Here is a 115,343-nt window from a genome sequence, read left to right on the forward strand (position 1 = left end):
CCCCCTACTCTTCAATAAGTTCCACTGTAGATATTTTTCTTATACTAAACATTGATATTATTGATGAGCCAATGGTTAATATTCCAATAAATACTATTGTGCTTATAACTTCACCATTTGGAATCATCAACCCATCTATTCCCATCATTGCAAGCTTAAATAAATTTTTAGATATAGTAGCATTTAAAATAAATCCAACCAAAGATGAAATACCTATAAGTAGCATAATTCTATATAAAGTTCTCTTTAAAATATAAATATTTGAAAATCCTAGCGATTTTATAATAGCATTATTTCTTCTATTATCGGTATTGTTCATAATTATAAGATTTACTATATTTAATATACTGAATAGTAATATTCCTAAAAGAATAATTGTAGTAACTGGTATAACTATCTCAATAACTGACTTACTTGCTGTTTCAATCAAACTTGGACATGTATCTATAGAACATACTTCATATTTTTGTTTATATTCTTCTTTAAACTCTTCATAATCATTTTTATCTTTTAAAGTAATATTGATGTTTAAGTTATTAAGGTTATTTCTAATTTCCTTAGGCACTACATCTAAAGTCATTCTCATATTGTAGTTATTTGACATCATGCCGATATATTTACCAGTGATGAGCAATGATCTCTCTTCACCTAATATTTTTATATCAATATAATCTCCAATATCTAAACTTGCATCTTTTAGAATTTGTTCTGACAATGCAATTTCATTTTTATTTTTAGGATTTCTTCCCTCTTTAATAGATACATTAAACCCATTGTTATTGTCATAGTTATCATATAAATAAGTAATAACTTGAGCATTTTTTATATTGTATCTTGATACATCTAAATAAGCGACCTTTCCTACATCAAATGAGCACGCTCTTACGCCTAAGACTCTCGGGTCACTCTTAATTTCTTCTAAAGCCTTATCATATGACGCCTCTCCACTTGGAAAATCTAAGGTAACATCTCCCTGAAGTAATCCAAACATATTCCATGCATTATCTTTCATATTAATCATTGAGTAATTTACACTAACTAAAAATACTGAAAGATATATTACAAGGGATAAAACTGTTACTATAATTATATTTTGCTTTTTATATTTAAAAATATCATTTATAGCCATGGACATTGGTGATGAAGCATCTCTAATAATTGACTTCTTAAATTTCTCTTTAGATGAAGTAACTCCTATTCTAAATGCCTCAACAGGCTTTATTTTATTTATTCTTCTAAGTAAAAGATAGATATTAGATATTAAAACAAAACTCATTAATATTATTGTTAAAACTATAAAGCTAAAATTATTTATACCACCTTCATATATTCCAATATATTTAATAGATATCTTTACTAAATAATTTATAAACCAAATACTAAAGAAACCTCCAGCGGTTATTGCAATGACTCCTACTATTCCAAAGCTTTTTAAATATATATTACGTATCTGCTTTGAGGTAAATCCTAATGATTTATATACACCTATAGATTTATACTCCTTTAAAATGTTGTTCCATAGTACAAATCTTATTATTACAATAGATACAATGAATATTAATATAGCTGTACTTAACCCCACTGCACTTGTAATTTGACTTCCAGCATTTGCTGCAAATATTGTAATCCACTTATCATATATAACTCCATCAATTGAATCACCTATATAAGAAATTAATTCAGATGTTGCATCGTTTCCTTCTTTAGATGAATCATAACCAATATATTCAGATTTAATAGGTTCATTAAAGTCATCATAATCATTACTACTTATATATAAATTATTATAGCCCACAACAGAACTCGGAACTACTGAATCGTTTACTAAAGCTGATATAGTTAAATATTTATATTCATCACCATCTTTTATCTTTAACTTATCTCCTATTTTTAAATTCTTAGAATCAGCTAAAAGATTTGAGACCCAAACAGTACCCTTACCTGGAGTAGTTACTTTTTCACCTTCTGTTATTACTACATCCCATGGATGAGCTTTCATCCCCTCATAAATTATTAAACTTGCCATTCCCAAATCAAGGTTTTCATCCCCTAAAAACACTTGTCTATCTACCGTTAAACCCTTTGTTTTTCTAACATCTGTTTCATTAGTTTCCTTTTCCCTAATAAAACTTTCTACTTTTGAGATAACATCATCATTATATGTTTGCACTACAATATCCTTTATATTTTCTCCTCCATAATACTCATTAGTATATTTTGAAACTGTACTTGTAAAGCTCATAGATAGTGCAAATATAGATGAAGATACCATTAAAATAATTGCTATTAAAATTAATTGTAATTTTTTTTGTTTAATTTTCTTTTTCCACATCATCATCCCTCCATACTTTTATAGTACTAATTAAATTTTAATATATTTATTTCAAATTCTTAATGAATTCTTACATTTTTCTAAATGAATTTTACCATTAGTAGCCAAATCAAGGATAATATTATCAACCTCTATTATTTCTACAAATCATTAAGTTTTTGATATAATAGATTTATTATACTTAGGAGGTACAGCATGAAATCAGCACAATATTATATAGAAAAATTAGATATGACACCCCATGTGGAAGGAGGATACTTCAAACAATCAGTATTATCAGAGGATTCCTTTAGAAAAGATAAAAAATTATTTAGTAGTATATATTTCTTACTTGAAACAGGAGAGGTGTCTCATTTTCACAGATTGACTTCTGATGAAATGTGGTATTACCACGATGGGCAACCTCTGACTATATATATGATCACACCAGAGGGTGAGCTTATAACTAAGCAATTAGGATTAGATGTAGAAAAAGGAGAAGTTCCACAAGTTTTAGTTCCTAAGGGGTATATATTTGGTTCTTCTATGAACAATGATGGATTTGCTTTAGTTGGATGTATGGTAGCCCCTGCCTTTACTTTTGATGATTTTGAATTATTTGAGAGAAGAGACCTTTTAAATATGTATCCAAATCTAGAAGATATAATAAAAAAGTTAACTAGATAAACCTTCTTCCTGATATTAGCTAAATATTTATTTAATATATCGTGGATAAAAAAATGGGGCTGTCGCACTAATTTTTTAGTGCGACAGCCCCATTTTAATGGTGGAGATGAAATGTAGCATTTGTAATCCACAATATAATCTTTTATTTTATTCAATGCCCTTATTAATATTTTTAATCTATGTAGAATTAGCCATTCTTTATGTCTTTTTTTTATGCACATTTGCATTAATAATATTCTGGTACTTCCCTATATCCGATTTTATTTGTCGGTTTTCAAAAAAATAAACTTCTGTGCCTGACCAGATAAATACCCAACACACTATACTTAATATACCTGCGAAATAAGCATATCTGCTTGAAAGACTCAAGCCTATCAACCCAATAATGATGCCGAAGGCGTACAAAACAATAGCCTTCATATTATTTCTACCATAGATATATTCATTTTCTTCCACTCGGTTTGAAAAGGTATTTACTATAGCCGTCTTCAACAACTTATCATCATAATTATTTTCCCCTTTAATAAATATATCAACTTCTCTTCTTTTGCAATTCAGCAGCTTTGATAAAATAAACTCTTCCAAATCAGAGCTTAGGTGTAAATCATCCCAGCTAAAATATGGTGCAAATGGAGTATTTGTTTCATCCAAAAAGATATCTATCCTTAAATCATTGTTCATGTTATCACTCCTCTTACTCAAAGTAAGTAAATTGCTATTTGTATATCATAAATAAATTTTTTAATAGTATAAAGTAAGCAATATATGGAATTGCTACCTTCTACACCTTTCCTATTCTAAATAACATATTTATATTATTTGAATCTATATATAAATATATTCAGATTATCTTCCGAGTCCTTACTAAACAAAATAAAGATGACAAAAGGAGTTACTCAAAATACCTTTAATCATTTTGAGTAACTCCTTAGTTATTATCTAGTTTGACCATTTCCAAATATTATATACTTATTAGTAGTAAGCTCTTTAAGTCCCATAGGACCTCTTGCATGTAGCTTTTGAGTGCTTATACCTATTTCTGCTCCAAATCCGAATTCCTCTCCATCAGTAAATCTAGTAGAAGCATTCACATAAACTGCTGCTGCATCTACTTGTTGATGAAATCTTTGAGCATTCTGATAATCATTTGTTACTATAGCTTCAGAGTGGCCTGAGCCATATTTATTTATATGAGTTATCGCTTCATCTATATCTTTTACTACCTTTATACAAATTATATAATCTAAATATTCTTTATAGTAGTCTTCTTCATTTGCTATTATTATGTCATTTACTATTTCTATAGATTCTTTGTCTCCTCTAACTTCTACTTTTCTTTGTCTTAATTCGTCAACTATTACTGGAATAAATTCTTTTGCTATATCTTCATGAACAAGTAATTTTTCCTCAGAATTGCAAACTGCTGGTCTAGTAGTTTTTGCATTTATAACTATTTGCTTTGCCATTTCTAAGTCACTATTTTTATCAACATAAACATGGCAGTTCCCTGTTCCAGTTTCTATTACTGGTACTGTAGCATTTTCTACTACTGATTTTATTAGTCCAGCGCCTCCTCTTGGTATTAGCACATCTATATATTCATTTAACCTCATCATATTTTTAACAGTTTCTCTACTTGTATCTTCTATTAATTGAATACAATCTACTGGTAACTTAGTTTTTTCTAAAGCTTTTTTTAATATCTGTACTATTTTTTTGTTGGAGTTTATAGCTTCACTTCCACCTCTTAGTATTGTTGCATTACCTGATTTTAAACATAGCCCTACTGCATCACAAGTAACATTAGGTCTTGCCTCGTATATTATTCCTATTACTCCTAGAGGTACCCTTTTTTTCCCTATTTGTAGTCCATTTGGTCTAGTTATTATTGAACTTACTTCACCTACAGGGTCTTCTAGTCCTGCTACTTGTGTTAAACCTCCACTCATCCCTTTGATTCTGTCTTCATTTAAAAGCAATCTATCTACTATTGCTTCTGATGTTCCCTTATTTTTTGCATTTTCTATATCAATTTTATTTGCTGCTATTATTTCACTAGCATTCTCTAATAATGCTTTTGCCATTTTATTTAAAGCTTTATTTTTTTCATTTGTTGAAATATTTGATAATATGTACGCAGCTTCTTTTACTTTTTTCCCTTTTAAAATTAACTCTTCCATCTAAAATTACTCCCTTCATATTTTTTTATCTTTCTTTTCTCAGAAATAAAGTTCCTACATCGTCTCCATTTAATATATCAATAAGTTTACTTGGGTCTTTTCCATTTGCTAATATCATATTTGTACCATTATCAGTTACAAGCTTTGCTGCATGTATTTTAGTTTCCATTCCACCTGTACCTAAATTACTTCCTGCACCTTCTGCAAAATTTATTACTTCTTCCGTTATATATTTCACTTCTTTTATAAGCTTTGCATCCTTATTTGTTCTTGGATTAGAGTCATAGAAACCATCAATATCTGATAGTATTATTAAAAGATTTGCATCCACAATAGTAGAAACTATTGCTGCTAGATTGTCATTATCTCCAAATCTAGATATATTTTCAATTTCATCTATAGATACACTATCATTTTCATTTACTATTGGAATTATTCCGCACTCTAGCAAGGTTTCAAAAGTATTTGCAACATTATTTCTACTTCTTTCACATTCTATAATGTCTCTTGTTAAAAGTATTTGACCTACTGAATAGCCATATTCTCCAAATAGTTTGCTATAAATATTCATAAGTGCTACTTGTCCCACAGATGCTGCTGCCTGTTTTTCTCTAATAGTTTTTGGTCTTTCCTTTAAGTTCATTTTACTTACTCCAACACCTATAGATCCAGATGTTACAAGGATTATTTCTTTCCCACTATTTATTAAATCAGATATTGACATGGCTATTTTTTCAATTCTTCTTAAGTTTATGTTTCCATTGTCATAGGTTAAGGTTGAAGTACCAATTTTTATAATTATTCTTCTTGAATTTTTAATATTTTCGCGATATTTCATTTTTATCTCCTCTTAAGTTTCCTTCATTAATTTTATCTTTAATAAGCTTGTAATAATATTATCATAAAAATATAAGTTTATTAATACTACCTCACTCTACAATTTATTAGAAATAACTTCCAATGCATAGCAAACCTAAGCATATATCCTGTACATAAAATAACCCACCACAATACATTGCTGTATTGTCGTGGGTTTTATGGTGGAGGCGAGACACCACCATTAAATTCAAAACTTATTTACATATTAATTTAAAATCAATATAAATTTATTAGCCCAAAAGCTTTGAAAATCCTAGCTCTTTTCACAGCTATGTAGCAAGTCCAAATTCTAGTAACATTTCTAGCTACTTCACTATCTACTCCCCAAGAAAAATTAGGTTGCCAAAAACCTTCTTCCTTCAATGTATTAATCCAAAAAGAAAAGTTCTTTTCTATAAAGGCTTCAACTAATTTATACCATTGTGACTCAGGTGAAGTTACTAAATCTAAAGGTTGTGATACATATTCCATCCATTTAGCCTCATCTATACAAAGACAGTCTAATATTCTTCTTTCCATAGATCTTATAGTTACATCACTAATCAAATTTGAATTTAGTTCTTTTAAAACTATAAATAGTCTTTGTAGGCAATAGCAATCATGGTCAGAACACTCTTCATTACTATTTAAAAACTCTATACATCTAGCTGCAATTTTATTACCTATCTCCTTTTGAACAGCATTACCATACTTGATAAAAGCTGAGGCAACAACAGCACAAGGGTTAGGAGTAAATTTTGTATCTGGAGCATATATCCACCATGGTGCATGGGGAAAGTTTTCAACTTCCTTTGGAACCTTCTCCCAGAATGATGGCGTATCTTCAATGGTTTTTTCAAAATAATTTAATAAATTTCCAAACCAAGGCTCCTCACAATTAAGGTCATAATCATATGCAATAAAAATGGCCTCAGTAGATGCTATACTTGTTGATGATGGTAATAGCATATCAGCTTCTAATCCCTTTCCAAAACCACCATCCTCATTTTGATATTTTATTAGTTCTGATACTACATCCTCTTTACTACCCTTATTAAAAGTATAATTCCATTTTACTTTTTCAATATCTCTACCATTACTAAATATATGCTCCTCTATATTTTTAAATTGGCTCATCTTTAACTTTTCCATAGTACACCTCACAAATTTTATTTCATAACTTAATGTTAATACATTAAGCACCTTTAGTATTGTAAAAATGCGACATTCTATTTAATTAACTCGTTTATAGCTTTCATAGGAGTGTTTCCATGGTATTTTTTAAAGTCATTTATCATATGAGCTTGATCACAATAACCATAACTATAAGTAATATTACTAAGATTAAAATCTCTCTTAAAAGCTATGTCTTTCCATATATTTTGATATCTAACTAAACTGCAGCACTTCTTAGGAGTTATTCCAATATATTCTCCAAAGATACGCTCCAACTGTCTAGAACTAACAGAAATATAATTACTAATCTCTGATATTGTAGTTACCCCTTTAGATTTCAAAATATAATATACTCCATTTAATAAATTCTTATTTCTAAAATTCTTATTGAATAATCTTCTAAGCAATAACTTTTCTATGTAATATATTCTTTCTTCAATCTTAGGATAATATATAACTATATCTTCAATTTCTTTTCTTAAACCCATAAAATATTGGTCTACAATTGCAAACTCATTACACTTTTTAGGCAATTGATTATCTGTAAATAAATGCACAGCCCAAAAATTAAATCGGATACCAAAGGTAGAAATCAACGCTGAGGTTTTAACCTCTTCTGTATAAAAAGGAGAATCATTTATACTACAAAATAGGTTATTCACTTTATTATTACTATAATCTATATCAAAAATTATATCCATACAACAATCTGGAATCACAATATTGTTTCTATCCCCCTCTTTAGTTATTTCCTTATTTCTATAAGGCACTGGACTTCCCCAAAAGCATCTTATATATGGCTTTAAAGTATCACATGGCTCAACTTCTCTATAAGTATCTGATTTATTTATTATATTATTAGTTATGGGTTTAAATAAGTCTGATAGCTCTTTCATTTGTTCCACCACTTTATAATAATTTATTTTTATTTTTGTTAATAATCGTACTAATATTATAACATTATTTCTAATATTTAGGATAAACTTTATCTATTAAAATCTTTAATAGATAAAGTTCATAAAAAGTGTTAGTGTGCTTAAATTATTACTAGAATTAAATGTAATTAAGTGTTAATATATTCATATAATTTACAAATAGCATATGTTGAATTGTACTAACTACATTACAAATACTATTTAGTTATAAATGAAAGGAGTATAAAATTTTATCTATTTTAAGATTAAAACAAAGGTTATACTTACTAATAATTTTGGGGAGGGATTAATTTTGAAAGGCACCAAAAAAATAATATGTATATGTTGCTCTTTAATTGTTATAACATCACTTGTGGGTTGTAATGGTGTTAAAGACAAGTCCTCTAGCTTAAGTGATATAACTAGCATAAAATTCAAAGATTTTTCAAAGGATATTTCTGAAGATAGGATATATAGCACTATAGAGAAACTTTCAGCAAAGGATGATGCTAGAATAACCGGGTTTGATGGAGAAAAGGATGCAGCATCATATATTTCTAAAGAGTTTAAAGACATGGGACTTAGTGTTGATGAACAAGAGTTTCCTGTAACCGCATTTAAATGTAATGATGTAGAAGTAAAAATAGATATACCTGAAAGTAAAGTTGTTGAATCTAAGGCTTTAACCTTTAGTAAAGAGACTCCAAAGGAAGGCTTAACTTCAGAAGTCGTTAATGGATATATGGGAACACAAACTGATTTGGAAAAAGCTAAAGTAAAAGATAAACTTGTTATTATTCAACGTGGTGGTGATACATTTAAAAATAAAACTGAAAGAGCTACTGCAATGGGTGCTGTAGGTGTTATATTTTTTGATCCTAATAGTAAAGAACCTCTATCCGCTACCCTAGTTGAACCTACAAAAATACCAGCTGTTACAATATCTAAAGCTGATGCTGAATATCTTAATTCAACTATAATAACCTCGAAAAAAGGCCTTAAAGCCACACTAAAGGTTGATAGTCAGTGTATAGATAGTAAATCAAAAAATATTATTGCAACATTAAAATCTAAAAAGAAAGATGCTAAAACCTTAATAGTTGGAGCTCACTATGATGGAGTAGATACCCCAGCTGCAAATGACAATGCTTCAGGTATTTCTACTGTAATGGAATCGGCAAGGATTTTATCCAAGAAAAACCTTGATTGCAATATTAAATTTATTGCATTTGGTGCTGAAGAAATAGGTTTAGTGGGTTCAAATTATTATGTTCAATCTTTAAATAGTGATGATTTACAAAATACTATTGCAATGGTAAATGCCGATATGGTTGGTATCGGTGATAACTTATGTGTTTACACAATGGATAGCTCTAAGGATTCTTTAACTGCAGATTTAGCAGTAAGTTGTATGAATAACTTCCAATACGATAATAGAAGAGATGAAAGTAACAGAAGTGATCATGTAGCTTTTGAAGCAGCTGGTATACCAGTGGCATATTTTGAATATGGCCCATTTGTTGACTACCATACGGATAAAGATACCGCTGATAAGATCAATAAAGAAAACTTATCTAATACATGCAACGTAATCACATCTTTATGTAATGAAATTGGTAATAATCCAGAAAGATTCTCAAAATGATAAATAAAAATAAAATCTTAAATCTTATATAAAAAAGAACTTAAGTAACATAATATTTCTAATGTACTATTATTCCTATGGATAATAATGAACAAGCCAATATAATTGTAGTGGATACCTTTCTCTAATAAAGTAAGGCTCTATAAAATTAAAAAATTAATTTTATAGAGCCTTATTTTTATTTAGAACTAACCTTTTCAAATCCTGCTATTCCAATAGCTCCTGGACCACTATGAGATGTAATTACACATCCTGCTTGAATCCATATAATCTTTCTAAATCCCTCTTCTTTAGCAATTCCCTCCATGTTATGTTTTATAGATTCATCAAGACCCAAAGAATAAATAAGATATAATTGTTCTTTATCAAAATTGTATCTCTTAATATATTCTTTCATATACTTATCAGCAACACTAACCATTTTCCCACGAAACTTTTGTGTTGAAATTAACTTTCCATCTACAATTTCAATGAGGGGTTTTATTAGTAGTAAAGTTCCTCCCAAGTATGCAGCATTGGATACACGCCCTCCAGCTCTCAGATATGCAAGATCACCAGGGATAAAAGATACTCTGGCTCTTGCCACGTAATCCTGAATTTCTTCAATTAAATTAGTTATAATTATATTGGGATGTTTTTCTATGATTTCAGCTGCTCTTAAAACAATTGCTCCTTGACCACCAGTGACATTTAAAGAATCAACATGATAAATATCTTCCATTCCTTCTGAAGCAATAAGTGCATTTTGGTAAGCACAAGAGGCTTTAGATGTATATCCAATATGAAGAATAATACAACCCGGATTTTCATCTTTTATTTTTTTAAATAAAAGATGAAATTCTTCTGGATTTGTTGCTGAAGTTGATGGTATTTTTTTAGTTTTTTTATAATAATCATAGACTTCTGTTACAGGTATTGAACCATCTAAATAAGATGAGTCTCCCATTATCACGTGCATGGGGATAACCTGAATATTATGTAATGTGGCTAAATCTAATGGAATATCTGCCCCGCTCTCCGCTAAAATAATTATTTTTCTCACAAGTTTACCTCCATAAAATTCATAACATTTTTCATTTGTATAATTTACTGAAAAAGCTTTGTTAAATTTCTAAGACAAGGTTCTATTAATAATTTATTCACATATTCCCAGAAATTCTACTAAGAACTTAGATACTTATATTGCTTATATTTTACACACAATAATCCAGAAACATTCAAAATAAGCGAAACATAAAATCTTAAATCTTATTAAAAATAGCTTTTATGATATATAGTTTATCATAAAAAGCTATTTTATAGAAAAATTTTCACACGCTAAGTTACATTACTTTTTTATTGTATAATAATGCACTTCTTAATGAAAATATTATTACTGAACCCATGAATAATGCAAAAACAACTAAAGGACTCTCAACTTTAAGGACTAAATTGGTTACATCCCTTATCTTTATTTTAGCATATGCTCCCAATGAGATTTTTGTTGATTCTCTGTAATAAAATACTCATTAAGTCTATCCTCTAACATTATTTTAACCATCCTATCAAATCCATGGGCAAGATTTAATAAATGAAGTTTATCTATATCATGCCAAAATACATGACCTTCTTCACCATGTTCTATTAAATCTCCCTGGTATGAATCAGTTTTAAAAAGAAAAACCATATATCTTTTATTATCTTCTGCCCTATACCAATCTTTAACACCGCAAATTTCTAAATTATTTACTACTAGGCCAGTTTCCTCATTAACTTCTCTGATGGCTGAATCTACAATAGACTCACCCCTTTCTACATGTCCCCCTGGAAAAGCTATGCCAGTCCAATTTCCTTTAATACGGTTCTGAACAAGAACTTTATTATTTAATTTATCCATTATCATAACCATATTTGTTAGTTCTACATTCTCCATATATTACACCTCTTAAGTACAATTTATATTTTTTGTTTTATACCAGAAGCTTTTTTACTTCTTCTTCTTTTTCAAACAGTACACATCCACCCTTATGTTCACCAAGAAGCATTTCTGCTAAACTTAATTTTTTAAATAAAGGTGACTGTAATGCATCTAACAAGCTAGAATTTTTTAAATTTGTATCTGAAAAAGGTGAAAATGGACATGGCTCTACTCCTCCACTTGTGTTAATATGAAAGAAACCTCTTCCAGCTGCAAGACATCCTCCTGAATGTTTTTCATCTCCTGGAAAAGAAATAAAAATCATATCTTCATAAATTTCTCTAAGACGAGCTTGTTCACTTTCAAGATAGTTCCTTTCTTTATCAGTTGGTGCTAAATCTTTAGTTGAAGCAACTACTGGTACATATTCTACAAAAATTACTAACTTGCAACCTCTGTTATATAATTCTGCTATAAACTCTTTACTAGCCACATTATAGATATTTTCTGTGGTAACAGTTATAGAAGCTCCATATAATATTCCTTTAGATTTAAGTGAATCTATTTTATTTATGAGAAGTTCATATGTTCCTTTACCACGTCTAGCATCAGTTTTATTCTCATCACCTTCAATACTAATAACAGGCACAAGATTTCTATTAGCATCGAATAGCTTAATATATTCTTCATCAATGATAGTCCCATTTGTGAATATAGGAAAAATAATTTCTTTAATTTGAGACGCTTTTTCTATAACCTCCTTTCTCATTAAAGGTTCTCCACCAGCTAGTAATATAAAAGAAATTCCAAGTTCTTTCCCCTGTTTAAATATATCTTCCCATTGATCACTTGTCATTTGATCTTTATTTGACTTTTCACCACAGGTATTATTGGCTCTTGCATAACACCCTTTACAAAAGAGATTACAGCTACTAGTGATGCTTGAGATTAGGAAAGGTGGAATATGTAGTCCTTTTTCTTCAAAGGTTTTTCTTTTTTTAGCAGCTCTTTTGCTTTCTAAAATATATTTCATAATGAATTTTGCCTCTTTGGGATTTTGAAAAGAAGCCTTCATTGCACCCTTTACAATGCTTTCTACCCCTTCATTTAAATAGTTAACTAAACTAAACTCTGTACCCATTTTAATGACATCTCCCTATAAATTATTTATTTAATTTACTTTATATCAATATCAAGTATTCTTTAATATTCACAGTTCACCTTACTTTTGGTATGATAAATTCTATTTAAATACATTATATCATTATATAGTAAAATCCATATCATATAATTATGTTATAATATAAGAATTAATGAAATTATTTACACTTTAACTATGATAATTTAAATGTGAGGTAAATATGAGTACTATAACTAAAACAGATATAGTTAATACACCAGTAAGTATTAACTTTAAGACTATTGATATGGATACAAATGATAAAAATATAATTAAAGATGAGATTATTAAAGCTAGTGAAACTGGTTTAGTAAATAGCTTAATCCATTCAAATTTAGCTTTAACACCAAAGTTAATAGTAAATGACTATTCAAAAGGTAGCAAAGTTTTAAATGAAATAATCTCTGAATTAACAAAATGTAAAGAGTTTTTTATATCCGTTGCCTTTATTACAAGTAGTGGCATAACCCCCTTACTAGAAACCTTGAAATACTTAAATAAAAAAGGTGTTAAGGGTAAAATTTTAACTACAGATTATCTGAATTTCAGTGAGCCTAAAGCATTAAGAAAGCTACTTGAATTTTCAAATATTGAAATTAAATTATATAGCAAAGAAAACTTTCATACTAAAGGATATATATTTAAATATGAAGATCATTATAAATTAATTGTTGGAAGTTCGAATTTAACTCAATCAGCATTAACAAAAAATAAGGAATGGAATTTAAAAATTTCTTCTTTAGAGGCAGGTTCCTTAACTGAAAATGTAATTGATGAATTTCAGGAACTTTGGAAGGATGCTGATGACTTAACTTTAAATTGGATAGAAACCTATGAAGATATTTATAAAAAGCAAATTGAATACGCAAGAAAAAGTAATATTCCAAGTCTAGCACAATATAAGCTTAAGCCAAATAAAATGCAGGTAGCTGCTATTCAAGGATTAAATAAGCTCAGGGAAAATGGTGCAGATAAGGCTCTCTTAATTTCTGCTACTGGTACTGGAAAAACCTATCTATCTGCTTTTGAGTTAAGAAATTATAATCCTAAAAAAGCTCTATTTATAGTACATAGAGAACAAATAGCCAATCAAGGTTTAAATAGCTTTCAAAATGTATTTGGTGATACTCGAAGCATGGGAATTCTCTCTGGAAACCGAAAGGAAATTAATAAAGACTTTATCTTTTGTACAGTCCAAACACTATCATAGGATGAGGTGCTTCAAAGTTTTAGCAAAGATGAATTTGATTATATTATCATCGATGAAGTTCATAAGGCAGGAGCTAATAGTTATCAAAAGATAGTTGAATATTTTAATCCTAAATTCTTACTTGGCATGACAGCCACCCCAGAAAGAAGTGATGACTTTGATATTTTTAAAATGTTTAACTACAACATTGCCTATGAAATACGTCTTCAACAAGCCTTAGAAGAAGATTTACTTTGTCCATTCCATTATTTTGGTGTATCTGATATTAGTGTTAATGGCGTGGAGTTAGAGGAAAAATCAGACTTTAGAGCTTTAGTAGCTGAAGAAAGAGTTAATCATATCATTGATAAAATTAATTTTTATGGATATTGTGGTGAAAGAGTAAAGGGATTAATATTCTGTAGTGATAAAAAGGAAGCCATTCAACTTTCAAATATATTTAATACTCGCGGTTATAAAACAGTAGCCTTAACTGGAGAAAATACTCAGGATGAAAGAGAATCAGCAATTCAACGTTTAGAGCAAGAAGAATTAAATAACTCTCTAGATTATATTTTCACAGTTGATATATTTAATGAAGGTGTAGATATACCTGCTGTTAATCAAGTTGTTATGTTAAGGCCAACTAAGTCAGCTATAATTTTCGTTCAACAATTAGGTAGAGGTCTTAGAAAACATAATTTCAAAGAATATGTTGTTATTATAGACTTTATAGGAAACTATAACAGGAATTTTTTAATTCCCATTGCTTTATCTGGAGATAGAACCTTTAATAAGGATTCCATTAGAAAATATGTTATGGAAGGAACAAGATTAATACCTGGTTGCTCCACTATTAATTTTGATGAAATATCTAAAAAGAAAATATTTGAATCCATTGATAAAGCTAACTTTAATGATATTAAGCTAATTAAAGAAAGTTATAATAATCTTAAGCAAAAGATTGGTAGAATACCAAGTTTAACAGATTTTGATACTTATGAATCTATTGACCCTTTAAGAATATTTGATAATAAAAGCCTGGGTTCATATTATAAATTCTTAAAAAAATATGAGAAGGACTATGCTATAGAACTTAATGAGTCTGAAGAATTATTTATTGAATTCATCTCTAGAAAGCTAGCTTCTGGTAAAAGAATTCACGAACTGCTTATGCTTAAGCTTGCTATTAACCATGAAACCAATCTAATTCACAGACTAAAAAAAGAGCTAAAAGATGATTATAATATAGATTTTAAAGCTACCACTGAAACTAATGTGGTTAACGTTCTTACAAATGAATTTCCCACTGGCTCTGGTAAAAAAACTTATGGAAAGTGTATTTTCTTAGAAGCGTCAGATTCTGATTATAGAATTTCTAAATCCTTTAAGAATCATCTTGAAAATAGGGATTTTAAATATATAGTTGAGGAGTTAATCCATTTTGGAATGGAAAGATATAAAAAATTCTACAGTAAAAGTTATATGAATACTAGTTTTCAATTATATCAAAAATATACCTATGAGGATGTTTGTAGATTACTTCAGTGGGAAAAAGGTGAAGTTGCACTTAACATTGGTGGATATAAATTTGATAAAACCACTAAAACCTACCCTGTATTTATCAACTATGAGAAATCTGAAAATATTACTGATACTATTAACTATGAAGATAGATTTCTATCTCCGTCTCAGTTAATTGCTATATCAAAGTCAGGTAGAACAATAACTTCTGATGATATTGTACAAGCTTATAAAGCTGAGGAAACTGGTGTTGAAATGAGCTTATTCGTGAGAAAAAATAAGGATGATAAAATTTCAAAAGAATTTTACTTCCTTGGAAAAATTAAAGCTGTAGGAACACCTGTCCAATTCATTATGAAAAACACTAATAAAACAGCTGTAGAAATTAAATATCAATTAATTACACCTGTAAGAGAAGATATTTATGAATACATTACTTCATAAAGTAAAATGACTTAGCAAAGTAATTTAATTTGCTAAGTCCTTTTTCTTACATATTCTTCAGAGCATCAATAACTAAAACATCCGCTGGAATCCACTTTTCACCATCTAATTCATCAAAGGTAATCCACTTAGCATCATTATGAGCATTTAGATTTAATTTCCCACCAGAAATTTGGCAAATAAAACAATGCATAATAAGATGGAAACTAGGATAATCATACTCTACTGTAGTTAAAAAATCTGATATTTTTATATCTAATTCTAATTCTTCCTTTATCTCACGAATAAGTGCTTCTTCTTTTGATTCACCAATTTCTATTTTCCCTCCAGGAAATTCCCACATATCAACAAAGTCACCGTATCCTCTACGTGTAATAAATATTCTATCATTATGTTTTATTACTGCTGCTACTACCTCTATTGTCTTCATCTGTTCCCCCTCTTTTACTATGCTTTTTTATAAATACTAATCTACTTTTATTATATAATTAAGTTCATCTATTTTTCTATACTCTAGCTTTTTATTATATTTTTTAAATTCATTTTCTAAAAAATCAATATGTGAATAATACTCATCCTGTATTTCTTCTACTTGTTTCTTAGATAACTCATTAAAAGTATCTTTTTCATCATCCTTACTTTTAAACATTAAATCTCCAATAACTATTATTCCATCATCTTTTAGTACTCTTATCATTTCTTCTATTGCTATGACTTTTTCACTTTCATTTAAATGATGAAATGCATATGTTGAAATAATAATATCAAAGTACTTATTATCATATGGTATCTTCAAAAATTCACCTAATCTAACTTTTAAATTTGGATATTTTTGTTTTGCTACTAATAACATTTCCCTAGACTGATCTATTCCAATTATCTCACAATTGTTATTTAAAAACTTACTTGCTAAATTACCTGTACCTACTCCTATTTCAAGTATTATTGGATTTTTTAACTTCACATTATTCACTAAATCATATACACTTTGCAATATTAAATTATAGTTCTTATATATTTTTAATTGTCCTTTATCTTCAATAACGTCATTATCATATGTTTTTGCCCAATGATTAAAGCCCCATTTATCTTTCCAGTTATTCCTGATATTACTTAATTTATTACTACTATTTATTATATCTAGTATTTCACTATCTATTTCATATCCTGTTGTTTCTCCATAAAGCTTATCTATCACATCTTCTAAAGATTTTCTTATACTATTAAGCCTATGTATTTCATCATTAACGAATTTCCATTGATTATTAAAATGTGCTAAACAGTTTTCTTTTTCATTATTATCTAATATATTTCTAATGTCATTAATAGTTAATCCTATTGACCTATAGAGTAAAATAGATTGTAATTTAATTATATCTTGTTCATTAAATTTTCTATATTCATTTTCTTCTTCTCTTATAGGCTTTAATAAACCCTTTTTTTCATAAAATCTAATTTTATTAGTAGTTATATTAAACATTTTACTTACTTCACTTATAGTATATTTACTTCCCATGTGTTCATCCCCTTAATAATACTCTTAATAATACTATTCTAAACTTTCGTCTAGGGTTAAAGTCAATAAAAATAGCTAGTAAAATCAAATTAATTTTACTAGCTATTTTTATATTAAGTTCCACAATAGGTTCTGTATGGACACGTTGATGTTTCTGGCAATGTAATGTAATAATCTAGTTCTCTAGAGTGATCATATGGTTTTGAGAGAGCATCTAATAGCCTTTCCATGACCCTATAATCTCCTTGATTTACTGCAGCTTCTAATGCTTCTTCTACCCTATGGTTACGTGGAATTACCGCTGGATTACTTCTTTCCATAAGCTCCTTTGAGGAAATTTCCGATTCTTCTTGTCTCGTTAATCTCTCCTGCCATAGCTTATACCATTCATCAAATTCCTCTTTGCCAAAGAGTACATTATCCTCAATCTTTCCACTAGTTAATACACGGAAGGTGTTGGTATAATCTGCACCATACTTTTTCATAATACTTAAAAGTTCCTCAATTAAAGCTTCATCAGCAACTTCTTCATTAAAAATTCCAAGTTTTGCTCTCATTCCTCTAATCCAATTATTCTTATACAAATCAGCAAAATGTGAAACTTCTTTTTGTGCTAGCTTTAATGCCTCATTCTCATCAGTGTGTAACAATGGTAACAGAGTCTCCGCAAATCTGGCAAGATCCCATGCACCAATATTAGGTTGATTACCATAAGCATATCTACCCTGAATATCAATAGAACTAAATACAGTAGAAGGATCATAGACATCCATAAAAGCACATGGCCCATAATCAATTGTTTCTCCACTAATTGTTACATTATCAGTATTCATTACACCATGGATAAACCCAACTAACTGCCATTTTGCAATAAGCTCAGCCTGCTTCCTAATTACTTGCTGAAGTAATAAAAGATATGGATTTTCTTTATCCTTTACCTCTTGAAAATGTCTTTGCAAAGTATAATCAGCTAAAGCTCTAAGTTCTTCAACGGTACCCCATTTTGATGCGTATTGAAATGTACCAACACGAATATGACTAGCTGCTACACGAGTGAGAATTGCACCAGGTAACTGTGTTTCTCTCATTATTGACTCACCAGTTGTAACCACAGCTAAACTACGAGTAGTAGGAATACCTAGTGCATTCATTGCTTCACTTATGATATATTCCCTCAGCATTGGACCTAGTGATGCTTTTCCATCACCTCCTCGTGAATATGGAGTTCTACCTGAACCCTTAAGCTGAATATCAACTCTCTCACCTAGGGGAGTAATATGCTCACCTATGAGAACAGCTCTCCCATCACCTAACATAGTGAAGTGGCCGAATTGATGTCCTGCATATGCCTGAGCAATAGGCATAGCTCCTTCTGGAATCTTATTTCCTGCAAGTATATCTACTCCATCAGTATTTTGTAGTTCCTCGACATTCAATCCTAAAGATTTTATTAGCGGATAATTTAACATAACTAGTTTAGGTGATGGTACATGACTTGGTCTTTGCATTGCAAAAAATTTTTCCGGAAGTCCAGAATAACTGTTTTCCAAGTTGAATCCTGTTTCTATTAATGCTTTTCCTTCTTTCATTATATCTCCTTTTCTTCTTCGTTTTATATAAATTATAGATATAAACTTCTATAATAACTAACCTCTTTTTAGTTTATACTTTTAATAATTATTTATTCTAATATGTTATTCATTAAATACTTATGTCTTTGTTTACTATTGAAATATCAAATTAAATCTATCAATCTTAATATGAAATAAAAAGCAAAAAAGATGCTTCATCCTAAGATGATTAGCATCTTTTACCTTAATTTAAACTGTTTGTATAATCCATCTACTAAGGCATCATTACAGTATCAATTACGTGTATAACTCCATTTTTAGCCATAATATCAGTAATTATAACTTTAGCACCATCAATAAATACTGAATCACCCTTAACCTCTATTTTAGCATTTTTTCCATTTGCCATGGTTATTTCCTTGCCATTTAATTTGGCAACATCTGCAGCAGTAGCTTTACCTTTGAAAACATGATAAGTTAGAATATCTGTAAGCACATTTTTATTTTCTGGTCTTAATAGCTCATCAATTTTTCCTGCTGGAAGTTTTGAAAATGCGTCATCTGTAGGTGCAAACACTGTAAATGGACCTTCACTCTTTAGGGTATCAACTAATCCTGCCGCCTCTAAAGCTGCTGTTAAAGTTTTAAATCTGCCATCACTTGTAGCTATATCCACTATGTCCTTTGGTTCTGACATTTCTTTCATGGTATCAATTTGAATATGTAAAATACTCTGTGCACTTGCCACTAAAGGCATTTGGATAATAAATACCATCATTGCTAACGCTACAATAATTTTAATTTTTCTTTTCATAATCATTCTCCTTTACTATTTGGGTTAGTGTAAAGTTCTTACACCCTCTTTTAAAATTTGTAACTTTTATTCCATTTAAGTTTGCCCATTAAAAATCTAGATTATTCTAAATAAATATATACGTACTTAATTAATATTTCTCTGAAATAAATTCACATAAAAAAATAGTAGCTCCAACCTAAATTGAAAGCTACTAATTTTAAATCCACATTATTCTTTAACAAACTCCCTCAACCTAAAGCTACCTGCTGTAAATAACATAATAGACATTAAAAATATAATTAAGATAGGAATAATAATTTTTCCTGTATTTATTATTCTGAGTAGCCAAGTAAATGGTGATATTACACTGATTCTACTTATTATTTCTGGAACATTATCAAAGCTATCTAACTCTGACCCAAAAATCCCCATACCAAAGGCAGCTATCCCAAAAACAACTGTAGATAGACTTGCTAAGGTTACATTTCTAATCCATCTTGTTACTGCTACAATAATAGATGTTGTAACTAAACTACTTAGAAATATGATTAGTATTCCTTGAAAAATATTGTTGTTAGGAAGCTTTAATACTAGTGTTAAGATTATAAAAGCTGAGCAACTTAAAACTCCTTGAATTATAAAGGATGAAATAAATAAACTACCTAAAATAGTTATATCTGAATTACTAGTTGCTATGGTTCTTTTTAATACCTTTTGCTCTCTAAGCTTAATTATTTCTCCCGCAATAACGGAACCACCTATCATCATAAAATAACATATCAATAATATAGTCATCTTATAATCCTCTTTACTGTCTACTTCTTCATCTACAATAACTGCAGTAGTAGAATTTGTGCTTAATCCCGCACTTACTTCTTCCTCAACAACTCCAGATACATAGTTTGTTATAATATCTTCTGCCATTATTGAGCCACTAGCAGCTTCTGTACTATAACACTGAATTTTAGGAAGCTCTCCATTATCTAATAAATCTTGAAAGTTATCTTCTATAACATATATTGCACCTAATTTATTTTCTCTAAGCAAATCGAAATTGTCTTCTACCTTTCCATCTAGTGTATTTATTGAATATTCTTCACTCAATTTCTCAATAACCTCAGTAGAGTGATTTGAATTACTTTTATCTATAATTCCTATGCTTCCTGATCCGTGACTTAAACCTCCACCATTTATAACTAAAATCATAACAACAGGAAATATCAAGGTCATTAGTAACATAAATGGACTTTTTAATTGTCTTTTCATATTAATTAATACTAATCTTATTAAGCGCATACCTTTTTCCTCCCCTGAATTACTGCTTTAATTATTGCTGCAGAGTATATAATAATTGACATTGCAAATATAATTAATATCCATTTCCCACAGCCTTCTAAATTTCCATTTAAATTATATAAATTAAATGCATTGTTTAAATAATGTGTTGGTGTTAGCAACGCAATTTTATTACCTTCACCTGAAAATATCTCTCCACTTATTAGGGGTAAGGTAAATATTATAGTCCCAATTATTTTTCCATACTTAGCCCCAAATATAGTAGATATACTTTTAGACATAGATACTACTAGCATAGTTCCCATTAATATTAATAATATTAAATCTAAAATATTTCCTTTAAAACTTAATCCAGCTACTCTAAAGAAAATTACATATCCACTGATTATTATAAACACATATACTATCAAAGCCATAGTCTCGTAAAAAAGATATTGTAATTTTGTAATAGGAGTTGCATTAATTCTTTTATCTAAATTTACACTAATATCTGCATAACCACCATGAATCATTGTATATATAAGAATGGTAATTACAAAGCCAATCATGGATGCTGATATCTTTTCATAGGGATTATTGGTTTTTATAGTATCTATTGTAATATCTTCAACTATAGATGATTCCATAATTCTATTTAAATTCCCCATATCTCCACCAGCTATAGATACATATAAACTTTGATGATATCTATCTAATATTACCTTTAAGGTGTCAGTGGACATTCCCATGCCTTCTACTTTTTTATTAATAATTATATCTCCCTTATTTAAAGATAAAACATTTTTCTCATATCCTTCTTTTATTGTTAGTTCCACATCTGGCTTTTTATCTACTATATTTACAACCTCTTTCAAATCATCACTGCCTAAAAGTTCTGCAAGCCTTTTTGAATTTTCAGTGTTGTCTTCATCAACAATTTGAACATTTAATGCCTTAAGCTTTAATGGATTTTCATCATCCAAATTATGAAAAAATGCCATAAAACATGCAAGTAAAATAGGAAATAAGATAAAAGTTGCTATGGTAACTACGCCATTTGCAAACATACCTTTAAGGGTAGTTTTTATATAATATAATGCCTTCATAGCTCTTCCCCCCTAATCTCTTAAAGTTTTTCCTGTTAATGATAAAAATACATCTTCAAGCTTTGCCTCTTCATAACTAATCTTCTTTATATTAACGGTTTCCTTTTCTAATAATGAAAGTACACTAGCCAGCTTAAACTTTGAATCAATAGTTAAAGTAAGTACATTATCCTTATCTGACACCTTATCGATTCCCTCTAAATCCTTTAACTTCATTATTGTTTCTCCACTTATCTCTTGAGTTTCAATAATCACCTTATTGTTAGAGAAAACTGAAGCCTTAATCTCTTCTCTATCTCCATAGGATACTTCCTTGCCTAAATCAATTATAAATACTCTCTTGCAAAGCTCCTCGATTTCCTCCATATAATGAGAAGTATAAATTACTGTAGTACCCCACTCCTTACATATATTTTTTATGAAAGAAAATATATGGTTTCTTGATTGTGGATCTACACCAACGGTAGGCTCATCCAATATTAAAACCTTTGGATGGTGGAGAATTGATACCGCAATATTTAGTCTTCTTTTCATTCCACCTGAAAACTTCTTAACCTTTTGCTTTTTAGTTTCCTCTAATCCAGTTACTTTAAGGGCCTCTGCTATTCTTTCCTTCAAAAGTTTCCCCTTTAGTCCATATAAAGCTCCAAAGAACTCTAAATTATCATAGGCATTAAGCTCCTCCATTAGAGCTAACTCCTGTGGAACATATCCCATACATTCCTTTGCCTTAATCGGCTCCCTTAAAATATCATATCCACATATTTCAATAGTCCCACTATCTGGTGTTAATAAGCTTGTCATAATATTTATTAAAGTTGACTTACCCGCTCCATTAGGTCCAATAAAGCCAAATATCTCCCCTTCTTTTACTTCATAGCTAATATTATCTAAAACTAACTTATCATTAAATCTTTTACTGATGTTTTTTACTTCTATAATACTCATAAAATTACCCCCTAGACTTATCTTACTATTATAATAAGATATTTCCAGGGGGATGGCCATAACTTAAGGTCACTACATAAATGACTTAAGTCACTATTCCATTTTTAAAAGCAAAAATTGCAATCTGCGTCCTATCTCTAAGCTTCAACTTTGATAGTATATTGGTTATATTATTTTTTATTGTTCCTTCTGATAAAAACAACTCTTCTGAAATCTCTTTATTAGTTAATCCTTTAGCTATTGCTTCTATTATCTTAAGCTCTTTCTCCAAAAGTCCATACTTATCTATATCACTTTTAATTACTCCATTACTTCCCATCATTTCTATGGCCACATCAGGATGAACTACCATATTACCTTTATAAGCCATTTTTATACCTTCATAAATTACATCATGGGAGCTATCCTTAAGCATATAACCAAAAGCCCCATACCTCATGGCTTCTCTTATATACTCCTTATCCTTAAAGGTAGTAAGAATTATAACCTTTATCTTTGTAAACTGTTCCTTAATAAGTCTTGTCCCCATAACCCCATCACAAATTTTCATTCTTATATCCATAAGAACAACATCAACATCAGTGGTTTTGCAAACTTCCAAAGCCTTATAACCATTTTCAGCTATCCCAACAACTTCAATATCCTCATAAACTGAAAGCATTACTTTCAAGCCTTCTCTTATTAACTTCTCATCATCTACAATTAAAAGTTTAATCTTCTCCATTCCTACACCTCCACTTCCCTTGGAACTATAACCTTAACAAAAAAACCATTGTCTTTGCTAGACTTCATATGAACTATACCCTCTATTTCCGCTACTCTTTCCCTTATACTTTTAAGTCCAAGTCCACTTTCCACAATTTTATCTGTTCCCACTCCATTGTCACTAAAGGATATTACAAATTCATCTTCTGTAAAATTCATAATAACCTTAACCATAGTTGCTTTACCATGCTTTAAAGAATTTGATAAAATCTCTTGAGTGATTCTATATAAATGATTAATCTGCTTAGTAGATAAATTCCAATCCCCCTTTGATATAATGACCTTAACTTCTACTCCAGACATTTTCTCAAAGTTTTTACATACTTCTTGAAGTCTTAAAATTCCTTGATAGTTATCATATTCATCGGGCTTTAACTCCCTTACAGCTCTCTTCACATCTTGAAAACTTTCACTAATAAAAGCTCTTAAATTTCCTATCATATCCTTCATAGAACTATTTTCCTTCTCTGCAATAGCTTCCATAGCCGATAACTGAATCATAGCAGTAGATAAAGTATGTCCAACACTATCATGAATTTCCCTTGATATTCTATTTCTTTCCTTTAATAAAGTTAATTCCTCAATAGACTCTACATACCCTTCAAGCTCCTTATTAGCTTCTATAAGTTTTTCATCTGAAACTCTAAGCTTATCATAAAGCTGCTGTGCTTCAACCTTTGTACTAAAAAGTCTAGATATATAACTTAAAAGAATAAAGAAGATTCCAAGTAAAACAAAATTAATAATGCCCTCTTCAATAGGCCCACTAAACTTCGGATAAATTCCAATAAATAAAATTATAAGCCCTAATCCATACTTAACTATCTTACTTTTCAACGGGAATAAATCTATGGATACCCCTATTAAGTAAAAAATAATAGTTCCTCCAAAGTTCAGTTGTGCCAATGGTATAAATACTAGCTCTATTATTATTGAAAGGATAGCACTTCTCTCTTTCTCTAAATAAAACATTCTCAAATGATTATTTATAATAAATAATAGAAGAAAAACTAGACTTACTATGCTCTTATTTCCTATTTCTATAAACAATTGAAAGGTTAATATACAAAATGATATGTATCTCATTAACAATAATTCTTTACTCTTTACCATAACGCTCTCCTAATATATATTTCTCTATATATTTATTTAAGCCTAAATCACATAAAATTACTAGTGTATTTTTTATATGATTATGTTTTGTTAACCTTATATATAAACACCCTAGGAAGATTCCTTATCTTAAATTTCCCTAACATTCCATTTTATAAACCAAACTACTCCTATACTTAGAATTAAAGTTAATAATAGGATATTGCAAATGCTTAAATTAATATCTATAAGTTGTCCATATATTAACTGACCAGGTGCAACACTTGCTGTTGCAATAGCAGTAGAAAAAGCACTTACCTTTCCTAGCATATCTTCTTTTATTTCTTGTTGAATATAGGTTAAAGATATAATGTTAGATAAAGCTAGTGATAACATTATTCCAAGACCTCCTATAGAATAAAGTCCTAAAACAATAAATTTATTTGTTCTAGTTAAATGAGTGGAAATCCCTATAATTACAATAGCTACTACCATAGGATACATAGTTTTGTGTATGTCTTTCATCTTAAACATTTTAGGTCTAAATGTTATTAATAATCCTCCTAGTATCATTCCTATAACAAATATTGCTTCTACAAAACCATATATAACTGAAGGCATATTCAATTTTATTTTAATAAAATAAGGAGATACAACACTTAGAATTGGTACTACAAAAATATTAGTTAAACCATAAGAAACTATAATTCCTAAGACAATTTTCTTTTTTTCTTTTAGATAAATAAAACTCTTTTTCATTTCCTTAAAAGATTGTAAAATAGGTTTTTTTATTTTTTCCTTTAACTGCAAATCTGGAATTTCTAAAAATAGCTCTATAATAGCTGAAATGAAAAAGCTGATAGCATTTATTATTACGATTGTTTTTATCTCAATAAAACTATATAATAAACCTGCGACTATAGGCCCAACTAAATTTACTATAGCACCAACTTGTTGAATTATTCCATTAGCTGTAGCTAGTTTATCCTTTTCAACTATTTGTGGAATACAAGCTGTAACAGAAGGACTATATAAGGTATAAATAGTAGATAGCATGAACATAATGCTTCCTACTATTATGATATTATCTCTTCCACTTATCAATATTATTGAATATATAGCCATTAACCCAGCACTGAAAAAATCAAGGTAAACCATTATCTTTTTTCTATTTACTGTATCAGCTAATAGTCCTGCAATAGGTGCAAATAATATGTATGGAATAGTTGAAATTGCCAATATCCTTGAAAAAATAGCTGCACTTCCTGTTAAATCCAAAATGTATAAGGACATACAAAATCTTTGAATTGCATTTCCAAATAAAGATATTATCTGTCCAATAACCACTATAGTAAAGTTTTTGTTTTTCATTTTATCCCCCTATAAGTTCATAATCTATGCATATAGGGTAATTTTTATTTTCACTTAATTGCAACTTACCATGAATTCCATAAATCTCTTTTAAGTTTTCTTTAGTTATAGCTTCCATAGGGGTACCTTGGCAAATAACCTTACCTTTTTTAAGTCCGATAATATTGCTTGCAAACCTACAAGCATTATTTAACTCATGTAACACCATGATAATAGTAATGTTTTTTTCTTTATTTAATTTCTCTAACACTTGTAATACTTCAAGCTGATAAGACATATCCAAATAAGTTGTTGGCTCATCTAGCATAATTATGTCTGTTTCTTGTGCTAAGGTCATTGCAATCCAAGCCCTTTGTCTTTGTCCTCCAGATAAATTTTCTATTTCTCTATCTGCAAAATCAGTAAGTCCTGTCTCCTCTATTGCCCAATCAATAATTTCTTTGTCATGAGCCTTAAGACCACCTATAAGTTTTTGATGTGGAAATCTTCCGAAAGCAACTAATTCTTTTACAGTAATTCCACTTGGACATACAGGTCCTTGAGGTAGAAAAGCCACTTGTGTTGCTATATACTTCTCTTTTTGCATTTTAATATTTTTTTCATTTATAAAGATATCTCCATTTTTAGGCTTTATTACCCTTGCTATTGTTTTTAGCAGAGTTGATTTTCCGCATCCGTTTGCCCCTATAATAATGCTTATCTTCCCACTTGGAATAGAAAGATTCATATCATCTATTATGAGATTATCCTCATAGGCTACTGATAAATTTTTTACACTAATAGCTTCCATCTATTTCTCCTTCATCATTAAATAAATAAAATATGGCACTCCAAATATTGAAATTGTGATTCCTACAGGTATTTCAATTGGAGAAAATAAGTTTCTTGAAACTGCATCAGCAAATAAAACTATTACTATACTTATAATTCCAGATACCCATAAGAAATTTTTATGATAGGGACCAACTAACTTTCTTGCTATATGAGGAGATATTAATCCAATAAACCCTACATTTCCTGCAAAAGCTGTAGCTCCACCAGCAAGAATAACTGCATAGGATAAAAACTTCTTTCTTTCCCTATTTAAGTTTAAACCAAGAGAAATTGCATGTTCATCAGATAAATTAAGAGCATCTAACTTTTTATAATCCAATAATACAACCATAAACATTAAAGTAACTAAGGGAATAATTACTTTTGCATAGTTCCATCCTGCTCCCCAAAGGCTTCCAGATGTCCAAATTAATACTCTATTGTAATCACCAACTCCACCTCTAAAAGTAAAGAAGGTAATAAAAGCATTTAATCCCGCATTTAGGCCAAGTCCTATAAGTAGTAATCTCTTTGGTTTAACTCCATTTCTACTTGATAATAAGTAAATTATAGTGGCTGAAATTCCTGCACCTATAATGGCCATAAATGGTAATACATAAACAGATAGAGGGCCAAGTGTACTATAGTAATTTACAGTTTTTAATGAAACAAATATAACTGCTGCCACTGCTGCTCCAGCATTAATACCAATTATCCCTGAATCTGCTAGATCATTTTTTGTTATAGTCTGCAACAGTGCTCCTGCTGTAGATAAAGCAATACCCACAGAAATTCCAACTAACATTCTAGGGAGTCTAAGATTTAAAATTGCTGCATTTTGAAGTTTTGTTCCTTGACCTAATAAAGTTTTTATACTATCTAAAGGTGATACTTTATAAGTTCCCCAACATAAATACATAATTAAAGATGCAACTAATAAAATAAATAACATTGGGATTATTATTTTAAATCTTTTTCTTTTCATATCAACCTCGCTCCCTTCTTGCTACAACTACAAAGAATGGAACACCTATTAAGGCTGTAAATATTCCAATAGGGGTTTCATAAGGACTATACACCATTCTTGCAGCTATATCGGAATAAGTTAATAGTATTGCACCTAACAAAAAAGAAAAAGGTATATTTTTTCTATAATCTTCTCCAAATATTTTTCTTACTATTTGTGGAACTATAAGTCCAACAAAGGCTATATTTTTACCAACAGCCACGGCCGCTGCACACATTGGTATCATAACAAGAAAAGTTATTAATCTTATTCTTTCTGGATTTTGCCCAAGACTAATTGCCACATCATCCCCTAAGCTTAGAATATTTATTTTCTCTGATAGGAAAATAGCTATTATTAAACCTAGGATTCCAACTATTGCAACTAAATTAAAATCTGCCCAGGTTGCATTTCTGAAACCTCCTGAAACCCAAAAAGCAATAAACTGAGATTTATTTGATAAAAGTCCTATTATAGTTGTTAAAGAAATAAAGAAAGTACTCATAGCAGTACCTGCTAAAAGTATTTTTGCTATAGATCTATTATTTGATTTTCTTGATGTAAATCCCATAACTATAATTCCACTAAAGATTGCCCCAATTAATGAAGCTATCATAACATTTGTAGTATTTATAGTAATCCCAACAGCATAAAATATAGCTATAACCATAGTTGCCCCTTGACTTACTCCAAGAAGGGACGGCTCTGCTATTGGGTTTCTTGTGACTCCTTGAATCATAGCTCCTGTCACTCCCAAAATCCCCCCTGTGAGTAACACTGTAAGGGCCCTAGGAATACGAATATCTCTGATTAGCATAGGTTCTAGAGTTTCACTATAATTAAAAATACTATTCCAAACTTCTGATATTCCAATATTGGTGACTCCTAGACTAATAGCTAGGAATACACCAATTATTAGAATAAAAATACTACAAACTATAAAAGTTATTGTATTTTTATTATTTTGTTTCATTTAACATCTCCATTATTTCGTCTAAAAGCACTTGTCTACCTATTGAACTATAGCCTTGTACGAAGTAGGGTGAAGAATCTAGTTTAACAACTTTACCTTCTTTTACCTGGGGTAAATTATTCCATACCTCATTCTCTTCAAGTACTTTTAAATCTTCATCTGTTGCAATCACAAATATATAATCTGATTTTATTGACGCTAACCCTTCATAAGTTACCACTGGTAAACTTATATCATTTTGTTCTGGCATACCTTCTGGTTTAGCTAATCCTAAATCTTCATATAAAACATTACCAAAACCTGCTCCATCAAATACATAGAACTGACCACCACTAGCTAAGAAGGATAAATAAGTTGTATCTTCACCGTAAGATTTTTTAATCTTATCTCCAACTTCTTTTGACTTTTTATCGTAATTTTCTAACCAAGCATTTGCAGCCTCTTCTTTATTAAATACCTTTGCTAAAGACTTAACATCTTCCTTCCAGTCTAAAGCTTCTAATTTAATCATTACAGTTGGAGCAATTTCACTTAATTGATCATACATTTTTTCTTGCACTGTTGATATGACAATTAAGTCTGGATCTAAGTTCATTATTGCTTCAACATCCATAGTATCTTGCATGCTATAACCTAATATAGTTGCACCTTTTAGTGTCTCTTCTAAATATGTAGGGAATTTTGTATAATCGTAAGCATCACTATTAGCAGTTCCCACTACCTTATATTCTAAAATTGATAAAATGTCACTGTTACCGCTTAAATCAACTATTCTTTCAGGATTTTCTGGAATTTCTACTTCTCCTCTAACGTCTGTTACTGTAACAGTTTTACTTTCTTTTTCCACAGTCGAAGTGTTTGAACAACCAACTAAAATCATTGATGCCATACAAGTAGCTATAATTGTTTTTAATACTGATTTTCTTTTCATCTATATCTTCCTTTCGATAATTAAATTCTTATATATTAACAAAGCTAATTGTATATGATTATCATTATCATAACAATATTTGCACCTAATTTGATTATTTATACATCTAAATTAAGTATTTTTACTTGAATAATTACAAATTATATATAGTATTATTTATAAGAAGGAGGCTTTTTATGATAGTAAAATCTAGTGAAGAATTTAAATCTGTGGTTTTAAATAAATTATGCTTTAGTAAAATTGAAAGTAAAAACTATACTTTATATACAAATAAGAATAACCCTGAACTTGGCCACTTAATTACTTATTCAAGAGATGGTTATTATAATTTAGGTATTGCAGACTATACAATACCTGAGGATTTTTCCATATATTTTGATAATCCTGAATTTTTAATGCGTTTTGGTTTAGTTTATAAAGGAATTACAGAATTTAAAATTGAAAATAATCCTGTTTCATCCTTTACTCCTTCATCTTTTTTTGTTATTGAAAAAGATTTAAAAGGTAAACAGCATTGGAAAAAAGGACAACATTTTCATGGAACTGAAATAACTATATACGAAAATTATTTTAATGAAATAATAAAACCTAACTTTCCAAAGATAATGGATTTTGATTCTTTTATTAAAAATTATACCTATACTTATCTACCCTTAAAAATTATAGATATTATTAATCAGTTACAAAGTTTAACTTATGAAAATTCCTTAAATAGTATTTATCTAGAAAGTAAAATTTTAGAGTGCATAGCTATATTAATAAATGAGGCCACTAAGCCTGAGAATGCTTTTACTAATCAAATTAACTATGGAAATATTAATATTGGTGCTAACAGAATAATAAAACTAACCTCGTCTGATATCCATGCTATTCAAAAAGCCCATGATATTTTAGAAAAAAATTATAATAATCCTCCTAATATCAGTGCTTTAAGCAAGATGGTATTTTTAAATGAACAAAAATTAAAAGCAGGATTTTCTAAACATTATCACATGTCCATTGGGGAATATACTAATCATATTAAAATGAATATTGCTGCAAACCTCTTATCTACCACAGATTTAAGTATTGAAGAAATATCTCAAAAAGTTGGTTATAATTATTCTGCAAACTTTTCTAAAATGTTTAAAAAGACTTACGGAAAAACTCCATTGAAGTTCAGAAAAACAAAATAAATAAATCTATGGAGATATACTTGTGCTTTTCGACAAATGCAATGTAGCCCAAGTAGCTCCAATTAATAAGATTGAGCTTTCAAAAACTCTTAGGTCAAGAATAGAAAAAGTAGATAGTTTATTTAATCTGTTAAGTTCCTTATTGAGAAGGAACTTAACAGACACAACTATATTGAAGCAATATCATTTTATCAAAATTTTTCCTTAGGTCTACTTCTAGAAATGCTTAGGATTAAATACAAACCATATAGATATAACTTCAAAACAAGATATGTGTATTATGATCTCCCTGAAGATGTAGTAAAAAGACTTCATACTTTTTATTTCATAAAAGATGGTGAAGAATTAAGAGAAAAACATCATTTAATACATTTCTGGATCAATATATTATATCTCTATTCTGGGAACTCCATATAAAATATGTTATTATTATTAAAAGACATTTTATTAATGTAGAGTGAATAAAATCAACTTTAAAAATCACAGGAGATTTGTATGAAAAAACTTACTTTTGTAATGGAAAATTATTTAGAAGCTATCTATGAGTTATCAGAAGAAGGTAAAGGAGTTAAAATGACTCGCATAGCAGAAAAGCTTGGAGTAACTAAAGCCAGCACTAATAGCGCTATGGTAACTTTAGCTGAAAAAGGACTTATAACTAATGAAAGATACAAGGAAATATTTTTAACTCCTTTAGGCTTAGAAATAGCTAGATCTACATCTAAAAAGCATCACATTATTAAAGATTTCTTTATAAAAATTCTAAACATCGATAGTTCTATTGCAGATGAAGACGCTTGTGCTATAGAACACGTTATTAGTTCAGATTCTGTTTATGCTATGCAAAAATTTCTTTCAGAACATAATAATAAATAAAAAAATCAACGACTCAAAATTGCTTTTGCAATTTTAAATCGTTAATTTTTTTACATTTAAGATACCTGACTTCTATATAGCATAGCATAAGTTCCTCCATAACGAATCAACTCATCATGGGTTCCCGTTTCTTTAATGCCTGTTCCTTCTAGAACTACAATTTTATCTGCATTACGGATAGTTGATAATCTATGGGCAATTACTATAGTTGTTCGATCTTTTGAAATTTCATCTAATGCAGCTTGGATTTCTTTCTCTGTTTTTGTATCAAGAGCTGATGTAGCTTCATCCAAAATAAGAATAGGTGAATTTCTAAGGATTGCTCTAGCTATGGAAATCCTCTGTTTCTGTCCTCCAGAAAGACGTACTCCACGCTCTCCTATTATGGTATCATAACCATCTTCTAAGTTTTCAATAAAATCATGAGCATTAGCCGCCTTTGAAGCCTTAAGAACCTGCTCCCTAGTAGCTTCTTTCCAGCCATAAACAATATTTTCATAAATTGTTCCGTTAAATAAAAAGGTGTCCTGTAAAACCATGCTTATATTATCTCTAAGACTCTTTAAAGTTACATCTTTAATATCTATTCCATCAATTAAAATGCCTCCATTCTGAGGATCATAAAAGCGGTTTAAAAGACTGGCTATTGTGGTTTTGCCCACTCCAGTTGCCCCAACAAAAGCTACAGTTTCTCCTGGATTTACTTTTAAATTTATATTTTGCAAAATGTTTACTTCATCATTGTAAGAGAAAGAAACTTCCTTAAAATCAATTTCTCCTTTAACCTTAGACATTTTCTTTGCATTAACTTTCTCTTTAACATCTGTAACTTCATCCATAACCTCAAAAACGCGTCTACACCCTGCAAGTGCGTTACCTGACATTTCCATAAGTCTTGAAAAGCTCTTTATAGGTCCATAAAACATACCCAGATACATAGAAAATCCTACAATATCTCCAATGTTAATTTCTCCTCTTGAAACCATAAATCCACCAAATATTATAACTATAACAGAACCTAGAGCAGTGAAAAATGCAAGAAGCGGAAAAGTGGTTTCAAAAAAGAAGCTTGCCTTTAAGTATGCTTTACTATGTTTTACAGAAAGGTTCTTAATCCTTTTTTCTTCTCTTTCTTGTTGATTAAATATCTGTATCTCCTTAATTCCAGAAAAATTATCTTGAACAGTACCAGAAAGTTCTCCCCTAACCATAGAATTCTGCTTCCATATAGGAGAAAGATGATTACTCTGCCAAAGAGTAATCATAATAAGAAAAGGAATAGTAACAAGACTTAAAAAAGCCAACTTTATATTAATAGAAAATAATAGTATCCCAACACCTACGAAAGTCAATATATTAACAACAAAATCAGGAATTACGTGAGCTAAAAGAATCTCTACCTCCATAACATCATTAATAACTCTGCTAGTTAAATCTCCTGTACGACTTTTATTAAAATACTTAAGCCCCATATGCTGAAGCTTAGAGTAAATTTCTGTTCTCATATCTGCAACATAATGTAAAGCTGCATGATGGTTTAGATATCCTGAAATAGAACTTCCAGCTGATTGAAGTACAGTTGCAACTAAAAGCATCAATCCTATTCGTAAAGATTGAGCTCCAAAATCAGCGCTTCCTTCTGTTGCTATACTTGTAAGCTCTCTTAGGGCCCATGGATTATAAAATCCTGCTATGGTAGAAATAATAACGGCTATTAATGCTAATATTAAATAAATCCAATATTTTCTGGCTCCCATAAAAATACGTAAGGTAGTTCTCATATGCCTACTACCTCCTTTTCCTTCAACTCTACATCCTCATTTTCATCTACAATATCATAGGTAATGCATACTGGACGATTACTCTTTGGTTCAATAACAACATCAGCATTGATATTAAATGTTTTTCTAAGCACCTCTGGAGTCATAACTTCCTCAGGAGCTCCATGTTTTATTATAGCGCCTTTTTGAATAGCGATAATATAGTCAGAAAATCTTGCAGCAAGATTTAAATCATGAAGTACCATAACAATTGTGCACTTTTGATTACGGTTAAGCTCATATAAAAGCTTTAAAACCTCTAATTGGTGCGCAAGATCAAGGTAAGTAGTAGGTTCATCTAATAAAATTAAATCAGTTTGCTGTGCTAGAGCCATAGCAATCCAAACTCTCTGTCTTTGCCCTCCTGATAAAGCATCAACTTCTCTTCTCTCAAACTCACTTAACTTAGTTGCAGTTAAAGCCCATTTAACAATTCTTTTATCTTCCTCTGTGAGATTTCCAAAACCTTTTTGATGAGGGAAACGTCCATATGCAACTAACTCACCTACAGTAAGTCCACTTGGTGCAGTAGGAGTTTGAGGAAGTATTGCCATCTTTTTGGCTATTTCTTTTGTAGGTAATTTACTTATATCTTGTCCACTTATATGTACTACACCCTTTTTAGGCTTTAATATACGTCCAACTGCTTTTAAAATAGTTGATTTACCGCATCCATTTGCTCCTATAATAGAAGTTATCTTTCCCTCTGGTATCTGCATATTTAATTCATTTACAATGAGAGTATCATCATAAGCTATATCTAAATTTTTAGTTTCAATACTTTTCATACAAACCTCCTTAATTTGACTTTACTAATAAGTATAAGAAGTACGGTGTAGTTAATACAGTAATAATAATTCCTGTAGGAACATCGGTTCCAAGACTTATAGTTCTAGTAATAGTGTCTGATAATAGAATAATTATTGAGCCTACTAGAGATGCGGTGGGAATCAATAATTTATGATTTGAGCCTACAAACTTTCTCGCCATATGTGGAGAAATCATTCCAACAAAAAAGAAATTTCCACCTAAGGCCACGCTACCTGACGATAGAGCAACAGCTGCTACAGCTAGACCTATGAATTCTCTCTTTACTGCTACTCCTAATCCTATTGCAGTTTGATTACCAAGGTTTAAAGTATTCAAAGTACGAGATTTATAAAGTACATATAAAAATAGAATCAATATCCAAGGTGCAAGAATAGAAATATACGTCCAATTGTCTCCCCAAAGACTTCCGGCACTCCATCTTTGAATAAAATCCATCTGTTTTTCATCTAGCTTTAAAGTAAGCATCATAGTAATAGCGCTATATCCGCTTCCAACAGCCACCCCTGTCAAAATTAATCCTGTAGGTGATATATTTTTTCCTCTTTTATAGGAAAGTAAAAATATAAGCACTGCTGCTGTCATTCCGCCTATAAAAGCTAGAAGGGGGAGAGCAATAGCTGAAGATATACTATCTACCTTAAAAACAACTATAAACAATAATACAAACAATCCAGAACCAGAACTTATTCCCAAAGTTCCAGGACTAGCCATATCATTGCGAAGTAAACTCTGCATTACACATCCAGCTGTTCCCATACCAATACCTACAAGAATAGTTAATACAATACGAGGAAGACGAAAATCATATACTATAAGATTTTGTTTAGCTGTACCTTTTCCAAGAAGAACATTAAAGACTTCTGAAGGAGAGAGATTCATTTTACCTGAGTTCACACTTATTACCGCCACAAATAACAGCACAATGGTAAGTACTAAAATAATAGTTAAGCCACGTGAAACTGAGTAAACCTTTTTCTTCATTGGAATTCCCTCCTTTGCTTCCTTGTAAGATAAAGAAAATACGGAACCCCTATTACAGCAAAAATAATTCCAATGGGAGTTTCATAAGGCTTATTAATAAGCCTTCCAACTAAATCTGCTGCCACAGTAATCAAAGCTCCATATAATCCTGAAGCTGGAATTATGTATCTATAATCTACACCTATAAGGTAGCGGACAATATGAGGTACTATTAATCCTATAAAACCAACAGGTCCAACAACAATTACAGAAAGCCCTGTAAGTATTAGAACTACTACAGTAGAAACCCCTTTAACCTTCTTAGTATTAAGTCCAAGACCTATAGCTGCATCATCTCCAAGATTTAAAAGAGTAATTGAAGGTGATATAACAAGAGCTGTAATTATACCTAAAATAAAGAATGGGAAAACTATAGCAAGTTCACTCCATTTAGCACCTGCTGTTCCTCCAGCAGTCCAATAAGCTAAAGCATGCCCAAGTCTATATTTAATAGAAAGATATTGACTAAAAGCACCAAATAGCATTGATATAGAAATACCTGCTAAAACAAGTCTCTGTGGTTTCATGCCTCCTCTGCCAATAGACGCAATAAAATAAGTCATGCCTGTAGTAACAGCTGCACCAATACATGCAAAAAGCATCATCTGTCCATAACTTCTACCAGGTAAAAATGCCATGCAAAAGGCCATAGCAAAAGTAGCACCGCTACTTATACCCATAAGTCCAGAATCAGCAAGAGGATTTCTTGTGGTTCCCTGCATTATAGCACCACATATGGAAAGGCTTGACCCGACAATTATATTAGCTGCTATACGAGGAAGTCGGAGAGTTTGAATAATCTGGTGTTCAGTTAAAGAAGAGTCAAAATTAAAAATGGCTCCCCAAGCCGTAGACAAATTCATATCAGCAGCACCAAAAGAAATTGATGCCGCTGACATAATCACCAGCAAAACCACTCCTGTAATCATATAGATTGTAAAATTCAAAGCCCCTAATTGTCGCTTTTTATTATAGGTATTTTGCATATTTATTTTCCTTTCTCAATTAGAATTATTTAGCTAATGAATTTATTGCATTAACCATATAGTCAAGTTGTTCAGTAAGACTTAAGATATCAGAGTAAAAGAAAAGTCCTTGATACTTTGCTGGAATTTCTATAACCCTTCCCTCTTTAACTGCAGGAATACTCTTCCAAATATCTGTTTTTGCATAATCAGATTCCTTACCTTCCTGCCTACACCATAGTATATAATCTCCAAAATACTCATTGGCTACTTCGTAACTTATATGTCCACGTCCTTCTCCTGATTTCTCTATAAGTTCTTTAAGCTTGTCTGGATATTTAAGTCCAAGATATTCATATACTAAAGTACCACCTCTAGAACCTGTCTCATAATATATACCGCTCCACTCACCAGTAGCTCCCCAATCTTCCAAAATACTGAAAGTTTTACCTTCAAATGTATCACCTTTAAAAGTTTTCTTCACATCCGCAAGTTTTTCTTCAAAGTTAGAAACTGCCTTCTCTGCTTCAGCCTTACGTCCTGTAGCTTCTCCTATGGTTTTTATACGTTCAAGAGAATCCATATCTCCTTCTGGAATAACAAGAACTGGAGCTATTTTACTGAATTTATCAAAGTCTGCCTCATCATATGTAATAATAAGATCTGGTTCTAAATTCATGACGCCTTCAGGCTCCCACTTTTCAATTTTTGTAGAAGCTTTAAGAGTATCATAAAAAGGCATACTTTCTTGTTCCCAAGCATTATATCCAACTAAATTTAATCCCAAAGTAATAACATCTCCAACATACCAATTAGCAATAACACGCTTAGGATTAGCAGGAACTTCAATATCCCCTTTTACAGTAGATATAGTACGAACAGTTGCTTCTTCTTTCTCTGCATTTTTAGATGAAGAGCAGCCAGCGAAAATCATAGTAGTCATAAATATTGCACAAAATAATGACAATAATTTTTTCATTTTATACCTCTCCCTTATAATATTTTATATTAATCTAATAACGCTAGCACCTGCGTTATATACAAATGTAAGACTAGTCTAACTTTTAAAAGCGTAGCATTTATAAATTCCACTGTCAATCGCTTAAAAACCCCCTTTTCAGAAGTCATTTTCTATTAAAATAAGAGTAACTTATTGTTTTATAAGGGCTAAATGAAAATACTTCTCGTTATTATGGATTGTAATTTAAATAAAACGGATTATGTTTTTCAACTCTTATCTGCCAACAATCTAAGTATTCGTAGTATATCTGAACTATGCTGATATAAAAATCCAGTAAAATTTGCTGCTGCCTTTAAAGATATCCATAGAATTACTCATAGTTATTTAGAAAATATTTTAACTTATAAAAAATTAAAGAGCTGTATCAGATTGATTTCATAAATCAATCTTGATACGGCTTCTTTTTTCACTTTCTAAATATTTATAATTTTCTTCACTTTCTTATCTGGCGTCAGCCGTTATCGATTTACATCTCTTTCCTATATTGGATTCTAGTTCGTCTAAAAAAGGAATTAAAGTAAGTTGGTCAGATCTTTCATATGATATATGAACCCCTACAATATATTCAGCTTCTACTCCTATTTGTACATTATAAGCCGATTTTAATTGGCTATTTCTCATATGATCTTCTTTCATATTCATGAAAGTTGCGTCTACATCTGTTTTAGACTAATAATCTTTTTCATGTAATTATTATGTGCAAAAAGGTGGATTCAAATTACTGAATCCACCTTTTTATCGGCTAGTATCAAAATTTATTTTGATACAGCCCCTTGTATTATTAAGCTATAAAATTCATTAGAGAACTCCTATCTCTTTACATGAATATTATAGCTTAATTTATTTTTATTAATTTTCTAGTAATTTATCCATAATATAATCTAACTGTACCCCCGATGAGTAAATATCAATATCATAAAACAGTGTAAAATCAATAGGTATAACATGTCCTGCCTTAACAGCGGGAATTGATTTCCAAACTGGATTATTCTCTAATTCCCCTATCTCTCCACTAAATATTATATAATCTCCAGCGTAATCCTTAATTGATTCAAGAGAAACCTCTCTATATTGATCTTTTCCTATAATTTCACTCTGTATGACATCTGGTGCTCTAAATCCGAAATGACTGTAAATTAGGTCGCCTCCACGTCCCCATTTATCACCATACACCCAAATACCTCCATTTGGGCTACTCTCAAAAATACTGAATTTCTTATCCATAATTTCTTTAGAAACTAATTGTTCCTTTGCATCATTTATTTTTTCTTTAAAATCAAATAGCACCTTTGATGCCTCTTCCTTTTTATTAAGAACCTCCCCTAAAAATGTTATTCTCTCCTCCATGCTAAGAGTACTGAAAGGAATATAAATTGTAGGGGCAATTTTAGAAAACTCCTCAATCTTTTCTTCGTTTATAACAAGAATAAGATCTGGATTATATTGCATTATTTCCTCTGGTTCAAAGTTTTCCCATACTGGTAAGTCTTCTACTTCCTTTTCATAAGCACTCCCATTTGCATCATAAGTAGCTACTGGTTTAACTCCTAATGCCAAAATGTCACCCATTCCATAAGTAGCAATAACTCTTTCTGGATTAGCAGGAACCTCAACATCTCCTCTTACAGTACTTACAGTACGAACAGCTTCTTCTTTAGTAGTATCCTTAGATGAAGAACAACCAACTAAAATTAAAGTAGCTATAAATGCTGTACAGAATAGTGATAAAAATTTCTTCATTTTATATCTCTCCCTTATAAATATCTTATATTAATCTAATACCGCTAGCACCTGCGTTATATACAAATGTAAGACTAGTCTAACTTTTAAAATCTTAGCATTTATAAATTCCACTGTCAATCGCTTAAAAACCCCCTTTTCAGAAGTCATTTTCTATTAAAATAAGAGTAACTTATTGTTTTATAAGGGCTAAATGAAAATACTTCTCGTTATTATGGATTGTAATTTAAATAAAACGGATTATGTTCTTATTGAAAACATTTCTCAAATGATGCTATAATATTGTTACTTTAAATCAAAAAAGAGAGGGGTAAAAATTTTATGGATGAATATAATGATTCTTCTTGGAGTGCTTTAGCAGATAAATATAATTTTGTTAAAAGGTCTTATGGTAATGGACATATTTACGATTTTCCTACTCATTGGTCAAATGGATGGATTGCAGAAATAAATGCTGCTAAAGGATTGTTTGTTTCAAGTGCTTGGTTTACTCCAAGTGAACAGATAGTACATACAATAAATTCAAGTAGGCCTTTTATGATTATCTTCTGTGTTGACTGTGGAGAAATAGTCTATTCACAGCAAGGAAAAAAGAGACAAGTTCTTTCTCCAATCACTCATCTAATTATTAATCCTCAAAAACCATTTACTTTTACTTTCTCTAAAGACGTACACTATTGTTTTACCAGTGTTTTAATTTTTGATGATTTTATAAAACCCTTTCTTAAAGAACGTACTAATGCACCTAAAATTAGTGTTGGTGATGCGAAGCTCTGGAAAACCCAACATTACAACACTCCTGATATAATGCTTATTTTAGAGCAAATTAGATGGGCTGTAAGAAATACAGACATGCCTTTACTTGCTTTTGAGGGGATGACTTTGCATCTTTTGTCTGCAATCACTAGAAACTTTCCTGATATCCCGAAAAGAAGAAGCAGCCGCCGCCACTACATTACTTGGGAAAATGAGCAGAAGATTTATCAAGTTAAGACTAAGATTGATGAAGATATTTTAAATACTCCAGATACACTTGAACTATGCAGAATAGCTGAAATGAGCGAAAGTAAACTTCGCGAATCTTTTAAAAATCACTATGGAATTCCTCTTTATAAATATATTCGAATAGAAACCATGAAAAGAGCCATGCAGCTCTTATCTGCTGACCATCTAAGTATTCGTGGCATATCTGAACTATGCGGCTACAAAAATCCAGCCAAATTTGCTGCTGCCTTTAAAGATGTTCATGGAATTACTCCTAGTGATTTTAGAAAATCTTTTAACTTATAAAAACAACCTTAACCATGTGATATCAATGGTTACAGCTATAAATATCATTTATTTATGGTACTGTTCATTATTCTTTATTCTAAAAAATAAATAACCCTCCACAACACATTTCCGTATTGTCGAGGGTTTCATGATGGAGACGAAGGGTCTTATACATCCATCTGACTATATCTCAGTGTATAAGTTCTATACAAGAGAAAAAGTGCTCCATACCACAAAGATTAGCACTTTCTATAAAATTCATAGTTTACAGCATATATCTAATCCAATAGCTCTAAAACAAAATAAGCACGCTGCCAAAGTGGCTTACACCAAATCAAATCTTTGGATTATCTGCTTTTGTTCTGAGGATTGCTTAGTGCCTAGGCACTAAGCTTTTCTTACTTTAAAAAATATTCCAATGCCTCAAGACTAATTACTGGTCTTAAGAGTTGCATTTTTTTCACTTCTTCATATTCAACCCCTGCAATGCCACTTTGAAGTAATGATGTTCCATATCCCATTTCTTTTGCTCCATTATAAGAGAACAATACACAATACTCTGCTGCAAATCCGCTTATAACAAGAAATTCAACTCCAAGTTCTTGAAGCTTATCATGAAGCTCTGTCTTGAAAAATGCATTATTATACTCTTTATGTATAACAATATCATCTGTACTCTCATTAATAGAATCAACAAATTCAAACTTCTCAGAACCAGGACCATCTCCCACTTCTATATCCAATACTTTAACAACAGGCAATCCTTTTTCCCTAAACATACGTGCTGCCTCATTTATATACTCTACTGCATCATCAAATTCTCTTTGACATTTACAAAAGTCATAACATCCCTTTTGCATATCAATTATTAGAAACGCTGCTTTCATTCTTATACACCCCTTTAAATTTTTATATCTTACCCATGAAAATATATTTCCAATTTATATTAAAAACCAACAAATATATACTATTAAATTATAATACATTAAATAGTAAAAGTCTCAACTTTTTCAAAAATAAAACTATCTAATTTAATTACTCAATTACTTTAATGTTCTTACCAATGCACTTCTACTCTTTGAAAGAAGTTCATTCTTAATTAGAAAATTCCATACTGGCTCAAATTTTTTCCATGCACCTGCATAAGTGAAATGTTTTAATCTCATTCTAAGTTCTTCATGTTCCTTTGATGCCTTATATATATTTCTCCATCTATAGAAATTTTTATAAGCTCTATTATATCCACTTTCCATTTCTTCTTTTGTAATATTAGGGTGATTAAATACTAAATGCCTAGTATCGTATAATCTCCAATCCTTAGTAATAATTCTCTTATCTTCATTCATTTTATTAAATATACCCGTACCAGGATAAGGAGTAAGAATATGATTAGTTGCTGTGGTTATCCCGCTATTAATAGCCCATTCTGTAGTTCTATCAAAAACATCTAAAGTATCACTATCCAGTCCAAAAATAAAACTTCCATTTATCATTATTCCTAATTCATCTAATTTTTTTATTGCTTTACTATAATCTTTTCCTATGTTAGACCCTTTATTAGCTTGAATTAAGTTCTGTTTATTAATACTTTCAAACCCAATAAAAGCACTCCTGAATCCAGCCTCATACGCAAGATCAATTGTATCATCTTGAAGAATAGAATCCACAGTTATTGCACCTTGGAAAACTCTATTCATTCCCCTCATTTCCTTGAAAACTTGCCTTGATAACTTTTTATCCGCAAATATATTATCATCAAGGAAATATAAATGTCTCCCTTTCATGCTTTCAATTTCTTTTAATATCCTGTCTACTTTATATGCAAAAAAAGATTTTCCACCCTTATAAAATGAACTAACATAACAAAAGGAACATTTATTAGGACACCCTCTTGAAAAGACCATGGAATTTGGAACTAAATACTTCTCTTGTTTAAATAAATCCCTTCTTGGCAGCGGAAGATTATCTAATGAAACTTCCCCTTGCTCATAAAACTCCTTTATATTTCCCTCTTTAAAATCCTTTAAAAACTCTGGAAAACTTCTTTCTCCAAGACCAAGTAATACAGTATCTGCATGCTTCTTAGCCTCTATAGGTAATGATGTTGCATGAATTCCACCAATAGCAACCTTTATTCCTCTTTTTCTATAAAAATCTGCAATTTCATAAGCTCTATTAGCATTAGTTATATAACTTTCAATACAAACTAAATCTGGTTCATCATTTAAATTTATTTCTTCTATATGTTCATCCACTACTTCTATTTCATCTGAGTCATCACACAATGATGCTAAAGTAGCCAAGCCTAAAGGAGGAAACAGTGAATATTTTATAGGCCTCCAATATGGACTTTTTGCCTCTTCTAATGCTGGTAAAATAAACTTTATTTTCACAATAAATTGTCTCCTTTTCAAAAGCTATCATAGTAACAAATATCTATTACTACTTTCTTTTTACAGAGTAACAAACCAGTAATAATTTACCAATATTTCACTCTTTATTTATATATGATACCATTACCTTTATTGTTTTTCAATATATTTTTATTCTTTTAAGCAATATCTCTTTATCTTAAAATTAAGGGTTGCATTTCGATTTACAACTGAGGGTTGCATCTTAATTTACAATTAAGGATATCTATTTAGTTTCATGATAACATCATAAACAGAGTTCTTTACTCCCACTTTGAAAAAGATGGAGTATTAGATCTGGTAGATATCGGATAAAAAAATACTACTTTTAACCTAACACTTTGCAGAAAAAAAGAGCCGCAATTTGCGACTCCCTTTAATTTAAACTTTACTCTATGGATTTTAGTGCATCAATCATATTTATATATTTTAATTTTATATGCATCATTATCATAACTAATATGGCAAAAAACATTGTAATTACTCCAGAGATTACATAACTGCTCATATCTACAGTTGGTATCATCATCATATTATCCATTTCTGCTGTACTCACTAAAAATACATATAATATTTTACCCATAACTGACCCTGCAAGTATACCTAATATTGTTAGTATTATGTTTTCTCTAAATATATACATAGCAACTTCATTATCATAAAAGCCTAGTACCTTTATTGTAGATATCTCTCTTATACGTTCAGATACATTTATATTAATTAAATTATATAATACAACAAATGCTAAACTTCCAGAAGCAACTATTATTACTATCATAACTAAGCCTAAATCAGCAGATTCACTTAAGCTTCTTAGCTTTGAAGCAAGGGTAACATTTACTACTTTATCATTGTCCATAAGAGTAGTAGATATTTTATTATCATCTTCTCTATTAGAATTTAACTTTAATAATTGTGCATTATATTTTGGAGCACTTTTAAATATCTCTTTATAATAGGATGGTGATAGATATATATAATGTCCAGCATAATTTTCTACTATGTTGTCTACTTTAACCTGATGAGAATTATTATCTGAATCTGTTAAAGTTACATAATCCCCAGCAGATACCCCTAAACCATTTCCAAGTTTTTCATTTATAATTACTCCACTATCTGATAGTTTGTACTCAGTTCCACTTTTTCTATCATTTAATAAAATATATTTATTTAACTCATCTATATTTTCTGGTACATACATAATAGCACTTTGCTTACTTACACCTTCTTTAATAAAGGTTACTGAATCTTGATGAATATTTAAGCTACTTTCATATCCCTTTAAGTTATTTAAACTACTTTCATATTCCTCATCTTCTTTTTTACTATTATTATCATCAAATACTACCATAGCATCGTACTTTAATAATTTCCCAAATTGAATATCCATAACTGAAGAATTGGATTTTTCAAGAGATATCCCTGCAACAAGCATAGCCATACATCCTGATATACCAAGTATTGTCATTAACATCCTTTGCTTATATCTAAAAAGATTTCTAAAGGTAACCTTTTGATTAAAGTTCAGTCTTCTCCATAAAGGTGTAATTCTTTCTAATAATATCTTTTTACCAACCTTTGGAGCTTTTATTCTCATTAAATTAGAAGGATTTTCTCTTAATTCCTCTTTTAATACAATTAATGATGCTCCCACGGTACAAAGTATTGAAGCTACTAAAGACTGAATTATATAGGATGGATAATAGTTTATTTTTACCTTTGGTAATGCAAAGGCAGATGAATAAGCTTTACTAATTATATATGGAAGGATACTGCTTCCAACTACAATACCAAGGACACTACCAACAATACTAGCTAATGCTGCATAAACTATGAATTTCCTAGCTATTTCTAAATCCTTATAGCCTAATGCCTTTAGAGTTCCTATTTCCACTCTATTTTCTTCCACCATCCTAGTCATTGTAGTTAAGCATATAAGTGCTGCAACTAGGAAGAAAAACACAGGAAATACTGAAGCTATCTTATCTAAGCTATCAATTGATCCTTTGTAAGTTGCGTAACCAGGATTATCATTTCTATCAAAGAAATAATACTTACTATTATCCAAATCACCTAATTTTTCTTTTTCTTCATCTATCTCTTTTCGCCCATCTGTAAGTTTTGCTTTATTCTCCTTGATATCCTTCTCTCCATGAAGAAGTTTTTTCTCCGAAGCCTCAAGTTCCTTCTTAGCCTTATCAAGTTCTAACTGTCCTTGTTTTTTACCTTCCTCAAGGTCTTTTTTACCTTTGATAAGTTCCTCTTTCCCTATGAGTATTTGCTTTTCAGCTGCTTCAAGTTGTATCTTGCCTTCATTAAAACTTTTAACTTTCTCCTCATAGGCAATTATACCTTGTTGATACTGAGTTATTCCAGCTACTAAAGTTTCTACCTTAGACTTATTCTCACTTGCACTTTTACTAGCACCTTCTACTCCTTGTGCCATACTAATCACTAAAGAAACATTAGTTGGGTCTTTTTCTAAACTACTTACTAAACTACCTAATTCATTTAAACCTAAATTAGGATTAGATAAAGCACCTTTCCAATACTGAATTTTCTCCGTTGAAACTTTTTCACCTTCTTTAAGGTTCTTTGCTGTTTCTCTCATATCATTAGAAAGTGTCTTGTATGTCCCAATTAAAACTTCTAAACTATCTATTTGATTTTCATACTCTACTGTGCTCTCAGTAGGATCAATGCCTTGATTTAAGAATCCTTCCTTAGCATTATCAAGTTGAATTTTTCCTGCCTCTAGCTGTTTCTCACCCTGTAAAAATTGCTCTTTTTGTTTATCAAGTTCTTTCTGACCTTTGTCTAACTCTCTTTCACCTTCAATTAATTTCAGTTCACCAGCTTTAATTTCTTGCTGATACTTTTCTGCAAACTCTTCATATTGATTTTTACCATTAATAAGCTTTGCTCTACCTTCATCTATTTCTTTTTCAGCATCTTCAAGTTTTTTTTCACCATCTTCTATTTCTTTATAAGCCTTACTAAGCTCCTTTTCTGCCTCTAATTTTACTTCTTCAATTCTTTCTACCACTCTTTTTGAGTATAGGTTTTTAAGATACTTATTATTTTCCTCCATCTTATCCTTATACTCGTCACTATATGCACCAAGGTTAGCTACATTTTTAAATCGTACATATACTTCCGTATACACATCCATGGATATATCTAAGCTATTTAATATTGCAAAATAGTCTACACTTCCTTTTCCAACGGTAGTTGTTCCCCTAGATATATTTTCTATATACATAGGACTTTGTACAAATCCAACAATTTTAAAAGTTTTCTTCTTAAAGTATTTATCTAGCTCTTCATCAGATTCTATGGTGTAGGTATCCCCTATGTTTAAATTTTTATCTTCCTTTAAAGCATTTTCATCTAAAGCTATCTCACCACTATTTTCAGGCAATCTCCCTTTTTTAACAATAAATTTATTTATATTACTAGAGTCCTTCTCATCATATTCCATAAATTTAACCACATTATTTATATTAGTTAAATTTACATCTATACTAGATGTTCCAAAGTAATCTAAAATTTTATCCTTATTCTCAAGTAGCTTTAAATCATTCTCATTAAGACCTATACTAGACACTATCTTGCTATCCATTAGATTTTGCTCTTTAAAAAATTCATTTATAGACTCTTTTAAATCTGGTCCACTAGATTTAATTCCAGAGTAAAAAGCAACTCCTAAAAAAATTATAGCAAATATTGATATAAACCTTGCTTTAGAAGATAATATTTCCCTTATTATTGATTTTTTATATGCTCCATTTTTCATCTTCTACCCTCTACCACTCTATGTCTTCAACTGAAACAGGATTTTTATTCACTTCAACACTTGTAACCTTTGCATCCCTAATTTTTATAACTCTATCTGCAATAGGCGCAAGGGCTGAATTATGGGTTATAACAATTACTGTTGTCCCTGTATTTTTACATGTATCCTGTAATGTCTTTAAAATCTGTTTTCCTGTTTTATAGTCAAGGGCTCCAGTTGGCTCATCACATAAAAGCAACTTAGGATTTTTAGCTATAGCCCTTGCTATAGAAACCCTTTGCTGTTCTCCTCCTGATAATTGAGATGGAAAATTGTTTTTTCTATGATCAAGTCCCACTAACTCAAGAGTTTTATCTACATCTAAAGCATCCTTTGAAATTTGTGTAGCCAATTCCACATTTTCCTTTGCAGTTAAATTTTGAACTAAATTATAAAACTGGAAAACAAACCCCACATCATGTCTTCTGTACTTTGTAAGCTGTCTCTTGTTAAACTTAGATATATCAACGTTATCAATAATTATTTCACCTTCATCACAAGTATCCATTCCTCCAAGTATATTGAGCACAGTTGTTTTACCTGCACCACTTGGTCCTAGAATAATAGTAAACTCTCCCTTTTCTATAGAAAAATTAATACCATTATTTGCTGCAATGGTAGTTTCTCCAACCTTGTATCTTTTATATTCATCTTTTATCTCTATGTATGACATGTTGCCCTCCCTAATCAATACTACCCTTAAATACTCAATGTCATTAAATAGACACCTTGTTTAGTTAATGCTATAATTCAAGTATAAATAATATATGGATTAGTTACAATAATCACATATTTTTATAGTGTTATTAAATATACATTTTAACGAATTTTGTTTATTTAATAACATATAATTAATAATTGCTTTAATAAATACTAAAAAAGGATGAGTTAAATGGCAGGCGTTAAAGGAAACAGAAGAATTTTATATACTAAAAAAATAATAAAAGAAAGTTTAATTGAATTACTTAAGCATAAGAAAATTCATGAAGTTACAGTTACTGATATCTGCAAAAAATCAGATATTAATAGAGGAACTTTTTACACCCATTATAAAGATACCTATGACCTACTTAAATCCCTAGAGGATGAACTATTTAATCAAATCTTAGAATATATCGAAGAAACCCCCGTTGAAGAATACAAAGATGTTTTATTGCTTAAAGCTCTTGAATTAATTCAAGAAAACAAAGAATTATGCCAAATTTTATTCAGTAAACAAATGGAAAACAACATTATGGATCGTATTATTTACGTAGCAAGTAAATCTAAAATTGATAAGCTAGTTAGTCATTCAAAAGTAGATGATAAATTTTTAGATTACTTTATAAAATACTCTGTAGGAGGGGTTGTTTCAGTTGTTCAAACATGGCTAGACAATGATTTAAAGGAATCTCCTAAAGAAATAGTTAACATTATAAATAGTATTATCTCTTTTCGACCTTAATATTATAACTAAATAAATAAGCTAAAAAGCTAAATACAACTTAGTATCTAGCTTTTTAGCTTATTTATTATCTGCTTATTTATCTTTATCTAATTGCTCTTTTACTAGTTTCATAATTTCACTATACTTACTATTTATAAGCCCATAGTTATCTTTAACATGTGGAACCATACATCCACTACAGTCCTTTATTCCATCTTCAGTAATTTTGAAATTACCACCACATTTATCAGCTAATGCGTAAAGTGGGCAATAACAAAATAGGCAATTAAACTCCTCAGGTTTATTAGTTTTGTGACAAGGGAAATATTCACATTCCTTATTTTGATGAAAAGCATAATGCTTACCTTCCCAATATTTATCTATCATCTTTTCTCCCCCTACCCTTTATCCTTAGTGTAAAGTTTTTTACACTATTTATCTTATATATTTTATTATACAGTGTGTGATTATAACCGTCAATTTATAGCATCTATAACCTTTAATATAGAATCAGCTGCTTTCTTTGAACCTCCAGCATCTTTGAAACCTTTTGCTAATTTATTTGCATTTTTCTTATAATCATCATTATCCATAACCTGTAATACTGCATCTTTTACGGATTTAGGATTATTTCCTTTTAAAAAGATCCCAGCTTTCAAATCAGCAACTCGTCTTGCTACCATTCCTTGCTCTTCATGCTGTGGATATAACACCATAGGCACTCCATAATACAAGCTTTCATTAACACTATTCATACCACAATGAGTAATAAATACATCTGTATTTTGAAGCACTATAATTTGTTCAACACTATTTATAACCTGAAAATTTTCTGGTATATAGCCTAAGTCTTCAATTACAGTATCTTTTCCAACTGACATAACTACATGAAAATCACAAGTTTCAAAGGCTTTTATACAATTTTTATAAAATTTTATATTTTTGTTATTAACCGTTCCCAAGGAAATATATATTTTTTTACGCTTTCTTTCCTCATATCCAGCCTTAACATTAGATACTGAAGGTCCTATAAAGGAATATTTATCTGAAAAAGTCTCTACCATTGGTTGAAACTCCTTTGAAGTATATACAATGGTATTTGTATCATTATCATTTTGAATTATAGAAACAAAATTCTTAACATTATATCCATGGTTTCTCAAAAGCTCTATTTTCTTATTAATACGACTCATGCCTAAAATCATAAGTATAGCTTCCTTAAAACCTTTCTTCATCATCTTTGCAGTATACTTATTAAATGCAAAGGTTGTTGTAGAACATACATAGGTAATATTTAATTTTTCTGCAAATAGCTTACCCCAAAAACATAAAGAATCTGATACAATACAATCTGGATTAAACCCTTTAAGTTCATTACATACTTTTTCATCTAAAGCTATAGTAGTATCTGCTATCATCTCAATTAAAGCCGCAAAATCCTTCCCAATTTTTTTCTCATCTCCAGGCTTTAATTCTGGAAGATACTCATTACAACTAATAAATTTTGCACCTGCTCCTTCAATCTTTTCTTTAAATTCATCAAAAGAATAATACCATACTTCATGGCCTCTATATGATAATTCACGCACTACCTCAATTGTAGGATTCGTATGTCCATGTGCAGGAATACAAAAAAATACTATCTTACTCATATTATAATCCTCCCCTTTTAACCCCTCTGCTTAAAAGCTATTACTCCTTAGTTACCACACCAATTTGACCTACAAAATTTATAAGGTCACGTTGATGTACAATGGCAATTCCCCTATCTTCATCTCCTAATATTAATAAATTATCACCAGACTTAATATTAAATAGCTCCCTAGCTTTTTTAGGAATAACAATCTGACCACGTTCTCCAACCACAACGGACCCAAAGAAATGTTTTCCCTTAGGTGGCACAACAACACCTGAATCTTCCTCTGAATGATTAACTAAATCATCCATAGTAACGTTATACAATTTTGCAAGAGCAATACAACTATTTATATCTGGAGTTGACTCTCCATTTTCCCATTTAGCAACAGCTTGCCTAGAAACATTAATCTTCTCTGCCACCTCTTCTTGAGTATATTGATTGATTTTCCTTAATCTTTTCAAATTTATATTAATCATATTTATCATACCTTTCATATTTATTATATTTTTCTTACCCTTCAATGTCTATCAACCAGCATTAACATTCATGTATATATTTATATTGAAATTATAACTTCATTACTTCTAGAAATAGTAGATATACAGAAGATTTAATTACTAAGAAAAAATTTTTATAAGAAAATCATTAATTTTAAAATAGCTACATAAGTTTAAACTTACATAGCTATTTTTATTAATCATTTTATTTATTTTCCAACAATACTTTTGGTTTACTTTTGATTCCCTTTATTCCAAGATTACCATAGATTTCACTAACTGTTCCTGCGGTAATAAATGCATCAATTTGTTCTTTTTTAATAAATTCCATAAGATAAGAAAATTCATTTCGTGTCATTAAACTTTCAATTTCATACTTGCCCTCAGCTTCTAATCCACCTTTAATTGGATATAGTGTTGCTCCACGCTTCATATCTTCTATTATAAATTTACGAATTAACTGATAATCATTAGAGATAACACAAACCCTTTTTCTAGAATTAAATCCTATCATAAAGTGCTCCAATATTAATCCATTGAGATAAGTTCCAATCAATCCTATGATTACCGTTCTTACATCATACACAAAAATTGCGGTACAACAAATAATTGCTCCTGCAATAGTAACTGATGAACCTAAATCAACGTGAAAATATTTGTTTACAATTTTGGCTATAATGTCTAGACCACCTGTTGATGCATTGCGTCTAAATAAAATCGCTTGTGAAAAACTCAAAATCAACACAAAACATATAAGATCTAGCCACTGATCCTGCATCAATGATTGACTCATTGGCCATAACTTTTCTAGTATGGCAAGGAGCGGTGACAAAATCAAAGCTGAATATACAGTTTTAATGCCAAATTCTTTCCCAATAAGAAAGTAAGATAAAATTAATAAAAATGAATTTATAATAAAAATTAATACCGGCAATGGAATGGATGTAAGTAAATTAATTACTATTGATAAGCCAGTAATAGATCCAACAATTAATTTACTTGGAATCAAAAAGAAATGTACAGCTAATGCTCCAATAAACATACCTAATGTTAATATAGGTATTTCCTTAATAAAAGATTTTACCCTTTCCCCCATTTTATCTCTCCTCAACCTTTAAGCTAACCGTTTATTTTCAAATACGATTAACTTATTATAATTTAAATAATAAAATCGTTTACATGATTAATTTTAACATAAATACCTATATTTCGAAATGATAAATTTAACTTTTTTTAAAAATTTCAATTAATATTTTAAAGAATAAAATAATTAATTTTATTTTATAATTGAGATTTGTAATAAAACACCTCTAAAAAGGAGAGTAGATAGATTTGTGAAAACACAAATTTACCTGCTCTCCCTTTTAACTATTTAAATTAAGTTGGTACTTTAATATTTCTCAAAGTACTAAAAAGGTATTAATTAAAACTATTAAAATTCTTAAAAAACCTGAAAACATTACAAATCGCTATGATATTATTCACTTACTAGCCCATATGCAGTAATCTTACGTATGCGATAGGTTACAAGCATAGAAATTGCATAGGATACTATTACTATACCAACATCGAACAACATACTCCATAGAGGGGTTACAATAAAATTTACCTTCATTATGCCCATAGCCTTCATGGGAACCGCCATTATTGCATTGGTTTGAGTCATTCCTAACAAACTTCCTAGGCACACTCCTGTAATAATCGGAGGCAAGAATCCCATGGAAAGCTGGTGCATAAGCTGCAGAGTTGTGAACCCAAGTGCTTTTTGTATGCCAAGGTCATGCTTCTTCCTAATCACTGAAGAATTAATAACAAAATATAAAACAAGCATAACTACAAATATTGTAACTACTAATATGCTAATACCAACCTTGGATACTATACCTGTGTAAAGACCTATCCCCTGTTGAACCTCTTTGTCCAAATCAACTACTTTAAGAAAATCATCACCATAAAGTTTATCAATTTCCATTTTAAATTCTGAAGATTTAATATCCTTATCAAGATATATTTGAAAGTCCCGCTGCTTAAACTCTTGATTAAGACTTAAAATACCATCGCTCCTAATATAGGCAATATTAAATTTACCCATATAGGACCCTTGGCAATAACCTGTTATAATATACTCACTCTGTTTATCATTGACCTTCAAAATAATACTATCACCTATGTTCTTTTTCACCCTTTCAGCCAAATATCCTGAAATTGCAACTTCATTGCTGTGAAGTGGGTATCTACCCTCATAAATAGTACTGGTTTCTTTCATAGAATAGTCATCCATTACATATGTAGCTACTTCGTAGCTATCTGAGTTCATCATTACTATATCAAGAAACTGAGCCTTTCGTACTCCCTTCATATTTTTTATATTCTCAACCACAGATGTATTATCTACAATAGGATTACAAACTGCAATAACACTAGACAATTCCACACCTGGAATTTCTTTAAAGATTTTTGTGTCTATTACTGAGTTATAAAACATACTTAATGCAAAGGTACCTGCAAAGGAAACAACTAGGAATATCATACCTATCATTAGGCTCTGTTTCATGTTCTGTAACATCAACTTTATAGATAAAACAAAGGGAAGGCTTCCCCTTGACTTGTGAAGGGGCATATAGTTCTTTCGGAAACTATGAGTTATTATTCCGCCCCTTAATGCTACAATTGGATTCAGCCTGTTAATACGACTTGAAGATATGAAGGAAACCAATATCACCACCAACAATATAACAAACAAGGAAATACTGCTAATCATACCGTCAAACCCCTGCACCCACATAAGACCCGACTGATGTGCAAAAACCTTTGATATTGCAGGAGTTGCTAGGTAAGACAGTGTTATACCCATCATGCTTCCAACCAAGGCAATTAATGAAAACTGTATAGTGATTGATGATATTATTTGCCTACTGGTGTAACCAACTGCCTTTAATGAACCTATCTTAGTCATATCCTCCTCTATGCTATTCTCAATTCTAAACCTTACAACAATAAGACATACAACAACGATTATTGCAGCAAAGACCATCATCATTACGGAAACAATGTTTGCCATAATTGAACGAGATAATCTCACAACCCCCTTATCTAAACTGAAAAATATGCTTACGTCATCAGTTAGTATATTAGGATTTTCCTCCTTTATTATCTCCTTTATTCCATTTTCAACATCCATATTATTTTTTCTTACATTTGCAAACGTAAGTGACGCTTTATATTTTACTCCTAGCTTTTCAACAACCCTATCATAGGTATCACTAGGTAAGTAAACCCCCATAACCACTGTATCTAGGGAACTGAAAAATATATCCTCTGTAAATCCTTTAATGGTAAAAGTCATGTCTACATCCTCAAAACTCACCTTAAGTTTATCATTCACTTTATATCCCCCATCAATATTCATTACATAGGGTAGGTATATGGACATTGAGTCAGGAGATTCATGCTCTCCAACGAATTCCCATTTTGAAAAATCTCTCTTCTGGTCTACATCATTGATGAGAAAATTAAATTCACGGTTATCATTGTTGTAAGGAATGGTTCCTTTTGCCAATAAGGAACTTTCCTTTTGGCTTCTTTTAATATTATCATTGCTTTTGATGTATTCACTCACCCTTTGACTATATAAGCTTTCCGGCATTAAATAATATTCATCAGAAGAATTTAGCTCCTCAGTTACCTTTTCAAAGTAGCTTCCGAAATTTACAAACACCAGAAGTCCTAGATTAAGTAGCATAGCTGCAATGATAAACATGAAAAGAATGGATACTGTATGCCCCTTGGTTTTCTTTATATTTGCAAAACTCAGCATTAATATCTTTCTCAAACTTACCACCCCATTTCATTGAGAAATCCTTGGAGTTTGTTATGACGCTCCTTGTCCCCACTGACATAGCTTCCTAGGTCACATACTCCCTTAATAGCACCATCACGCATATATAAAATACGATTTCCACGCCTTGCGGATTTTAAATCGTGAGTAACCATGATTATGCTTTGACCACTTCTGTTCACTTCAGTTAAAACATCTAAGGCTGCCTGTCCTGCCGAAGAATTAAGTGCTCCCGTAGGTTCATCTGCGAAGACCACCTTGGGATTATTAATTAATGCCCTTACAATAGCGGCACGCTGAGCCTCGCCTCCAGATAATTGTGATGGAAACTTACTCCATATGATTTCAGTTAGTCCCACTTGTGTAAGAAGATCCTTTGCCCTATCTGCAATTGTCTTTCTATCACTACTTATAAGGAGACCGCTTACAAGGATATTATCCAGTATGCTCATATTATCCATAAGAAATATTTGTTGGAAAACAAAACCGCAGTTTAATCTTCTAAAAATTGCAAGCTTATCATTTGATAACTTTGAAATTTCATTTTCCCCAAATTTTATAGAACCGAGAGTTGGTTTATCCATTCCTGACAGGGCATAAAGTAGTGTTGACTTTCCTGCACCAGAGGAGCCCATGATTACCGTAAAATCTCCCTGATATATTTCAATATCAAGGTTCTTAAGTACATGCTGTTGCATTCCTCCGTTTGAAAATGTCTTGCAGAGCTTATTTGTTGATATAATAACATTCCCCATGATAACATCCCTTTCAATAAAAAAATAAGACTGTTTTACTTACAGTCCTATTATAGTTGAAAATTCCTTAACAGGTCTTTACCCAATCCTTAACTAATCCTTAAATCTTTTAAGTTCTTAAATTTTAAGCAATTAAAAGTTTTAACAACACAGTGAATCCATCAACTGAGTTTTCGCAGTAAATGTCTCCCTCCATTTTTTCCATCATATACTTAGAAATATAAAGTCCTAATCCAGTGCCTCCCTTTTCCTTAGAGTTTTTAGCCCTATAGAACTTATTAAATATCAGAGGCAGCTCCTCCTCTGAAACTCCTCTACCATAATCCTTAAATCCTATCTCAAGGTATTTCCCTTTAATAACTGAAGAAACATAAATAGATGTCCCTGCGTATTTATAGGAATTACTAATTATATTGTCAACAACCTGAGATAACCTTAACCCATCTGCTAAAATTATACACTCAGCAATGCCTCCAATATTTGCTTTACAATTATAATCTGCCGCTCTAATCAAATCATATAGAACCTGACTAGATTGCTCAGTGACTATAACCTTTAGCTCCTGCAATTCCTCTAGTGTGGCGCTGAACATATTTGTTATTAATGTATTTATCTGATCAGCCTTTGAATTAATTATTTCCAGCTGCCTCCTTTGGTTTTCATCGGAAGTCTTTACATGCATAACTTCAGTAACAGCCTTTATTGACGCCACTGGGGTTTTGATATCATGACTCAGTGAAGCAACAAGTTCTTTTTTACTTTGATTAGCAAGCCTTTCATTTTCCCTTGCCTTATTAAGCTCCTCCCTCATGAGGTCAAAGCTTTCTGTAAATGCACCGAAGAAATTATTTTTGTCCATATCTAGAGGCATATCCAAATTGCCCTCTGCAACATGTCGTGCAAAGCCCTGGAGTTTTCTAAAGGGATATAGAATACACCTGTCAATAAAAACTAAATATAAGCTACAAAATGCTGCAGCAACTATTATTACACAAAGGGTAAAAATAAGAAGTAAATTTCTAAATTTTATCCATTCATTATTTGTATTATTATATATTATTACTTTTCCAAGTACCTTATCCTGAGATTTCACATCAACTATAGTGTCCCTATTACGTATTGCTGAACTTAAATCATTGTTTAATCCATCTCTTGTAGCTTTGATAAAACGATTTTCATTGTCCAGTACTACATAATCTATTTTATAGCTCAAACATGGCAACTCTGCATATTCCAAACTGTCCCATCCCTTTGCAAGAGACTGAGCAATATCATTTACCTTAGGCACTTCAATTTCAGTTTTCCCTTTATAGTTAAACGCAAAAAATATGAGGCTTGTACAAGTTAAAAGAACAATGATACTTATAACTACTATTCTTTTAATGTTCATATGAAGCTCCCATCTCAAAGACATATCCAGTGCCCCAAACAGTTTTGATATACTGTGGTTCATTAGGATTTTCCTCAATCTTCTCACGAAGTCTTCTTATATGTACATTCAAGGTTCCTTCCCCTGTAATTGCATCACCCCATACCTTTTGAAAAAGCTCATCTTTTGAAATGGTTCGGTTTTTGTTTTTAACCAAATATGATAACAGTCTATATTCCATTGATTTTAATTTTACTTCCCTACCATCTACCATAAGCTTTTCCATATCTAAATCAATAGAAATTCTACCAAAACTTACAGTACTGGCATAGTTAGACTTATACCTTTTTAAAACAGTTTTAACCTTTGCCATCAGTATATTTAGGGAATATGGCTTTTGAATATAATCATCTCCACCAATGTTTAATGCCAAAAGGACATCATCATCACTTGTTCTAGCACTGATAAATAAAATTGGTGTATCCATTGTTGTTCTCAATTCTTTGCAAATTTCAAAACCTGAGGATTGTCCTAGATTGATATCCAGCAATATTAAATCAACCTTATTCTTCAATAAAAAATCAAAACATGCTGTTTTATCTGATACCCAAAAGGTTTTTACGCCGAACATGTTGAAAAACTCACAGGTACTTTGAGACAGTGCCTCCTCATCATCTACTATTAAGCAATCATATCTTGGCATTTAGCTTTCCTCCATAAATACTATATTTTTTTATGTATTTAAAACAAACTTAACATAAAATATTCTTATCCACACCTCTTGCAACTTTTCAAAGTAATAATCCACAGTTCTTACTTCAGCTGTTAACATTTTTCCTCCACCACTATAGGTCTAAAAGTTAAAAAATATCTTGTAAAAATGTAAGTATATTAGACCTAGTAAACTAAAGAAATGCAAATAAAAACCCTACTATCCGTAAAGTTAGATAGCAAGGTATTATACTCTAACCAGCCAGTTTACCTACCATAGCTTTCATCAAGTGAAGTATTTATTCAATCTTCTTTTTTATCTCTTTATATATAATAGCAACTTCAGTAGCTATTACAATGGGAATTGTCATCATTAAAGGATAAAAAATGCATTCAAACCAATCTAAGTTTTTGTGCATTGTAAAAGTAAGAATCACTTGTATAATAAACAATAATGTAAAGATTAGAAAAAATCTTTTTAACACATTATTTAACCTTCTCGCCTTTTTTAACTCTTTAAAAATATTAAATAATTGAATAATACCAATAATTATCATTACTATAGATGTTAAGACAAATATTGCTATGGAAAATAACGCAAAATATCTAACATATGAAAGTTCAGATAATAATGTAATAGCAACAAAAATAAAGAATGCTACCAGTGAGACTATTGCTGTTATTTGCATACTATTAAGAATTATATCCATGTAATCTTTTGAAGGCTTTTCTTTATAGTTTAAAGTCTCCAATTCCTTTGAAATCTCTTGCCAATTCTTTTTAAACTCATTTCTTTCCTTCACATACCAATACCAATTAATAATAGTCCATATGATTGTTATTACTGTAAGAATTATTGCAACAGTTGGATCTTTAATTTCTCTTTCTATAAAATATCTAAAGATAAGGTTTAATGGTGGTCCAGAACATATAATTGTGTTCCAAATTGGCCAATACAGGTCCGGTTTTAGAGCTTCCTTTAATTCTCTAACTATTTCTAATTCATCATCATCTTGAATCATTTGCTTTTTAATCTCCTAAATTCATAATTTCTGAAACACAAAAGAGCTGTCACAAAACAGATATATTTTGTAATTCTCTTTAAATTATTTCAAAACATTTTACAATAACGACCTGATTCCATTATATAGTATTTGGTTAATTTAGTATATAAATAATATGCATATCATTGTAGAATTTACAGTATATTACTTTACATATGTTCTTGATGATCTATTACCATAAAGATTATTACCTTATCTGATTTATTTCTGATAATATTGAAAAACCAGTAAATACTATCTATAGAGGTGGTTAAATGACAGAAATAGAAAAAGCCTATATAGCTGGAATAATTGATGGAGAAGGAAGTATTATGTTACAGCGTTTTCATACAAATCAATATCCTGCACCTTGCGTATCAATAGCCTCAACTACTATAGAATTATTAACTTGGCTAAAAGACACCATTGGATATGGAGTAATAATAAAGAAAAAAAATTATAACCCGGAAAAACATAAGTTATCTTATTCATTTGTAATTAAGCAGAATAATGCTATTAAATTACTAGAAGATATTTACCCTTACTTAATTATAGAATCTAAAAGAAAACGTGCAGAAATGATAATAACTCAGTATAAAGCTCTTACCCCTAGGAATGGTAGGTATACAGATGAACAGCTTACTAAAAAAGAGATGTTTTATGAGGAATTCATTAATGTAAAATAGCTACATCAGATTAAAGCTGATGTAGCTATTTGTTACTGGTAGAAGCAAAGCACGATGGGTTAAATCCACAAACATATTTGAAGTTCACATTTAATAATGCTCATTTGAGTCATATTTATTATCTGATATTAATATTACAGAATTAATTAATGTACATCTATTAAAATAATATATATTCTAAGATCATTTTATTTTCTTTATAATTTATTCATACATTTAATCCACTTAGCCTTATTTATTTTTACATATTCTATATCTATCTATTTTCCAACTTGTTTATAATTTTATAACAAGTTACAGACTTAATAGCTAAAATTTCTATAATTACGCCTAAAATTTTATATTAAATCAGTTATTTAACATACAATAATAAAAATATTATAATAATATTATTCTTAACTATCAATATAGGTTTGAACTTGTATACCTTGATTTTATTAATATTACTTTTGTTATGTCTTCTATATTAGCATTCCAATTTATAAAGCTATTTTTAAATTCCTTAATAAACTTAAAATAGCATTTATCCATTTCCCCTTTTGGAGTTTTGCCTGATATTCTACTTTTAATAATATCAATTTTCCCCTTAGTTTCTTTTGATATTATAGATGAATTATAAAAATCATTCATTAAAATAATATCAAAGTCATACAATAAATCTTTTATGTCAATACCACTATCATCTTTTTCTAAATAATTTTCTGCTTTATTAAATACTATATCATTTATAATTTGCTTAGTCTTTTTATATTTATATTTTCTATTCTTAGTAGCTACATAAAAAGTAATTACCATTAAAGCAAAATAATCTTTTTCTTCCAGTAACCACGAAATAAATATATCTTCTGGCAAATCCTTTTCAATAAAAGTTAGGATTACAATTATATTTTGAATATCTATAAAGTTTCTTTTATTGTATTTAATTATTTCAAATAATTTTTTATAAATAAAATCCTCAATATTACTAAATTCATTTTTAAATTTATATAATAAAGTTATATAAATTTTACATAACTTTATTGTATTATTGCAACATAAGTTAAACGAAACAAAATAACTAATAAAATCAATTAGTCTAACAATATTATATTCTTTAATCTCCTTTTTTTGATCCTGAATACAATTAATAACATTTTCTAAGTTCCTATCTATGTATGTCATTAAATATGATACAATATATGTTGCTTGCCTTCTATTTTTAATTAATAATATTCTAATTGTTTCAAATATATTTCTATCATTAAATTTAACTTTCTTTATTAAAATCCAATCTTCTTTACTCTTATCTATTTCTCTAAGTTTAAAGGTTTCTCTATATTTATTTAAATTCATTTTTAAATCTGTTATCCATATTTGTTCATCAAAAAAAGGGCTATTATAAGTACAAACTTTTTGATTGTTAATACTAAGCTTAAAGCTAAATAACTCTTCTTTATATATTTTTTCTACAATATCTAATACATTTATCGTATTAGAAAAGATAAAAATATCATCCATAAATCTATATACTTCATATTTTTCATCTTTTGTTCTCTTTGCTACATTCATATCAATTCTGCAAAGAATTATTTCTGCTACAATTCTTGAAAATTCTGGGCCCACAACTATACCATTTGTTTCTGCATAATTACAATACTGCATTAATTTATCTAAATTAGCCCCCAATTTACTCCCTTTATTTATGGTAAGTTTCGCTTCTTCTTTTGATCCTAAAAAAGCCCATTCAATTGAATGTGTATAAATATTATAGAAACATTTACTTATATCTAACTTTCTTAAATAACTATACTTAGCCTCTAAATTATTTAACATGTATGATGAATAAAAATCTGTAATTTTTACAAATGGCTTTTTTATATAATAACTATCTATGTAATCATAATATTCATTAGATGATTCATCTATATCTTTTTTAAATATTTTTTTAAACTGTGTTTCAACATATTCCTTTTCTTTTAAATATTTAGAATTAATTTTTTCAGGTCTCCTCAACGAAAATCCTTCATTTAAATTAAAATAATCAATAATACTTTCATCATATAACTCTAAAAACTTTAGAATATATAATTGTCCCAACGGATGACATAAGCTCAAATCTCTATCTTCATTATCGCTTTTATATACTTTAAACCAGTATGGTTTAGTTCTATAGATTGTGTTCCAACAAATTTTATCTATTTTACTCCAATTGTTATCTATTCTTATAAAATTACTTAAAGCATCATTACTATATATTAGAGGTATTTCATATGGAATTGTATCAGTCTTAAGTATTGATAGTTTGTCTATATTACACATATTTTCACTTCTTTCCTTTATATACATTTTATGATATAATTATGTAGGATTTATGGTTGCTAAGTCAAGTTTTTACATAATATTTGACACTATTTCTAATCTATTTGATTTATCTATTTAGATTGGTCTTACACAAATGTTTTAAGCGACATAAATCCATCTTAATTAATGGAGGTACTAAACTTTGTTAAGTGAATTATCTAAAGATACAATAATAAATTATTTTTATAAGTTAAAACCTTCTCTTAAAACTGGTAGTGATAGAATTACTCCAAAAAAATTTGAAAGTATTATTTGTGATGAATCTAAATTAATAATAAATAAAATAAATAACAAAACATACAAATTTTCAAGATATACTAACATCATTGTAAAGAATAATAGAAAAGTTTACTCTCCAACGATAAGAGATAGAATAGTTTTAGATATACTTAAGGATATACTAATTAAAAAGTATAAAATAAAATTTCAAGATAGAAATAAAATATGTTCAAAGATAAAGAGAACTTTAGAAAATGGTTGTAATTTTACTATTATAAGGTTAGATATACAGGATTTTTATGGTTCTATACCTCACTACTTAATGTTTAAAAAGCTAAAATCTTCATCTTTATTATCTGATGCAGAATATCTGTTAATTAAAAAAGCTCTTTCTCAATCAAATAAAGGAGTTTTACAAGGACTACCTATTAGTAATTGTTTAGCCGAAATCTACCTTGAAAGCTTTGACAAAGAAGTAAAGGCTATCAACTCAAAACTTTGTTATTTTGCAAGATATGTAGATGATATTATATTAATTTTTAATGGATATCTTTTGAATAGCGAAATAGATACCATAAAGGCAAGAATTAATTTTATCCTATCAACTAAATTAAAACTCGACTTAAATGAAAGTAAGTCTGTAGATGTCAAACTAAATGATAAATCTTCATTTGAATATTTAGGATATACATTTAAATTAAATTTCGAATTCTATTCCAAAAAGAACTATTACAATAAAATTACACTTGATATAAGCCCTAAAAAAATAAATAAAATCAAAGATAAACTTAGTAAATACTTTTATGACTACTCAAATGATAATAATTTTAATCATCTATATCAAAGATTAACATTTATAACAAGTAGTTGTTATGGACTAAAGTTTAAACAATACTATAAAAATAATAAATTAGACTCTTACAGAGAAAAAATATGTTTTGGTGTTTTAGATAGCTATCATTTTGCTACTTCTAACTCTTTTGATTTATTAAATGCACATATTACATTTTTAATTAAATTTAACGCTTCTAAATTTAATAATAAACAAAAAAAACTTCTATTTAATTGTAAATTTAATAATGAAAAACCACACTTCATTAACTTCCACAAATTTACAAACGATCAGTATATCAATTTAATAACCCAATTAATTCCTACTTATACTCCACCTACGTTAAATACACGTCATACGGTTATATATGACTATTTCTGTTACTTAAATGCCTAATCTTTAATTTTATTATAAATAAAAAACCTCGACAACACATTTCTGTATTGTCGAGGTTTTCATGGTGGAGGCGAAGCACTACCTTTAAAATCCACCATAAACACTTTCTATTCCATTCTTACTATAATTCATCCTCATCCATTCTTTTGAATTCTTCTGTGACATCTAGTTCATAATCACATTCAGGGCATAAAAGCGTTGTTTTATTATAATCAACATCTAATTCTAACTCAGCTCCACATTCAGGACATTCTCTTGGAAGTTTTGCTATTTCATCATTATCATCATTATCGTCACTTTCCTCACAGAAGCGTACATGTTTTTCAAAACACCTTTCACAAATTTCTATTCCACATTTTGGGCAATTGCTTATTTCATCTGGATGAAAATAACCTGCACATAATTCACATTCAATCATTTTTATAATACCTCCTATTTATTTTATAAACATATTATAAACAATGATATTTTTCTTTGCTATGGACAGAAATCCGTAAATTTTTAATCTTTATATATTTTTCTAAAACTTTTCAACACTTTACTATCCCAAGACTTATTTTTATTTACATGCTGCATTTCTCCAAAATACTCTTTAAAAAAGTCATTACACTCATAAAAATCAAGGCATATGTTTTTACTTTCTAATTCTTCAAGTATAGATTTTCTTACAAAATATTTACTTAAATTCAAATTATATATTTCTTTAGATATCGAATCAATCACTCTAGAATCTTCAATATATTTATTAGTATATTTTTTTATTCCAAGTATAAACTTATTTTGGAGTCTATTTCCCTGACAATTAACACTAAAAAAAGCTTTAAATGCATCAATATCTTTACTTTTTTCTTCCAAACTCTTATTAACTATACTAATAGCATTTGCAATTAAATATCCAGTTTCTAATCTACAGCTATTTTCAAGCTGAAAATATTGAACACTCCTCTCAAAATAATTATCATATGTTTTGTTAATTCTATCATAGACTTTATCTATCTCTTCAAGTGCACTTACTAATTCAATATTACTTACACTCTTACTACTTTTAATTCTATTATCTCGAATGTATTCAAATATCTTAAATTCATTTAAATCTAATAATTGATTTTGGTGAAATTTTCTTATTTTATGTCCTGTAAACCTATCTTTAATATTTTCTAATTCCACATATTCTACATCTACGCCATTATTATTCATAATACTTAAATTATCATTATATTTTCTAAAACTTTTGTATGTTCTTTGGGTTTTTTTATAGTCTTTATTCGAATCTAAATCCATATTTCCCTCATTATCCTTTTCTGTTTGATTTTTAAACATATTAGATAATGCTACTCTTTCACTATGCTTATTATAATTTTCATAGTATATTTCAAATATGGTTTGATTCAGCAATTCCTCATAATCTATAATAAACATTTCATCAATAAATTTTTTCATTGTATCAATATCTCTAAACCCAAATGTATTCAATAAAATACTCTCTACTCTTTTTTTAATATATTCCAAACTATACATGTAATCCTCCCTAACTTCAATTAAGATTCATCAATCTTACAAACCCCATAATTATATACATATTCTATATATTAACACATTAATAAAATTAATAAAGTTTAATAATTTTATACTCTAATTAAGTTTATAAGATATAGAACTAGTATATCTTATAAACTTTCTATTCTAACCAACTTTTATATAAAAGCTTTGACTATATCTTTCATATAAGCTATACCTTTTAATCCTACTAACAACCTCTACTCCTCCACTATTTTTGAAATCGAGTAGGAGGTAGATAATTATTTTATCTACCGACCTCTCACACCACCGTATGTACGGTTCCGTATACGGCGGTTCCTCAGTTTATGCTCTTACAGTTTCGTAATAATCCAAGAAAAATGTATAACCTGCATTTCTTAACCTCTTATCGGTTATAGTGCAGTTTACTATTTGGCTATTGGCTATTCGCCAGCAGCCTTTTCTAGTACATGAATACTTTCTAGCATCATTATATTTTAATCCAAGTTTTCTAAGCATTATATATCTTGTTTTGACTTTCTTCCATTGTTTCCAAATGTACATTCTGATTCTCCGCCTTAACCATTGGTCAGTGGTAGTAAGCATCTTTTTCATATCTGCAAGTTTAAAATAATTTATCCACACTGTTACGTATTCTTTTAACTTCTTTTTAAGATTTTCGTAGCCTAGTGCATTATTTCTAGCAGTTATTTCTCTAATTCTATTTCTCATTTTTGCTACACTTTTTGAATGTACTCTGGCTTTAATGCCTATTTTGCTAGGATAGAAGCCATATCCAAGAAACTTTATTTTCCCAATGTATGATACACTCATTTTCTCTTTATTAACCTTGAGTTTTAACTTATTCTCAATATATGGGATTATATGTGTTAGAATCCTTTCTGCGCTTCTTTTGCATTTTGCAAATAGAAGTATGTCATCTGCGTACCTTACAAATCTTATTCCTCGCTTTTCAAGTTCCTTATCTAGTTCATTAAGCATTATATTACTGCATAATGGGCTAATATTTCCCCCTTGAGCTAACCCAATATCTGTTACTTCAAACCTTTTATCTACGATTACACCTGCTTTAAGGTATTTGTTAATTAGCGATACAACTCTTCCATCTTTCACTGTTCTTGAGATTATCTCAATCATCTTAGACTGGTTTACTACATCAAAGAATTTCTCAAGGTCCATGTCTACGACATAAGTATAACCCTCATTCGCATATTCACAACTTTTCTTAGTAGCATTTTGTTCACTTCTTTTAGGTCTGAATCCATAGCTTGTTTCACTAAACTGTGGTTCAAACATTGGTGATAATATTTGCATTGTAGCTTGTTGGATTACTCTATCAACTGCTGTCGGTATTCCTAACTTTCTCATTTTTCCGTTGCCTTTTGGTATTTCTACCCTTCGGACAGGACCTGGGCTATATTTACCCTTTTTGATAATTTCCCTTAACTCATTACCATTGTCTTTGAGATATTGTAGAAGATTCTCTACTTTCATCCCATCAACTCCGTGTGCGCCTTTATTTTTCTTAACTTGCTTATACGCTTTATTAAGATTTTCGGCGCTTAGAATTTGCTCAAGGATTCTATCTCCTCTACTGTCGGCATTGGTGATGTTGTTTTCAGTTATCCTCTTTTCAGTAAGCGCTCCGTCATACCCTTAATGTTCCGCATTATCTCTTTGGCGGCAGCCATTGCTTTGGCAATGTATTCTACTTTTATTTGTCCCGATTTCGGTAACTTTCATTTACTTTCACCTCCTAAGGTTCAACCCTTCATGACATCGTCGACTATGTCACTACTATGATATCTGCTGACTTCTCATGATAAATCTTGTTTCAACCATACTTCACAAACTCGTTCCATATGTCCATGAGACCTCCCCAGGTAAGAACGCAGTCTTTCCTTCCATATATCTGCCACATTTACACCATAGACTTCCGGATAGTTTAGGGTTTTGGTTTGTTTGGCAACCTTGCCCAGTCTATGTTTGCCTGATGTGATTTCTGTTCGTTAGACCAGAAGTTTGTCGCTGGCTTTCTTCAGATTCCTCGTCACCAAGGACACCCTTGCCTTTAACTATGCATTTGGCACTATCAACCCATGCTCTGGACTCTCACCCGTTAGACTACGCCCATGCTAGGCTCACCAATAAAAACCTTACTTGCACTTTATACAAGTAAGGTTCTGATTTTAAATACACTAATTTATTCACTTATTAAAAAATCTTTTAAACAAATTTGGATATTGTTCTGGCTCAATTTTGTCAACATTAGGTCCTTTTCTTTCGTAATATTTTCCATCATATAATGCTGGTTTTTCAGTTGCTTTTATTCTAAATACCAAAACAGATTTATCATAATAATTTATTATTTTAATGTTTCTACATATCTCACTTTTATAATCATCTTCTATTGGCTCTGCTTTAACTAATTGTATAATCTTTTGAGAATAACTATCTAAATCACTCTTATAATTCATAGCAACCTCTCCATTTACCCCAGTTATATAAAAACCATTATACTTATGAGCCTCAATATTATATAACTTCTCTATATCATCCTTATCATTAGCATTATCAGCTACTCCAACAATTACATATCCTATATTTTCAGGTCCATTGTTAGCCATCGCTGTAAGTGTTTTAATTACTTTACTAAAAGTTCTTTTTCCAAACTCTCCATTTATTTCAAGTCTATGAAATCCTTGTTTAAAATCATATAAACTCTGTTCTGTCTTAGATTGCATGAGAATATTTTCTAGTTCAATTGCCCATGAAGCTATAGCAGGGTCTTCTTCATTACTTTTTACAAAAGACGATTCTAAAATACCAGAAATACCCTTTACATTATTTTCACGTTCTATAGCACTCCATTTTCCACCGCCAGCACTTAAGTTTATATGTTTTTCTCCTATACTATCAAGATTGCTAACTAAATTTTCTATATTGTTTATTCTCATATTCTTCTTAATGAACAAATCATGTAAGGCTAGAAAAATCACTTGAAAGTATCTCGGAATTTTATTTGATTGTGGTGTCGAAAATATTAACTGACTAAATGATTTTTTAGATAATTTTAATATTCTATTTATTTCTGAATATACTAGCATAAATTGATTATTTAAAACATCAAGAGTTATTTTTTTAACTGCATTCTCTATTTCAATATATCTTTTATTATCTTCACCCATAACTCCAAAATACTCATCTAATACATCACTATTTGATGGCGGCTTAACTTGAAGTGCCATATATGCAATAATATCTGCAATTATTTCTTCATCTTTTGATTCTCTAACATTCTCTCTACGTAAAATTCCCTCCTTTACCCAAAATATTTCATTTACATCTATTCCATATTTTAAATCTTTATTAGTTATACTAATTTCCTTCATGTTATTTAAATATAGTATATCACTAGCAGAAACATCCCCTCTAATCTTATATGATATTTTCCTAACAACCTCTGCAAATTTTCCTGTAGCCCCTGCTGTTCTTAGTTCTTGCTTAGATAAGTGTCTTCCATTTGAATTTATTCTTCTAAAAATTTCATCTATATTATTTAATCCATCATATCTATATATTGATAGTGGTAATAAATAGCTTGCTATATTTTTGCAAGTTTCTCTATTAAGTTTAGGATATCTTTGTTCTAACTCACCTTTGTCCAGTAATAATTTACTCTCAGCCATTGTTTCTAAATCGAAATATTCTCCTTCTAAAGTAAAATCTCCTTCGATAAAAGAAGCGAGTGCATTAAGCCTTTGCATACCATCAATTATTTCATACCGATTCAAGTCCTTATATGAAACTTCTCCCAAAAGTATTAATGGAACTGGAAATCCTTTTATTATTGAATCTATAAATGCTTGCTTTTCTTCTATTGACCAAACTAATTTTCTTTGATACTTTCTATTTGACAACAACTTCTTGCTTATGTAATAGTCGTATATCCTCTGTACATTTTCACCACGTATAGAAAGTTCTCTCTCTGTATTTGTTGACATGCTTTATATCACCCCTTAAACCATATTATACCACAAACTTTGCTATTAGTTGCTATATTTATCATTACCTAATACTTGATACTATTACTACATTAATAAAGTACTTGTAGTTCAGATTCACTATAAATAATGCATAGTCTACCCCCATCATATTAAACCATAAAAATTCCAAGTCATTTATGGTACTGTTCAGCTTTTATAATTCTAAACAATTTTCCTTATAAATGGGTAAAACCCTCGACATTTCTGTCGAGGGTTTTCATGGTGGAGGCGAGGGGACATATCCTTCCTACATCTCTGCAGGTATTGACTATATCTCTGTCCTATATTCTCCTTATTAAATTTTAATACTGTATAGGACACTTGGCGTATTATAGAAGCATAGTTTACTTTGATATCTTCTATCCTAGTATTCCATAGATTGCTCCTTAGGAACCTATAAGTCGATACACGGCTGTTGAATTTCTTCACATACCACTCGGTATTGCCGTCAGCACCATCTGTTACGGTTTCACCGATAAAGCCAAGTTTTCACTTAGAAATTACTCTCTAAGGCGACTCTTTTGAATCGAACCCCTGTCCGAAAGCCATTCCACATAAGCATCTCCGAGTGCAGTCTCTATTTTAACATTCCCTCCATAGAACCCCTAGAGACCGGGTTTCTACTTCAGTAGCTTCATAAATTCCGTTCCATGGTCAAAGCTTTCCATGGCTCGGTTCCCCACTAATCGGCGCCCTATCCTAAGCCGTGGGACTCAAAGGTAGGACGAGCGGCTATATTAAGCTGCTAATGCAAAATTGTCTTCTGCGTTTATCTTTAATCCCATAGTTTTTTAAAGCGGGCCCATGAGTTCCCTCTACTCGCTTCCTATATGTCACGTACCCCCGTCGAAACCAGTACGCCCCCATGTTAGGTAGTGGTAATTATTAGTGATTACCACGTATATTCATTATAAACAATATCAATCCTTATAGCAAGTAAAGTTTTGTAAAAAGTTTTATAGTGTTTATGGACATATTTCCTTTAGATTCTACATATGGTATTTGGCAAATCTATATATGTAAAAAAAGTACCACTTTTAATGATACTTTCACACCAAATATAAGTTTATTTTATCGTATATAGGTAAAACTAACTATTTTATATAAGACATATCGCTTAGTCTCTTTATGATGTGTTTTCCATTGTCATCTTCTATAAAATGAGAAACTCCACCTGCAAATCCAAATAAATCACAGTTATTAAGATCATCTGGTTTAAGTCCTAACCACATAGCGTTGAAGATACTTAATGTGTCCCCATGGGAAACAATAATTATATTCTCATCCTCACTGCTCATTATGTCATTGTAGAAAGGTTCTAGACGCTTCCAAGTTTCTCTTCTAGATTCAGCATCTGGTACACATCTATCATCAATTGTCTTTTCCCATGCTGTTTGATTTTCTCTAAGCCATTGTACACTTTTGCCTACAGCAGAACCAAGGTTACGTTCCCTTAGATCTTCATTAATAACGGGTTCTAAGTTTAAATGCTTTGCTACAATTTCAGCAGTCTGTTTTGCTCTTTTTAAGTCTGAAGAGTACATAACATAGACACTATCTTTTGAAAGTTCTTCCTTAAGTTTTATCCCAATGTTATTTGCTTGTTCTTTTCCTAGGTTAGTTAAATCCCAATCTGTCCATGAACCAATCATCCCATTGGTATGATGCACTGATTGAGTATGTTGAATGGTAATTATTCTTTTCATCCCTTACCCCTCCCCCTATTTAAACTTCCCATACTTCATAGCAAAATTCTATTGTGCAAAGGAAACTCCTGCTTATATTCGTTCCATTGAGTAGTTAAAGGGCTGAGGGTTAATAATATAAGTGCTTATTTAATATTTATTTAGATTAGCTTTTTTGCGAAAGCCCCTTTTACCTATATTTTTCTTTCATTTGTCTGTCTATGTCTCTCTTAGCTGCTTTTTCTAGCATTACATCTCTCTTATCGTAATCTTTTTTACCTCTACATACTCCAAGGTTCACTTTTACTTTACCGTCTTTAAGATATAAGCTAAGTGGTATTAGAGTGTACCCCTTTTGAGCCGTGAATCCTAAAAGTTTATCTATTTCTCCTTTGTGAAGAAGTAGCTTTCTTACTCTTAGAGGATCTTTGTTAAATATGTTTCCTTGCTCATAAGGGCTTATGTGCATATTTTTTACGAAGACTTCTCCATTGTATACATCTGCATAGCTATCTCTAAGGTTTGCTTTTCCAGCTCTTATAGATTTAACTTCTGTTCCTACAAGTACTATTCCTGCTTCCATAGCTTCTTCTATGAAGTAATCGTGTCTTGCTTTTCTATTTTCTACTAAAGTTTTAGTTCCTAATTTCTTTGCCATGTTTTCACCTACTTTTATGATTAATATATAATTTTCTCATTATACATGTGATTTTACTAAATTTAAAATGTATTGTATAGTATAACCTATTTTTATTATAACCTAAATTATAAATATTGTAATTATTAACCTTGAAATATATGAATTTTAACTATCTAAAAAGTTTATATCTTAAGTATAATATACAATTTAAAAATATGGAGTTTTTACCTTAATTTTCTTTACCCATTGACTTAGCTACAATATAATATAGTTATATTACATTATAATTGTAGGTTAATATTAGTAATCCTTATTACATATTTAATATAGCCATATAATTTTGAAAAGGTGAGGTTATTTATGAATGAAAAAAATTATTTACAACTAGGTACTGTTTTTATTATTTCAAGTGGATTAATATACACCATTGAAAGATTAATTTCATATTTACATTGGTACTTGTGGGTTGGCCAAAAAATAATGGACATACCTATACCTGGAATAAATATATTTATTTATATATTTGCTCTTATAGGAATTTTCTTCTATATATTAGGTTTTAGAGAGAAACAAAAAAATAAATAAAATATCACTATATATTTCTGTGATAACTTATAATAATTCAATTTCACTAATTTATATATTTTTAGCTTTTTATGTTTTTATGTTCTTATGTTCTTCCCTAGCTAATCCCTTGATACAACTACATTTAAGCCCTCTAGGGAACAGCTGCATTTTAACTATATAAAATTAAAAATATTTATATAGGAAACTTTTTAAATAGCTCTATTTTTATATAGAAAACTATTTACCTATATAACTATATAACTAGAAAACTATTTAACTAGTTGTTGGCGCTGTGGGGGTTTCAGGGATTTCCTCAAAGATTTGGAGTAGAACTTAGAAGAGCTGTCTCACGGTAGAATTTTTTTAAACTCTACTTTGAGACAGCTCTTCCAAGTTGATTTGATTTGATTTGATTTGATGAATTATAAGGATATTTTTTAAATCTGCTGTACCTTAGTTCAACAGAATTAATAACATAATATAAGAAACCCCACTTTTCAGTGGAGTTTCTTCCACTAACTAAAATTAATTATTGTGTCCCTCTATTGCAATTAAACCCCTTTTTACCATGTTGCAATGACAAATCAAAGATTTATTTTCTCGCTTTGCTCGAGAGGAAACTCCTTCTCACTTCGTTCAAATGAGTAAGTTCGAGTAACTAAATCAAAGATTTAGACTTTTACTTAGAACTCTACTTTGTTACCGTAGTAAGTGCATTCAAATAGTCTTTCCATTGTTTTGTCGTCTATTTCTCTTGGGTTTGAGCCTGTGCATGCATCAAGTACTGCATTGTGAGCTATGAACTCAAGATTTACTTTGAAGTCTTCTTCAGTAACACCGTATTCCTTCATTGAGTGAGGAATACTTAGTTTTGTATTTAAGTCATTGATCATTTCTATTAATGAATCAGTTAATTCTGAGTCTGTATTTCCATTTAATTTTAACATTCTAGCTATGTCTGCATATCTATCTTCACATTTAGTTCTGTTGTACTGAATTACATATGGAAGGAAGATTGCATTTGCACATCCATGAGGAATGTGGAATACTGCTCCTGTTTTATGAGCCATGGAGTGAACTATTCCTAGTAGCGCATTTGAGAATGCCATTCCTGCAAGGCATTGAGCCTCGTGCATTAAGTTTCTTGATTTTTCACATCCATTATAAGAATCTATTAAGTGTTCTTTTACCATTTCAATTGCTTTTAATGCTAATGGATCTGAAAAGTTTGATCTTAGTGATGCTGTGTATGCTTCTATAGCATGAGTTAAAGCATCCATTCCAGTATGAGCAACTAGAGTCTTAGGCATTGTTTGTGCAAGTGCTGGATCTATTATTGCTATATCTGGTGTTATATTGAAATCAGCTAATGGATATTTAATTTTAGCTTTGTAATCAGTAATTACAGAGAATGCTGTAACTTCTGTAGCTGTACCACTAGTTGATGGTATTGCAACGAATTTTGCTTTTTGTCTTAATTCTGGTAGTCCAAATGGAATAACTGCTTGTTCAAAAGTAAATTCTGGGTATTCGTAGAATATCCACATTGCTTTTGCTGCATCTATTGGAGATCCTCCACCTATAGAAACTATCCAATCTGGCTCAAAGCTTCTCATAGCTTCTGCACCTTTCATAACTGTTTCTACTGATGGGTCTGGTTCTACCCCTTCAAATAATTCAACTTCCATACCTGCTTCTTTTAGGTAGTCTTCAACCTTTTGCAAGAATCCGAATCTCTTCATAGATCCGCCACCAACAACTACGAAAGCTCTCTTCCCTTTTAAAGTTTTCAGAGTTTCTAACGCTCCTTCTCCATGATATATATCTCTTGGTAATGTAAAACGTGCCATAATATGAACCTCCCTAATACAAACTTTAAATTTTGTTATTTATTTAACATTTATAATTTTAGTATACCACCTTTTTCTAAAAATACTAGTACTTTGTTAAAAATTTATCTGATTTGTTTAACTTTTTAACAATCTTTTTTTGATTTTCACTCTCTAATATGTAAAATTATCCTATATTTTTATTTGTTTCCCTTAATTTATAGCAAATTACATAAAAAAGAAGAGATAAAATCATATTTAATTTAATAAACAAAATTTTATCTCTTCTTATATAATGTTAAATTTTTATCCTTATAGTTTTCTTCTTAACTATATTTTACTCTCCAAAAATTAAATCATCGATGTCTAGGGACATTTCTTCTTCCTCTTCTTCTACTTGTGGTTTAACTATTTCAAAGTAAATGTCGTGGGCATCTATGTCAACCTTAGAGCAAACTACCTTAACTTCATCTCCTAGTCTGTAGATATTCTTAGTTCTCTCACCAACTAAAGCTAGATGCTTTTCATCATAGATATAGTAGTCATCATGAAGCTCACTAATATGAACTAAACCTTCTATGGTGTTAGGAAGTTCAACGAACATTCCAAAGCTAGTTACAGAGGATATGATTCCTTCGAATTCTTCTCCAATCTTATCCATCATGTATTCAGCTTTCTTTAAGTCATCTACTTCACGTTCTGCATCCACAGCCATTCTTTCTGTATCAGAGGATTGTTTTGAAGCATCTATTACAAAGGTTCTTAATCTCTTCTCTCTCTTAGAATTTAATCCTTCATTTATCATTTCCTTTATAATTCTATGAATTACTAGGTCAGGATATCTTCTTATTGGAGATGTGAAGTGACAATAGTATTTAGCAGCAAGACCAAAGTGTCCTACACATAAATGGGAATATTTTGCCTTCATCATAGATCTTAAAAGTAATGTGCTAACTACTGTTTCTTCCTTCTTGCCTTTAACCTTTTCTAGAATCTTTTGAAGCTCCCTTGGATGAATTTCATCTTCTTTAAATCTTACATGATATCCTAGGTTATATACGAATTCGCTGAAGTGTAATAACTTCTCCATATCTGGGTCTTCGTGAACTCTATAAACAAATGGTGCATTAAGCCAGAAGAAGTGCTCTGCTACAGTTTCATTACAGATTAACATAAATTCTTCTATTATTCTATTGGCAATGGCTCTTTCACGAGGTAGGATATCTATTGGTTTACCAGTGTCATCTAGGATTATTCTACATTCTTCAAAATCAAAGTCTATAGCACCTCTTGATAATCTCTTTTTATTTAAGAGCTCAAATAATCTACCCATGTTCTTAAAGTCTTCATGAAGGTGTTTAAATTTTTCTATAGTTTCAGCATCTTCATCTCTAAGAATCTTAGTTACATCAGTGTAAGTCATTCTTTCATTAGTTTTTATTACACTTTCAAAGATATCATGATCTACTACTTTTCCTGTAGGATCAATTTCCATAAAGCAACTAAGAGCAAGTCTATCCACCTTTGGATTTAAGCTACATACTCCATTGGATAGTTTTCTAGGTAGCATTGGAATAACTCTATCAATTAGGTATACAGAGGTACCTCTTTTAAAGGCTTCCTTGTCAAGGACATTATTTTCTCTTACATAGTGTGATACGTCTGCAATATGAACTCCTAGCTTGAAGTTTCCATTTTTCAGAACTTCTACTGAAACAGCATCATCTAGATCCTTTGCATCTTCTCCATCTATGGTAACCATAGTCACATCTCTAAGATCTCTTCTTCTGTCTATTTCACTTTGAGGAACCATATCTTCTATTCTTTCTGCATATTCCTCTACCTGTAATGGGAATTCTTCAGGAAGATTGTGCTTTCTAATTATAGTTAGGATATCTATTCCCTTATCTCCCTTTTCTCCTAGGATTTCAATGATCTTTCCTTCTGGATTTCTTCTTTTCTCTGGCCAGCTAGTGATTTCTACCACTACTATTTGACCTGATTTTGCTCCATTTCTATCATTTTTAGAAATGAATACGTCTTGACCTATCTTTTTATCATCTGGTACAACGAATCCAAAGTTTTTACTATCTTCATAGGTTCCAACTAGTTTTTTATTCTTTCTTTCAACAATTCTGATAATTTCTCCTTCAGATTTCTTACCGTTGTTTTCATCTTTTAATACTTTAACTAACACCACGTCATTGTTCATGGCACTATTTACATTACTGGCAGGGATAAATATATCTGGCCTATCTTCTTCTACAATTACAAAACCAAAACCCTTTTGGTGAGCAGCAAAAACCCCTTTAAGTATACCCATTCTCTCTGGAATACCATATAGCTCTGCTCTATTTTTTATTATTTCTCCATCTTTCTCCATTTCATTTAATAGGTTTGAAAAATCTTTAGATTCCTTTTTACCTATACCAAATATTTTAGACAACTCTTTTAAACTCATTGGTTTATAAGCTTTTTCTTTCATAAAGCTTATAAGTACTTCTCTTATATTCATAATGCACTTCCTTTCATATTTCTCTTATCTTTACGTAATATACCCTATTAATACATACTATTTTTTATATAATGCCAACCATCTCTAAAACTTCCGCTGAAGCTAAGAACTCCGTTATAATTAGTATACCTATTTACTATTATTGCTCTATTAAATTAATGTTATGTGTTTTTTACATTAGATATTTACATATTATATATAGTTTACAGTATATGCTATATAATTTCTATATTTATCCGATAACTACCAGCTCTAATACTCCCATTTTTTTAAAATTGGAGTTAAGAGCTGCTACGTTCCTGGATAACGATTTCCCCTAAAGGACAACGAATTCTAAGTATCAAATAAATTGATACTAAGAATTCTGTTAGTATGCTTCAAAGAAGCTAAGAACTCTGTTTATCTTAGAAAACATATGTTTTCCAAAAATAAATTTTATGCAAGAAAAAACCCATCGGGGGTAACCAATGGGTTTTTTCCTTGCAATAATATACAATTATATTCGACATAAAATAACTTGTATAACCCTTGGGGTTAGGTTATACGTATAAATAAAAAGGGGTTATTTATTCTATTTATATATATATTATATATATAATTTTATAAATTTTCAAGTAAATTTATAATAAAAAATATAAACTAATTGTTAATATTTATACCTTATCTATATTTTTTGTATATTTTCTACACAATACACCAAATTACCTTTTATATTCAATTTAATGTATATACAGTTAATAAATCCCTATAAGTTGTTTAATGCTTCAATTTCTTCTTTAGTAAGCTCCCTATATTGGCCTTCTTCTAAGGTTTTATCCAGCTCCATAGGACCAAATTTAACTCTTTTTAGATATACAACAGATTTATCTAAAGCTTCAAACATTCTTTTAACTTGATGGAACTTACCTTCCTGTATTGTAACTAAAACTTCAGAACCATCTTCTGTAGAAGAAATAATTTCTAACTTTCCTGGCATACACTTATAACCATCATCTATGACAATACCTTTTCTAAAACTTTCAGCATCTTTTTCGTTTACTGGCTTATCTATTTCTGCATAATAAACCTTATCTACATGGTTTTTGGGAGCGATTAACTTATGATTTAAAGCTCCATCATTAGTAAGCAATAAGAATCCAACAGTGTCCTTATCTAATCTTCCCACTGGGAATGGCTCAAAAACTTGATATTCTGGATCTAATAAATCTATAACAGTCTCATCATAATTATCAAAGGTTGCACTTACAACTCCTGCTGGCTTATTTAAAAGTAGGTAAACATACTTTCTATACATTACCCTTTCTCCATTTACTTCAATAACTGCTATCTCTGGATCAACCTTAGTTGAACTGTCCTTTACAACCTCTCCATCAACAACAACCTCTCCATTTTTACAACTAATCTTAACTTCCTTACGACTTCCATAGCCTAAATTTCCTAAAATTTTATCTAAACGTTCCATATCATACCATCCTTTATTAATAGTTTGTTTATATATTAACTCGATATTTAACTTTAATTATTATTAGTCAAAATTCATTTTAACATTACTTTAAAAATAAATCTAATATTTTAAGCTAATTATAGGATATAATAAAGGCTGTTTCAATGAAACAGCCTTGTTATTATATTAAATTATTTATCTTCGCTAAATAATTTTTTGTTTCTGATGGTAGTTTGTAAAAATCACTGGAGTTACTTATTCCTCTGGATGCCATATTTCCTGGTCCAAAGTTATATGCTGCTAGTGCCATGTTTAGGTCATAATTATAGGTTTTAAGATAATCCTTTATGTGTCTTGTACCTGCATCAATATTTTGCTCTATGTTAAAAGGATCATTAACTCCATAGTGCTCTATGTTGCAAGGCATTAACTGCATTAATCCTTTAGCTCCTGCAGGAGATACTGCATTAGGATTAAAGTTTGATTCTGTTTTAATTATAGCTCTTATTAAATTCGCATTTACTCCATATTTAGTTGAAGCATCTGCTATGGCTTTTTCAATTCTTTCAGAGTCAGTACCTGTAGCACTTACCACTGTGGAAGGTGTTACTCCTCCTATAGCTCTTACAATAACATTGCTTATATCATTTATACCAGTAGAAGTATTATTATAAGCTCTATTATTTTGATCTATTCCCTGCTGAGTTTGTCTCTCTTTTTCACCCATGGCCTTTAGTAAAGATGCCATGATTAAACTAAATCCACTAGTGCTTGAAGAAGTATTGCTGTCTGAACCTCCACCAAAGCTTCCTGACATTAAACCTAGGCTCATTAGTCCAGTAAGGGCATCACTGCCAGTACCAGAACTTAAGGTATCGTTGAGAATACCCTGTCCGTTAACATATTGATTTTGAGTAATTCCATTGTTTACTGAACCTATACTACTATTAGTATTTCCATTTGTAGCTATGCTGTTTATATAGTTATTTATTCCTCCATAAACACTACCCACATCGTAACTCATTACTTCATCTCCCTTGTTTCTTTATACCTTATTTGGCATCCTTCACTTATTTATTTAATTATTTATTTAAGATGCCTTATTCCTTACACTGAATTTCATAAATGGAATAGTCATCATAGGCACTCTTAGAGTAACAGCTTTTACATAATGCCAATATCTTATAAAACCCTTTATAGAAAGGCATAAAGGTATAATAATTTTTCTTACTATACTTTTGTATTAGCTTCCATTCTCCCTTTTCCATTAAATAAAATTCATATAAATTATCTTTTCCACCATCACATTCCACATAGAAGTTAACATCTTCATTGCACCTTATTACTTCTTTATCTAAGGTTATCTTGCAGTTAGTTACTGGAACTCCTTGTAATACGTCTAAAATCAATTCTTTTTTACAATCATACTCTTTAGTACTAAATACATTTTTACAATATATTTTTACCGTATATACTCCTCCACATTTTGGAATTAGTTTAAACTTCTTATCATTACTAAATTCCGTAGTTTCAACTTCTCTGCCATTGATTTCAACCTTATATTTAGTTAAAGTATTGCTAGTGTTTTCTGTTATTACCTCTAAGACTATTTCATCACCTATAAGATACATATACTTCTTTTCTGTAAGAATATAATCTATCTTAGCTGGTATATATTCTTTACAATCTATATATATCACTGAATGTACATCGTAGTCTCTCTTAGATTTTAGATGTTTTACCTTAACTTCTATTTCATATTTTCCTACACTAGTAGGAGTGAACTTAAAATTATCTTCTTCGTTATATTCTATGAATTGGACTTCCTTACCTTCTTTTTTCACAATAAATTCATATAATAAATTTCTTGAGCCAGTGGCTTCAACATTTACCTTAACTGGTTCATTTATAAGAAGTTGCTTGTCCTTATTTAGCTTGATTTCTTTTATATATACATTTTGTGCGCAATCTTCATCTATAACAAAGTCCATAATTGCCTTCTCTTCATAATCGTCCTTATAGGTACTATCCTTTACAAGAACTTCAACTCTATATAAGCCACTTTTTTCTGGAATCCATTTATAACTGTTGTTAGTAGTAAAATTTGAACTACTATGATAATTTCCATCTACTACAAACTTATAGAGCAATTTATCTCCACCAGAGCATATTGCCTTAAACTCTATAGGTGTTTTTTCAAGCTGTGGTGAGCTTAAATCAGAAGTGAAATTAAGAATTTTTATAGGTTTATATTTATCTACAGTATAGTGTATTATCCCCCTATCATCAAAATTCTCGTGGGAATACATGTCCTTCACTAAACATAAAAGCTTATACTTACCTGGTAGTATTTCTGTGAAGCTGACTAGTCTCTTACTTGAAAAGTCTTGGACTACATGCATGTTTCCATATTCATCAATCTTCATAAATTTGTATAACACAACTCTATTTTCATCAAAGCGTGCATCAATTTCAAAGGTTAATTCATTACCTACTATCAGCTCTTCTGTTAAGCACTGTATATTGTTAATTCTTATTTCATCCATGGGTAATACCTTAAAGGTCGCATTTTTAAAGTCATCAAATTGATGGTCTGAACCTTCTTCTTTACTCTCTATAAGAATCTCAATATCCCCTTCACGGTTTGGGGTGAAACTTAAACTAGTATCCATAGAATAGTCTCTTATTAAATTCCATTTACAATCTTCTTTTATCCAATACTTACAAAGGATAGGTAATTTGTTAGGTACGACATCAATTTCTATCTTTTCCCCTAATTTTATTTCATTATTACTAATTATAATATCTTTTATTAGTTTTTCTTCTACAGAGCCTATGATAAAGTCCATTCTAGATGTAAATTCAATAGGTTTTTTTCCATGTCTTTTTTTAGATTGTACCATTATCATGTATTTGCCATCTTCCTTAGGTGTCCAATAGGTAAAATCCTCCTCATGGAAATCTCTAATGGTTTCCCAACCTCCATCACAGTTTATTATAAATTTATATAATAAATCATCTGACATTTTATTTTCTATATATATCTTAATTTCAGTCCCCTTCTCCTGTGGACTTGATAGGCTTGTACCAATAATCATTTCATTCATACATATTCCCCCTAGAATGTACATATACATCCCTAATTGATTAAATTGTTATAATATTCTTACATAAGCATAGCTATATTATACTACACTTACATATTATGTAACAACCTATGGAGGTCTTTATTTGCGATAATTCATTAGACAAAATCCTTGTAAAAAAACACTTGTAAATTATATTTCTACAAGTGTTTTCTTGATTTATGTTTTTCTATTCTTCTCTTAGACTTCTTTCTACAAGCTTTATTAAATTATCTCTAAGGCTTATATTATCGTCTTCATTTCTTTTTTTATGTTTTCCTGTCTTTCCTCCACCACGTCTTACCTTGGCACTTATATGTCTTTCAAAGAGTAATTTGTCTATATTGTTCTCTGAAAATATATATCCCCTTGGACTTATGGCATAGGATTTTTTACCAAGAACCATAGCTGCTACTCCATAATCTTGAGTTACTACTATATCTCCTCTTTTAGCCTCGTTTGCAACCTTCATATCCACTGCTTGAAAGCCACTATCCATAATTATAACTTCACCATATTCTAAATTTATCACATGATGTATATCACAATAAATTTTTAGTGGAACCTTGTAGGTCTTAGCTACTTCCTCTATAATACCTCTTCCTGCACATCCATCACCATCAACTATAATAGTCATAATTAATCACCTAGCCTCTCTATTAGAGACCTTTGAAGCTTTTCATAACCTGGTTTACCAAGTAGAGCAAACATGTTTTTCTTATAGGCTTCTACCCCTTCTTGATCAAAAGGATTTATTCCTAATAAATATCCTCCAATGGCACAGGATTTTTCAAAAAAGTATATAAGCTCTCCTAGAGCCTTAGGATTTAAAGCTTTCATATTTATAACTATATTAGGAACTCCGCCTTCTACATGGGCAAGGACTGTTCCCTCCATAGCTCTCTTATTTACAAAATCTATAGTCTTTCCTGCTAAGAAATTAAGTCCATCCACATTTTCTTCATCTTCTTTTATGGATAAATTTATTTGTGGCTCTTCTACATTTATTATAGTTTCAAATATATTTCTCATTCCATCTTGAATATATTGACCCATGGAGTGAAGGTCTGTTGAAAAGTTAACGGATGCAGGGAATATACCCTTTCCATCCTTACCTTGACTCTCTCCATAAAGCTGCTTAAACCATTCTCCAAAGTATTGTAGACAAGGTTCATAGTTTACAAGAATTTCTGTAGTTTTTCCTCTTTCATATAAAAGATGTCTTACCGCTGCATATTTATAACAAATATTTCTATGTACATCTTCATTACTAAAGTTTTCTCTTCCATTTCTAGCACCTTGTAATAGCTCATCTATATTTATTCCTGCCACTGCAATGGGAAGTAATCCTACTGGTGTTAACACGGAAAATCTTCCACCGATATCATCAGGAATTATAAAGGTTTCATACCCTTCTGTATCTGATAATTTCTTAAGAGCTCCCTTTGCCTTATCCGTTGTTATAAAAATTCTATTTTTAGCTTCTTCTTTGCCATATTTTTTCTCAATGATTTCTTTAAATATTCTAAAAGCTATGGCAGGCTCTGTAGTAGTTCCTGATTTTGAAATAACATTTATAGCAAAATCCTTCCCATCTATGAGCTGTATAAGTTGAGACAGATAAGTAGAACTTATATTGTTTCCTGCAAAGTATACTGCTGGAACCTTTCTTTTATCTTCATTCATACTATTAAAGAAGGGGCCTGTCATTGCTTCTATGACAGCTCTAGCTCCAAGGTATGAACCTCCAATGCCTATTACTATAAGAACTTTAGAATTTTCCTGTATCCTTTTAGCTGCAACCTTTACTCTTTCAAACTCAGCTTTATCATAATTATTTGGTAGGTCAAGCCACCCTAAAAACTCATTGCCAGCACCACTTCTGTTATGCAGAGTGTTATGGGCTGCTGTTATCATAGGTTTTAAATTATCTATATGTGATTCATTAACTGCCTCTTGAAGGTTTTTTATATTTAAACTTAAAGAACTAGTCATTTCTAATTGCCTCCTATAAAACGATTTGTTAGGTATCTAAAAATAAATAACAAGTCAAAGATGGTAAGATACCTTATATTATCAAAATCAAAAAACTTATGTATATTATATAAACGCTAAGCAGCATTATTCCATTTCTCTTAGAGTATCTTCCATTAGTTGATATAGGTAAGATTATAAGTAGCATCAATAATAGAGCCACTGGAATATCTAAAAGTATAGTCTGGTTAAAGCTTATAAAAGATGTATTAAATATGTGAATATTTCTAGAGCTTAGTACTAATCCACCCCTAGCTAAAATACTACTGGCAGCTATAGTCATGGTTATATTTAGTATGTTTGCACCAATGACATTACCAACCGCTACTCCACTTTCCTTCTTATATATAGAAGTTAAAACAGTAGTTAACTCTGGTAACGATGTTCCTAAGGCCATAATGGTTAAACTAATCACTCCTTCTGTGACTCCATAATACCTGGCAATAATCTGTGCATTTACAACTAATAACCTAGCTCCACATCCTATAAGTATTGCTCCTATTATAAATACAACTATATGTTTTGCAAATTCTCTCTTTTTTACTCTTCTTCTAACACTAATTTCATCTATAGTAATAGCAGTCTCATCAGGAATTTCAAGGGACTTTTTAGCACCCTTTATATTTTTTCTTATATAGTACACAAGTAACCCTAAAAGGACTACCCCTTCTATTCTATTAATATTTCCATCTGTAGAAAAAAGTAATAGTAAAACCATAGATACTACCATCATAAAAGCTCTTGGCATAAACCTCTTCTTCTCTACCTCCACAGGCATTGCAATCATTGAAATAGCAAGAACAAGCCCTGTATTACAAATTATTGCTCCTATAGCATTACCTACTGCAATCTCTGGTGATCCCATAATAGTTGCCATTGAAGCTATAAAAAACTCTGGAAGAGTAGTTGCTAAACTTACAATGGTTGCTCCTATAATTATTTTTGGTATCCCTGTTATCTCAGCAATCCACATAGCTGAGTCTACAAATATATCTCCGCCCTTTATTATTACTATAATTCCTATAATAAACATTACTATAGGTAAAAACATCTCCATTATATCCTCCACCCTCTTTTGTCAGTATACAATATTATGTAAATTATTTCAAACTACCCTATATACTTATAATAATGGCTAAAACAAATAAACTCAATGAATTTTAACATATTCACCGAGTTTATCTTAATCTTATATTTTCTTCTAATTTTTAATCTAAAGGAGATGTAAGTTCATCTAATATTATTAAATTATAATCTTAAATGACTTTATCACAATTTCCTCCCCAAGTATCATGTATTTCTATTATGATTTATAAATTTCTTTATACACAACTTCTATATCCTGTTTTTCCTTTGTAATATCTATAATATTTATGCCATAGTCTAAAATAACTTTTAGGATCTTAGATATTAATTCTTCTTCAACCAAGTCAAAAACCAGTGTATCTTTTCCAAGTTTTTCGAAACTCAATTCTTTTAATTCATTATTTAATAATTCAACTGCTTTTTCCATATCATCTACTTTAATTAAGTATTTTTGTTTTTCTAAAATGTTCATAGGAGTTTCTATTATTTTTCCTTGATTGATACAAATAAGTCTATCAGCTAACTTTTCAACTTCACCCAATTGATGAGATGAAAATAAAATAGAGATATCTTCATTTTTAACTAATTCTAATAAGGTATTTCTCAATTGAATAACTCCCGTTGGATCTAAGCCATTTGTTGGTTCATCTAAAATTAAAAATTTAGGTTTACTTAAAAGTGCAATTCCTAGGGCTAGTCTTTGTTTCATTCCCATTGAATATCCATTAACATTTCTATCCAAATCCTCTTTTAACCCTGTAAAATCATATATTTCTTTTATTCTTTCTTCTTTTATATTTCTTAGACTTGCAAATAATTTAATATTTTCTCTGCCACTTATATCTAAATATAAACCTGGTGATTCTATTAAAGAAGCCATTTGACTAAGAGCTAATTCTCTTTGTCTTTTTACATCATATCCAGATACCGTTACTGAACCTTGATCTGGGAAAATAAGACTTGCTATACATTTCATAGTTGTAGACTTACCAGCCCCATTAGGGCCTATAAAGCCGACTATTTCATTATTATCAATAAAAAAAGATACATTATCTAAGACTTTTTTTCTTCCAAAGGTCTTATTTATATTATTAACTTCAACTAAATGATTACTCATAAGGTACCTCCTATCTTATTTATCCCCTTCATATTCTTTTAATTCTATACTTTCAATTTCTATTATATCAAGGGGCTCACCCATAGCTCCTACTTTAACTTCACGCATTTTTTCAATAGTATCCATTCCATAAAACACCTGTCCAAATACAGTAATTTCATCCTTGTTAACTACATTCCCACCGATTTTTTCAAATGCCTCTGTTATTTTTTCTGGGAATCCATAACCACTTAGATTACTCTTTTCTTCATCGGTTAAGAAATTTTTATCAATTATACAGAAATTACTAAAATTCTTTCCATCAACCTTTACCCTCCTTGGTATAACTACACTTCCATAGAGCATAGCATAATCATCATCTATTTCAATATCAAATCCACCTTCATATATACTTTTACCTTCATAATCTGGTTCCCCTATCTTACCTATACCAGCAGATACTACCCCCATTGTAGTAAAAGCATGCCCTGAATAAAACCCTTCTTTCGCTAGGGTTTTAAAATTTTCTACAGCCTTAGGAGCAATATCTTCAAATAATCGTAATCTTATTTCTCCATAATTAGTTTTAATAATAGCTATTGTTTCTCCTATTTCAGGCCTTTTTAGTTGGTCAAGTTCTATATTTTCATAGGAAACATAATGATTATTATCGACTTGATCTTCACCTTTATTTTCTTTATTGCAGCCTACTAGACAAAGACCGAATACTATAATAGTAAATACAACTAACACTTTTTTATTCATTATTTTACTCCCCCCTAATTCCAACTAAATCTTTATTTTTAAACTTAAATGTGGTTATCACTATTATTAAAGTTGAAAGTAAAAGTTGTAGTAATATCCCATATGAATGATTTACCTTTAACTGTGATGACATTAAGTCTTCATAGAAAATATGGTATATAGGATTAAATAATCTATTTGCATTCATAAAGGCGTCTATTGAGTGCATTATATATGACAACATTATAATAGTAAGGAGTACGCCAAAACTTAGCATTTCACTGTTAGTTCTTACTGATAATGAAGTACTAAATACAATAACAAATAATACTAAAACCATAAAATTAACAAAATCAACTATTATCAATTTATATAATTGAATAAATCCTTGATTCATATTTGTAATTATAGGATTTAAATTAGTTACCCCTTCATTTATAGATAGTGGATATAGTAATTTACCCCAGCCAAATATAAGAGAAACTACCACAAATGCAATTGCTAGTACCATTAGAAGGATAAAACAAACTAAGGTATATGATGCTAATATTTTAGATAGCAATATTGATTTTCTCTTTATTGGGGATGTATAAAGGGTTTTATAACTGTCTTCTCTTAACTCAAGCGCATAGGAATCTATGGTAAATAGTAAGATGAATATTAAAATTATGATTAGATTAGATCCAGTAAAAAAATTCTTTAAAAAATTAGCTCCATTAAGTGTGTATGGATTGATGATAATTGGGGTTTTAGACTGAAGTAAATTATCTATATATTCTATGTCACGCTCTACTTGATTAATAGATAACCCCCTCCTTTCTAAGAATTCATCATCAATAACTCCATTTTCATATGCTTCTTTCATACTAGCATATTTAATTTTAAGGGCTTTAGTGAAATTAACTTCATCTTCTAATAAACTCTTATGTCCTTTTATCTTTTTAGAAAAGACACGATTAATAATCATATCACTGCTATGTTGAGATTGATAAAAATTACTCTCTTTCTGTATCTTTTTATATAATTCGCTAGAATCATCTACACCTTTCATCAGCATTGTATTATAGCTTATAATACTTCCATATTCTATCAAATTATATTCGCATACAGTATGTTGATTTTTATCATATTCCTTCTCCTTGTAAACTAAAGACATGCTGAAAACTATTACATACATTATAAACCCGAGGCATAATAGTTTATTTTTTTTTGATTTAATGTTTTTCCTCAACTCAAATTTTATTGCTTTAATCATTTAATCCCCTCCCTAACCAGTTATATCTTTTCTTTTAAGATAACTTGTACTGATTAATATAGAAATAAATATACCTATGAATAGCACAATGAAACTTCCTAGTAATGTGAAATTAATACTTCCCGTTATTATTTTTGTTGCATTACCCATACTAAATATATTAAAGATCCTTGGATAAAAATATGAGCTTATATATCCTATGGAATTAATAACTATTAATACTATTAATGATTTTATTTTATCCTTGAATATTGAAGATACAAATACAGAAATAGTTGTAAATAAGAAAGTATACACAAAAAATAATGATAAACCTTGCATTAAAAATTTTCTAAAACTTATAAAAGCTACACTATTAAATAGGTTCTTTCCTAAATCATTATAGCTAATCTCCACAGGTCCTAAATAGGTCTTTTGTAAGGTAACATTATACGCTTCTTTTAAATCCATGCCTTTTATACTCAAAGTATTCCATTGATTGTTATGTGTTAAAATTGGTGTATCAAAGGAATGAAAGTCTGAAATAGCTCCTACAAAAAAACTTAATATTAAAGTTGTTCCTACTACAATAAGGAAAACAACTAAGAAGTTAGCTAGTACCATGGTTATATAATATTTACTTCTCTTAAACGGTTGAGCTAATATATTTTTAGTTATTCCTAATCTATATTCATCACTAATACAATTGAAACTAATTAAAATAACAGCTAAACATATTATGATAGGCAAAATTTTATCTATCATATTATAAATAAAAGTCACATTGTTTAAAGAGTAATTGTCAATATACCTAATACCCTTATTGTAAAGCTCATATTTATACTTTATTTGTACACAACTACTTTTAAGTTCCTCAGGTGTAAGTCTAGTTTCTAAATATGAACTTTTATAGGTGTCATATTCAATTTCAGGTAATAGTTCATTCCATATATCAATAATGTTATCCTTTAAAAGCTCTTCTTCCTTTATGGAACAAAATAATCTAGCGTTTATCATATTAACTATTAAATCACTTTTATACGCTTCTTTATAATTGCCTTTCTCATAGCTGTCCACTGCATTTTCTGAATACTTAGCTACATCATCCCACATCTTTACTTCATTATACTTTTTTTCCCTTAAAGAGTGGCCTCTATTCCCTTCTAAGTGGATTTTACTACTACCAACCATAATATACGATAAGGTAATTTCTCTATTGTATTTTATTTTTGAGTTAAAAAAACTCATTTCAGTATACACATTTATGCCAAGAAAAATAATCAATGCAATGAATAAAAATGTTATTGGTTTCTTTAATGCTCTTTTGAACTCGTATTTAAATAAATTCAAATTGATTCACCTCCCTAACCAGTTATATCTTTTCTTTTAAGATGACTTGTACTGATTAATATAGAAATAAATATACCTATGAATAACACAATGAAACTTCCTAGTAATGTGAAATTAATACTTCCCGTTATTATTTTTGTTGCATTACCCATACTAAATATATTAAAGATGCTTGGATAAAAATATGAGCTTATATATCCTATGGAATTAATAACTATTAATACTATTAATGATTTTATTTTATCCTTGAATATTGAAGATACAAATACAGAAATAGTTGTAAGTACGAAAGTATACACAAAAAACAATGATAAAGCTTGTATTAAAAATTTTCTAAAACTTATAAAAGCTACACTATTGAATAGGTTCTTTCCTAAATCATTATAGCTAATCTCCACAGGCCCCAAATATGCCTTTTGTAAGGTAACATTATACGCTTCTTTTAAATCCATGCCTTTTATACTTAAAGTATTCCATTGATTGATATGTGTTAAAATTGGTGTATCAAAGGAATGAAAGTCTGAAATAGCTCCTACAAATAAACTTAATATTAAAGTTGTTCCTACTACAATAAGGAAAACAGCTAAGAAGTTAGCTAGTACCATGGTTATATAATATTTACTTCTCTTAAACGGTTGAGCTAATATATTTTTAGTTATTCCTAATCTATATTCATCACTAATACAATTGAAACTAATTAAAATAACAGCTAAACATATTATGATAGGCAAAATTTTATCTATCATATTATAAATAAAAGTCACATTGTTTAAAGAGTAATTGTCAATATATCTAATATCCTTATTATATATGTCATATTTATATTTCATTTGTACACAATTACCTTTAATTTCATCAGCTGTAAGGATAGCTTCTGAATTTGAACTTTCAAAGATATCATATTCAATTTCGGGTAATAGCTCATTCCATATGTCAATAATATTGGTCTTTAAAAGTTCACTTTCATCTATGGGGCAATATAATCTCGTGTGTATCATATAAAGTATCAAATCATTTTTATAAGCTTCTTTATAATTGCCTTTCTCATAGTTTTCTACTGCCTTTTCTGCATATTTAACTAAATTATCTAACATATATACTTCATCATGCTTTTGTTCCTTTAAAGCAAATTTTCTATTCCCCTCTATGTGAACTCTAGTACTACCACCAACTACATCATACGATCCGGGAATTTCTCTATTATATTTTATTTTGGAGTTAAAAAAACTCATTTCTGTATACACATTTACGCCAAGAAAAATAATCAATGCAATGAATAAAAATGTTATTGGTTTCTTTAATACTCTCTTAAACTCATATTTAAATAAATCCAAATTGATTCACCTCCTAACTTAAAATTCTAGAATTTTAAGGATATATACCTTTTATAATTTTACTAATATGTATTTTTTTACTTATGAATACTTATATTGTACATTAGTTTACCATTTAAGCAAACATATTATATGTTCTTTTTTATCCATATGTTTAAAATTCATAAATATGATTAGTTTATTGCTAGAAGTCAAGTTTCGCTTAGAACCTTTACATCATTTATTATCCATTTAATACCACTCATCCTTGATCATGTATAAAGTTTTCTTGTTATATGTATTGAACTATTAGAATTAATCGTAAGCCTTTTATGTTATTAAATATAAAAGAACTCAGTATATTGCTTTTATACTAAGTTTCTTTTCATCTTATATTCCTTTTTCTTTGCTGTCCCATTTATAAAATATTTTAAGAGAATTGTCTAATGCTTCTATAGTTAAAATATCTATCTCATTTTCTTCTATTACATAAAAGAATGATCTATCTTCTCCAATTAATATATTTGTCATGGTATTATTAGTAAAGTTAATATTTATACTTTTTATATTTTCATCATTTATTACCCCTCCAAGAACTTTGTAATTCTCAGTAGCACTTACCTTTGTTTCCATTACATTCACTGTAAAAGGAGCATATTTATCTACCTCTTTTGTAGAAGTTGCTATGATGTTATAAGAACTTTCTACTTTACTTAATTGGCATAACCCCTCATAGTTTTTACCATTGTCCTCATATAAAAACATGACTAATTTATCCTTTTGTATATCTGATACATTTAGAATAGATATTCTATCTTCACCTATGTTAAGGTTCTTAGATAGAAGATAGGTTATCTTGTCTGTTAACTTTCCTTCAAAGGGCTGTTCATCTTTTATAGGGAAGTTACCACGTTTTATCTCCATGGTTTCTTCAAATAAATCATTCTTAATGAGAATAGCTGTAATTAATAAGAATAATCCTATAACTGAAATCATAAAAATTCTTCTATTTTTCTTAATTGTTTTTTCATTTTTGATTTTGAATCTCTTCTTGTTTTTATATCTCTTCTTAAGTTTACTCATATAACATTCCTCTTTAATTTTTTCTCGCTTGGCTCGAGGGGACACTCCTTCTCATGTTCATCTTTGAAATGAAACTCCTTTTCGCTATGCTCAAATGAGTAAGTTCTCATAATTAAATCATAGATTTAAATGATCACTTAACTTCGACTAACCAAATATAAAATTTCTTTTTCTCGCTTTGCTCGAGAGGACACTCCTTCTCATGTTCATTCGAATGAGTAAGTAATCCTTAACCAAATCATAGATTTGGAGGATTACTTAAATTCAGCGGCGTACCATTTGTAGTGAGCTCCATATTTATCATCTATTTTTTCTACTTCATAAAGTCTAAATATTATATATTGAGTCCAGTTATATCCTGGATTTGCTCCTATGGATAAGATTAAAAAGGAAGCTCCAAAGGAACCTGTCACAGTAAATATGACTTCATTTCTTGCTTCTGCAGGTATTTCTTTACCTTCACTATAGGTTCTAGAGATAGTGGCTCCAGTACTATTTGCAATATTAACTACTCCATAGGAAGATTGCCCGCCTCTAGCGTAGTTAATTTTTGATATTTTATCAGTACCTAGTAAAAATTCAGTATATAGATACACTTTAGAATAGGATAATTCTGATTCAAAGGACCACTCTGCTTCTTTAGCTTCCACCTTTCCATAGGCATATGAAACTCCCTCTTCCATGAGGATTTCTTCATAACCTTGATTAGACATAACTGGTTTTTTAATATTCTTTTCTCTATTTAAATTTTCTCTTTGAGAGTTTTTTGTGTTATAGGTAATCTTTGAACCATCAGGATAAATTATTTCATAGGCAGATTTATTAGCAAAAGTATTAATTACCTTTTCTGTGTATTCTTCTCCACTAAAGATATTTTTTAGAGATTTAAAGGCTTTCTTTAAAGCAACCTTATCTCCTTTTAGTATTTGATTTCTATAGTATTCCTTATTGTTTCTAAAATCTTTATCAGTTATATCCTCTATGGAATTATCTAATATCACTTCTAAATCACACTGTTCTAGTCTTTCTACTATTTCATCAAGTCTTATATAAAACTCAGCATCTTCTTTGTCTAATCCTTCCCTTATTAGCTTTAATAATTCTTCCTCATCCACAGGCGTAGTTCTTACCTCATCACATATTTCAATTATCCTCTTATCATCATTTTTTCTCTTATTACTTTGTAATGCTAAAACCTCTATAGGTGAGTTAACTATAAAAGAAGTGATAAATATTACTAAAACAATCACCTTAAAATTCTTCACATCAGCACTCTCCATTCCTATGACTTTAAATTTATTATTCCTAGAGAATGGATTTTAAATTCTTAAACTTATATTTTTCTATCTGTAAAATAATATAAATTTAATAGATAAATAAATAAGAGGTGGAAATCCACCTCTTATTTATCCTCTACACTATTTCCTCTACACCATCTTTTACAAAGCTCTGCTTTCTTGCTGCAAACAACTTCTTCTGAACCACAAGTAGGACAATTATCCTTGTCTTGCTCATAATTTATATCATACACATCTCCACAATGAAGGCATTTAAATTTACAAAAAGTAGCTCTGTAGTTGCCACCACTTATTCTTATAGCATTTCCTTCTGTTAAAGCGATAGCTATCTTCTTCCTTGCACTGTCAATAATATTTTGGAATGTTTGTCTTGATACTTGCATTCTTTCAGCACATTGTTCTTGATTTAATTCTTCAATATCTTTAAGTCTCATAGCTTCAAGTTCTTCTACCTTTAAAACTGTTTCTTTAATTTCACATTTAGGCTTTCCCCATGGAACAAAATAAGTATCCTCTGGGAAAAACTCTACTCTTCTAAATTTTGTTGGTCTTGGCACTTTAAATCCTCCCTGCATTTACTACATAATCCTATAAACATTATATCAGAATCATATATTTCTACGTTACTTTCTTCTTCTATTCTTTTGTTTAATTTAAGATAGTCAAAATTTAAATTTTGACTATCTATATCAATTATACTATTACATTTATAACATTTAAAATGAATATGCAGGGGTTTGCCACTAAATATTTTCATTTCATAATAATTTATGCCATTAACATTTATCTCTTTTACTATTCCTAACTCATTAAATACCTTCAAAGCTCTATAAATAGTGGCAAGTCCTATATTCTTTTCTTTAGTTTTTTCATATATTTCCTTGGCATTTAAGTGAATATCACTTTTTAGAATTACTTCTAAAATAACTCTTTTACCCAAGGTAAATTTATATCCATTTTTCCTTAAAAGCTTTTTGATAGGTATTAAATCATTATTCATAAAATCATCCTTTTTAATTATTCGTTACAGTGACCTTCATGTTGATGTTCTGTACAAACGCTACCTGTTGATTTCAATTCACCATTTACAAATTTTTGAACTACATCATCACTAAGTCCTTGTGCACCAACTACAACTTCAATTCCATTTTCGTTAAATAAGTCTTGTGCTGTTTCTCCCATACCACCTGCAATAATAACATTTACCTTTAAATCTCTTAAAAATACTGGAAGAAATCCTGGTCTATGTCCTGGATTTGGAGTAAAGCTTTTTTCTAAAGACTTACCCTCTTCTACTTCATATATTGTGAATCCTTCACAATGTCCAAAATGCCCACTTACATATTTCTCATCACTTGCAACTGCTATTTTCATTAAAAATTCCTCCTTTTATTTTACCTAAATAATTTTAATTTAATATATTAATTAAATATATACTCAGTCATATTACTCCACATAGCTTCAATAGCTTTTTCAGCTATGCTATCCTTGTAGAAAGTTATAGGTTTTAATTCATTTATAGACTTCATAACCATGTCATCATAAGGAATTTTACCTACTAAAACTATTTGATTTTCATAAATAAAGTTTTCTATTTCCTTTGTAACTTCTTCATTTATATCAAATTTATTTACACAAACCATAGTAAAAACTCCAAAGTGTTTACACAGCTGTACTACTCTCTTTAAATCTTCAAGGCCTGATTTTGTAGGCTCTGTTACAACTAAAACTGCATTTGAACCTGTTATTGAAGCTATAACAGCACATCCAATACCTGGTGAGCCATCAATTATAGTTAACTTTTCATCCTTATTAAATCTCTTACCATTTTTTCTTAATTCAGTTATTAATTTTCCTGAACCATCACTGCCTATACCCATTTCTGCCCTTGAAATTATGCCTTTATCTAGCTCCGTAATGAAGGTATCTGCTGTCTTTTCATCCTCTAGTTTTATTGCATTTACAGGACACACTAATGTACATGCTCCACAGCCTTCACAAAGAAATGGATTTATAGTAAAGTTTTCTATGGCATTAAATTTACAAACACCTTCACATTTACCACACTTAATACAAATGCTTTCATCTATTGATGCTTTTTTTCCACCTACAAATTCATCTTTTTCAATATCTTTTCCCTTGTAAAAGAGATAAAGATTGGGAGCATCTACATCACAGTCTATTCTTAATACATCTTTTTCAAGTTCAGCTAAGGCTGTTGCAATGGTGGTTTTTCCTGTGCCACCTTTTCCACTTAAAACTACTAATTCCAAGATAGCACCTCCTTTACTCCCTCTGAAAGCTTATCAAATATCTTCTTATGAACTAAATAATCATAGAGTATTTCACCCTTAGAATAAAGTACTGCTGTAGCCTTATCGTAAGGAATTGTTCCTATTAATTCTATATTTTCTTCTTTGCAATACTTTTTCACAATATTATCTTTTCCATCATCCTTATTTATAACTATGCCAAAGGGAATATCATACATTTTCACAAGTTCCACTGCCATCTTTAAGTCATGAAGACCAAATTCAGAAGGCTCTGTAACAAGTATTGCTCCACCAGCATATTTCAAAGAATTTACCACATTACAAGAAGTTCCTGGTGGGCAATCTATTAAATTAGTTCCCTTAGATAATCCATTAAGTAACTCTCTAATAACAGGCACTGCCATTGGCTCGCTTATATTTAAAACACCTCTGCTGCAGTTTATATCTCTTACTGATCCTTTTTCAATCTTACCCGTTTCTCTTTCACCATAGGTTATAGCACCATATTTACATGCAATTTCGCATGCTCCACAACCATGACATAACTTTTGGAACAGCATAATATCATCTTTAACCTTTGCTAGAGCATTAAATTGACAAGCTTTTACACAAGCTCCACAGTTAGTGCATTTGTTATCATCTATGATAGGATATTCTACCATTACTTTTTCTTCTGTATCTACTATAGGCTTTAGGAATAAGAAACCATTAGGCTCTTCCACATCACAATCTATATAATTTGCCTTTAGAGCAAGAGCAAGATTAGTAGATACTGTGGTTTTTCCTGTACCGCCTTTTCCACTAAGTACTGCTATATTCACTACCTATTCATCTCCAATCTAGTGAGCTCCGTGATGTGCAGGACCAGACATTTTTATTTCTTCAAGTTCACCTTTTTTATATTTTTCTATAGCCTCAGCTATAACTATACCATCACACTTATATGCCTTAACTCCTGATTTTTCAATGATTTTAAAAGCATTAGGTCCAAGATTTCCTGTGATAATAACATCTATGTTTTCATCAATTAATTGATTAGATGCAGAAATACCTGCTCCACCACTAGCATTTTTTCCTTGGTTTTCTAAAACTTTAATTTCTCCACCTTCAGTATCATGAATTTGAAAATACTCACATCTTCCAAATCTCATATCAAGTAAATTTACAATAGTTTTTCCTGCTGCTGAAACTGCTATTTTCATTTTCCATTCCTCATTTCTTTATTAATAATTCTTTTATGTGATTTTCATTATTGGCATTTGCTAATTATATATTACTACCACTTTTAGTTATTGTCAAATGCCAATTATAATTTTTTATAAAAAAGTAGTTATAAAATTTCTAATTCATATAGAAACTTCATAACTACTTTGGGGATAATTTTATTCCATCGATAATCTTGAATATTGTATTTATTTAATTATAAAGCATCAAAACTACTGATGTTTAAGTATTCCTCATTAAAAAGGATAATATGGATTAATATACTGACCTGGATATTGGGTGTAATATGGATATGGAGAAATATAAGGTGGATATGGTACTATTAATAATTTAGCTAAATCTAATAGTGATAAATTTCTGCGTCTAAAACGTCTTTGTCTTCTTCTAGGACGTCCATAAGGGTTATATTGTCGTTGCTGAGCATATTGATTTTCATCATCTAGCTCCATTACATCTTCGCCCACTAACATGGTAACGCGATCTCCATCTACATTCTCAATTATTCCATCCACTATGCTTCCGTCTCTCATTGTTAAAATAACGTGATAATAAACATGTTCTTTACATTCATCATATAAAGACTGGTCATCTCTGTTATGATCGTGTATTTCTAAAGCCATTTTTAATCATCTCCTTTACAATATTATGGTATTATTGTATAAGGTAAATTGTTCCATTATAATTGATAAATATTGCTGTAAATTCAATAAATAATTCTACTATTTCAATTTTTAACACTATAAGTTATAAATTAATTCTTACATTGTATATTATTTATAAATAAAAAAAGCAGCTATGAAATTTCTAAATCATTTAGAAATTCATAACTACCTTCTTTGGGTGTGATTTATTTAAACATGATAACATGTATAAATACATTAGGGTTTAAGAAAAGATATTACTCTGCCAAGGAGTTGATAGAGTAATATCTAATCTATTAGAATATTTATATTACTCCCACTCTATAGTTGAAGGTGGTTTTGAAGTTATATCATATACAATTCTATTTACTCCATTAACTTCATTGACAATTCTTCTAGATACCTTATCTAGTACATCATAAGGGATTCTTGCCCAGTCTGATGTCATTCCATCAGAAGATGTAACTCCTCTTAAGGCTACTGTATGGCTATAGGTTCTTTCATCCCCCATAACTCCTACTGATCTTATATTAGGTAAGCAAGCGAAGTACTGCCAGATTTCACTTTCAAGGCCAGCATTTGCAACCTCTTCTCTAAATATAGCATCTGCTTCTCTTACTATGTGTAGCTTCTCTTCTGTAATTTCACCAAGTACTCTTATTGCAAGTCCTGGTCCTGGGAATGGCTGTCTCCATACTAAGTGGTGTGGAATTCCAATTTCCTCTCCTACAGCTCTTACTTCATCTTTAAATAACTCTCTTAATGGCTCTATTAGTTCAAATTCTATGTCCTCTGGAAGTCCTCCTACGTTGTGGTGACTCTTAATTGTAGCTGATGAATTAGTTCCACTTTCTACAACGTCAGCATAAATAGTTCCTTGAACTAAGAAATCCATTTTACCAAGTTTATTTGACTCTTCTTCAAAAACTCTGATGAATTCTTCTCCAATGATTTTTCTTTTTCTCTCCGGATCAGAAACACCTTTAAGTTTTCCAAGGAATCTTTCTTGAGCATTTACTCTGATAAGGTTCATATCAAAGCCTTCTCTAAAGATTTTCTCAACTTGATCTCCCTCATCTTTTCTAAGTAGACCATGATCTACAAATACGCAAGTTAGGTTTTTACCTATTGCTTTATGAACAAGTACTGCTGCAACAGATGAATCAACTCCACCTGATAGAGCGCAAAGCACTTTTCTATCTCCTACTAATTCTTTAATTTGTGCAATTTTTTCTTCTGCAAAGGCAGACATAGACCAGTCTCCCTTAACTTCACATACATTGTATAAGAAGTTTTTAAGCATTTCTGTTCCAAATAAAGTGTGTTGAACTTCTGGGTGGAATTGAACCCCATAAAGTTTTCTTTCTTCATTTGCCATTGCAGCTATAGGACACTCATCTGTATGACCTATAATTTCAAAGCCTTGTGGTGCACTTTCTATAAAGTCAGTGTGACTCATCCAGCATTGTTTTTCTTTTATTCCATTAAATAATTTATTATTTGTGTTTAAGTTAACATCAGTTTTTCCATATTCTCTAACAGTAGCAGTCTTAACAACTCCACCTAAAACATGGGACATAAGCTGAGCACCATAACAGATTCCTAGGATAGGAATGTTTAATTCAAATAATTCTTTATCTACTCTTGGTGCACCCTCTCCGTAAACACTGTTAGGGCCACCAGTAAATATTATTCCCACAGGATTTAATTCTTTTATTTTTTCAACAGAAGTACTATATGGGATTATCTCACAATATACTCCATGCTCTCTTACTCTTCTTGCTATTAATTGATTATATTGACCACCAAAGTCAACAACTAATACTAATTCTCTATCCATAAATTAAGCTCTCCTTCTTAGATTATTGATTTACACTATAATTTGGAGCTTCCTTAGTAATTACTATATCATGTGGATGACTTTCTCTAAATCCAGCTGAAGTTTGAACTACGAAGTTTGCAGTTTCATATAAATCTTTTAGTGTAGGTGCTCCTAAATATCCCATTCCTGAGCGAATACCACCAATTAATTGGTATATAGTATCTACTACGCTACCCTTAAATGGAAGTCTTCCTTCAACACCTTCTGGTACTAATTTCTTGTTATCTTCTTGGAAATATCTATCCTTACTTCCGTTTGCCATAGCTCCTAAAGAACCCATTCCTCTATATACCTTGTAACTTCTACCTTGATATATTTCTATTTCACCAGGTGCTTCTTCGCAACCAGCAAACATTGAACCCATCATACAAACTTTTGCTCCGGCAGCTAATGCCTTAACGATATCTCCTGAATATTTTATTCCTCCATCAGCTATAACTGGAACTCCTGATTTTTCTGCTTCTTCAACACAGTCCATAACTGCTGTAAGTTGAGGAACTCCAACTCCTGCAACTACTCTTGTAGTACAGATAGATCCAGGTCCTATACCAACTTTAACACAATCTGCTCCAGCTTCTATTAAAGCTCTTGTACCTTCTGCTGTTGCAATATTACCTGCTATAACTTGAAGCTCTGGATATTTTTCTTTAACTTCTCTTACTGCATCTATAACACCTTTAGAGTGTCCATGTGCTGTATCTATAGTAATGACATCTACGTGAGCTTTAACTAAAGCATCAACTCTTATCATCATATCCTTTGTAACTCCTACTGCAGCTCCACAAAGTAATCTTCCTGAAGCATCCTTTGCAGCATTAGGGAATTTCACAGCCTTTTCTATATCCTTTATAGTAATTAATCCTTTAAGATTAAAATCTTTATCTACTAAAGGTAATTTCTCAATTTTATGTTTTGCAAGTATTGTCTTAGCTTCTTCAATACTTGTTCCCTCTTTTGCAGTAACTAGATTCTCACTAGTCATCACTTCACTTACTTTTTTACTATAATCAGTTTCAAACACTATATCTCTATTAGTAATTATACCAACTAATTTTCCATTTTCAGTTACCGGCACTCCAGATATTCTATATCTTGACATTATGTTTAATGCATCTTGTATAACATTATCTTTTCCTATGGAGAATGGATTTACAATTACTCCATTTTCTTGTCTTTTAACTGTATCTACTTCGCTTGCTTGAGCTTCTATAGACATATTCTTATGGATAATTCCAATTCCACCTTCACGGGCCATAGCTATTGCCATCTTACTTTCAGTTACTGTATCCATTCCAGCACTTATTAGTGGTAAATTAAGAGCTATAGTTTTAGTTAAGTTTGTTTTAAAGCTAACATCCTTTGGTAAAACTTCAGATTTATTTGGAACTAATAATACGTCATCAAAAGTGTATCCTTGTTTTAATATCTTTGCCATAATTTAAATCCTCTCCTTCTATATTATTTTCTTTATAATTAACTTTAGTTATACTTATAATCTGAAATCAATTAAAATTATATAATTAAATTCTCTAACATAGTTTTTGTTTATATTTTAAATTTAATTAAAACATAAACAAAAACATGCTTAATTCACTTTCCACCCATAATATAACTCCTTTAGAGTTCATACTATGTACATACAAGTAAAATTAAGCATGTCCATAAATTCATTGAAATCTATAACATGATTACTTTTACTCATAGTCAGAAATTTATCGGTTTCCGGTAGAAACTCCTTGCCATATTCAAGGGATATATGAGTTATTTATTCATAATTTATTAATTGATTACACCTATTTTATTTAAAATAAGTATGTTTGTCAAGGAAAACTTTTAACCTATTTTCTAAATTTTGTAGAAATTTATCGACTTATATAATAATTATACATTACTAATGAGAATTTTTCCATTATCTCACTATAATTAATCCAAAAATTATAGTGAGATAATGTATATTTATACTTAAAATTTTAAAATAAATCTGGTAAAGCTTCTCCTTTAAGCCTGAAAGTTTTTTCTTCCTTATTAAATATAATATTATTCTCATAAGAACCACTCTCTTCACTAGAAGCATCCTCTGGCATCTTGCACTGATATTTTATAACAATGTGAGTTTCTACCTTTATATCTGGAGGTAGCTTAATATTATAGCAGTTCTGACCTAATTTCGTTCCAATACTAGTTATAGTACACTCCATAGGCACTAAATTACCACCTTTAAGAGTATATACCTTTATCTTGCTTAAATCCTGTAAATCTATATCCTTATTTATTCTAAGCTCCACATTTACATTACTAGATAATATAGTAGCTACAGAGGCTATATTAACCTTCATATCATTAGCTATACGTACTTCTCCTTCAGTAACACCATATCCACTACTTGTGACTCCATTATCTAAACCATGTATTAAGTCTATTACTGGAGATATTAAATTCACTTTAGGGGTTTGTATGCCCTTCGTAACCTCTTTTTTACGCAAATTTTTATAGGCTATAACATTATTATCTCCAAAGGATAAAGTTCCGCTTTTGTCTTCTTTAGGTTTTATTGTAAAGCTTACTTTATAGGATTCATTATTAGCTTGATATTTTCCATCACCTTTACTTTCATAGACAACAGTTGGCCCTTTAATAGTAGCTATTCCATCTTTATAAGATTTAACACTAGAAACCATGGTAAAATTATCACCTAAGTTCAACTTTAATTCTGTTGGAATTTCATAAGTCATATATCTTCCTTGAGATATTATTCTACCAGCTAAGTTACCCATTAAGGGGTTCTTTATATCATCGCCATTTTTATCTTTGCTTATAAAATAATTATCCACGGTTTTTCCTATTTTTTTATGCAGCATATCTAAGCTTCCATTTCCTGTTTCTAATAAATTTAAGCTCATGATATTATATTTTTCATCACTTAAATCAGGAAGCTTTTTGTCCTCATAGTTCAAATGATTCGATGCAATTAATACCATATATTTATCTGCATCAGGATTTTTACCATCAAGTATTGTCTTTGCCTCTCCCATGGCATTGTCTATCTGCCTTGCATTATTATCTTCTGGCCCTTTATCTTCAATATCTATAGCTTGAATCATATTTACTATTTCATTTCGATTATTAGTTAGCTCAGAATGTACTACATATTTATTATTAAAAGTTATTAAACTAAAATTTACATTATCCCCTGCTAAGCCACTATTATTTATCAATGAATTTATCAAAGCAGTTTTTATCTCATCTAATTTACCACTTTTAAGCATAAACTTTGACACATCCAACACTATAGCTATATCTTTTTTTCTCATATTACTACTATCTTCATAGGTGAAATCTTCTCCTATTACATCATAGGTTACCTTTATTTCATCTCCTGGATAAGCCTCTACTTCACTTTGGCTTGTTAAATTAGCCCTAATATTAGGTAATTCATTTTTGTCTATATTAATACTTATACTAGGTACTGGAGCAGTTATAATCTCATTATCTTTCCAAGGGAAACTCACTGTAGACCCTGCAAAGAGTTCATGCTGCCCTGTTACTTCACTTTTAATTACAAATTTGAATGTCACAGGATCTGCTGTATAGGTAACCTTCCCCTCTCTAATTTCACCATCAGTTTTATACAGTACATTATCAATATCTACTTTATTTCCTCCAACCTTTAGAGAAAAATCTGATTTAAGGTTCATATGCATCTCTACATTATTAATTGGATAACTATCTATTATTTTATCAGCAATTTCACTAAATATTTTATCTATAGCTCCATTACTAGATTCAAAGAAGCTCTTACTTTCGTCATAATCAGTACCATTCGGAAGTCTCCCACCCATAGATTTGTGAATTTCTTTCATTCTATAAATCCCATCATCATTCATACCATATCCTACAGTAAATACATTATACTTTTTGCCTTTTATTAAATTACCTATTCCTTTTGCATACCCTAAATCCTTTAGTTTAGGAGTGTCTGAAGTTCCATCTCCACTCCTATTAACATAGCCACCTTCTTCATTTTCTATATCTAAATAATAATCTTTTTGATTATCGTAGTAAGATTCATAATAATCTAAATAGTAATATTTTTCGCTAGTGTAAAATGTAGGAATACCATCAGACATTAAAACCACTGTCTTATTTGCATCTTTATCTTTAGATGTACTAAGTAGGTAGGCAGCTTTTCTTAAGCCTTCCCCAGTATTAGTACCTCCATCAGCCTTTAAATTATCTATAACTGTTTTCAGCTCATTTACCTTATTGGCATCTATTAATATTTCTTTATCTACTTTTTTAATACTGGCATTACTTGAATAGGCTACTATCCCAATCTTTAAATTAGGCACATTCTTCATTTTATCTACAAAGCTCTTTGCTGCTTTTTTTAGTTCTGCTATCTTTGTAGAGGATTTACCATTTACATATACATTGTCCGCCATACTCCCAGATACATCTAGTACCAATACTATTTCTTTAGCTGGAACTTCAGCTTCAAAGTCTTTAGGAATTATTTCTCCACTGACAGTAATATCTTCTCCTACCTTAGGGAATTCAGGGGATACTGAATTTATCTTTACCTCAAAGGCAGGCTTTGTTGCTACTTCAGCGCTGGCATTTGATGCAGAAGTCATTACTAAGGTAGCTGTCATGCAGAGAATAAGCCCTATGCATAATATTGCTTTATAACCGATTCTTTTTTTCATTTTATCCACCTCCATCACCATTAGTAGGTTGTTAACAGACTTCATTGCCTTATAGGGAACTTTATTCCCAATGAAGCTTAAATCATTAATTTTTATGACTATTTCTAAATAAAAAAGTCTCTTTTACTGAATAATCTATATCCTCTTCTTTTAATGACAATCTAACTTCTATACTCTTTTTCACATTATCTGAAGTCTCTATGTGATGTAAATGTGAACCAATAAGCCTTTTACCATCCTCTTTTGTAGATAGATAAACATTATTTTCTTCAATGATAAATTCAGCTCCTTCATCAGTTACTGTGCCATCATCTTCAACCTTTGAAAAGGTTATAGTTTTTACAGTACCATCAAGTTCTTTGTACACTTTACATTTAGTAGCTGCCATGGCATGTTTAGATATACTATCTAAAATAACCTTAGCTTCATATTGAAGGTCTGATCTAGTGTTTATCTCCTCTAGCTTTCTTTCATTAGAAAAGAAAAAGGAGAATATGAATGAAGTAACTATAGCTAAAAGCCCTAATGCTATCACTAATTCTATTAAGGTTACTCCTTTTTTCTTTCTATTTAAAATCATAATCCCACTACCTTATAACTTATTTTTCTAGTGTCCATTTTTCCTTTGTAATCAAATCTGTAGCTAGTATAGTTCTCTCTGTTATTAAGTTTTTACCTTGAGTAAAGATAAAATCTAATACACCCTTATTCTTCTTATCTTTTATCTCATCTTCTGATAATTTAGCAGTTCCTATTAACCCCTTAGAATTCTTTATATTTATATCTTTTAGGGATATAATGGTACCTTTATAATCCTTAGTTCCATTGTAATTTACATCACCCTTTGTCACCACTATATAACTTATGTCCTTAGATTCTTCCCTATTAAATTCTGTGTTATAGGTTGCCTCTTTATTTTCACGTCTTAAGATAAGCTTATCATCATTAATTTCAATGTCCCTATTTTCATCATCATTTAATAGAATTACCATGTTTTCAAGCTGAATAATGTTACCCCTATTATCAATTAATGAAGATACACCATCCCAGTTTATTTGATTTTCTACATTATAAATAGCCTTACCCTGTTGAAATTTATTCACATCAAAGTCTTCATCTCCCATATAATAAACAGCTTGTACAAATCCTTTCTTCATATTTTCTACTTTGTCAAGTTCTTCGGTATTTAGGTTTACTGAATTTCCATGGGCTTTTCCCCCTGAAATATAGGCTCCAGCAGTATAGGTTTTCTGTGGAAGGGATATTCCCTTTGCTCTAATATCAGCATCACTTGAATTACTATAATCTACAAAGTGCTCTGCTTTATCTACCACATTTAAAGGTTGTCCTTGTGCATTTTTAGTTATAAGGACTAAGGGATCTAAATACTCATATTGGCTATCCTTATAATTCCCATTAGAATCCTTGGCATAGGCCTTATAATTCCCCTTTAAGGCTACAGACTCCCCTGTCTGATAAGGCTCTTTATGAGTCTTTATATAAGCAGAACCCATTAGGTATGCACTGTCACTAACTGTTAAATTACCCTTATTATTAGGCCACTTCATGGAATTAATTATTATAGAACTAGAACCCCTAACAACCTGTCCATTGTCTGTAGGCAAAGCAATATTCAAATCATTAAAACCATAAAGGTTTTTTATATTAATTTTTGCATCACTAGCTCCTATAACTAAATCATTAGCTAGATATAGCTCTGCCTTACTGGAATCTACATCTATACCACTATCCACATCACCATCTGCTAAACTACCTAAAAATATATTCTCAGCATAAACCTTATTATCAACTTCTTTATCCTCTAAAGTTATTGCTTTAAGATTTACCTTACTTTTGTCTACGGTAATATTGGCAGCGGTGTTAACTTGTCCTTTAAATTCTATATCAGTATTATTTATCTCAATTCCACCCTTATACTTATCTGCCGTTGGATTATTAACCATATTTTCACTTCGTAAACCCTGAATCCAAAGGTTTCCGTCCACTTCTACCTTACCTTCCTTAACATGGGATGAATCAGTAGCAATAGTTAAGTTTCCATCAGCAGCTAGAGTATAGTTTATTAATTTAGATGTGTTTCCATCGGCTTTATCAAGGATTCTATAAGCTTCTGGTGTAACTAAATTATAAGCTACACTCACCACTCTCTCTTTGCCTTTATCATCTTGATAGGTAGAAGTTAACTTAACAATTTTATAATCTAAATCCCCTTTTTTTATTGTTGGAGCTTTTAACTCACACTTAACTTCTGCCTTATTACTATTTACTACATATTCTCCCGATACGTAATCTATAAGATTATCATCTATATAATCCTTATAAACCCCTTTGAAAATTTCATTTTGCTTCTTTATTATAGTCTCCTTATTACCTGCCGCTATGCCTTCCTCTATAGCTATCTCTACTACTTTAGTGATTCTAGCATATGCCTTATCAATTCCAGATTCAGCAGAATAGAGATTTTTAACCCTATTGTTCTCTTCTACTCTTAGCTTATAGTTTGCATAGGTGGCTCCTAGCATAGCCAGTGCTAAGGTAGCTAATATACCAAACACAGCTATTACAAGTAACATAGATGAACCTTTAGTCTTTCTTTTTCTCATCTTCTCCCTCCTCTTAATTTAATAACTCTATTAAAACCCCTTTTAATTAATTATTCTATTTAAGTAGTTCTAAATTCATATTTTCTACTACTTCCCCATTTCTATTAGCTCTTAATTCTACAAAGTACAATTTTTCATTGATAATATCCTCACTATGTTGAACCTCTTCGATTAATTCTATTTGTCCATTAAATTTAGATATTATTACATCTTGCCTTTCAGATACTTTTTCCCCATTAAATAGATATATTTTTAAGTTTTCTGTATGGCTCTTATTTTCTACACTTAAATTTAACTTCTTTTCACTGTCTTCATTTAAGCATATAAGTAATGAATTAGTTTCTGGTTTAGGAATAGCAATGATACTTCCCCCATAAGTAACATTTATCTCCCCTGCTTCTTTCATTTCAATAAAGACTTCCTCTGATGGTGTAGCTAAGTTATCTGATAGTTTTTTTATAGCTTCTTCTATAACCTCCTTACCATTTGATATAGATATGGACCCCCTATTAAAATATATAGTTCTATCGACTTCCATTTCACTAACCTTATTATTAATGACCTGGGACTGTTCTTTTATAGACCCATCTATGGAAAATCCATTTATTTCGCCACTTATTGAATATATTAATTTATCATCTTCCCCTGTAGCTTCACTTAAAGTAATGCCATTATTTAAAGGCTTTGATAAAGCACTTGAAAAATTATCTATAGCTTTAATATTTTCTATGGTTTCCTGAAGTACTGCCTTAGCTTGTTGTTTATTTTCTGTGGATTTATTTATTTTTACAGAAGTTAGTACTAAATTAGCTATAGGAATAAGAATAATTGAAATTAGAGCAAAGCTAATTATTACCTCTAGAAGAGTAAAACCTTTCTTACTTTTTCTAGATTTAGTAACTTTATTTATTAACATACTCCACCTTTCCTTCTGGTGTTATTTGCACCCTTGGACTAGTTTTATCATCATCAATTATGGTAAGTGAAACTTTCTTATCATTAGCATTATTTATTACCTTTATATTTGCTCCTACCTTATCATCAATACCTATACGTTTAGATGAGTATATTGCAATATTTATGTTTTCATCATCCACATTCCTAAGCTCTATACCATTTTTACTATAATCTGATGGATAGCTAGATTTCTCTGTTTTGTACTTAATATAGTACTTACCGCCTTCTTTATTTACCTGAATTTCCACATCTACCTTTTTATTTTCATCGTTATATATATAACTTTCTCTAGTTAAATCATTTTCCTTACCTAAAGTTAAACTTGGTAAATCCGAATTCACACCCTTTAAAGCCATGATTAGAACATAATTGTTTCCTTCACTAGTTCTTGATGTCATGGAGCTTTGACTTCCTTCTAAAAAAGGATTTTCCTTTCCATACTCCTCATCAAAAGTCCATTTTAAGTACTTTGAATCTTCATAAGGATTAATTTTTGGTATGGAGTAAAATTCTAAATCTAAAGTTCCAGAGACTTCATCATTTCCTGAGGCTGTTATGTTTATATTTGGCATAGCTAAAATTCTTTCATATTCTGATATTAGCTTTACAAACTTAGCAACGTTTTTATAGGTACCATTAAAGGATACAGATACCTTCATTTGCTCTACCTTATTTCCAGTTGACTCTCCTTTATCACTTTTAGTAGCTTGCTCTTCTCCAAGGTCTTTAGTTTCCTCTAGTTTTTCTTCCACATCTTCCTTGGTCTTTTCTTTACTAGACTCCTCTACTACTTGCTCTAGGGATGGCTGTTCCTTAGTGTCTGCTACTTCTGAAAAATAAGCTTCTATTGGAGAAACAGTAACCTCTGAAAAAGTTAAACTCCCCTTAATTCCAGCATCATTTAATAGTTTATTTAGCTCTATTATTATTCTATCTTGATAGATCTTAGGATATAAAAGCATAGATTTTGAACCTATACTATCCTTTAATATTTTTATATCACTTTTGTTCTTTGTAATAGTATTTATATTTAAAAGCATCTCATTATATTTCTCATTTAACTCTGATTCTTCCTGTTTAATTTCTTGCAATTTAGCATATTGCCTTTCATAAACCAGCTTATAATATGCTGTACATATAATTATGAGGACTAATACTCCTAATAAAAATTTTTCTCTTTTACTTACTTTCATTATAGTACGCCTCCTTTAGTTTACAGGTCATAGTAAAGGTAAATACTTCTTTTTCACCATCACCTAAGTCTGACACTATTCCACCTATATGAGATTCTTCTATGAATTCAATATTATTCATATTATGTTGAAACTCAGCAATAGTCTCTCTATTTGTAGCTGAAGCATTTATTTCTATAGAACCTGCTGCAAAATTCATAGATTTAAAATACACCTCTTTTGGAAGGGTATAATTTATCTCTTCAATAAAGTCTGGACTTAATTTATTTCTATCGATTATGCCATGGAAAATTTCATTTAACTTACTATTATAAGTAGAAAAGGTTTTTCTCTCTGTAGCTACCTCTAAACTTTCCTTATAACTTTCTACAAAAGCTTCTTCATTAATTTTATTATTAAGATCACTTATTGATTTTTCAGCTCTATAAATTCCAAAAGTATTAAATGACAAGGTTACTATAATACCCGCCCCAACTATAGCTGCTGCACTAAAAATTGCTTTCTTTACTCCTGCATCGCTTTCTTTATTTGTATCCACATAGAAAAAATTCAAATCATTCATAATCTCACCTACAATCTTACTAATGCACCTAATGCATTAACATACTCTTCAATGGTTGTTGTATTTACATTTTTACTAAATTCTATATTGTTAGCTGTAATTATTTTTGTAGTTTCTATTCCAGTCTTTAAGGATACATACTCATCTATTCCTCTTAACTTAGAAGTGCCACCGTATAAATATATATGACTTATCTTTTTCCCATTACTTTTATTAGTATAGAACTGAATAATTCTATTTAAATCCTCTAGCCAACCCTCTATGACTTCTACTACTCCATCATTAAGCTGATTTTCTTTCCTATGCTTTCCTACTTCAACCTGAGTCTTCTTTATTTCCTCTGCTTCCTCCATAGAAATTCCATTTAAATCTGCTATAAACTTATCTATCTCTATTCCACCAATGGGCATAACCCTTATAAATTCTAACTTGTTATTATTAACTATAGATAAATCTACACTTTTATAACCCAAGTCTAAGTACAAAATGGACTCCTCTTTATTTATTAAATCTACATTATATATATCTGCAATGCTGCTTAGTTTTCTTATGGAGTTGTTACTTATATCCAGAGCATAGGGATTTAAAAGTAATTTTTCAGCTAAGTTTCTATAGGATTCAATGAGATTTTTCGGATATATAATAGTAAATATCTTTTCCTTTCTTACCTCATCCACCATAACTTCTTCTAACCTCATAAATTGAATTACATAATTATTTAAATTTATAGCTAGAAATTGCTCTATCTCATAATTAACTAAGGTTTTTAATTCTTCATTATTCTCCACATAAGGAACTATAATCTCTCTACTTATGATTGTAGATGAAGAGGAAACTAAAGCTATATTTTTAGTTCTCACCCTTGAGGTTTTCATTTCTTCCTTCAACTTAATTAAGATGGATTCTTCGTTAAAAAGCTCTCCATCTTGAATAATATCCTCTGGAGATTTTATTTTCCTCATATTATAAACCTTTAATTTTCCACCCTTAACTTGTCCCTCTACAATTTTTATATCACTAGAGCCTATATCAAGACTTACAAGTCTTATACTCTTAGGCTTAGTCGGTTTACTATCATCAACTTTTTTTATTCTTTTAAATTTTAAATCCTGTAACTTTATATCTCTGTTCCATATGGATTCCTTCTTAGAATTTTCAACATCAATGCCTTTATGATCACCTTCCTTATTTAGTAAGGTACCATTATCTATATTTACTTGAATTTCCTTATTCTTTAATTCTTCACTGACCTTAGATTTACTAAACAAACTCAAAATTAGCACTCCCTTCTTCTTCAAATCCTTTATGTTCAATTAACAATATTTATATCTATTTTATATACACTAAGGCTCTAATAACTTAGCACCCTAGATAACTTTCAAATTCATTATTATTCTTTCATAACTTCTATTAATTTTCATATATCTTCTTTATTCCCCGAGAAATACTATGAATAATATTATTTTTTCATCATTAAATTACATTGCACAATTTAAAATTTTCTTTAATACTCCTTAAATTGAATATTTATCTATATACCTATTAAAATATGAAACTATAGGTCTATATAACTATTTGACTATGATTCTATAAACCTATAAAACTATTTAAATATATAGCTATTTAAACTTTTCTATATTTACCTATATAAATAGTTAACTATTTGTTGTGGTATCAATGATTTGTAGTGTTTTGCTATCTTAGTAGTTATGTATAATCTCTAAAATTTATATGTTTTTAGCTTTTTATGTTTTTATGTTCTTCCATGGTGAAAGTGTTGATATAAGTGGCGTTTAAGCTTGTAGAGAAATATTTTTATTTATTTTTAGAAACATAAGTGTAAAGAGTGGCTTTACACTTATGTTGAGTAGGCAATTAATAGGTTTTATTTATTATACTCTACACTGACTTCACTTATTTTTCCATCTGGATCAATTGTAAATACATAAGTATTAGCAACATTATCATCGATTTTTTGCTGTGGTTTTCCAATATCTTTAAGTTGAGTTTGAATTATTTTAATTTCATCATCATCTAATTCTTTTTTATCAACTGGTTCAGTAACTGTTCCACTAACAGCATTATACTTAACCTTTGTATCTGTTGTAACAGTAATTTGTTCATCAGCAGTTAACATTAATACAGTCCTTTTTACAGTTTCACAGCTTTGTTTATCTGCTTTAACCTTAGAGTTATTTCTTACTGCCGCGAAGTTTGGTATAGCTATTAATGCTATGATTGCCATTACTGCTAGAACTATGATTAGTTCTATTAGTGTAAAACCTTTTTTCTTTTTGTTGTTTGCTCTTTTTATCATTTAAAATGACCTCCTAATTATTTCTATTTATTTCTAAAGGGTTTCCCCTGGTTAGACCTGTTATTTTGTTTTGACTATGCTTTAAATAATTGTGAATACTTGACTTTCATATTAGTTAAAAGATAGGCTTGTCCTTTTTACATTACGTTGTACATTTCAAACATTGGAGTTAGGATGGAGATTATTAGGAATCCTACTACTACTCCCATTATCACTAGCATTATTGGGTCTAGGATTGTGGTGAAGGCTTCTATTGCTCTTTCTAGCTCTTCGTCGTAGAAGTCTGCTGTTTTGCTTAGGATGTTGTCTAATTCTCCAGCTTCTTCTCCAATTTTTATCATGGACCCTAGCATTGGTGGAAATAACTGTGATTCCTTTATGGCATCGGATAGTGTATCTCCAGCTAACATTCTTTCTTTTACTGTTTTTAGTTTTACATCTGCATATTTATTTTCTAATACTGCAGATACTACATCTATGGAGCTGGCTATGGATAGTCCTGCTCCTAAAACTGTAGATAATCCCCTTGAAAATCTTGATACTACAATCTTTTGATTTAAGTCTTTAAAGAGAGAGTTTTTCAGTTTATATTTACTGTACATATAAATTCCAGAGTCAACTCTCTTTGTATAATATTTAAAGCCTATTATTATACCTACAATAACAAGGCCTATTAATACACCGTAGTGCCTTATACCATCTCCTAGAGATAGTACTATCTTTGTCATGGCTGGAAGGTCTGAACCTGCTGATTCAAACATATCCATAAACATTGGCATTATATAGGTTAGAATAAATACCACTACAAACACTGTTACTGTGGCTAATATGCCTGGATAGATTAAGGCATTTTTTAATTTACCATTCATCTTGGTTTGCTTTTCATAGTAAGTGGCCATCCTATTCATGATGGAATCTAGGGTACCACTTTGTTCACCAACTTGAATCATGCTTATAAGTAAGGTTGGAAATTCATTAGAGTATTTACCCATGGCTACAGATAATTCTTCACCTTTTCTTATATCTTCATCTACTTTTACAAGGACTTCCCTTAGCTTCTTGTTAGGTATTTGCTCTGCTAAAAGACTTATGGCATTAGTTATGGAAACACCAGCTTCTATCATGGTAGCTAGTTGTCTACAAAATATAGATATATCCTTGTTGTTAACCTTATTTCTCTTTCCTAGAATAATCTCCTTACTACCTATAGCTTCCTCAATGGACAGTGGTGAATATCCACTAGATACCATAAGGTTAAGTACCTCTTCCCTACTCCTACATTCATGTACTCCTTGAATAACTTCACCCTTAGAGCTAATAGCCTTATATTTATATTTAGACATAATTTAGTTCTCCTTCCTCTACAAGTTATCCATAAATATTATCTTCATCATTTCTTCCATTGTGGTTTCACCTTTAAGAACTAACTCTCTACAACTATCTGATAAAGTCTTCATACCTTTTTTAACAGCTTCATCCTTTAATTCTTCTGGGTTATTAGATTTTATAATTAAATCTTTTATATCTCTATCTACATTCATTATTTCATAGACTCCAAGTCTGCCACTATAACCAGTATAATTACAGCTAGCACAACCCTTGCCTCTATGAAGAGTTATTTTATCATCACTATTTAAGTTAAGAAGTTTCCTTTCAGCTTCATCACCCTCATAGGCTTCCTTACAGCTTGGACATATTCTTCTAACCAGTCTTTGAGCTATTACTCCTTTTATGGCAGTGGCCACTAAGAAAGGTTCAACTCCCATATCTATAAGTCTTATTACTGAGGATGGTGCATCATTTGTGTGTAGTGTACTAAGAACCAGGTGACCTGTTATGGCAGCTCTTATACCAACTTCAGCAGTCTCGCTATCTCTCATCTCCCCTACCATTACTACATCAGGGTCTTGTCTTAATATAGACCTTAAGCCTGCAGCAAAGGTAAGTTCTACCTTACTATTTACATTTACTTGATTTATTCCATCCATGGAGTATTCCACGGGGTCTTCTACAGTAACTATGTTCTTATTAATATCATTAAGTTCCCCTAAAATAGTATATAGAGTGGTGGATTTTCCACTTCCTGTAGGTCCTGTTACTAAAATTATTCCATGGGGTGCAGATATGATATTTTCAAGATTTTTTATATTTTCACTACTCATGCCCAGATTATCTTTTCCAATTTTATAGTTGCTTCTATCTAGTATTCTTATTACAACCTTTTCTCCTGTGATAAGAGGTATTATAGACACACGCATGTCTATATTTTTATTATTGATTACAGTAACTATTCTTCCATCCTGAGGAATTCTTTTTTCAGCTATGTTAAGATTTGCTAGAATTTTTATTCTAGTAACTATGCCTGGAAGTACATCAATATTTAAAGATGATATTTCTTCTAGCTGACCATCTATTCTATATCTAACTCTTATATATTTTTCATAGGGCTCTATATGAATATCTGAAGCTCTTTGTTCCACTGCATTTTTAAGTAGGGAATCCACTAGTTTTACAGTGGGAGCATTTTTAACTTCATCAATCTTTTCTATATCTTCCGTCTTATTATGAAACACTATCCTAGACCTGGTTATCTCTTCTACAGCACTTTCCACATTTCTATCTGAATAATACTTTTCCGTAGCCTTATGGATGTCATCCTTTGTGGATATATAAGGTTCCACTCTTAGTCCTGTAGTTATAGCTACATCATCCATAGCAAATATATTTAAAGGATCTGATACAGCTACCTTTATTACTCCATCAGCAGTATAAAAAGGGAATAATTCATATTTTCTACATAAGCCTTCGTTAACTAATTTAACAGCCTTAGAATCTACATCTATATTACTTAATGTTACTCTTTCAATACCTAACTGTTCTTGAAGTACCTCTATAATAATATCCTCTGTTACTATACCTTCATCGATTAATAATTCTCCCAGTTTTTTTCTCTTTACCTTTTGAATCTCTAAGGCTTCTGATAATTGTGACCTGGTAATTTTATTTGCCTTTACTAGCAAGTCACCTAGTCTGACAGTATTCCTTGCCATTTCTCTCCACCTCACCTTTACAATTAATTTATTTGTCCTTATCTAAAAGTTTTATACTTCTTTTTATTTCTTAAAACTCCTTATATTAAATGAAATTTAATATATATTGTTCTCCAATGATTAAAACTATATATGCTCCCATAGCCAAGCTAGGTCCTAAAGGAATATACTCATCCTTTGATTTCTTTTTTGATGCAATTAACATAACTGCAATTGTTCCTCCTATAATGAAGGATATGAGTAAAAAGTATATCTCTAATTTCCATCCTAGAAATAATCCACATAATACTGCTATTTCAATATCTCCAACACCCATGCCACCAGTTAAAACATATATTAAACCAATAACACCTAGGCCTATTAATCCCCCAATAATATAGTTAGTTATACTATGGGAGTATGCTACAGTTTCTATAAGGATAAAGATTATACCCACTGCCATTCCACTATAAACTACACTAGAATACACATCTGTAGTATCATAATCAATAAGGGCTATGACTATTAAAAATAGAGTTAAAAGGGAATACTTAAAAAAGCTTAACCCTATGCCATATCTAAGATATATTCCTACTAATAAAATCCCTGTAAGCCCTTCTACTAAGGGATATCTCATAGAAATCTTAGATTCACAATATCTACATTTACCCTTAAGCCATAGATAACTTACTATTGGAAATAAATCCTTCCATTTCAATCTAGTATCACAATTTCCACAATGGGAAGGTGGACTAATTAATGACTGATTGTTAGGTATTCTATAAATACATACATTTAAAAAACTTCCTATTACTACTCCATATAAAAATACTATAAAACCCATAATTTATTATCCTTTTACATTTATTTCTATTTAGAAATCATTATACTATATTTTTACATATGTGTATATAAAATACACGCAAAAAAACCGACTAAATTTATAATTTAGCCGGTTGTACCATTAACTCAACAACTTTCAAGGTACCCAAATAAAAAAGTTGCATCATTGTATCTAAACTTACTTTCTTTTTATATAAACTTACTTTCTTTTTATATAAATTTATTTTACATTTATATAAATTTGTTTTATTGTTGTATAAATTTATAAATGTTAAACATATTATACTATAATTTGTATTATATTTCTATATACTTTCCTTGTTATGTGTTATTTTATTACATTTATCCTTAAAATCCACTGTTTTAAAGGTTTTTATAGACTTTGTAGATAATTAAATTGATAAAATTTGGAGAGAATTTATGTGAACATTAATTATGGATGTAAAAAAAGACTTCCATGAAAACTTCATGAAAGTCTTAATTCTATTTAATATTTAATTTTAGTACATTCCGTCCATTCCCATTCCTGGTGCACCTGGCATTGGAACTGGGTTCTTTTCTGGAATATCAACAACAGCAGCTTCTGTTGTTAAGAATGTTGATGCTACAGATGCAGCATTTTGAAGTGCGCTTCTTGTAACCTTAGTTGGGTCAACTATTCCAGCTTTAATCATATCTACATATTCAGCATTTAATGCATCATAGCCTATTTCTGTAGCTGAATTTCTAACTCTTTCAACTACTACTGAAGCTTCTGCACCAGCATTTGTAGCTATTTGTCTTAATGGCTCTTCAAGAGCTCTTCTTACAATGTTAATACCTACTTGGATTTCTGAAACCTCTGAAGTTAGTTTAGCAACTGCTTCTATTGCATTAATATAAACAGTTCCACCACCTGCAACGATACCTTCTTCAACTGCAGCTTTTGTAGCAGCAAGAGCATCTTCAATTCTTAATTTCTTTTCTTTTAATTCTGTTTCAGTAGCAGCACCAACTTTGATTACTGCAACTCCACCAGCAAGTTTTGCAAGTCTTTCATTTAATTTTTCTTTATCAAATTCAGAAGTTGTATCTTCCATTTGTTTCTTAATTTGATTTACTCTAGATGCTATATTTTCTTTTGCACCTTTTCCATTTACGATAACAGTGTTTTCTTTAGTAACTTTAACACTATCAGCTCTTCCTAACATTTCAATAGTTGCATCTTTAATGTCGTGTCCTAATTCTTCTGAAATTACTGTACCACCTGTAAGTATTGCTATATCTTCAAGCATTTCTTTTCTTCTATCACCAAAGCCTGGAGCTTTAACAGCAACACATGTAAATGTTCCTCTTAATTTATTAACTACTAAAGTAGCTATTGCTTCACCTTCAACATCTTCAGCAATTATTAAAAGTTTTTTACCTTGCTGTACTATTTGCTCAAGAATTGGAAGTAATTCTTGGATGTTAGATATTTTCTTATCAGTTATTAAAATGTATGGATTATCAAGTACAGATTCCATCTTATCTGTGTCAGTTACCATATATGCACTTAAATATCCTCTATCAAATTGCATACCTTCAACAACATCAAGTT

At 30.2% G+C, this 115,343-nt stretch carries 94 protein-coding genes, 1 other RNA gene, 2 pseudogenes and 2 riboswitches (1 of these 99 only partly in view); of the genes and pseudogenes, 10 read left to right on the forward strand and 87 right to left on the reverse strand.

Annotation, left to right across the window (positions count from 1 at the left end):
- Positions 1-4 precede the first annotated feature (4 nt).
- Entirely contained in the window at positions 5-2,332 is a 2,328-nt protein-coding gene (locus tag ACTNBA_RS02210; protein ID WP_441072230.1) for an ABC transporter permease, read from the reverse strand.
- Positions 2,333-2,527: 195 nt separating this feature from the next.
- On the opposite strand from ACTNBA_RS02210, the gene ACTNBA_RS02215 reads away from it, so the two are divergent.
- Positions 2,528-2,998: a cupin domain-containing protein gene (locus ACTNBA_RS02215; protein ID WP_441072232.1), complete on the forward strand. Its 471-nt coding sequence runs from the start codon at positions 2,528-2,530 to the stop codon at positions 2,996-2,998.
- Positions 2,999-3,196: 198 nt separating this feature from the next.
- Here the strand turns inward: ACTNBA_RS02215 and ACTNBA_RS02220 are convergent, their stop codons facing one another.
- The 5 genes from ACTNBA_RS02220 to ACTNBA_RS02240 all read right to left on the reverse strand — a co-directional run bounded on the left by ACTNBA_RS02220 (position 3,197) and on the right by ACTNBA_RS02240 (position 8,108).
- Complete coding sequence (locus ACTNBA_RS02220) at positions 3,197-3,679, reverse strand: hypothetical protein (protein ID WP_441072234.1); 483 nt, start codon at positions 3,677-3,679, stop codon at positions 3,197-3,199.
- 254 nt (positions 3,680-3,933) lie between these two features.
- Entirely contained in the window at positions 3,934-5,178 is a 1,245-nt protein-coding gene (locus ACTNBA_RS02225; protein ID WP_441072236.1) for a glutamate-5-semialdehyde dehydrogenase, read from the reverse strand.
- Positions 5,179-5,203: 25 nt separating this feature from the next.
- Complete coding sequence (gene proB, locus ACTNBA_RS02230) at positions 5,204-6,016, reverse strand: glutamate 5-kinase (RefSeq protein WP_441072238.1); 813 nt, start codon at positions 6,014-6,016, stop codon at positions 5,204-5,206.
- Positions 6,017-6,273: 257 nt separating this feature from the next.
- Positions 6,274-7,188, reverse strand: a complete 915-nt coding sequence (locus ACTNBA_RS02235) for a hypothetical protein (RefSeq protein WP_441072240.1) — start codon at positions 7,186-7,188, stop codon at positions 6,274-6,276.
- A 77-nt stretch (positions 7,189-7,265) separates the two neighbouring features.
- Entirely contained in the window at positions 7,266-8,108 is an 843-nt protein-coding gene (locus ACTNBA_RS02240) for a helix-turn-helix domain-containing protein (protein ID WP_441072242.1), read from the reverse strand.
- A 331-nt stretch (positions 8,109-8,439) separates the two neighbouring features.
- On the opposite strand from ACTNBA_RS02240, the gene ACTNBA_RS02245 reads away from it, so the two are divergent.
- The gene (locus ACTNBA_RS02245) at positions 8,440-9,771 is read left to right on the forward strand and encodes a DUF4910 domain-containing protein (RefSeq protein WP_441072244.1); all 1,332 of its coding nucleotides are present in this window, start codon (positions 8,440-8,442) and stop codon (positions 9,769-9,771) included.
- Positions 9,772-9,949: 178 nt separating this feature from the next.
- On the opposite strand, the gene ACTNBA_RS02250 is transcribed toward ACTNBA_RS02245, so the two are convergent.
- From ACTNBA_RS02250 to ACTNBA_RS02260, 3 genes are all read right to left on the reverse strand, one after another.
- Complete coding sequence (locus ACTNBA_RS02250; RefSeq protein WP_441072246.1) at positions 9,950-10,813, reverse strand: DegV family protein; 864 nt, start codon at positions 10,811-10,813, stop codon at positions 9,950-9,952.
- Positions 10,814-11,221: 408 nt separating this feature from the next.
- Positions 11,222-11,683 carry an 8-oxo-dGTP diphosphatase gene (locus tag ACTNBA_RS02255; RefSeq protein WP_441072248.1) on the reverse strand — a complete coding sequence of 154 codons (462 nt, stop codon included), beginning with the start codon at positions 11,681-11,683 and terminating at the stop codon, positions 11,222-11,224.
- A 37-nt stretch (positions 11,684-11,720) separates the two neighbouring features.
- The gene (locus ACTNBA_RS02260; RefSeq protein WP_441072250.1) at positions 11,721-12,809 is read right to left on the reverse strand and encodes a radical SAM/SPASM domain-containing protein; all 1,089 of its coding nucleotides are present in this window, start codon (positions 12,807-12,809) and stop codon (positions 11,721-11,723) included.
- 220 nt (positions 12,810-13,029) lie between these two features.
- Here ACTNBA_RS02260 and ACTNBA_RS02265 point away from each other — a divergent pair.
- Positions 13,030-16,005: pseudogene (locus tag ACTNBA_RS02265) on the forward strand (DEAD/DEAH box helicase).
- A 46-nt stretch (positions 16,006-16,051) separates the two neighbouring features.
- On the opposite strand, the gene ACTNBA_RS02270 reads toward ACTNBA_RS02265, so the two are convergent.
- From ACTNBA_RS02270 to ACTNBA_RS02335, 14 genes are all read right to left on the reverse strand, one after another.
- Positions 16,052-16,435: a (deoxy)nucleoside triphosphate pyrophosphohydrolase gene (locus tag ACTNBA_RS02270; RefSeq protein ID WP_441072252.1), complete on the reverse strand. Its 384-nt coding sequence runs from the start codon at positions 16,433-16,435 to the stop codon at positions 16,052-16,054.
- Between the two features lie 36 nt (positions 16,436-16,471).
- A complete protein-coding gene (locus ACTNBA_RS02275) occupies positions 16,472-17,521 on the reverse strand; it encodes a MerR family transcriptional regulator (RefSeq protein WP_441072254.1) in 1,050 nt (349 codons plus the stop codon).
- 113 nt (positions 17,522-17,634) lie between these two features.
- Positions 17,635-19,110 (reverse strand): protein adenylyltransferase SelO, encoded by a 1,476-nt coding sequence (locus tag ACTNBA_RS02280; RefSeq protein WP_441072256.1) that lies wholly within the window; start codon positions 19,108-19,110, stop codon positions 17,635-17,637.
- Positions 19,111-19,366: 256 nt separating this feature from the next.
- Positions 19,367-19,906, reverse strand: a complete 540-nt coding sequence (locus ACTNBA_RS02285) for a fasciclin domain-containing protein (protein ID WP_035131261.1) — start codon at positions 19,904-19,906, stop codon at positions 19,367-19,369.
- Positions 19,907-20,116: 210 nt separating this feature from the next.
- On the reverse strand, positions 20,117-21,184 hold the full coding sequence (locus ACTNBA_RS02290; protein ID WP_346879455.1) for an ABC transporter permease: 1,068 nt from the start codon (positions 21,182-21,184) through the stop codon (positions 20,117-20,119).
- On the reverse strand, positions 21,175-22,269 hold the full coding sequence (locus tag ACTNBA_RS02295; RefSeq protein WP_346879454.1) for an ABC transporter permease: 1,095 nt from the start codon (positions 22,267-22,269) through the stop codon (positions 21,175-21,177). The genes ACTNBA_RS02290 and ACTNBA_RS02295 overlap by 10 nt, the downstream gene beginning before the upstream one ends.
- A gap of 12 nt (positions 22,270-22,281) precedes the next feature.
- Positions 22,282-23,217, reverse strand: a complete 936-nt coding sequence (locus tag ACTNBA_RS02300) for an ABC transporter ATP-binding protein (RefSeq protein ID WP_441072259.1) — start codon at positions 23,215-23,217, stop codon at positions 22,282-22,284.
- Positions 23,218-23,302: 85 nt separating this feature from the next.
- On the reverse strand, positions 23,303-23,941 hold the full coding sequence (locus ACTNBA_RS02305) for a response regulator (RefSeq protein ID WP_441072261.1): 639 nt from the start codon (positions 23,939-23,941) through the stop codon (positions 23,303-23,305).
- Between the two features lie 2 nt (positions 23,942-23,943).
- Positions 23,944-25,095, reverse strand: a complete 1,152-nt coding sequence (locus tag ACTNBA_RS02310) for a sensor histidine kinase (protein ID WP_441072263.1) — start codon at positions 25,093-25,095, stop codon at positions 23,944-23,946.
- A 129-nt stretch (positions 25,096-25,224) separates the two neighbouring features.
- The gene (locus ACTNBA_RS02315) at positions 25,225-26,445 is read right to left on the reverse strand and encodes an MFS transporter (protein WP_441072265.1); all 1,221 of its coding nucleotides are present in this window, start codon (positions 26,443-26,445) and stop codon (positions 25,225-25,227) included.
- Position 26,446: 1 nt separating this feature from the next.
- Positions 26,447-27,235: an ABC transporter ATP-binding protein gene (locus tag ACTNBA_RS02320; RefSeq protein WP_441072267.1), complete on the reverse strand. Its 789-nt coding sequence runs from the start codon at positions 27,233-27,235 to the stop codon at positions 26,447-26,449.
- Complete coding sequence (locus ACTNBA_RS02325; RefSeq protein WP_441072269.1) at positions 27,236-28,243, reverse strand: FecCD family ABC transporter permease; 1,008 nt, start codon at positions 28,241-28,243, stop codon at positions 27,236-27,238.
- A 1-nt stretch (position 28,244) separates the two neighbouring features.
- The gene (locus ACTNBA_RS02330; RefSeq protein ID WP_441072271.1) at positions 28,245-29,237 is read right to left on the reverse strand and encodes a FecCD family ABC transporter permease; all 993 of its coding nucleotides are present in this window, start codon (positions 29,235-29,237) and stop codon (positions 28,245-28,247) included.
- Positions 29,224-30,168, reverse strand: coding sequence for an ABC transporter substrate-binding protein (locus tag ACTNBA_RS02335; protein ID WP_441072273.1), 945 nt, complete (start codon positions 30,166-30,168; stop codon positions 29,224-29,226). The genes ACTNBA_RS02330 and ACTNBA_RS02335 overlap by 14 nt, the downstream gene beginning before the upstream one ends.
- Positions 30,169-30,344: 176 nt before the next feature.
- On the opposite strand from ACTNBA_RS02335, the gene ACTNBA_RS02340 reads away from it, so the two are divergent.
- Complete coding sequence (locus ACTNBA_RS02340) at positions 30,345-31,343, forward strand: helix-turn-helix domain-containing protein (protein WP_441072275.1); 999 nt, start codon at positions 30,345-30,347, stop codon at positions 31,341-31,343.
- Between the two features lie 495 nt (positions 31,344-31,838).
- Positions 31,839-32,219 (forward strand): metal-dependent transcriptional regulator, encoded by a 381-nt coding sequence (locus ACTNBA_RS02345; RefSeq protein WP_346870440.1) that lies wholly within the window; start codon positions 31,839-31,841, stop codon positions 32,217-32,219.
- Positions 32,220-32,275: 56 nt separating this feature from the next.
- On the opposite strand, the gene ACTNBA_RS02350 is transcribed toward ACTNBA_RS02345, so the two are convergent.
- The 7 genes and pseudogenes from ACTNBA_RS02350 to ACTNBA_RS02380 form a co-directional block, all read right to left on the reverse strand.
- Complete coding sequence (locus tag ACTNBA_RS02350) at positions 32,276-34,000, reverse strand: ABC transporter ATP-binding protein (RefSeq protein WP_441072277.1); 1,725 nt, start codon at positions 33,998-34,000, stop codon at positions 32,276-32,278.
- Entirely contained in the window at positions 33,997-34,827 is an 831-nt protein-coding gene (locus ACTNBA_RS02355; protein WP_441072279.1) for an ABC transporter ATP-binding protein, read from the reverse strand. The genes ACTNBA_RS02350 and ACTNBA_RS02355 overlap by 4 nt, the downstream gene beginning before the upstream one ends.
- A 10-nt stretch (positions 34,828-34,837) precedes the next feature.
- Positions 34,838-35,851: a FecCD family ABC transporter permease gene (locus tag ACTNBA_RS02360; RefSeq protein WP_441072281.1), complete on the reverse strand. Its 1,014-nt coding sequence runs from the start codon at positions 35,849-35,851 to the stop codon at positions 34,838-34,840.
- Entirely contained in the window at positions 35,848-36,876 is a 1,029-nt protein-coding gene (locus ACTNBA_RS02365; RefSeq protein ID WP_441072283.1) for a FecCD family ABC transporter permease, read from the reverse strand. Before ACTNBA_RS02365 ends, ACTNBA_RS02360 begins: the two co-directional genes overlap by 4 nt.
- 25 nt (positions 36,877-36,901) lie before the next feature.
- Positions 36,902-37,834, reverse strand: a complete 933-nt coding sequence (locus tag ACTNBA_RS02370; RefSeq protein ID WP_441072285.1) for an ABC transporter substrate-binding protein — start codon at positions 37,832-37,834, stop codon at positions 36,902-36,904.
- Positions 37,835-38,320: 486 nt separating this feature from the next.
- Positions 38,321-38,545: pseudogene (locus ACTNBA_RS02375) on the reverse strand (hypothetical protein); the annotation flags it as partial.
- 180 nt (positions 38,546-38,725) lie between these two features.
- Complete coding sequence (locus ACTNBA_RS02380; protein ID WP_441072287.1) at positions 38,726-39,616, reverse strand: ABC transporter substrate-binding protein; 891 nt, start codon at positions 39,614-39,616, stop codon at positions 38,726-38,728.
- A gap of 321 nt (positions 39,617-39,937) precedes the next feature.
- On the opposite strand from ACTNBA_RS02380, the gene ACTNBA_RS02385 reads away from it, so the two are divergent.
- The gene (locus ACTNBA_RS02385) at positions 39,938-40,906 is read left to right on the forward strand and encodes a helix-turn-helix domain-containing protein (protein ID WP_441072289.1); all 969 of its coding nucleotides are present in this window, start codon (positions 39,938-39,940) and stop codon (positions 40,904-40,906) included.
- A gap of 380 nt (positions 40,907-41,286) precedes the next feature.
- Here ACTNBA_RS02385 and ACTNBA_RS02390 read toward each other — a convergent pair whose 3' ends face one another.
- From ACTNBA_RS02390 to ACTNBA_RS02405, 4 genes are all read right to left on the reverse strand, one after another.
- Entirely contained in the window at positions 41,287-41,775 is a 489-nt protein-coding gene (locus ACTNBA_RS02390) for a cysteine hydrolase family protein (RefSeq protein WP_441072291.1), read from the reverse strand.
- 156 nt (positions 41,776-41,931) lie between these two features.
- Positions 41,932-43,281: a B12-binding domain-containing radical SAM protein gene (locus ACTNBA_RS02395; RefSeq protein WP_441072293.1), complete on the reverse strand. Its 1,350-nt coding sequence runs from the start codon at positions 43,279-43,281 to the stop codon at positions 41,932-41,934.
- A gap of 406 nt (positions 43,282-43,687) precedes the next feature.
- Positions 43,688-47,095 (reverse strand): FtsX-like permease family protein, encoded by a 3,408-nt coding sequence (locus tag ACTNBA_RS02400; protein ID WP_441072295.1) that lies wholly within the window; start codon positions 47,093-47,095, stop codon positions 43,688-43,690.
- A 10-nt stretch (positions 47,096-47,105) separates the two neighbouring features.
- On the reverse strand, positions 47,106-47,807 hold the full coding sequence (locus tag ACTNBA_RS02405; protein WP_346870429.1) for an ABC transporter ATP-binding protein: 702 nt from the start codon (positions 47,805-47,807) through the stop codon (positions 47,106-47,108).
- A gap of 219 nt (positions 47,808-48,026) precedes the next feature.
- On the opposite strand from ACTNBA_RS02405, the gene ACTNBA_RS02410 reads away from it, so the two are divergent.
- A complete protein-coding gene (locus ACTNBA_RS02410; protein ID WP_441072298.1) occupies positions 48,027-48,578 on the forward strand; it encodes a TetR/AcrR family transcriptional regulator in 552 nt (183 codons plus the stop codon).
- Between the two features lie 75 nt (positions 48,579-48,653).
- Here ACTNBA_RS02410 and ACTNBA_RS02415 read toward each other — a convergent pair whose 3' ends face one another.
- The 9 genes from ACTNBA_RS02415 to ACTNBA_RS02455 all read right to left on the reverse strand — a co-directional run bounded on the left by ACTNBA_RS02415 (position 48,654) and on the right by ACTNBA_RS02455 (position 58,391).
- The gene (locus ACTNBA_RS02415) at positions 48,654-48,947 is read right to left on the reverse strand and encodes a cysteine-rich small domain-containing protein (protein WP_035131288.1); all 294 of its coding nucleotides are present in this window, start codon (positions 48,945-48,947) and stop codon (positions 48,654-48,656) included.
- 89 nt (positions 48,948-49,036) lie between these two features.
- On the reverse strand, positions 49,037-50,212 hold the full coding sequence (locus ACTNBA_RS02420; protein WP_441072300.1) for a macrolide family glycosyltransferase: 1,176 nt from the start codon (positions 50,210-50,212) through the stop codon (positions 49,037-49,039).
- 40 nt (positions 50,213-50,252) lie between these two features.
- Entirely contained in the window at positions 50,253-50,675 is a 423-nt protein-coding gene (locus ACTNBA_RS02425; protein ID WP_147520410.1) for a helix-turn-helix domain-containing protein, read from the reverse strand.
- Between the two features lie 226 nt (positions 50,676-50,901).
- Complete coding sequence (locus ACTNBA_RS02430; RefSeq protein WP_346878455.1) at positions 50,902-51,792, reverse strand: YitT family protein; 891 nt, start codon at positions 51,790-51,792, stop codon at positions 50,902-50,904.
- Between the two features lie 381 nt (positions 51,793-52,173).
- Complete coding sequence (locus tag ACTNBA_RS02435; RefSeq protein ID WP_441072303.1) at positions 52,174-54,528, reverse strand: ABC transporter permease; 2,355 nt, start codon at positions 54,526-54,528, stop codon at positions 52,174-52,176.
- A 2-nt stretch (positions 54,529-54,530) separates the two neighbouring features.
- A complete protein-coding gene (locus tag ACTNBA_RS02440; protein WP_441072305.1) occupies positions 54,531-55,289 on the reverse strand; it encodes an ABC transporter ATP-binding protein in 759 nt (252 codons plus the stop codon).
- Between the two features lie 124 nt (positions 55,290-55,413).
- Positions 55,414-56,679: a HAMP domain-containing sensor histidine kinase gene (locus ACTNBA_RS02445; protein WP_441072307.1), complete on the reverse strand. Its 1,266-nt coding sequence runs from the start codon at positions 56,677-56,679 to the stop codon at positions 55,414-55,416.
- On the reverse strand, positions 56,669-57,361 hold the full coding sequence (locus ACTNBA_RS02450) for a response regulator transcription factor (protein WP_441072309.1): 693 nt from the start codon (positions 57,359-57,361) through the stop codon (positions 56,669-56,671). The genes ACTNBA_RS02445 and ACTNBA_RS02450 overlap by 11 nt, the downstream gene beginning before the upstream one ends.
- 307 nt (positions 57,362-57,668) lie before the next feature.
- Positions 57,669-58,391, reverse strand: coding sequence for a hypothetical protein (locus tag ACTNBA_RS02455; RefSeq protein WP_441072311.1), 723 nt, complete (start codon positions 58,389-58,391; stop codon positions 57,669-57,671).
- A 296-nt stretch (positions 58,392-58,687) separates the two neighbouring features.
- On the opposite strand from ACTNBA_RS02455, the gene ACTNBA_RS02460 reads away from it, so the two are divergent.
- Positions 58,688-59,098, forward strand: coding sequence for an LAGLIDADG family homing endonuclease (locus tag ACTNBA_RS02460; protein WP_441072313.1), 411 nt, complete (start codon positions 58,688-58,690; stop codon positions 59,096-59,098).
- A 402-nt stretch (positions 59,099-59,500) separates the two neighbouring features.
- On the opposite strand, the gene ACTNBA_RS02465 is transcribed toward ACTNBA_RS02460, so the two are convergent.
- Positions 59,501-61,423: an RNA-directed DNA polymerase gene (locus tag ACTNBA_RS02465; protein ID WP_441072315.1), complete on the reverse strand. Its 1,923-nt coding sequence runs from the start codon at positions 61,421-61,423 to the stop codon at positions 59,501-59,503.
- Between the two features lie 157 nt (positions 61,424-61,580).
- Here ACTNBA_RS02465 and ACTNBA_RS02470 point away from each other — a divergent pair, with 157 nt between their 5' ends.
- Positions 61,581-62,885, forward strand: coding sequence for a reverse transcriptase domain-containing protein (locus ACTNBA_RS02470; RefSeq protein ID WP_441072317.1), 1,305 nt, complete (start codon positions 61,581-61,583; stop codon positions 62,883-62,885).
- A gap of 121 nt (positions 62,886-63,006) precedes the next feature.
- On the opposite strand, the gene ACTNBA_RS02475 is transcribed toward ACTNBA_RS02470, so the two are convergent.
- From ACTNBA_RS02475 to smpB, 7 genes are all read right to left on the reverse strand, one after another.
- The gene (locus ACTNBA_RS02475) at positions 63,007-63,303 is read right to left on the reverse strand and encodes a hypothetical protein (RefSeq protein WP_441072319.1); all 297 of its coding nucleotides are present in this window, start codon (positions 63,301-63,303) and stop codon (positions 63,007-63,009) included.
- A gap of 83 nt (positions 63,304-63,386) precedes the next feature.
- Positions 63,387-64,403 (reverse strand): hypothetical protein, encoded by a 1,017-nt coding sequence (locus ACTNBA_RS02480; protein ID WP_441072321.1) that lies wholly within the window; start codon positions 64,401-64,403, stop codon positions 63,387-63,389.
- A gap of 345 nt (positions 64,404-64,748) precedes the next feature.
- Complete coding sequence (gene ltrA, locus ACTNBA_RS02485) at positions 64,749-66,050, reverse strand: group II intron reverse transcriptase/maturase (RefSeq protein WP_441072704.1); 1,302 nt, start codon at positions 66,048-66,050, stop codon at positions 64,749-64,751.
- Between the two features lie 581 nt (positions 66,051-66,631).
- Positions 66,632-68,428: a GmrSD restriction endonuclease domain-containing protein gene (locus ACTNBA_RS02490; RefSeq protein WP_441072323.1), complete on the reverse strand. Its 1,797-nt coding sequence runs from the start codon at positions 68,426-68,428 to the stop codon at positions 66,632-66,634.
- A 564-nt stretch (positions 68,429-68,992) separates the two neighbouring features.
- Positions 68,993-69,327: a transfer-messenger RNA gene (gene ssrA / locus ACTNBA_RS02495) on the reverse strand.
- 237 nt (positions 69,328-69,564) lie between these two features.
- Positions 69,565-70,176, reverse strand: coding sequence for a histidine phosphatase family protein (locus ACTNBA_RS02500; protein WP_441072325.1), 612 nt, complete (start codon positions 70,174-70,176; stop codon positions 69,565-69,567).
- Positions 70,177-70,345: 169 nt separating this feature from the next.
- Positions 70,346-70,813 carry an SsrA-binding protein SmpB gene (smpB, locus tag ACTNBA_RS02505; RefSeq protein WP_035131317.1) on the reverse strand — a complete coding sequence of 156 codons (468 nt, stop codon included), beginning with the start codon at positions 70,811-70,813 and terminating at the stop codon, positions 70,346-70,348.
- 342 nt (positions 70,814-71,155) lie between these two features.
- Between smpB and ACTNBA_RS02510 the strand changes: the two genes are divergently transcribed.
- Positions 71,156-71,380: a hypothetical protein gene (locus ACTNBA_RS02510; RefSeq protein ID WP_150845376.1), complete on the forward strand. Its 225-nt coding sequence runs from the start codon at positions 71,156-71,158 to the stop codon at positions 71,378-71,380.
- A gap of 665 nt (positions 71,381-72,045) precedes the next feature.
- Here the strand turns inward: ACTNBA_RS02510 and ACTNBA_RS02515 are convergent.
- The 36 genes from ACTNBA_RS02515 to groL all read right to left on the reverse strand — a co-directional run.
- Positions 72,046-73,212: an iron-containing alcohol dehydrogenase gene (locus tag ACTNBA_RS02515; protein WP_441072328.1), complete on the reverse strand. Its 1,167-nt coding sequence runs from the start codon at positions 73,210-73,212 to the stop codon at positions 72,046-72,048.
- A gap of 316 nt (positions 73,213-73,528) precedes the next feature.
- On the reverse strand, positions 73,529-75,706 hold the full coding sequence (gene rnr, locus ACTNBA_RS02520) for a ribonuclease R (protein ID WP_441072330.1): 2,178 nt from the start codon (positions 75,704-75,706) through the stop codon (positions 73,529-73,531).
- A gap of 745 nt (positions 75,707-76,451) precedes the next feature.
- On the reverse strand, positions 76,452-77,168 hold the full coding sequence (locus ACTNBA_RS02525; protein ID WP_441072332.1) for a 16S rRNA pseudouridine(516) synthase: 717 nt from the start codon (positions 77,166-77,168) through the stop codon (positions 76,452-76,454).
- Positions 77,169-77,331: 163 nt separating this feature from the next.
- Entirely contained in the window at positions 77,332-78,174 is an 843-nt protein-coding gene (locus ACTNBA_RS02530) for a lytic transglycosylase domain-containing protein (RefSeq protein WP_441072334.1), read from the reverse strand.
- A gap of 76 nt (positions 78,175-78,250) precedes the next feature.
- Entirely contained in the window at positions 78,251-80,257 is a 2,007-nt protein-coding gene (locus tag ACTNBA_RS02535) for a triple tyrosine motif-containing protein (protein ID WP_441072336.1), read from the reverse strand.
- A gap of 208 nt (positions 80,258-80,465) precedes the next feature.
- Positions 80,466-80,912 carry a YaiI/YqxD family protein gene (locus tag ACTNBA_RS02540; protein ID WP_035130421.1) on the reverse strand — a complete coding sequence of 149 codons (447 nt, stop codon included), beginning with the start codon at positions 80,910-80,912 and terminating at the stop codon, positions 80,466-80,468.
- A 2-nt stretch (positions 80,913-80,914) separates the two neighbouring features.
- A complete protein-coding gene (locus tag ACTNBA_RS02545; protein WP_441072338.1) occupies positions 80,915-82,270 on the reverse strand; it encodes a glucose-6-phosphate isomerase in 1,356 nt (451 codons plus the stop codon).
- Positions 82,271-82,343: 73 nt separating this feature from the next.
- Positions 82,344-83,366 (reverse strand): calcium/sodium antiporter, encoded by a 1,023-nt coding sequence (locus tag ACTNBA_RS02550; RefSeq protein ID WP_441072340.1) that lies wholly within the window; start codon positions 83,364-83,366, stop codon positions 82,344-82,346.
- A gap of 246 nt (positions 83,367-83,612) precedes the next feature.
- Positions 83,613-84,512, reverse strand: a complete 900-nt coding sequence (locus ACTNBA_RS02555; protein ID WP_150845369.1) for an ABC transporter ATP-binding protein — start codon at positions 84,510-84,512, stop codon at positions 83,613-83,615.
- Between the two features lie 15 nt (positions 84,513-84,527).
- Positions 84,528-85,256, reverse strand: coding sequence for a peptidylprolyl isomerase (locus tag ACTNBA_RS02560; RefSeq protein ID WP_441072343.1), 729 nt, complete (start codon positions 85,254-85,256; stop codon positions 84,528-84,530).
- A gap of 4 nt (positions 85,257-85,260) precedes the next feature.
- Positions 85,261-86,490: an ABC transporter permease gene (locus ACTNBA_RS02565; protein WP_441072345.1), complete on the reverse strand. Its 1,230-nt coding sequence runs from the start codon at positions 86,488-86,490 to the stop codon at positions 85,261-85,263.
- A 12-nt stretch (positions 86,491-86,502) separates the two neighbouring features.
- Complete coding sequence (locus tag ACTNBA_RS02570; protein ID WP_441072347.1) at positions 86,503-87,819, reverse strand: ABC transporter permease subunit; 1,317 nt, start codon at positions 87,817-87,819, stop codon at positions 86,503-86,505.
- 14 nt (positions 87,820-87,833) lie between these two features.
- Entirely contained in the window at positions 87,834-89,153 is a 1,320-nt protein-coding gene (locus ACTNBA_RS02575) for an ABC transporter permease subunit (RefSeq protein WP_441072349.1), read from the reverse strand.
- A 369-nt stretch (positions 89,154-89,522) separates the two neighbouring features.
- The gene (locus ACTNBA_RS02580; protein ID WP_441072351.1) at positions 89,523-90,215 is read right to left on the reverse strand and encodes a hypothetical protein; all 693 of its coding nucleotides are present in this window, start codon (positions 90,213-90,215) and stop codon (positions 89,523-89,525) included.
- Positions 90,216-90,469: 254 nt separating this feature from the next.
- A complete protein-coding gene (locus ACTNBA_RS02585; RefSeq protein WP_441072353.1) occupies positions 90,470-91,480 on the reverse strand; it encodes a hypothetical protein in 1,011 nt (336 codons plus the stop codon).
- Between the two features lie 137 nt (positions 91,481-91,617).
- Positions 91,618-92,070: a DUF134 domain-containing protein gene (locus tag ACTNBA_RS02590; protein WP_150845363.1), complete on the reverse strand. Its 453-nt coding sequence runs from the start codon at positions 92,068-92,070 to the stop codon at positions 91,618-91,620.
- Positions 92,040-92,513 (reverse strand): Fur family transcriptional regulator, encoded by a 474-nt coding sequence (locus ACTNBA_RS02595; RefSeq protein WP_441072355.1) that lies wholly within the window; start codon positions 92,511-92,513, stop codon positions 92,040-92,042. The genes ACTNBA_RS02590 and ACTNBA_RS02595 overlap by 31 nt, the downstream gene beginning before the upstream one ends.
- Positions 92,514-92,530: 17 nt before the next feature.
- On the reverse strand, positions 92,531-92,887 hold the full coding sequence (locus tag ACTNBA_RS02600; protein ID WP_150845361.1) for a NifB/NifX family molybdenum-iron cluster-binding protein: 357 nt from the start codon (positions 92,885-92,887) through the stop codon (positions 92,531-92,533).
- Between the two features lie 47 nt (positions 92,888-92,934).
- Entirely contained in the window at positions 92,935-93,786 is an 852-nt protein-coding gene (locus ACTNBA_RS02605; RefSeq protein WP_441072357.1) for an ATP-binding protein, read from the reverse strand.
- Positions 93,777-94,607 carry a P-loop NTPase gene (locus ACTNBA_RS02610; protein WP_441072359.1) on the reverse strand — a complete coding sequence of 277 codons (831 nt, stop codon included), beginning with the start codon at positions 94,605-94,607 and terminating at the stop codon, positions 93,777-93,779. Before ACTNBA_RS02610 ends, ACTNBA_RS02605 begins: the two co-directional genes overlap by 10 nt.
- Positions 94,608-94,625: 18 nt before the next feature.
- Positions 94,626-94,988: a NifB/NifX family molybdenum-iron cluster-binding protein gene (locus ACTNBA_RS02615; RefSeq protein ID WP_441072361.1), complete on the reverse strand. Its 363-nt coding sequence runs from the start codon at positions 94,986-94,988 to the stop codon at positions 94,626-94,628.
- Between the two features lie 258 nt (positions 94,989-95,246).
- Positions 95,247-95,630 carry a hypothetical protein gene (locus ACTNBA_RS02620; protein WP_441072363.1) on the reverse strand — a complete coding sequence of 128 codons (384 nt, stop codon included), beginning with the start codon at positions 95,628-95,630 and terminating at the stop codon, positions 95,247-95,249.
- A 331-nt stretch (positions 95,631-95,961) separates the two neighbouring features.
- Positions 95,962-97,491 carry a glutamine-hydrolyzing GMP synthase gene (gene guaA / locus ACTNBA_RS02625; protein ID WP_441072365.1) on the reverse strand — a complete coding sequence of 510 codons (1,530 nt, stop codon included), beginning with the start codon at positions 97,489-97,491 and terminating at the stop codon, positions 95,962-95,964.
- Between the two features lie 22 nt (positions 97,492-97,513).
- Positions 97,514-98,968: an IMP dehydrogenase gene (guaB, locus tag ACTNBA_RS02630; RefSeq protein ID WP_441072367.1), complete on the reverse strand. Its 1,455-nt coding sequence runs from the start codon at positions 98,966-98,968 to the stop codon at positions 97,514-97,516.
- A 246-nt stretch (positions 98,969-99,214) separates the two neighbouring features.
- A riboswitch (purine riboswitch) is annotated at positions 99,215-99,313 on the reverse strand.
- Between the two features lie 190 nt (positions 99,314-99,503).
- Positions 99,504-102,239, reverse strand: coding sequence for a VWA domain-containing protein (locus ACTNBA_RS02635; protein ID WP_441072369.1), 2,736 nt, complete (start codon positions 102,237-102,239; stop codon positions 99,504-99,506).
- Between the two features lie 85 nt (positions 102,240-102,324).
- Positions 102,325-102,819 (reverse strand): prepilin-type N-terminal cleavage/methylation domain-containing protein, encoded by a 495-nt coding sequence (locus ACTNBA_RS02640; protein WP_441072371.1) that lies wholly within the window; start codon positions 102,817-102,819, stop codon positions 102,325-102,327.
- A 19-nt stretch (positions 102,820-102,838) separates the two neighbouring features.
- Positions 102,839-104,863, reverse strand: a complete 2,025-nt coding sequence (locus tag ACTNBA_RS02645; RefSeq protein WP_441072373.1) for a pilus assembly FimT family protein — start codon at positions 104,861-104,863, stop codon at positions 102,839-102,841.
- Between the two features lie 55 nt (positions 104,864-104,918).
- On the reverse strand, positions 104,919-105,779 hold the full coding sequence (locus ACTNBA_RS02650; protein ID WP_441072375.1) for a type IV pilus modification PilV family protein: 861 nt from the start codon (positions 105,777-105,779) through the stop codon (positions 104,919-104,921).
- Positions 105,766-107,013 (reverse strand): type 4a pilus biogenesis protein PilO, encoded by a 1,248-nt coding sequence (locus tag ACTNBA_RS02655; protein ID WP_441072377.1) that lies wholly within the window; start codon positions 107,011-107,013, stop codon positions 105,766-105,768. Before ACTNBA_RS02655 ends, ACTNBA_RS02650 begins: the two co-directional genes overlap by 14 nt.
- Positions 107,000-107,575: a PilN domain-containing protein gene (locus ACTNBA_RS02660; RefSeq protein ID WP_441072378.1), complete on the reverse strand. Its 576-nt coding sequence runs from the start codon at positions 107,573-107,575 to the stop codon at positions 107,000-107,002. The genes ACTNBA_RS02655 and ACTNBA_RS02660 overlap by 14 nt, the downstream gene beginning before the upstream one ends.
- Positions 107,576-107,583: 8 nt before the next feature.
- Complete coding sequence (gene pilM, locus ACTNBA_RS02665; RefSeq protein ID WP_441072380.1) at positions 107,584-108,849, reverse strand: pilus assembly protein PilM; 1,266 nt, start codon at positions 108,847-108,849, stop codon at positions 107,584-107,586.
- Positions 108,850-109,460: 611 nt separating this feature from the next.
- The gene (locus ACTNBA_RS02670; protein ID WP_441072382.1) at positions 109,461-109,892 is read right to left on the reverse strand and encodes a type II secretion system protein; all 432 of its coding nucleotides are present in this window, start codon (positions 109,890-109,892) and stop codon (positions 109,461-109,463) included.
- 137 nt (positions 109,893-110,029) lie between these two features.
- Entirely contained in the window at positions 110,030-111,235 is a 1,206-nt protein-coding gene (locus ACTNBA_RS02675; RefSeq protein WP_441072384.1) for a type II secretion system F family protein, read from the reverse strand.
- An 18-nt stretch (positions 111,236-111,253) separates the two neighbouring features.
- The gene (locus ACTNBA_RS02680) at positions 111,254-112,942 is read right to left on the reverse strand and encodes a GspE/PulE family protein (protein ID WP_441072386.1); all 1,689 of its coding nucleotides are present in this window, start codon (positions 112,940-112,942) and stop codon (positions 111,254-111,256) included.
- A gap of 85 nt (positions 112,943-113,027) precedes the next feature.
- The gene (locus ACTNBA_RS02685; protein ID WP_441072388.1) at positions 113,028-113,765 is read right to left on the reverse strand and encodes a prepilin peptidase; all 738 of its coding nucleotides are present in this window, start codon (positions 113,763-113,765) and stop codon (positions 113,028-113,030) included.
- 97 nt (positions 113,766-113,862) lie between these two features.
- Positions 113,863-113,947, reverse strand: a riboswitch (cyclic di-GMP riboswitch).
- Between the two features lie 317 nt (positions 113,948-114,264).
- Positions 114,265-115,343: the 3' portion of a chaperonin GroEL gene (gene groL, locus ACTNBA_RS02690; protein ID WP_346847189.1), read on the reverse strand. The gene runs 550 nt beyond the window's last position; 1,079 of the gene's 1,629 nt are visible here — the last part of the coding sequence; its start codon lies off the right edge, out of view — the gene reads right to left on this strand; the stop codon is at positions 114,265-114,267.

Origin of the sequence: Clostridium sulfidigenes (assembly GCF_052067195.1) — a bacterium.
GTDB lineage: Bacteria > Bacillota > Clostridia > Clostridiales > Clostridiaceae > Clostridium_J > Clostridium_J sulfidigenes.

Excerpts from the sequence above, each read along its gene's own strand:
- ACTNBA_RS02405 (WP_346870429.1), bottom strand. The coding sequence starts at position 47,807 with ATGTCATACATAGAGATAAAAGATGAATATAAAAGATACAAGGTTGGA.
- ACTNBA_RS02255 (WP_441072248.1), bottom strand. The coding sequence starts at position 11,683 with ATGGAGAATGTAGAACTAACAAATATGGTTATGATAATGGATAAATTA.
- ACTNBA_RS02220 (WP_441072234.1), bottom strand. The coding sequence starts at position 3,679 with ATGAACAATGATTTAAGGATAGATATCTTTTTGGATGAAACAAATACT.
- ACTNBA_RS02500 (WP_441072325.1), bottom strand. The coding sequence starts at position 70,176 with ATGAAAAGAATAATTACCATTCAACATACTCAATCAGTGCATCATACC.
- ACTNBA_RS02260 (WP_441072250.1), bottom strand. The coding sequence starts at position 12,809 with ATGGGTACAGAGTTTAGTTTAGTTAACTATTTAAATGAAGGGGTAGAA.
- ACTNBA_RS02390 (WP_441072291.1), bottom strand. The coding sequence starts at position 41,775 with ATGAAAGCAGCGTTTCTAATAATTGATATGCAAAAGGGATGTTATGAC.
- ACTNBA_RS02320 (WP_441072267.1), bottom strand. The coding sequence starts at position 27,235 with ATGGAAGCTATTAGTGTAAAAAATTTATCAGTAGCCTATGAGGATAAT.
- ACTNBA_RS02305 (WP_441072261.1), bottom strand. The coding sequence starts at position 23,941 with ATGGAGAAGATTAAACTTTTAATTGTAGATGATGAGAAGTTAATAAGA.
- ACTNBA_RS02445 (WP_441072307.1), bottom strand. The coding sequence starts at position 56,679 with ATGAACATTAAAAGAATAGTAGTTATAAGTATCATTGTTCTTTTAACT.
- ACTNBA_RS02440 (WP_441072305.1), bottom strand. The coding sequence starts at position 55,289 with ATGGGGAATGTTATTATATCAACAAATAAGCTCTGCAAGACATTTTCA.
- ACTNBA_RS02635 (WP_441072369.1), bottom strand. The coding sequence starts at position 102,239 with ATGAAAAAAAGAATCGGTTATAAAGCAATATTATGCATAGGGCTTATT.
- ACTNBA_RS02530 (WP_441072334.1), bottom strand. The coding sequence starts at position 78,174 with ATGAGTTACGATGTGGGTAGTGTTTATGGAGGAATAAATAACTATATA.
- rnr (WP_441072330.1), bottom strand. The coding sequence starts at position 75,706 with ATGAATATAAGAGAAGTACTTATAAGCTTTATGAAAGAAAAAGCTTAT.
- ACTNBA_RS02515 (WP_441072328.1), bottom strand. The coding sequence starts at position 73,212 with ATGGCACGTTTTACATTACCAAGAGATATATATCATGGAGAAGGAGCG.
- ACTNBA_RS02360 (WP_441072281.1), bottom strand. The coding sequence starts at position 35,851 with ATGAAGAAAAAGGTTTACTCAGTTTCACGTGGCTTAACTATTATTTTA.
- ACTNBA_RS02475 (WP_441072319.1), bottom strand. The coding sequence starts at position 63,303 with ATGATTGAATGTGAATTATGTGCAGGTTATTTTCATCCAGATGAAATA.
- ACTNBA_RS02650 (WP_441072375.1), bottom strand. The coding sequence starts at position 105,779 with ATGTTAATAAATAAAGTTACTAAATCTAGAAAAAGTAAGAAAGGTTTT.
- ACTNBA_RS02415 (WP_035131288.1), bottom strand. The coding sequence starts at position 48,947 with ATGATAGATAAATATTGGGAAGGTAAGCATTATGCTTTTCATCAAAAT.
- ACTNBA_RS02285 (WP_035131261.1), bottom strand. The coding sequence starts at position 19,906 with ATGAAAAGAAAAATTAAAATTATTGTAGCGTTAGCAATGATGGTATTT.
- ACTNBA_RS02680 (WP_441072386.1), bottom strand. The coding sequence starts at position 112,942 with ATGGCAAGGAATACTGTCAGACTAGGTGACTTGCTAGTAAAGGCAAAT.
- ACTNBA_RS02425 (WP_147520410.1), bottom strand. The coding sequence starts at position 50,675 with ATGATTAATATAAATTTGAAAAGATTAAGGAAAATCAATCAATATACT.
- ACTNBA_RS02660 (WP_441072378.1), bottom strand. The coding sequence starts at position 107,575 with ATGAATGATTTGAATTTTTTCTATGTGGATACAAATAAAGAAAGCGAT.
- ACTNBA_RS02465 (WP_441072315.1), bottom strand. The coding sequence starts at position 61,423 with ATGTATATAAAGGAAAGAAGTGAAAATATGTGTAATATAGACAAACTA.
- ACTNBA_RS02645 (WP_441072373.1), bottom strand. The coding sequence starts at position 104,863 with ATGAGAAAAAGAAAGACTAAAGGTTCATCTATGTTACTTGTAATAGCT.
- ACTNBA_RS02455 (WP_441072311.1), bottom strand. The coding sequence starts at position 58,391 with ATGATTCAAGATGATGATGAATTAGAAATAGTTAGAGAATTAAAGGAA.
- ACTNBA_RS02215 (WP_441072232.1), top strand. The coding sequence starts at position 2,528 with ATGAAATCAGCACAATATTATATAGAAAAATTAGATATGACACCCCAT.
- ACTNBA_RS02335 (WP_441072273.1), bottom strand. The coding sequence starts at position 30,168 with ATGAAAAGAAAATCAGTATTAAAAACAATTATAGCTACTTGTATGGCA.
- ACTNBA_RS02325 (WP_441072269.1), bottom strand. The coding sequence starts at position 28,243 with ATGAAAAGAAAAAGATTTAAAATAATAATCCCAATGTTATTTATTTTA.
- ACTNBA_RS02525 (WP_441072332.1), bottom strand. The coding sequence starts at position 77,168 with ATGGAACGTTTAGATAAAATTTTAGGAAATTTAGGCTATGGAAGTCGT.
- ACTNBA_RS02555 (WP_150845369.1), bottom strand. The coding sequence starts at position 84,512 with ATGAGTAATCATTTAGTTGAAGTTAATAATATAAATAAGACCTTTGGA.
- ACTNBA_RS02330 (WP_441072271.1), bottom strand. The coding sequence starts at position 29,237 with ATGAAACAAAATAATAAAAATACAATAACTTTTATAGTTTGTAGTATT.
- ACTNBA_RS02460 (WP_441072313.1), top strand. The coding sequence starts at position 58,688 with ATGACAGAAATAGAAAAAGCCTATATAGCTGGAATAATTGATGGAGAA.
- ACTNBA_RS02235 (WP_441072240.1), bottom strand. The coding sequence starts at position 7,188 with ATGGAAAAGTTAAAGATGAGCCAATTTAAAAATATAGAGGAGCATATA.
- ACTNBA_RS02535 (WP_441072336.1), bottom strand. The coding sequence starts at position 80,257 with ATGAATGAAATGATTATTGGTACAAGCCTATCAAGTCCACAGGAGAAG.
- ACTNBA_RS02565 (WP_441072345.1), bottom strand. The coding sequence starts at position 86,490 with ATGATTAAAGCAATAAAATTTGAGTTGAGGAAAAACATTAAATCAAAA.
- guaA (WP_441072365.1), bottom strand. The coding sequence starts at position 97,491 with ATGGATAGAGAATTAGTATTAGTTGTTGACTTTGGTGGTCAATATAAT.
- ACTNBA_RS02400 (WP_441072295.1), bottom strand. The coding sequence starts at position 47,095 with ATGAAAAATGGAGCATATAAAAAATCAATAATAAGGGAAATATTATCT.
- ACTNBA_RS02275 (WP_441072254.1), bottom strand. The coding sequence starts at position 17,521 with ATGGGAAGTAAATATACTATAAGTGAAGTAAGTAAAATGTTTAATATA.
- ACTNBA_RS02615 (WP_441072361.1), bottom strand. The coding sequence starts at position 94,988 with ATGAAAATAGCAGTTTCAGCAGCAGGAAAAACTATTGTAAATTTACTT.
- ACTNBA_RS02675 (WP_441072384.1), bottom strand. The coding sequence starts at position 111,235 with ATGTCTAAATATAAATATAAGGCTATTAGCTCTAAGGGTGAAGTTATT.
- ACTNBA_RS02210 (WP_441072230.1), bottom strand. The coding sequence starts at position 2,332 with ATGTGGAAAAAGAAAATTAAACAAAAAAAATTACAATTAATTTTAATA.
- smpB (WP_035131317.1), bottom strand. The coding sequence starts at position 70,813 with ATGGCAAAGAAATTAGGAACTAAAACTTTAGTAGAAAATAGAAAAGCA.
- ACTNBA_RS02490 (WP_441072323.1), bottom strand. The coding sequence starts at position 68,428 with ATGTCAACAAATACAGAGAGAGAACTTTCTATACGTGGTGAAAATGTA.
- ACTNBA_RS02540 (WP_035130421.1), bottom strand. The coding sequence starts at position 80,912 with ATGACTATTATAGTTGATGGTGATGGATGTGCAGGAAGAGGTATTATA.
- ACTNBA_RS02240 (WP_441072242.1), bottom strand. The coding sequence starts at position 8,108 with ATGAAAGAGCTATCAGACTTATTTAAACCCATAACTAATAATATAATA.
- ACTNBA_RS02280 (WP_441072256.1), bottom strand. The coding sequence starts at position 19,110 with ATGAAAGAAGGAAAAGCATTAATAGAAACAGGATTCAACTTGGAAAAC.
- ACTNBA_RS02685 (WP_441072388.1), bottom strand. The coding sequence starts at position 113,765 with ATGGGTTTTATAGTATTTTTATATGGAGTAGTAATAGGAAGTTTTTTA.
- ACTNBA_RS02315 (WP_441072265.1), bottom strand. The coding sequence starts at position 26,445 with ATGAAAAACAAAAACTTTACTATAGTGGTTATTGGACAGATAATATCT.
- ACTNBA_RS02295 (WP_346879454.1), bottom strand. The coding sequence starts at position 22,269 with ATGAAGGCATTATATTATATAAAAACTACCCTTAAAGGTATGTTTGCA.
- guaB (WP_441072367.1), bottom strand. The coding sequence starts at position 98,968 with ATGGCAAAGATATTAAAACAAGGATACACTTTTGATGACGTATTATTA.
- ACTNBA_RS02620 (WP_441072363.1), bottom strand. The coding sequence starts at position 95,630 with ATGGCTTTAGAAATACACGATCATAACAGAGATGACCAGTCTTTATAT.
- ACTNBA_RS02345 (WP_346870440.1), top strand. The coding sequence starts at position 31,839 with ATGAAAAAACTTACTTTTGTAATGGAAAATTATTTAGAAGCTATCTAT.
- ACTNBA_RS02640 (WP_441072371.1), bottom strand. The coding sequence starts at position 102,819 with ATGATTTTAAATAGAAAGAAAAAAGGAGTAACCTTAATAGAATTAGTG.
- ACTNBA_RS02365 (WP_441072283.1), bottom strand. The coding sequence starts at position 36,876 with ATGCAAAATACCTATAATAAAAAGCGACAATTAGGGGCTTTGAATTTT.
- ACTNBA_RS02300 (WP_441072259.1), bottom strand. The coding sequence starts at position 23,217 with ATGAGTATTATAGAAGTAAAAAACATCAGTAAAAGATTTAATGATAAG.
- ACTNBA_RS02550 (WP_441072340.1), bottom strand. The coding sequence starts at position 83,366 with ATGGAGATGTTTTTACCTATAGTAATGTTTATTATAGGAATTATAGTA.
- ACTNBA_RS02310 (WP_441072263.1), bottom strand. The coding sequence starts at position 25,095 with ATGGTAAAGAGTAAAGAATTATTGTTAATGAGATACATATCATTTTGT.
- ACTNBA_RS02580 (WP_441072351.1), bottom strand. The coding sequence starts at position 90,215 with ATGAGTAAACTTAAGAAGAGATATAAAAACAAGAAGAGATTCAAAATC.
- ACTNBA_RS02480 (WP_441072321.1), bottom strand. The coding sequence starts at position 64,403 with ATGTATAGTTTGGAATATATTAAAAAAAGAGTAGAGAGTATTTTATTG.
- ACTNBA_RS02600 (WP_150845361.1), bottom strand. The coding sequence starts at position 92,887 with ATGAAAATAGCAGTTGCAAGTGATGAGAAATATGTAAGTGGGCATTTT.
- ACTNBA_RS02510 (WP_150845376.1), top strand. The coding sequence starts at position 71,156 with ATGAATGAAAAAAATTATTTACAACTAGGTACTGTTTTTATTATTTCA.
- ACTNBA_RS02385 (WP_441072289.1), top strand. The coding sequence starts at position 39,938 with ATGGATGAATATAATGATTCTTCTTGGAGTGCTTTAGCAGATAAATAT.
- ACTNBA_RS02380 (WP_441072287.1), bottom strand. The coding sequence starts at position 39,616 with ATGAAGAAATTTTTATCACTATTCTGTACAGCATTTATAGCTACTTTA.
- ACTNBA_RS02370 (WP_441072285.1), bottom strand. The coding sequence starts at position 37,834 with ATGAAAAAATTATTGTCATTATTTTGTGCAATATTTATGACTACTATG.
- proB (WP_441072238.1), bottom strand. The coding sequence starts at position 6,016 with ATGAAATATCGCGAAAATATTAAAAATTCAAGAAGAATAATTATAAAA.
- ACTNBA_RS02560 (WP_441072343.1), bottom strand. The coding sequence starts at position 85,256 with ATGAATAAAAAAGTGTTAGTTGTATTTACTATTATAGTATTCGGTCTT.
- ACTNBA_RS02270 (WP_441072252.1), bottom strand. The coding sequence starts at position 16,435 with ATGAAGACAATAGAGGTAGTAGCAGCAGTAATAAAACATAATGATAGA.
- ACTNBA_RS02410 (WP_441072298.1), top strand. The coding sequence starts at position 48,027 with ATGGCAGGCGTTAAAGGAAACAGAAGAATTTTATATACTAAAAAAATA.
- ACTNBA_RS02430 (WP_346878455.1), bottom strand. The coding sequence starts at position 51,792 with ATGGGGGAAAGGGTAAAATCTTTTATTAAGGAAATACCTATATTAACA.
- ACTNBA_RS02290 (WP_346879455.1), bottom strand. The coding sequence starts at position 21,184 with ATGCGCTTAATAAGATTAGTATTAATTAATATGAAAAGACAATTAAAA.
- ACTNBA_RS02670 (WP_441072382.1), bottom strand. The coding sequence starts at position 109,892 with ATGATAAAAAGAGCAAACAACAAAAAGAAAAAAGGTTTTACACTAATA.
- ACTNBA_RS02350 (WP_441072277.1), bottom strand. The coding sequence starts at position 34,000 with ATGAGAACTACCTTACGTATTTTTATGGGAGCCAGAAAATATTGGATT.
- ACTNBA_RS02225 (WP_441072236.1), bottom strand. The coding sequence starts at position 5,178 with ATGGAAGAGTTAATTTTAAAAGGGAAAAAAGTAAAAGAAGCTGCGTAC.
- ACTNBA_RS02595 (WP_441072355.1), bottom strand. The coding sequence starts at position 92,513 with ATGAATAATGATTTAATACCTATCAAAAAGCTTTTAAGGAAAAATGGA.
- ACTNBA_RS02545 (WP_441072338.1), bottom strand. The coding sequence starts at position 82,270 with ATGACTAGTTCTTTAAGTTTAAATATAAAAAACCTTCAAGAGGCAGTT.
- ACTNBA_RS02450 (WP_441072309.1), bottom strand. The coding sequence starts at position 57,361 with ATGCCAAGATATGATTGCTTAATAGTAGATGATGAGGAGGCACTGTCT.
- ACTNBA_RS02355 (WP_441072279.1), bottom strand. The coding sequence starts at position 34,827 with ATGAAAAGTATTGAAACTAAAAATTTAGATATAGCTTATGATGATACT.
- ACTNBA_RS02655 (WP_441072377.1), bottom strand. The coding sequence starts at position 107,013 with ATGAAAGTAAGTAAAAGAGAAAAATTTTTATTAGGAGTATTAGTCCTC.
- ACTNBA_RS02340 (WP_441072275.1), top strand. The coding sequence starts at position 30,345 with ATGATAGTAAAATCTAGTGAAGAATTTAAATCTGTGGTTTTAAATAAA.
- ACTNBA_RS02420 (WP_441072300.1), bottom strand. The coding sequence starts at position 50,212 with ATGAGTAAGATAGTATTTTTTTGTATTCCTGCACATGGACATACGAAT.